Source organism: Shinella yambaruensis (assembly GCF_022899355.1).
GTDB classification, from domain to species: domain Bacteria; phylum Pseudomonadota; class Alphaproteobacteria; order Rhizobiales; family Rhizobiaceae; genus Shinella; species Shinella yambaruensis.
This window is the reverse complement of the sequence record NZ_JALJCK010000007.1, coordinates 280,032-384,120: the sequence shown is the minus strand read 5'-3', so window position 1 is coordinate 384,120 and position 104,089 is coordinate 280,032. Positions and strand designations below refer to the sequence as shown.

At 65.1% G+C, this 104,089-nt stretch carries 96 protein-coding genes, 4 pseudogenes and 1 riboswitch (1 of these 101 running past the window's edge); of the genes and pseudogenes, 39 read left to right on the top strand and 61 right to left on the bottom strand.

Going from position 1 to position 104,089, the window contains the following annotated elements:
- On the top strand, window positions 1-237 hold a 237-nt coding region (locus MUU56_RS19000; RefSeq protein ID WP_425314252.1), incomplete at its 5' end, for an AMP-binding enzyme.
- 8 nt (window positions 238-245) lie between these two features.
- Here MUU56_RS19000 and MUU56_RS18995 read toward each other — a convergent pair.
- From MUU56_RS18995 to MUU56_RS18980, 4 genes are all read right to left on the bottom strand, one after another.
- Window positions 246-1,313: a 4-oxalomesaconate tautomerase gene (locus tag MUU56_RS18995; RefSeq protein WP_244768841.1), complete on the bottom strand. Its 1,068-nt coding sequence runs from the start codon at window positions 1,311-1,313 to the stop codon at window positions 246-248.
- A 30-nt stretch (window positions 1,314-1,343) separates the two neighbouring features.
- Entirely contained in the window at window positions 1,344-2,600 is a 1,257-nt protein-coding gene (locus MUU56_RS18990) for a GntT/GntP/DsdX family permease (protein ID WP_244768840.1), read from the bottom strand.
- 261 nt (window positions 2,601-2,861) lie between these two features.
- Complete coding sequence (locus tag MUU56_RS18985; RefSeq protein WP_244768839.1) at window positions 2,862-3,497, bottom strand: NrsF family protein; 636 nt, start codon at window positions 3,495-3,497, stop codon at window positions 2,862-2,864.
- A gap of 1 nt (window position 3,498) precedes the next feature.
- Complete coding sequence (locus tag MUU56_RS18980) at window positions 3,499-4,053, bottom strand: sigma-70 family RNA polymerase sigma factor (RefSeq protein WP_244768838.1); 555 nt, start codon at window positions 4,051-4,053, stop codon at window positions 3,499-3,501.
- A 226-nt stretch (window positions 4,054-4,279) separates the two neighbouring features.
- Between MUU56_RS18980 and MUU56_RS18975 the strand changes: the two genes are divergently transcribed.
- The 4 genes from MUU56_RS18975 to MUU56_RS18960 all read left to right on the top strand — a co-directional run bounded on the left by MUU56_RS18975 (window position 4,280) and on the right by MUU56_RS18960 (window position 6,739).
- Entirely contained in the window at window positions 4,280-4,561 is a 282-nt protein-coding gene (locus MUU56_RS18975) for a BufA1 family periplasmic bufferin-type metallophore (RefSeq protein ID WP_244768837.1), read from the top strand.
- A 68-nt stretch (window positions 4,562-4,629) separates the two neighbouring features.
- Window positions 4,630-5,484: an MNIO family bufferin maturase gene (gene bufB / locus MUU56_RS18970; protein WP_244768836.1), complete on the top strand. Its 855-nt coding sequence runs from the start codon at window positions 4,630-4,632 to the stop codon at window positions 5,482-5,484.
- A gap of 3 nt (window positions 5,485-5,487) precedes the next feature.
- A complete protein-coding gene (locus MUU56_RS18965) occupies window positions 5,488-6,273 on the top strand; it encodes an HvfC/BufC N-terminal domain-containing protein (protein WP_244768835.1) in 786 nt (261 codons plus the stop codon).
- Window positions 6,251-6,739, top strand: a complete 489-nt coding sequence (locus MUU56_RS18960) for a DoxX family protein (protein WP_244768834.1) — start codon at window positions 6,251-6,253, stop codon at window positions 6,737-6,739. Before MUU56_RS18965 ends, MUU56_RS18960 begins: the two co-directional genes overlap by 23 nt.
- A 577-nt stretch (window positions 6,740-7,316) precedes the next feature.
- Here MUU56_RS18960 and MUU56_RS18955 read toward each other — a convergent pair.
- The 11 genes from MUU56_RS18955 to pstS form a co-directional block, all read right to left on the bottom strand.
- Window positions 7,317-8,996 (bottom strand): ABC transporter permease, encoded by a 1,680-nt coding sequence (locus MUU56_RS18955; RefSeq protein WP_244768833.1) that lies wholly within the window; start codon window positions 8,994-8,996, stop codon window positions 7,317-7,319.
- A 9-nt stretch (window positions 8,997-9,005) separates the two neighbouring features.
- Window positions 9,006-9,965, bottom strand: a complete 960-nt coding sequence (locus MUU56_RS18950; protein WP_244768832.1) for an ABC transporter substrate-binding protein — start codon at window positions 9,963-9,965, stop codon at window positions 9,006-9,008.
- On the bottom strand, window positions 9,959-11,077 hold the full coding sequence (locus tag MUU56_RS18945; RefSeq protein ID WP_244768831.1) for an ABC transporter ATP-binding protein: 1,119 nt from the start codon (window positions 11,075-11,077) through the stop codon (window positions 9,959-9,961). Before MUU56_RS18945 ends, MUU56_RS18950 begins: the two co-directional genes overlap by 7 nt.
- A gap of 66 nt (window positions 11,078-11,143) precedes the next feature.
- Complete coding sequence (locus tag MUU56_RS18940) at window positions 11,144-11,905, bottom strand: metallophosphoesterase (protein WP_244768830.1); 762 nt, start codon at window positions 11,903-11,905, stop codon at window positions 11,144-11,146.
- A gap of 102 nt (window positions 11,906-12,007) precedes the next feature.
- Window positions 12,008-12,985: a CorA family divalent cation transporter gene (locus MUU56_RS18935; RefSeq protein ID WP_244768829.1), complete on the bottom strand. Its 978-nt coding sequence runs from the start codon at window positions 12,983-12,985 to the stop codon at window positions 12,008-12,010.
- Between the two features lie 45 nt (window positions 12,986-13,030).
- Window positions 13,031-13,939 (bottom strand): polyphosphate kinase 2, encoded by a 909-nt coding sequence (gene ppk2, locus MUU56_RS18930; protein ID WP_244768828.1) that lies wholly within the window; start codon window positions 13,937-13,939, stop codon window positions 13,031-13,033.
- 248 nt (window positions 13,940-14,187) lie between these two features.
- Window positions 14,188-15,153, bottom strand: a complete 966-nt coding sequence (locus tag MUU56_RS18925) for a magnesium and cobalt transport protein CorA (protein WP_244768858.1) — start codon at window positions 15,151-15,153, stop codon at window positions 14,188-14,190.
- A gap of 123 nt (window positions 15,154-15,276) precedes the next feature.
- The gene (locus MUU56_RS18920; protein ID WP_244768827.1) at window positions 15,277-16,725 is read right to left on the bottom strand and encodes a CYTH and CHAD domain-containing protein; all 1,449 of its coding nucleotides are present in this window, start codon (window positions 16,723-16,725) and stop codon (window positions 15,277-15,279) included.
- A 59-nt stretch (window positions 16,726-16,784) separates the two neighbouring features.
- Window positions 16,785-17,783: a DUF808 domain-containing protein gene (locus MUU56_RS18915; RefSeq protein WP_244768826.1), complete on the bottom strand. Its 999-nt coding sequence runs from the start codon at window positions 17,781-17,783 to the stop codon at window positions 16,785-16,787.
- 142 nt (window positions 17,784-17,925) lie between these two features.
- Window positions 17,926-19,659, bottom strand: a complete 1,734-nt coding sequence (locus MUU56_RS18910) for a Na/Pi cotransporter family protein (protein ID WP_244768825.1) — start codon at window positions 19,657-19,659, stop codon at window positions 17,926-17,928.
- 43 nt (window positions 19,660-19,702) lie between these two features.
- The gene (gene pstS, locus MUU56_RS18905) at window positions 19,703-20,782 is read right to left on the bottom strand and encodes a phosphate ABC transporter substrate-binding protein PstS (protein WP_244768824.1); all 1,080 of its coding nucleotides are present in this window, start codon (window positions 20,780-20,782) and stop codon (window positions 19,703-19,705) included.
- Window positions 20,783-21,064: 282 nt separating this feature from the next.
- On the opposite strand from pstS, the gene MUU56_RS18900 reads away from it, so the two are divergent.
- The 4 genes from MUU56_RS18900 (at window position 21,065) to MUU56_RS18885 (ending at window position 24,288) form a co-directional block, all read left to right on the top strand.
- Entirely contained in the window at window positions 21,065-21,871 is an 807-nt protein-coding gene (locus MUU56_RS18900; RefSeq protein WP_244768823.1) for a 3-hydroxybutyrate dehydrogenase, read from the top strand.
- A 38-nt stretch (window positions 21,872-21,909) separates the two neighbouring features.
- Complete coding sequence (locus MUU56_RS18895; protein WP_244768822.1) at window positions 21,910-22,653, top strand: acetoacetate decarboxylase; 744 nt, start codon at window positions 21,910-21,912, stop codon at window positions 22,651-22,653.
- 11 nt (window positions 22,654-22,664) lie between these two features.
- The gene (locus MUU56_RS18890; protein WP_398432801.1) at window positions 22,665-23,837 is read left to right on the top strand and encodes a patatin-like phospholipase family protein; all 1,173 of its coding nucleotides are present in this window, start codon (window positions 22,665-22,667) and stop codon (window positions 23,835-23,837) included.
- A 181-nt stretch (window positions 23,838-24,018) separates the two neighbouring features.
- Window positions 24,019-24,288, top strand: coding sequence for an amphi-Trp domain-containing protein (locus tag MUU56_RS18885; RefSeq protein ID WP_244768820.1), 270 nt, complete (start codon window positions 24,019-24,021; stop codon window positions 24,286-24,288).
- Between the two features lie 237 nt (window positions 24,289-24,525).
- Here MUU56_RS18885 and MUU56_RS18880 read toward each other — a convergent pair whose 3' ends face one another.
- The 14 genes and pseudogenes from MUU56_RS18880 to MUU56_RS18820 all read right to left on the bottom strand — a co-directional run bounded on the left by MUU56_RS18880 (window position 24,526) and on the right by MUU56_RS18820 (window position 36,775).
- On the bottom strand, window positions 24,526-24,831 hold the full coding sequence (locus MUU56_RS18880; protein ID WP_244768819.1) for a hypothetical protein: 306 nt from the start codon (window positions 24,829-24,831) through the stop codon (window positions 24,526-24,528).
- A gap of 247 nt (window positions 24,832-25,078) precedes the next feature.
- A pseudogene (locus MUU56_RS32955) lies at window positions 25,079-25,614 on the bottom strand (DUF6925 family protein).
- Window positions 25,597-25,714: pseudogene (locus MUU56_RS32950) on the bottom strand (hypothetical protein); the annotation flags it as partial. The pseudogenes MUU56_RS32955 and MUU56_RS32950, both read right to left, overlap by 18 nt.
- Window positions 25,657-25,821: pseudogene (locus tag MUU56_RS32945) on the bottom strand (DUF6925 family protein); the annotation flags it as partial. The pseudogenes MUU56_RS32950 and MUU56_RS32945, both read right to left, overlap by 58 nt.
- A 110-nt stretch (window positions 25,822-25,931) precedes the next feature.
- Window positions 25,932-27,122, bottom strand: coding sequence for a formaldehyde dehydrogenase, glutathione-independent (gene fdhA, locus MUU56_RS18870; protein ID WP_244768817.1), 1,191 nt, complete (start codon window positions 27,120-27,122; stop codon window positions 25,932-25,934).
- Between the two features lie 183 nt (window positions 27,123-27,305).
- Window positions 27,306-27,495: riboswitch (cobalamin riboswitch) on the bottom strand.
- A gap of 83 nt (window positions 27,496-27,578) precedes the next feature.
- Window positions 27,579-28,244: pseudogene (locus MUU56_RS18865) on the bottom strand (GlxA family transcriptional regulator); the annotation flags it as partial.
- 108 nt (window positions 28,245-28,352) lie between these two features.
- Complete coding sequence (locus MUU56_RS32715; RefSeq protein ID WP_398432779.1) at window positions 28,353-28,568, bottom strand: hypothetical protein; 216 nt, start codon at window positions 28,566-28,568, stop codon at window positions 28,353-28,355.
- Window positions 28,569-29,365: 797 nt separating this feature from the next.
- Window positions 29,366-30,580, bottom strand: coding sequence for a plasmid replication protein RepC (gene repC, locus MUU56_RS18850; protein ID WP_244768816.1), 1,215 nt, complete (start codon window positions 30,578-30,580; stop codon window positions 29,366-29,368).
- 150 nt (window positions 30,581-30,730) lie between these two features.
- Window positions 30,731-31,747: a plasmid partitioning protein RepB gene (gene repB / locus MUU56_RS18845; protein WP_244768815.1), complete on the bottom strand. Its 1,017-nt coding sequence runs from the start codon at window positions 31,745-31,747 to the stop codon at window positions 30,731-30,733.
- Between the two features lie 3 nt (window positions 31,748-31,750).
- The gene (gene repA, locus MUU56_RS18840; protein WP_244768814.1) at window positions 31,751-32,950 is read right to left on the bottom strand and encodes a plasmid partitioning protein RepA; all 1,200 of its coding nucleotides are present in this window, start codon (window positions 32,948-32,950) and stop codon (window positions 31,751-31,753) included.
- A 337-nt stretch (window positions 32,951-33,287) separates the two neighbouring features.
- The gene (locus tag MUU56_RS18835) at window positions 33,288-34,409 is read right to left on the bottom strand and encodes a PLP-dependent cysteine synthase family protein (protein ID WP_244768813.1); all 1,122 of its coding nucleotides are present in this window, start codon (window positions 34,407-34,409) and stop codon (window positions 33,288-33,290) included.
- Window positions 34,410-34,547: 138 nt separating this feature from the next.
- Window positions 34,548-35,816: a M20 family metallo-hydrolase gene (locus MUU56_RS18830; protein ID WP_244768812.1), complete on the bottom strand. Its 1,269-nt coding sequence runs from the start codon at window positions 35,814-35,816 to the stop codon at window positions 34,548-34,550.
- On the bottom strand, window positions 35,813-36,337 hold the full coding sequence (locus MUU56_RS18825) for an L-2-amino-thiazoline-4-carboxylic acid hydrolase (RefSeq protein ID WP_398432799.1): 525 nt from the start codon (window positions 36,335-36,337) through the stop codon (window positions 35,813-35,815). Before MUU56_RS18825 ends, MUU56_RS18830 begins: the two co-directional genes overlap by 4 nt.
- A 165-nt stretch (window positions 36,338-36,502) precedes the next feature.
- Entirely contained in the window at window positions 36,503-36,775 is a 273-nt protein-coding gene (locus MUU56_RS18820) for a hypothetical protein (protein WP_244768810.1), read from the bottom strand.
- Between the two features lie 34 nt (window positions 36,776-36,809).
- Here MUU56_RS18820 and MUU56_RS18815 point away from each other — a divergent pair, with 34 nt between their 5' ends.
- The 3 genes from MUU56_RS18815 (at window position 36,810) to MUU56_RS18805 (ending at window position 39,732) form a co-directional block, all read left to right on the top strand.
- Window positions 36,810-37,676 carry a LysR family transcriptional regulator gene (locus MUU56_RS18815; RefSeq protein ID WP_244768809.1) on the top strand — a complete coding sequence of 289 codons (867 nt, stop codon included), beginning with the start codon at window positions 36,810-36,812 and terminating at the stop codon, window positions 37,674-37,676.
- Window positions 37,677-37,789: 113 nt separating this feature from the next.
- Window positions 37,790-39,193 carry an aminotransferase-like domain-containing protein gene (locus tag MUU56_RS18810; protein ID WP_244768808.1) on the top strand — a complete coding sequence of 468 codons (1,404 nt, stop codon included), beginning with the start codon at window positions 37,790-37,792 and terminating at the stop codon, window positions 39,191-39,193.
- A 152-nt stretch (window positions 39,194-39,345) separates the two neighbouring features.
- A complete protein-coding gene (locus tag MUU56_RS18805) occupies window positions 39,346-39,732 on the top strand; it encodes a DUF983 domain-containing protein (protein ID WP_050745294.1) in 387 nt (128 codons plus the stop codon).
- Window positions 39,733-39,747: 15 nt separating this feature from the next.
- On the opposite strand, the gene MUU56_RS18800 is transcribed toward MUU56_RS18805, so the two are convergent.
- On the bottom strand, window positions 39,748-40,671 hold the full coding sequence (locus MUU56_RS18800; RefSeq protein ID WP_244768807.1) for a LysR family transcriptional regulator: 924 nt from the start codon (window positions 40,669-40,671) through the stop codon (window positions 39,748-39,750).
- 178 nt (window positions 40,672-40,849) lie between these two features.
- On the opposite strand from MUU56_RS18800, the gene pcaD reads away from it, so the two are divergent.
- From pcaD to MUU56_RS18750, 10 genes are all read left to right on the top strand, one after another.
- Window positions 40,850-41,632 (top strand): 3-oxoadipate enol-lactonase, encoded by a 783-nt coding sequence (gene pcaD / locus MUU56_RS18795; RefSeq protein ID WP_244768806.1) that lies wholly within the window; start codon window positions 40,850-40,852, stop codon window positions 41,630-41,632.
- Between the two features lie 478 nt (window positions 41,633-42,110).
- A complete protein-coding gene (locus MUU56_RS18790) occupies window positions 42,111-43,292 on the top strand; it encodes a muconate/chloromuconate family cycloisomerase (protein WP_244768805.1) in 1,182 nt (393 codons plus the stop codon).
- 12 nt (window positions 43,293-43,304) lie between these two features.
- Entirely contained in the window at window positions 43,305-43,595 is a 291-nt protein-coding gene (catC, locus tag MUU56_RS18785) for a muconolactone Delta-isomerase (RefSeq protein ID WP_244768804.1), read from the top strand.
- Between the two features lie 48 nt (window positions 43,596-43,643).
- On the top strand, window positions 43,644-44,582 hold the full coding sequence (gene catA / locus MUU56_RS18780; RefSeq protein WP_244768803.1) for a catechol 1,2-dioxygenase: 939 nt from the start codon (window positions 43,644-43,646) through the stop codon (window positions 44,580-44,582).
- A 76-nt stretch (window positions 44,583-44,658) separates the two neighbouring features.
- A complete protein-coding gene (locus tag MUU56_RS18775) occupies window positions 44,659-46,017 on the top strand; it encodes a Rieske 2Fe-2S domain-containing protein (RefSeq protein ID WP_244768802.1) in 1,359 nt (452 codons plus the stop codon).
- Window positions 46,014-46,502 carry a benzoate 1,2-dioxygenase small subunit gene (gene benB / locus MUU56_RS18770; protein ID WP_244768801.1) on the top strand — a complete coding sequence of 163 codons (489 nt, stop codon included), beginning with the start codon at window positions 46,014-46,016 and terminating at the stop codon, window positions 46,500-46,502. Before MUU56_RS18775 ends, benB begins: the two co-directional genes overlap by 4 nt.
- Window positions 46,503-46,538: 36 nt before the next feature.
- Window positions 46,539-47,567, top strand: a complete 1,029-nt coding sequence (gene benC / locus MUU56_RS18765) for a benzoate 1,2-dioxygenase electron transfer component BenC (RefSeq protein ID WP_244768800.1) — start codon at window positions 46,539-46,541, stop codon at window positions 47,565-47,567.
- Window positions 47,564-48,352 carry a benzoate diol dehydrogenase BenD gene (gene benD, locus MUU56_RS18760; RefSeq protein WP_244768799.1) on the top strand — a complete coding sequence of 263 codons (789 nt, stop codon included), beginning with the start codon at window positions 47,564-47,566 and terminating at the stop codon, window positions 48,350-48,352. Before benC ends, benD begins: the two co-directional genes overlap by 4 nt.
- Before the next feature lie 33 nt (window positions 48,353-48,385).
- Window positions 48,386-49,717: an MFS transporter gene (locus MUU56_RS18755; RefSeq protein ID WP_244768798.1), complete on the top strand. Its 1,332-nt coding sequence runs from the start codon at window positions 48,386-48,388 to the stop codon at window positions 49,715-49,717.
- Window positions 49,718-49,852: 135 nt separating this feature from the next.
- Window positions 49,853-50,356: a hypothetical protein gene (locus tag MUU56_RS18750; protein ID WP_244768797.1), complete on the top strand. Its 504-nt coding sequence runs from the start codon at window positions 49,853-49,855 to the stop codon at window positions 50,354-50,356.
- Between the two features lie 143 nt (window positions 50,357-50,499).
- Here MUU56_RS18750 and MUU56_RS18745 read toward each other — a convergent pair whose 3' ends face one another.
- On the bottom strand, window positions 50,500-52,794 hold the full coding sequence (locus tag MUU56_RS18745; protein ID WP_398432797.1) for a transketolase-like TK C-terminal-containing protein: 2,295 nt from the start codon (window positions 52,792-52,794) through the stop codon (window positions 50,500-50,502).
- Between the two features lie 212 nt (window positions 52,795-53,006).
- On the opposite strand from MUU56_RS18745, the gene MUU56_RS18740 reads away from it, so the two are divergent.
- The gene (locus tag MUU56_RS18740; protein ID WP_244768795.1) at window positions 53,007-53,501 is read left to right on the top strand and encodes an Lrp/AsnC family transcriptional regulator; all 495 of its coding nucleotides are present in this window, start codon (window positions 53,007-53,009) and stop codon (window positions 53,499-53,501) included.
- An 18-nt stretch (window positions 53,502-53,519) separates the two neighbouring features.
- Here MUU56_RS18740 and MUU56_RS18735 read toward each other — a convergent pair whose 3' ends face one another.
- Window positions 53,520-54,251 carry a FadR/GntR family transcriptional regulator gene (locus MUU56_RS18735; RefSeq protein WP_244768794.1) on the bottom strand — a complete coding sequence of 244 codons (732 nt, stop codon included), beginning with the start codon at window positions 54,249-54,251 and terminating at the stop codon, window positions 53,520-53,522.
- 208 nt (window positions 54,252-54,459) lie between these two features.
- Here MUU56_RS18735 and MUU56_RS18730 point away from each other — a divergent pair, with 208 nt between their 5' ends.
- The 9 genes from MUU56_RS18730 (at window position 54,460) to MUU56_RS18690 (ending at window position 63,321) form a co-directional block, all read left to right on the top strand.
- Window positions 54,460-55,821 carry an ABC transporter substrate-binding protein gene (locus tag MUU56_RS18730; RefSeq protein ID WP_244768793.1) on the top strand — a complete coding sequence of 454 codons (1,362 nt, stop codon included), beginning with the start codon at window positions 54,460-54,462 and terminating at the stop codon, window positions 55,819-55,821.
- Between the two features lie 61 nt (window positions 55,822-55,882).
- Complete coding sequence (locus MUU56_RS18725; RefSeq protein ID WP_244768792.1) at window positions 55,883-56,779, top strand: carbohydrate ABC transporter permease; 897 nt, start codon at window positions 55,883-55,885, stop codon at window positions 56,777-56,779.
- A 5-nt stretch (window positions 56,780-56,784) separates the two neighbouring features.
- The gene (locus MUU56_RS18720; RefSeq protein ID WP_244768791.1) at window positions 56,785-57,603 is read left to right on the top strand and encodes a carbohydrate ABC transporter permease; all 819 of its coding nucleotides are present in this window, start codon (window positions 56,785-56,787) and stop codon (window positions 57,601-57,603) included.
- Between the two features lies 1 nt (window position 57,604).
- Window positions 57,605-58,669, top strand: a complete 1,065-nt coding sequence (locus tag MUU56_RS18715) for an ABC transporter ATP-binding protein (RefSeq protein ID WP_244768790.1) — start codon at window positions 57,605-57,607, stop codon at window positions 58,667-58,669.
- Complete coding sequence (gene dgoD / locus MUU56_RS18710; protein ID WP_244768789.1) at window positions 58,666-59,814, top strand: galactonate dehydratase; 1,149 nt, start codon at window positions 58,666-58,668, stop codon at window positions 59,812-59,814. Before MUU56_RS18715 ends, dgoD begins: the two co-directional genes overlap by 4 nt.
- A gap of 1 nt (window position 59,815) precedes the next feature.
- The gene (locus MUU56_RS18705; RefSeq protein WP_244768788.1) at window positions 59,816-61,435 is read left to right on the top strand and encodes a GMC family oxidoreductase; all 1,620 of its coding nucleotides are present in this window, start codon (window positions 59,816-59,818) and stop codon (window positions 61,433-61,435) included.
- Window positions 61,432-62,340, top strand: coding sequence for a dihydrodipicolinate synthase family protein (locus tag MUU56_RS18700; RefSeq protein ID WP_244768787.1), 909 nt, complete (start codon window positions 61,432-61,434; stop codon window positions 62,338-62,340). Before MUU56_RS18705 ends, MUU56_RS18700 begins: the two co-directional genes overlap by 4 nt.
- A gap of 124 nt (window positions 62,341-62,464) precedes the next feature.
- Window positions 62,465-62,815, top strand: a complete 351-nt coding sequence (locus tag MUU56_RS18695) for an MbcA/ParS/Xre antitoxin family protein (RefSeq protein ID WP_023513655.1) — start codon at window positions 62,465-62,467, stop codon at window positions 62,813-62,815.
- An 8-nt stretch (window positions 62,816-62,823) separates the two neighbouring features.
- Window positions 62,824-63,321: an RES family NAD+ phosphorylase gene (locus tag MUU56_RS18690; RefSeq protein ID WP_244768786.1), complete on the top strand. Its 498-nt coding sequence runs from the start codon at window positions 62,824-62,826 to the stop codon at window positions 63,319-63,321.
- Window positions 63,322-63,401: 80 nt separating this feature from the next.
- Here MUU56_RS18690 and MUU56_RS18685 read toward each other — a convergent pair whose 3' ends face one another.
- Genes MUU56_RS18685 through MUU56_RS18675 form a run of 3 tightly spaced genes read right to left on the bottom strand, consistent with a single transcriptional unit; the run spans window position 63,402 to window position 65,728 of the window.
- Entirely contained in the window at window positions 63,402-64,340 is a 939-nt protein-coding gene (locus tag MUU56_RS18685) for an esterase-like activity of phytase family protein (protein ID WP_244768785.1), read from the bottom strand.
- 13 nt (window positions 64,341-64,353) lie between these two features.
- A complete protein-coding gene (locus MUU56_RS18680; protein ID WP_244768784.1) occupies window positions 64,354-65,166 on the bottom strand; it encodes a polyphosphate polymerase domain-containing protein in 813 nt (270 codons plus the stop codon).
- Window positions 65,144-65,728: a DUF4956 domain-containing protein gene (locus tag MUU56_RS18675; RefSeq protein WP_244768783.1), complete on the bottom strand. Its 585-nt coding sequence runs from the start codon at window positions 65,726-65,728 to the stop codon at window positions 65,144-65,146. The genes MUU56_RS18680 and MUU56_RS18675 overlap by 23 nt, the downstream gene beginning before the upstream one ends.
- Window positions 65,729-66,087: 359 nt before the next feature.
- Here MUU56_RS18675 and MUU56_RS18670 point away from each other — a divergent pair, with 359 nt between their 5' ends.
- Window positions 66,088-67,020, top strand: a complete 933-nt coding sequence (locus MUU56_RS18670; RefSeq protein ID WP_244768782.1) for a lysylphosphatidylglycerol synthase domain-containing protein — start codon at window positions 66,088-66,090, stop codon at window positions 67,018-67,020.
- Here the strand turns inward: MUU56_RS18670 and MUU56_RS18665 are convergent.
- From MUU56_RS18665 to MUU56_RS18605, 13 genes are all read right to left on the bottom strand, one after another.
- Window positions 66,918-68,471: a phospholipase D-like domain-containing protein gene (locus tag MUU56_RS18665; RefSeq protein ID WP_244768781.1), complete on the bottom strand. Its 1,554-nt coding sequence runs from the start codon at window positions 68,469-68,471 to the stop codon at window positions 66,918-66,920. The two genes, MUU56_RS18670 and MUU56_RS18665, sit on opposite strands and share 103 nt — an antisense overlap.
- A gap of 134 nt (window positions 68,472-68,605) precedes the next feature.
- Entirely contained in the window at window positions 68,606-69,814 is a 1,209-nt protein-coding gene (locus MUU56_RS18660; protein WP_244768780.1) for an MFS transporter, read from the bottom strand.
- 40 nt (window positions 69,815-69,854) lie between these two features.
- Complete coding sequence (locus tag MUU56_RS18655) at window positions 69,855-70,859, bottom strand: glycoside hydrolase family 3 N-terminal domain-containing protein (protein WP_244768779.1); 1,005 nt, start codon at window positions 70,857-70,859, stop codon at window positions 69,855-69,857.
- An 18-nt stretch (window positions 70,860-70,877) separates the two neighbouring features.
- Window positions 70,878-71,660 (bottom strand): DeoR/GlpR family DNA-binding transcription regulator, encoded by a 783-nt coding sequence (locus MUU56_RS18650; protein ID WP_244768778.1) that lies wholly within the window; start codon window positions 71,658-71,660, stop codon window positions 70,878-70,880.
- Window positions 71,657-72,307 carry an HAD family hydrolase gene (locus tag MUU56_RS18645; RefSeq protein ID WP_244768777.1) on the bottom strand — a complete coding sequence of 217 codons (651 nt, stop codon included), beginning with the start codon at window positions 72,305-72,307 and terminating at the stop codon, window positions 71,657-71,659. The genes MUU56_RS18650 and MUU56_RS18645 overlap by 4 nt, the downstream gene beginning before the upstream one ends.
- Window positions 72,308-72,361: 54 nt before the next feature.
- Window positions 72,362-73,993, bottom strand: coding sequence for a GMC family oxidoreductase (locus MUU56_RS18640; protein ID WP_244768857.1), 1,632 nt, complete (start codon window positions 73,991-73,993; stop codon window positions 72,362-72,364).
- Between the two features lie 14 nt (window positions 73,994-74,007).
- Complete coding sequence (locus tag MUU56_RS18635) at window positions 74,008-75,510, bottom strand: GMC family oxidoreductase (RefSeq protein ID WP_244768776.1); 1,503 nt, start codon at window positions 75,508-75,510, stop codon at window positions 74,008-74,010.
- A 10-nt stretch (window positions 75,511-75,520) separates the two neighbouring features.
- The gene (locus MUU56_RS18630; protein WP_244768775.1) at window positions 75,521-76,621 is read right to left on the bottom strand and encodes an ABC transporter ATP-binding protein; all 1,101 of its coding nucleotides are present in this window, start codon (window positions 76,619-76,621) and stop codon (window positions 75,521-75,523) included.
- 4 nt (window positions 76,622-76,625) lie between these two features.
- Window positions 76,626-77,501, bottom strand: a complete 876-nt coding sequence (locus MUU56_RS18625; protein ID WP_244768774.1) for a carbohydrate ABC transporter permease — start codon at window positions 77,499-77,501, stop codon at window positions 76,626-76,628.
- Complete coding sequence (locus MUU56_RS18620; RefSeq protein WP_064334063.1) at window positions 77,494-78,387, bottom strand: carbohydrate ABC transporter permease; 894 nt, start codon at window positions 78,385-78,387, stop codon at window positions 77,494-77,496. Before MUU56_RS18620 ends, MUU56_RS18625 begins: the two co-directional genes overlap by 8 nt.
- A gap of 68 nt (window positions 78,388-78,455) precedes the next feature.
- Complete coding sequence (locus tag MUU56_RS18615) at window positions 78,456-79,703, bottom strand: ABC transporter substrate-binding protein (protein ID WP_244768773.1); 1,248 nt, start codon at window positions 79,701-79,703, stop codon at window positions 78,456-78,458.
- A gap of 60 nt (window positions 79,704-79,763) precedes the next feature.
- Window positions 79,764-81,077, bottom strand: a complete 1,314-nt coding sequence (gene hisD / locus MUU56_RS18610) for a histidinol dehydrogenase (RefSeq protein ID WP_244768772.1) — start codon at window positions 81,075-81,077, stop codon at window positions 79,764-79,766.
- Window positions 81,078-81,168: 91 nt separating this feature from the next.
- A complete protein-coding gene (locus MUU56_RS18605) occupies window positions 81,169-82,971 on the bottom strand; it encodes a thiamine pyrophosphate-binding protein (protein ID WP_244768771.1) in 1,803 nt (600 codons plus the stop codon).
- Between the two features lie 376 nt (window positions 82,972-83,347).
- On the opposite strand from MUU56_RS18605, the gene MUU56_RS18600 reads away from it, so the two are divergent.
- Window positions 83,348-84,037, top strand: a complete 690-nt coding sequence (locus MUU56_RS18600) for a hypothetical protein (protein ID WP_244768770.1) — start codon at window positions 83,348-83,350, stop codon at window positions 84,035-84,037.
- A gap of 10 nt (window positions 84,038-84,047) precedes the next feature.
- Here the strand turns inward: MUU56_RS18600 and MUU56_RS18595 are convergent, their stop codons facing one another.
- Window positions 84,048-84,872 (bottom strand): helix-turn-helix domain-containing protein, encoded by an 825-nt coding sequence (locus tag MUU56_RS18595; RefSeq protein ID WP_244768769.1) that lies wholly within the window; start codon window positions 84,870-84,872, stop codon window positions 84,048-84,050.
- A 171-nt stretch (window positions 84,873-85,043) separates the two neighbouring features.
- On the opposite strand from MUU56_RS18595, the gene MUU56_RS18590 reads away from it, so the two are divergent.
- Both MUU56_RS18590 and MUU56_RS18585 read left to right on the top strand, forming a co-directional pair.
- On the top strand, window positions 85,044-86,042 hold the full coding sequence (locus MUU56_RS18590) for a Gfo/Idh/MocA family protein (protein ID WP_244768768.1): 999 nt from the start codon (window positions 85,044-85,046) through the stop codon (window positions 86,040-86,042).
- Window positions 86,039-86,923 (top strand): sugar phosphate isomerase/epimerase family protein, encoded by an 885-nt coding sequence (locus tag MUU56_RS18585; RefSeq protein ID WP_244768767.1) that lies wholly within the window; start codon window positions 86,039-86,041, stop codon window positions 86,921-86,923. The genes MUU56_RS18590 and MUU56_RS18585 overlap by 4 nt, the downstream gene beginning before the upstream one ends.
- Before the next feature lie 25 nt (window positions 86,924-86,948).
- Here the strand turns inward: MUU56_RS18585 and MUU56_RS18580 are convergent, their stop codons facing one another.
- The 4 genes from MUU56_RS18580 to ugpB all read right to left on the bottom strand — a co-directional run bounded on the left by MUU56_RS18580 (window position 86,949) and on the right by ugpB (window position 91,126).
- Window positions 86,949-87,995, bottom strand: coding sequence for a sn-glycerol-3-phosphate import ATP-binding protein UgpC (locus tag MUU56_RS18580; RefSeq protein WP_244768766.1), 1,047 nt, complete (start codon window positions 87,993-87,995; stop codon window positions 86,949-86,951).
- Window positions 87,995-88,843 (bottom strand): sn-glycerol-3-phosphate ABC transporter permease UgpE, encoded by an 849-nt coding sequence (gene ugpE / locus MUU56_RS18575; RefSeq protein WP_244768765.1) that lies wholly within the window; start codon window positions 88,841-88,843, stop codon window positions 87,995-87,997. Before ugpE ends, MUU56_RS18580 begins: the two co-directional genes overlap by 1 nt.
- Before the next feature lie 9 nt (window positions 88,844-88,852).
- Complete coding sequence (gene ugpA / locus MUU56_RS18570; RefSeq protein ID WP_244768764.1) at window positions 88,853-89,734, bottom strand: sn-glycerol-3-phosphate ABC transporter permease UgpA; 882 nt, start codon at window positions 89,732-89,734, stop codon at window positions 88,853-88,855.
- 84 nt (window positions 89,735-89,818) lie between these two features.
- Window positions 89,819-91,126 carry a sn-glycerol-3-phosphate ABC transporter substrate-binding protein UgpB gene (ugpB, locus tag MUU56_RS18565; protein ID WP_244768763.1) on the bottom strand — a complete coding sequence of 436 codons (1,308 nt, stop codon included), beginning with the start codon at window positions 91,124-91,126 and terminating at the stop codon, window positions 89,819-89,821.
- 315 nt (window positions 91,127-91,441) lie between these two features.
- On the opposite strand from ugpB, the gene MUU56_RS18560 reads away from it, so the two are divergent.
- Entirely contained in the window at window positions 91,442-92,740 is a 1,299-nt protein-coding gene (locus tag MUU56_RS18560) for a GGDEF domain-containing protein (RefSeq protein WP_244768762.1), read from the top strand.
- Window positions 92,741-92,786: 46 nt separating this feature from the next.
- Here MUU56_RS18560 and MUU56_RS18555 read toward each other — a convergent pair whose 3' ends face one another.
- From MUU56_RS18555 to MUU56_RS18525, 7 genes are read right to left on the bottom strand one after another with little or no spacing between them, the layout of a single operon-like run.
- Complete coding sequence (locus tag MUU56_RS18555) at window positions 92,787-93,764, bottom strand: FAD:protein FMN transferase (protein WP_244768761.1); 978 nt, start codon at window positions 93,762-93,764, stop codon at window positions 92,787-92,789.
- Window positions 93,761-94,294, bottom strand: coding sequence for a nitrous oxide reductase accessory protein NosL (locus MUU56_RS18550; protein ID WP_244768760.1), 534 nt, complete (start codon window positions 94,292-94,294; stop codon window positions 93,761-93,763). Before MUU56_RS18550 ends, MUU56_RS18555 begins: the two co-directional genes overlap by 4 nt.
- Window positions 94,291-95,106: an ABC transporter permease subunit gene (locus tag MUU56_RS18545; RefSeq protein WP_244768759.1), complete on the bottom strand. Its 816-nt coding sequence runs from the start codon at window positions 95,104-95,106 to the stop codon at window positions 94,291-94,293. The genes MUU56_RS18550 and MUU56_RS18545 overlap by 4 nt, the downstream gene beginning before the upstream one ends.
- A complete protein-coding gene (locus MUU56_RS18540; protein ID WP_244768758.1) occupies window positions 95,103-96,005 on the bottom strand; it encodes an ABC transporter ATP-binding protein in 903 nt (300 codons plus the stop codon). The genes MUU56_RS18545 and MUU56_RS18540 overlap by 4 nt, the downstream gene beginning before the upstream one ends.
- Entirely contained in the window at window positions 96,002-97,357 is a 1,356-nt protein-coding gene (locus tag MUU56_RS18535) for a nitrous oxide reductase family maturation protein NosD (protein WP_398432795.1), read from the bottom strand. The genes MUU56_RS18540 and MUU56_RS18535 overlap by 4 nt, the downstream gene beginning before the upstream one ends.
- Window positions 97,358-97,376: 19 nt before the next feature.
- Window positions 97,377-99,290 carry a TAT-dependent nitrous-oxide reductase gene (gene nosZ / locus MUU56_RS18530; protein WP_244768757.1) on the bottom strand — a complete coding sequence of 638 codons (1,914 nt, stop codon included), beginning with the start codon at window positions 99,288-99,290 and terminating at the stop codon, window positions 97,377-97,379.
- 22 nt (window positions 99,291-99,312) lie between these two features.
- On the bottom strand, window positions 99,313-101,592 hold the full coding sequence (locus tag MUU56_RS18525) for a 4Fe-4S binding protein (RefSeq protein ID WP_398432793.1): 2,280 nt from the start codon (window positions 101,590-101,592) through the stop codon (window positions 99,313-99,315).
- A gap of 141 nt (window positions 101,593-101,733) precedes the next feature.
- Here MUU56_RS18525 and MUU56_RS18520 point away from each other — a divergent pair, with 141 nt between their 5' ends.
- Window positions 101,734-102,600 (top strand): ferritin-like domain-containing protein, encoded by an 867-nt coding sequence (locus MUU56_RS18520; RefSeq protein ID WP_244768756.1) that lies wholly within the window; start codon window positions 101,734-101,736, stop codon window positions 102,598-102,600.
- A gap of 82 nt (window positions 102,601-102,682) precedes the next feature.
- Here the strand turns inward: MUU56_RS18520 and ric are convergent, their stop codons facing one another.
- Window positions 102,683-103,348: an iron-sulfur cluster repair di-iron protein gene (gene ric / locus MUU56_RS18515; RefSeq protein WP_244768755.1), complete on the bottom strand. Its 666-nt coding sequence runs from the start codon at window positions 103,346-103,348 to the stop codon at window positions 102,683-102,685.
- A 450-nt stretch (window positions 103,349-103,798) separates the two neighbouring features.
- On the opposite strand from ric, the gene proV reads away from it, so the two are divergent.
- Window positions 103,799-104,089, top strand: partial view of a glycine betaine/L-proline ABC transporter ATP-binding protein ProV gene (proV, locus tag MUU56_RS18510; protein ID WP_244768754.1) — the start only. Its footprint extends 942 nt past the window's final position; only the first 291 of its 1,233 coding nucleotides appear in the window; it begins with the start codon at window positions 103,799-103,801; the stop codon falls past the right edge of the window.

Below are 104,089 nucleotides of genomic sequence, written 5' to 3'. Positions count from 1 at the left end.
ATCGGCGTGCCCCATCCCGATTTCGGCGAGGGCGTGACGGCCGTCGTGGTGCGCCAGAAGGGCGCGGCCATCGACGAACAGGCGGTGCTCGACGGGCTGAAGGACCGGCTGGCGCGCTACAAGCAGCCCAAGCGCGTGCTCTTCGTCGAGGACCTGCCGCGCAACACGATGGGCAAGGTGCAGAAGAACGTGCTGCGCGAGAGTTATGCCAGGCTGTATAGCGGGGTTTCGTCCTGAAGGGAGTTTTATTCGGTGAATACCCGTCCGTCGAACAGCTTTCTGGCCGTTCGCAGGAAGGAGCACTCCCCCAACCCGTCAGGTGCATTGCTGTCAAGCCGCAGGAGAATATCCATTCTGCCTGTCGGATGCTCGACGGAGACGCTCTTGTCCTCACCGGCCGGCAAGGAAGCTAATGACGCCGCCGGGCTTTCCGGAAACATGCACGCGGTCGCTACGCTCAGCGCTCCGAAGACGCCAATGGAGGCATGGACGCGGTGGGGAATGAAGCTGCGCGTCATGATGGCCCCGCCCGCCGTCGGCGGGGCGACGAGCGTCATCTTGGGCACGGACTTCTTCGCGACGTCACCGAGGTTCATCAATGGACCGGCAATGAGCCGGATGCGTTCGATACGCGCCTTGACGGCATCGTTCGCCTCCAGCTCCTCGCGGCTTTCATAGCCGGTCAGGCCGAAATCCGCCGCGCGCATCACGACAACCGGCATGCCGTTGTCGATCAGCGTGCAGGCGATACCCTCGATCTCCGTTGCCGCAGACCCGGTCGGCAGCAGCGCACCGCAGCTCGAACCGGCGGCATCGGTGAAGGTGAGGTAAACGGGGGCCGCAGGTGTCGGCACACCATCGATACGCGCCTCGCCCGCATAGACCGGGCGACCGTTGCGGGTCGTTATGCGCGCGACGGCCGATTGCGCGGTGTTTTCCATATAGATACGAATGGACGTTTCGCCTTCGGCCGGCCGGACGAGACCCCGCTCGACCGCAAAGGCTCCGACCCCGGCAAGGATATTGCCGCAGTTCTGGCTATCGCTCACCAGCGACTGGTCGACGAAGACCTGGAGGAAGAGGAAGTCAACGTCGAAGCCCGGCCGGGCCGATGCTCGTATGACGGCGACCTTGCTCGTCAGCGGATCGGCCCCGCCGATGCCGTCGATCTGGCGCGGATCCGGCGAGCCCATGATACGCAGCAGCAGCCGGTCCCGCTCCGCAGGATCGGCAGGCAGATCGTCAGCGAGAAAATAGGCGCCCTTCGACGTGCCGCCCCTCATCATCATGCACGGGATGCCATCCGCGGTCATGTCGTTCACTCCAATCGATAGCGTTTCAGGTCAGGGCAGCGGAAGCTCGAGCAGCATGCCGAACAGCACATAGGCAATCGCCCAGAAACCGATGCCGGTTGCGACCGCGCGCACCAGCGGCCTCGTTCCCGGGAAGAGCAAGGTCGCAACGCCGGAGCCGACGCCGAGACCGAGCGCCAGGCCGATCCAGTTCGCGCTGAGCGCCACGGCGACAAAAAGGACGAGCAGGCACGCGCCACGCGCCACATCCACCTTTTCGTCCGCGCCACCGAGAGCATGGCCACGCAGCACCTGCACGAAGTAGATCGCCGAAACGACCATGCCGAAGATGGCAATCTCCATCGGGAGCGCACCCGGGCCCACATCCCCCCGCGAGTGCCCAGCCGGAAGCGCGAGGCTCATGGCAAAGAAGCTCGTATTCCAGCCCAGCGAAACACAGGCCGCGATGAGGTTCTGCCAGAAATGTTTGCGGGGTTTCCCTCCCCCTGAGGCGGGGGAGAGACCGGAGCCCAGGGTTTCCGTCACGGTCCAAGTTTGGAGCGTGGTCCGTTCGTTTATCTGGAGGAAGCGGCCGACCAGCCAGAAGCCGGAATCGTTCACGTGGCTCAGCACCGTCGCGGCGATGGTGGGTGCGAGAAGGCCCGCCGTCGTGGTCAACGCCACGGTGGCCGAGCCTTGCGCCACGCGCAGCGCCGTGGAAATGAGGAAGGCGGCGACGATCAGCGGCATGCAGACCGCCTCCAGGCTGCCGACGAGCGCCTGGCCGATGCCGCTTGCGCGCAGCACGCCGCCGAACATGCCTCCGGTGCCGGTCACGAGGATGATGGCGCAAACCGGGCCGAGGGCCCCATCCATCAGCTTTTCCATGTCCTTGAGCGTGCGCTGGCCGCTGAGCGTCCACATGCCGACGAGGACGGTGATGAGCAATGCGACCGGCGTCTGCCCGGCCATGCGCAGGATGCTCACCCACAGAGCGTCGCCGTCGATCGCCCTGGCGGTCGCCAGCGTGCCAAGGCCGGTGTTGAGGAAGATCAGCAAGAGCGGCAGCAACAGCACAAGCATCACCGTGCCGAAGGACGGCGGTTCGCGGCGGTCATGCGCCGCCTCGCTGAGCGATCCGAGAAGTTCCGGAACCGGCAGTTCGAAACGCTTGCCGGCCCACAGGCCGAAGAGGTAGCTGCCCAGATACCAGGTCGGCAGGGCGACGGCGAGGCCGACCAGCACCAGAAGGCCTATATCAGCCCCCAGCAGTTCGCCCGTGGCGACCGGGCCTGGGTGGGGTGGCAAGGAAAGCGTGCATGACCGCGAAGGCACTCGCCGCCGACAGTGCATAAAGCAGCACTGAGCCGCCGTAGACGGGCTCGGTCGAGGTCATGTGTCCTCCCGGGTCGAATCGCACCAAAGTCCATGTCTTCCCTGGCCTTTACTCGGTAAGCTAGGCTGAAAGGGAGGAGGCGCAGGCGCCATGCTGAACGGAGTCGAGCTAGGCCTACCCGCAGTTGAGGGGCAAGATCGAGCACGCAGGCTAGGCGCGCAAGCAGCAGCCAGCTACCAGCGCAGCAGACGGCGGCCAAGAAGCGCGCCGCCAACGGTCACGCCGGCAATGGCGATCGTGTACCAGGTGGCGAGGAAAAGCGGGCTGTCGTCCGGGCAATGCCAAGCATAGATGGCCGCGGCAATCGCACCGGCGGCAAGGCCCGCGGCAGCGCCCGCCGCCGTGGGGCTTTGCGGCGCGCCTTTTTTCAAAGCCCAGAAGAGACCGGCGAAGGGCGCGAGCGAAAGGACCGGCACGAAGAGCAGGCAGAAGAGGGCGTTACGGCCGACCGCGTTTGCCCGCCACGCATCGGCCGGCAGCGCAAAGATCTCGGCGCCGACCGCGGCGGCGACCATCGCGGCAGGAACAGCGAGCAGAAGCGCGGGACGGCGCGTTTCCTCCCCCGGCCGGCCGATGCGCATGGCGAGCCGCACGGCGAAGATGGCAAGGACGATTGTAACGAAGATCTTGAACAGCACGCGCGCCGTCTCGAAGACGCTCGCCATATTGTGCCTCAGCCCCACCGTCGCGATGAGCAGCACGGCCGAGACGACGACGCCCGCGCCAAGCGCAAGCGCCAGCACGCGGCCGTAGCGCATGCCGACGGGCGCGTCTTGCGTCATCAGGGTGATCAGGTCGTCGGTCTTCATTTCATTCGCTCCGATAGAGGGCGGCCAGCGATTTCAGCGCCCGATGGAGGGCGACACGCACCGCGACTTCCGTCATTTTCAGCCGCGCTGCCGTCTCGCGGATGCCGGCCCCCTCGATGGAGATCGAGCGGACGATATCGCGCTGCGGGGCCTTCAGTCGGGCGAGCACGGTCTCCGTGTCCAGCCGGTCCGCGGCCTCGTGCGTTTCGTCCCCCGCCGCCAGGAAATCCGCAACATCCTCGAGCGGCACATTCCCATGCCGGCCGCGGCGACGCAGGCTATCGACCAGCTTATTGCGCACAATCGTCGCCAGCCACGGCCCGAGCGGCCGGGTCGGATCCCAGGTGCCGCGCTTCAGATGGACGGCGAGCAGCACTTCCTGCACCACATCCTCCGCCTCGCTCGCCGGCGCACCGTACTGGTCGCAGCGTCGCCGCGCCATGCTACGCAGATGCGGCGTCACCGCAACGAGGAAACGATTATAGGCCTGCGCATCGCCCTTGATGGCGAGGCGCAGCCATGCCGCCCATTCCTCTTCGCGCGCCGACTGTTTCACTGCTGCATACCCTACGCCAGGAGACACGGTTTTGTTACCGCGTCTGTGCCGAGGAATCCGCAACGAGCCTAAGAAACTGATGCGCAAGGCTTTTTTCGTGTAACGATAGCTGCGCGACAAGAGCTGCCGAAAAAAGCCGGAACCTCCTCCTGTAACGAACCATCATCCCTCTCCGTAGCCGTCCATGCATAGCCAGTCGCGGCTGGCCCAAAAACGGAGACAGAGAATGAAGACCACGATCGTCACCCTCACCCTTGCCGGCTCGCTCGCTTCCGCGCTTGCCGCCATTGCCACGCCCGCCACGGCCGAAGAGGCCAAGGAGAAGTGCTACGGTATCGCCATGAAGGGTCAGAACGACTGCGCCGCAGGTCCGGGTACGACCTGCGCCGGCACGTCGAAGATCGACTACCAGCAGAACGCCTTCAAGCTCGTTCCGAAGGGAACGTGCCTGTCGATGAAGACGCCTGATGGGCACGGCATGCTGGAACCGGGCATGGCGCCGGCCTGAGCCCCGCATCTGCCCTGCCGGACGGCGCCTTTGCGGCGCCGTCGCCTTCCTCGTCGAAAGGTTTCGCCATGATCCCCTCAGCCCTGTCCCAGCGCGCCGGCGCCGGCTTCAAGCCCGAGCATTTCGCAGCCATCATCGCCGAACCGCAGCCCGTCGGTTTTTTCGAGGTCCATGCCGAGAACTACATGGGCGCCGGCGGCCCGCCGCATGCCCAACTCGGCAAGCTGCGTGAGGATTATGGGCTCTCCATTCACGGCGTCGGCCTTTCCATCGGCTCCATGCAGCCGCTCGACCGCGATCATCTCACCCGGCTGAAAACCGTGTGCGACCGCTACCAGCCGGAGAGCTTTTCCGAACATCTCGCCTGGTCGACGCACGACGGCGTCTTCCTCAGTGACCTCCTGCCCCTGCCATATACGCAGGAAACGCTCTTCCGCGTCGGCGAGCACATCGACGAGGTACAGGAGACGCTCGGCCGACAGATGCTGCTCGAAAACCCGGCCACCTACCTGCTCTTTGCGGAAAGCACGCTCGAGGAAACCGACTTCCTCGCCGAGATTGCACGCCGTACCGGCTGTGGCCTGCTGCTCGACGTCAACAATGTCTTCGTCGCCGCGATAAACCACAATCTCGATCCGCGCGACTACATCGCCCGCTTCCCGCTGGAGGCTGTGCGCGAGATCCACCTGAGCGGCCATTCCGAAACGGTGGATGACCTCGGTGCACCACTTCTCATCGACAGCCACGACACGCCGGTGAAGGATCCGGTCTGGGCGCTCTACGAAACGGTCCTTGGCCGTATCGGCCCAGTCGCGAGCCTCATCGAATGGGACAACGACGTGCCCGCCTGGCCGTTGCTCCGGGGGGAGGCCGTGGCGGCACAGCGCCTGATCGATGCCGCAGCGCGCCAAAGGGCAGCCTGAGCCATGCCGGAAGCGACCCAGAGCGCCTTCGCCGCCGGCCTCCTGAAAGCCGCGCCGCCACCTGCCGGCGTCATGGCCTGGAATTCGCCGTCACCGCACCGCCGCTACAGCGTCTATCGCAACAATGTGTCGGCCAGCCTGACCGACGCCCTTGCCGCCCGGTTTCCTGCATCCGAGCGGATCGTCGGAGCCGAGTTCTTCCAGGCAATGGCCGAGGCCTTCATCCGCGTCCATCCGCCGCGCTCGCCGCTGCTTCTGATCTACGGCGATGATTTTCCGGATTTCGCAGCAGCCTTCGAGCCGGCTCGCGAGATCGTCTATCTCGCGGATGTCATGCGCCTCGAAGCGGCCCGGACCCGCGCCTATCATGCGGCCGACGCGGCATCGCTCGATCCGCAGGCCCTTGCAAGCATCAAACCCGATCGGCTGGGCGACCTTGTCTTCCTCTCCCATCCCGCCCTTTCGATCGTTTCGTCGTCTCATCCGGCAGCAACGATCTGGGCGATGAATGCGGGTGAGCGTCCCATTGCACCCATTCCGGACTGGCGCGGCGAAGACGCCCTCGTGGTCCGCCCCCGCATGACCGTCGAGGTCGTGCCGCTGCCGCCGGCCGGCGCATCCTTCTTCGGGCATCTGGCGCAAGGCCGCACATTGGCAGAAGCCACCGGCGCGGCGATGACCGACGATGCCGCCTTCGACCTTTCCGAAAATCTCGCAATCCTGCTCCGTGCCGGAGCCTTCACCGCCACCAGGAAAGACCAAGACGATGAAGACCGTGACCGCGCCTGATCTCGCCACGCCGCTACCGCAGCGCCTCCTCGAACAGGCGATACAGGCGCTCGACCGGATTCCGAACGACCTCATCGCCCTGGTCGCACGCCTTTCCATAGCCGCCGTTTTCTGGCGATCCGGCCAGACGAAGCTGGACGGCTGGTCGGTTTCCGACAGCGCGGTCTATCTCTTCGAGAACGAATACAAGCTGCCACTCGTCGATCCCTGGCTTGCCGCACACCTTGCCGCCTTTGCCGAACACCTCTTCCCGTTCCTCCTCGTCATTGGTCTCGCCAGCCGTTTCTCCGCACTGGCGTTGCTGGCGATGACGCTGGTGATCGAGATCTTCGTCTATCCGGATGCCTGGCCGACGCACGGCACCTGGGCCGTCTCTCTCCTGTTCATCGCGGCACGCGGGCCGGGCTTATTCTCGATTGACGCCATCATCGACCGCCAGGCACGCGGCAGGCGTCGATCCGGCTAGAGAGAGACAGGAAATGCCTGCTCACTCGGGGTGCCTGCAGGCTACTGCGTCCGAAGATGAATTCGCTTCGTTCTCCTGCCGAACAGAACGAAAAAGAGCGCGCCAGCGGCCACCGATTCCATTCGGATCCCGGTCTTCACATGGTCCTGGACAACTGGGGCACTGAAGGCGAGGAGGCCGATGAACAAATCCGTCGTGAAGCCGACTCATAAAGCAGGTAGCCCCGGTCATCCATCCCCAGCTCGCCTGCGCGGACAGGAAACCCCGGCATTCGCGAAGCCGGAGATCGGCACACCATCAAAGGGCGATGCGCCTTACAGCGCATACACGACCTCGGCTATATGCAGTTCTGCAATGACTGTCATCGCGCCGATGGTACGGATGTGAAAGGCATCTTCCCGGCCCTTGCCGAAAACCCGTCCGTTTCTTCGCTCGTTTCTTCCACCCTCATCCGACGAACACGCATCCCAAACCTGTACGATGCCATGGTTTGCACTGCGGTTATGGGCCACTCGCCGCCCATCGTTGGATAGCCCTGTCCGCAGCCGGTGAGAATGATCGGCCGGACTTGACTGGCTCACTCCTTGATCAAGCTCTTCCTGCTCAGCAGGCGCAGGCACACCAGCGGCAGGAGTGTCGTCAGGACGATGGTGACGAAAGCCATGGCCATGCCGAGGCCCACGGAGCCCTGTTCGAACTGACGCCAGATGAAGGTGGCGATGGTCTGCATGCCGACCGGGGCGACCACGACGGACGCCACCAGCTCCCGCGAGGCGAGCGCGAAGACGAGGAGCATCGCCGAAGCGAGGCTGGGGAAGACCAGCGGGATCAGGATGCGCCGGAAGGCGACGGCGCCGGTGGCACCGAAGACCCGCGCGGCGGCTTCGAGATTGTCGCCGATCTGCACGAAGGCGGCCGTGGCATAGCGCGCGGTCTGCGGCAAGAGGATGCAGCAATAGGCGAGCAGCAGGATGAAGCCTGTATTGTAGGGCGTGAAAGGCAGGCCCGGCATGTTCCAGGCGAGGATCAGGCCGACGGCGACGACAATGCCCGGCAGCGCATTGGGCAGCACCGTCATGATGTCGATGAGCGCCCGGCCCCGCATGCGCGTCTTGACCACCACATAGGCCGACACGACCCCGATCAGGCCCGTCAGCAGCGCGGTCGCGACGCCGAGCGTCAGGCTGTTGGCGAGCGCCCCCAGCGCACCGGCGGAATTGCCGAAGACGGCGGCGAAATTGTCGAGCGTCAGGTTGTCGAGGGCAAGCCCGCCGGAAATCGTCCGCGATAGCGCGGTCGAGAGGATTGCCAGCATGGGAACGCCCGTCGACAGGAAGGCGACCACGCCGAAGAGGGCCAGAACCGGCAGCGTGAAATAGCCGAGGGGGCGCTTGTCGCCATTCTGCGGCTTGCCGCTCACCGTCTGGTAGGAACGGCGCGTCAGGATCCAGCGCTGGAGGAGGAAGGCCGCCAGCGACAGGGCGACCAGCAGGAGCGACAGGGTGGCCGCGCCCGGCAGGTCGATCGGCCAGTCGCCGACGCGCGTATCGATGCCGGTGACGAGGACGTCGAAGCCGGCGCGGCGGCCGAGCGCCGCGGGCGTGCCGTATTCCTCGATCGCGGCGGCGAAGACGAGCAGCAGGCTCGCGGCCAGCCCCGGCGCGGACAGCGGCAGCGTGATGCGCCAGAAGGCCCGGGCCGGCGTCGCCCCGAAGACCCGGCCGACATCCGCATAGCGCGCGCCGACCGCCTCGACGGTCCGTGACACGGCGAAATAGACGACGGGGAAGGTATTGAAGGTCATGACCAGCGTCATGCCGAACAACGAGAAGAGCACCGGCGCGAGGTTGAAGCCGAAAAGCTGCTCGAGATAGCCGTGCGGCTGCAAGGTCATGATCCAGCCGAGCGTGGCGATATAGGGCGGGATCATGAAGGGCACGAGGAGGAGCACGTCCCAGACCGGCGCGAAGGGGACGCGGTAGAGCGCGCGGGCAACGCCGAGCGGGATCGCCAGGAGCGCCGAGGCGATCACCACGCAGGTTCCCAGAAGCACCGTGTTGCCGGTCATGCGCAGGAGGCGCGGATCGGCGAGCGTCGCCCCCAAGAGCGAGAAGGGCTTCGCGAAGGAGCCCATCCCGATGGCGGGGAAGATCGCCTGAAGGACGATCGCGACGAAGGGCACGGCGACGACGACGACAAGACCACCCAGGGCAAGCCAGGCTGCCGGCGCGACGCCGCCGATATCCTTCGCACTCATGGGATCACCTCAGTCGGCGCCGAAGATGTCGGAAACCTGCTGCAGGGTTTCCTTGCGCTTGCCCTGAACGGCCGCCGCATCGTAGCTCAGCAGCTTCAGGTCCGCGATGAGCGGGCGATCGGCCGGGATGTCGCTGCGGGCCGGCATCAGGAACGTCTTGGCGACGAGCGTCTGGCCGGCGTCGGACAGCATGTAGTCGACGAACTTCTTGGCCTCGTCCTGGTTCTTGGACCAGTTGAGGATCATGACCGGGCGCGGCGCGATGACGGTGCCCGATTCCGGGAAGATCACGTCGATGCTCTCGCCCTTGGCCTTGCTGCCGAAGGTGATGTAGTCGACGGCGCCGAAGACGGCGGCCTTGGCGCCCTGCAGCACCGGATTCAGCGCCTCGGCATTGGCGCCGGCGATGACCGCGCCGTTCTCCTTCAGGTCCTTGAAGAGCTTGAAGTCGTCCTGGCCGGCGAGCGCCGCGGTCAGCTCGAAGGACGAGCCGGACTGTGCCGGGTCGGGAATGTTGACGAGGTCCTTGAATTCCGACTTGGTGAGGTCGGCCCATTCGGCGGGCTTCGTCGTGCCGCTCTTGGTGTTCCAGGCGATGCCGAGGGCAGAGACGCCCTGTGCGACGGCGGTTTCGGTCTTCAGGAAGGCCGGCACCTTCTCGGCGTTCGGGCTGGCATAGGGCACGAGCCAGCCGCGTTTTGCAAAGTCGGTCGCCGTATCCCAGGAGGCCGAGATCAGGACATCGACCACCGGATTGGCGGCTTCCGCCTCGATGCGAGCCATGACCTTGCCGGTCGTGGCCTGGAAGACGTTCACCTTGACCCCGGTCTCGGTGGTGAAGCCTTCGGCGAGCTTGTCGATGAGGCTCTGCGGGCCGGCGGTGTAGACGGTGATGTCGGCATGGGCGACACCTGCCAGGAGCAGGGTCGATACGGCGCCGGTAACGAGCCCCTTGATCGATTTCAACATGTCACAACCTTCTTTTCTTGCGTGCTATGGCTTTCCTCCCCGAACCAGCGGATCCGGCCGGGGTCTATGGAAAGTCCGATCTGTTCGCCGGGGCGCAGCCGCGCGGCGCTGAGAAGCTGCAGCTCGACATCGGGCGAGCCGGCGAGCACCACCGTCGCCAGATGGCCGTCACCGCGGAACTGGGAGCGCACGACCCTGGCCGGAAGCGCCTTGTGGGACGGTCCGCTCAGTGCGACGGCGGCAAGCGGCAGCAGGACCTGTGCCTCGCGGCCACGGGACGGTGCGGCCTCGTGCGCCACCGCGTGGTCGCTGCCGGCGAGAAACCAGGTGCCGCTGCGCCAGGAAAGCCGCGCCGTTCCGCCGAGCCGCAGGAAATCGGCCACCTCGGCGCTCGCCGGGCGTGCGACGAGATCGTCCGGCGCCGCGAGCTGGGCGATTTCACCGGCACGCATGACGGCGACCTCATCGGCAAGGGTCAGCGCCTCCGCATGGTCGTGGGTGACGTAAATGGCGGTGAGCCGGAGTTCGGCAATGAGGCCGGCAAGCTCGCCCACCATGTTCTCGCGCAGCTCACGGTCGAGATTGGACAGCGGCTCGTCGAAGAGGATGAGCCGCGGCTCGGCCACGATGGCCCGCGCAATGGCGACGCGCTGCTGCTGGCCGCCGGAAAGGTCGCTCGGGCGCCGATCGACATAGGCTTCGAGGCCGACGCGCCTGAGGGCGCGCATCGTCCGCGCCGCGCGCTCCGCCCGGGCGACACCCCGCATTTCGAGCGGGAAGGAGACATTGCCGCCGACCGTCAGATGCGGCCAGAGCGCGTAGTCCTGGAAGACCATGCCGAGATTGCGCCGTTCCGGCGGCGCGAAGAGGCCAGTCCTCGCGTCGGCGACCGGCTGGCCGGCAATCCTCACCGTGCCGCGGGTCGGCTGGAGAAGCCCGGCGACGAGCCTGAGAAGCGTGGTCTTGCCGCAACCCGAGGGCCCGAGCAGCGCAAGGGTCCTGCCCCTCGAAAGCGAAAGGTCGATGCCCTTGAGGACAATCGTGTCGCCATAGTGCAGCGCCAGGTCATGGGCGGATACCGCATCGGCATCCTGGTCAATTTTCTTCGACATCGGCAATGGCTTCTTGCAACAATTGCCGGTGCAATATTCGCCTTGGATGACAGTTGGATGACGGTTTCAGGCCGGAGCGGCCAGCGGCTCCACCGTGACGGTGCCATCGGCGGAAACCGCCGTGCGCAGGAAGTGCGACAGCCTGCCCTCTTCGAAGACGGCCGCCGTCAGATGGCCGGACTTGAAGGCATGGGTGTCGAGCGCGATGCGGTTGGGGTAGACCTCCGGCAGGCCGGAGGCGGTCGGCGTGTGGCCGTGGACGACGCGATGCTCGAAGGCCCCGCGATAATCGAGGAATTCCGCCTTGATCCACATCAGGTCCTCGGCAGACTGCATGGCAAGCGGCACTTGCGGCCGCAGGCCGGCGTGAACGAAGCAGAACGGCTCCTCGACAAGGACGTGGCGTGCCGCGCACAGCACATCGCGATGCCCGGGCCATCCGCCGAGGATCCGGCGGCGCGTGGCGGTCCAGTCGGCCGCGGGATCGGCGATGCCATAGGACAGCAAGGCCCCCGTCGCGCCATATTGATCGATCCACCGCCGGAGATCGTCGGCAGCGAGACGGTCGAGCAGGAATTCGCGCAGAAACCAGTCATGATTGCCGAGGATGAGATGCGAGGCGCTGTCTTCCCGCAGGTGGGCGGCCACCATATCGAGCACGGCCCGGCTGTCCGGCCCGCGATCGATGAGATCACCGAGGAAGATGACGCGGCTCCCCTCCTCCGCCGAACGGATATGGGCAAGCAGCCTATCGAGAAGATCGGCACGCCCATGAATGTCGCCGATCGCATAGAGGCGGCGCCCTGTGGCTGGGACCTGACCTGACATTACGTTCAAACCTTTTTTGGATCGACCTCTTCAGTGAGAAAGCATCTTATGCATCTATACTTCATCGTTCGAAGAGTCGCCGATACGATCCGGATTGTATACCTAGAACCGCAGGCTGATGCCCGCGCGGCGCAAGAGCCAGTAGAACAGCGCGGTCGCGGCGATGCCGAGCATCATCGCCCACAAGAAACCGGTGTTGCCCTCGCTGAAGGGAAGCCCGCCGGTGTTCATGCCGAAGACGCCGACGACCAGCGTGCCGGGCAGCAATAGCGCGCTCATGACGGCCATTGCCCTCAGGCTCCGGTTGGATTCGTCCGCAAGCTCCGCCGCCATCTCCTCTTGGAGCAGCCGGGCGCGGTCGTTGACCATGACGATTTCGCGGTCAAGCCGTTCCAGCCGCATGGAGAGCCGCCGGAGAACGGCATGGGCGTGCTCGGAGAGTGCCCAGTCCTCCCGGTCCTCCTCCTCGAAAAGCGCTACCATGCCCGCGACGGGCCGATGCAGCGAGACGGCGAGGCGCCGCACTTCCTTCAGGCTGCGCCGCTCGTCGCTGAGCCGCTCGGTGACCAGCCGGTCCTCCACCGCGTCGAGAATCGCCGCGGCGTCCTTGAGCCTGATGGCGGTGCTCTTGCAGAAGGCCGCAACGATGGCCTCGAAGAGTTCGTAGGCCGTCGCCGGGCAGAAGCCGTCGGCGAACGAGCGCCGCACCCGGTTCACAGCCTCGACGGGATGGCGCCGGCCGGTGACGAGCAGACGCTCCGTCAGGGCGAAATGCAGCCGGCCGATCGTGGTGGAGGTACGCTCCATGTCCTGCTGCAGGTCGGCGACGACGCCGTGAACCGTGCCCGCCTCGTAACCGAGGACGAGGCTTTCGTCATGGCCTTCGAGGATGGAGCGCGCCGCCGCCGGCAACGGGCACTTGCCGGCCAGCCAGCTCAGCATGCGCTGGTCGACGAGATCGACATGCAGCCACACCCAGCCGTCCTCGGCGGCAAGCGCAGCGTCGATGTCCTGCGGGGCAATCGGCATGAGCGGACCGCCGGGGTGGCCGCGATAGGCGCCGACGAGGCCCGGCGCCATGCCTCTCTCCCTCTGGTCCAGCAGGGTCAAGTGCGGGAACCGGCGTCAGTAGACTTCCGGGACATACATCTCGTCCGGCGGCTCATGACGGATATAGTCGTCGTTGCGGACGCGCTCCGGCAGCTCGATGGCAGGCTTCGGAATATCCTCGTAGGGGATTTGCGCCAGCAGATGCGCGATGCAGTTGAGGCGCGCCTTCTTCTTGTCGACAGCCTCGACGATCCACCAGGGCGCTTCCGGAATATGCGTGCGCTCCAGCATCTCCTCCTTCGCCTTGGTGTAGTCTTCCCAGTGGACGCGGCTTTCGAGGTCCATCGGGGAAAGCTTCCACTGCTTCAGCGGGTCGTGGATGCGCATGCGGAAGCGGAATTCCTGCTCGTCATCGGTAATGGAGAACCAGTACTTGATAAGAATGATGCCGGAGCGCACCAGCATGCGCTCGAATTCCGGCACGGAGCGGAAGAACTCCTCCAGCTCGTCATCCGAACAAAAGCCCATGACGCGCTCGACGCCGGCGCGGTTGTACCAGGAGCGGTCGAAGAGGACCATTTCGCCGGCGGTCGGCAGATGCGGCACATAGCGCTGGAAGTACCATTGATTGCGCTCGCGCTCGGTGGGCGCCGGCAGGGCGACGACGCGGCAGACGCGCGGATTGAGGCGCTGGGTGACGCGCTTGATGGCGCCACCCTTGCCCGCGGAATCGCGCCCCTCGAACAGCACCACCACCTTGAGCTTCTTGTGCTGCACCCAATCCTGCAATTTGACCAGCTCGTGCTGGAGGCGGAACAGCTCACGGAAATAGACACGGCGTTCAAGGGTCTGGACGGGCACTTCGGACATGCCTTCGGCAATGAGATCGTCCAGCCGCTCCTCCTCGATCTGCATTTCCAGCTCCTCGTCGAAGCTGTCGGCAATCTCCGCCTTGATGCGGTTGAGATGATCGTCGTTGAACATGGGGCGATATCCTCAAGGGGTGGAAACGGCACCCGGAAGCAGCCGCCACCGGGACGATCGAAGGGCAATCCGCGTCAGGACACCGAAGCAGGCAATGACGACGACGGTGGCTTGGCGGCGCCAGTCGGCGCATGGCCGAAACGACCTGCCCGGCCCGGCTGTTCCGCGCCTTTCCCGCCGGAATCCTATAGGAAACATCGACGACGCTTTTGTGACGAAGCGCAATTCGGCGCCCTCCTGGAACGGCCTCAGATCCACTTGTAGCGCTTGAACCGGAAGTACAGCACGCTGCAGAAAACGGTGATTATCCCGAGAACGACGAAATAGCCGTAACGGGTTCCGAGTTCCGGCATGTTCTCGAAGTTCATGCCGTAAATACCGGCGATCGCCGTCGGTACGGCGAGGATCGCCGCCCAGGAGGCAAGCTGGCGGGTGATCGTGCCCTGCCGCTGCTGCTCGAGCAGATTGCTCGCCTCGAAGACCGAGGTGATGACGTCCCTGAGACCGCCGACCGTCTGCTCGACGCGATGCATGTGCTGCAGCGCATCGCGGAAATAGGGCTTCGCCTCGGCATCGAGGCACGGCAGGTCCAGATGCACCAGCTTGCCGCACAGATCGAGCATTGCATCGAGAACACGCTGGAACAGGATGACCTCGCGGCGCAGGCGGAAGATCAGCTTGATCTGGTCCCGGTCGAGAAACGCGTCGAGCATGGTGCGCTCCATGTCGAGCACGGAATCCTCGATCGTGCGGGCGATCGGCAGGTAGCCGTCGACGATGAAATCGAGAATGGCGTGGAGAATATAGTCGGTGCCATGGCTGAGCGTATGCGGCGACATTTCGAGCCGGCCGCGCAACGCGCCGTGCCCCCGCTCGGATCCGTGCCGCACGGTGATGATATAGCGCTCGCCGACGAAAATGCCGGTGCGCCCGTAAACGATCCTGTCGCCTTCGAGCTTCGCCGTCTGGGCGAGCACAAAAATCTGGTCGTCGTAGGCGCTGAGTTTCGGCGTTTGCAGCGGGTTGAGCGCATCGTCGACGGACAGTTCGTGCAGGTCGAAGCGCGCCTTCAGCAGCGCCATTTCCTCGGCGGTCGGCTCATGCAGACCGATCCAGATGAAGTCGTGGGGCTCTGCCGGCACGGCGACGGCGGAAAACGGCACCTCCTCCATGCGGCGTCCTTCGCGATAAAGGCAGGATGCGACGACGGCCATGATGTCTCCCAGCGAATCCGGACGGTCGGGAATGCCCGGCCGGGCCAGCAGATAGCGGCCGGTCTTGACAGCCATGTGAAAAGCAGGGAGCGCGATCCTCGCGAAGCCGGGCGGCCCTTTCGTTCAGCGCCAGAAGCGCCTGGCGTCGCAGAAGGCATCATGCGCCTCCACGGCGACCTTCAGTATCTCCGCCTCGTCCGCCCCCTTCTTCTGCGGCATCTCTTCGGGAAAGAGGCCGGCCTCGGCGAGGTGCCTCGATGTGTTCGCCCTGTCGTTCAGCACACCGAGAGCGTCCTGCAGCGTTTTCAGCGCCTCGATGAAGTCGCCATAGCGCCGCCGCTGCTTCCTGCCCTGGAAAAGGCTGGCGAAGAACTCGGCCGCATAGCGCAGCTTCTTGGCGTCCTTGCGCATCCTGTGGCGCGCCTCGTCATCGAGGTCGGCGAGGTCGCGACCCTGCCTTTTCACCTTCCGCCGCAACCGGTCGAGGGCGGCGATCGCGAAATCACGCAAGGGCATCGCGCGCATTTCCGCCAGCGACGGACGATGATGCCAGTCGCCGCAGGCAAGCCATTCCGACAGGTCGAGCATCAGCGCCTGTGCCCGGGGCGACGCCAGGGCATCGGTCGCCCTTTCGAAGGCCTCGCGGCGCGCCTGCTCCAGTGCGGCGCGTGCCGCCGCATCCCGTTGTCCGGGGATCAGTACGTCGAGGTCGCGCACTGCGCCCAGAACGCCGGCCAGCCAGCGCAGCTCGTCCTTCAGGTGGCCCAGCGCATCGTCCGCGACCACGGGCGCGAACGCGGCGAGCGCCGAACGCAGGCGCCGAAGGGCGACCCGTGCCTGATGCACAACCTCCACATCACCGCGACCGAACAGCATCTCGTTCAGCCTGAACTGGCGAAGGCAAGCGCCGGCGACGACGCGGAATGCCCTCTCCACGTCCATGTCCTGCGACAGAAGGACCGGCTCGGCCGGCGCCGAGGAGAATGCAGGGCCAAGCAGCCTGTAGCCCCGCTCCGCCTTGCTGAGCACGCCGGGACGCAGCGGCGCCTCGGCGGCGATCCCGCGCGCGTAGGAAAAAAGAGCGGCGGGATCGCCCGACTTCAGCTCCAGCTCGATCTCGCAGACCGGCGTGCGCCTGTCGCCGGCGACGATCTCGCCCCGATCGAGCACAAGCTCGATCTGCGCCTCCCGCCAGGATACGAGCCAGGTCATCCGCGTGACGGCAACCTCGAACACCGGACGCAGTGCCCGTGCCCGCTCGCCGAGAAGGGCTTTCAGCGGCGTCGTGTCGTCGAGGACAGGCACGTCGCTTTCGACGGACTGCTCCCATTCCGGACGCACGAAGAGGCTGGCCGCGCTCTCGCCCGCAGCCTTGACGGTCTGGATGCGCTGGTCGCCCGTCCGGCGGATGCGCAAGGAGAAGCCGGCAGCATGAAGCTCTTCCTCCGGCGTGTCGAAATAGATCGCCCTGAGGTCCGACACGGCAGGCTCCGCCGGCAGCAGGCCGGAAGACAGGAGCGCCTGCGCGGCCTCGGGCGTCAGGTCCAGCTTCAATTCGATTTCCGATGCCAAGACGGCTCATCTCCAAAGGTTATGGCCCGCAGGGGGTATTCCGTCACAAGCGAGGCGGATCAAGCCGCGCGAAGCCTGCGAAGGCGTCCGCTCAGCCAGCGCCATGCCGGCACGATGATTCCGCCGACGGCCGGGATCATCGCCGCGCCGATCGCCAGGCCGAGGATACCGGAACCCGTGGCCTGGACCAGCCAGGAAAGAAAGCCGCCGAATGCCGGAACGGCTTGCGCAGCCGCCTCGGCGGCATCATGCAGGATGTGGCTCGGCCATGCGAAGCCGAATATCTCGGCGCCATGCAGCAGGATGCCGCCGCCGACCCAGATCATCGCCGCCGTACCGACCATGCCGAGGAGCTTCAGGAGATAGGGCATGCCCTGAACGAGACCCTGACCGATGATGCGAAGGCCGGCGTCGGCCGGCGAGCGGGAGGGGCGGCGGGCAAGCCAGAGGCCGACGTCATCTGCTTTCACAATGAGCGCGACGACACCATAGACACCGACCGTGATCACGACGCCGACGACGGCCAGTATCAAGGCCTGGCTGGCGATGCCCGCATCCGGCACGGAACCCAGCGTGATCGCCATGATCTCGGAGGACAGAATGAAGTCCGTGCGGATCGCACCGGCGACTTTCTCGTTTTCGAAGGTCTTGGCGTCGACCGCGATGGTATCCAACGCCTCTTCATGACGATGGGCGCCGTGCGGAGATATGAGTTCATAGACCTTTTCCGCACCCTCGTAGCAGAGATAGAGACCACCCAGCATCAGGAACGGCGTGATCGCCTGCGGCGCAAGAAGACTCAGCACCAGCGCCGCCGGGAGCAGAAAAAGCAGCTTGTTCTTCAACGAGCCAAGGGCAATCCGGCCGATAATCGGCAGCTCGCGCGCCGGTGAGAAGCCGGTGACGTAACGCGGCGTCACGGCGGCATCGTCGATGACGACGCCGGCTGCCTTGGCGCCGGCCTGCCCGGCCTGGGCGGCAATGTCGTCAAGCGATGCAGCGGCAGCCTTTGCAAGGGCCGCGACATCGTCAAGAAGAGCAATCAGGCCGACACTCACGAGGGACTTCTCGGTAAATCGGGGAAGCATAAGGGACTATGCTCAAGGGACGTTCCCAAATGCGAAAACTGTCCGGCAGGCCGGAGCCGGCGGCCGGGCAGTCACCGCAGCGTAGCCGCCGCGGTGACCGATGGCATATGGCCTATTCGGCCGGAACCGGGCTCAAGCCGCCGTCATCCATCCGCTGCTCGCGGTTCTCCCGCCGGATATTCGCGCGGGCGAGCACGCTCTTCCGGTTTACCGACTTGCGCTCGGCATCGATGCGACGGATCAGGATTTCCGCACGCTCGACGGAACCGAGCAGAGCAAGGATGGTGCCCCGTTCAGCAGCACCGGCATTCGGCCCGAGCGCCAGCGTCTTGGCGCGCAGTTCCTCCACGTCGGGATAGCTGACATGGCCCGCCGGCATCTGCGGATCGGCGATGCCATGGTCCGGCATGATGGCGCGAAGCGAGACATCGAGCTTGTTCAGCGCGGTTTCGACGATCGCCTGTGCCTGCGGCGAGAATTTCTCACGCTTCACCCGGCGCGCAACCTGGTGCATCGATTCCGTGAGCGCCGCGGTGAAGTCCGCCTCCTCGATCAGGCTGGCGATGAGGTCGAGCTGATCGTAGGGCAGGTCTTCCTTCATCAGGTTGGCCGTGTACGCGCGAATATCGCGGCTGAGGATGTCGGTCGCCAGATAGTGCTCGCCCGGATCGGACGGGGCCTTCCTGTCGCCGCGGGCGATGTTGAGGAACATCGCACCGGCCTGGAGGTGACGGGTCGTCTCCTGCTGGATGGCCGGAACGGCACGGGCGAAGTCGTTGGCAACCTCGCGGCTGAGGAACTTCGGGGTCGAATAGTCCTCGATATCCTCTTCGTCCGACCGCCCGACACGGGACAGAACACGCTCGAACACACCAACGAAGGGAAAAAGCAGTGCCGTGTTGAAGATGTTGAAAACCGTCGAGTAAAGGCCGACCGCGACAGGAACGAGCGGGAAGGTTTCCTTGCCGTCGACCATGACCGCAAGACCCGGATCACCCATGCCGAAGACGCCCATCGTCCATTGCAAGACGCCGATCGAGACGAAGAAGAGCGGGACGGTGATGCAGACGCCGATGATGTTGAAGGAGATATGCGCGTAGGCCGCGCGCTTGGCATTCTTGGACAGGTTGAGCGAGGCCATCCACGAAGTGATGGTGGTGCCGAGATCGGCGCCGAGCGAGAAGGCGACGGCGGTCGTCCAGTCGAGCACGCCGGCTGCACCCAGGCCCATGACGATGCCGATCGTTGCCGACGACGAGTGGATCATCGCGGTGATGCCGGCTGCGATGAGGACGCACTTGATGAGGTTGAAGTAGGAATCCGCCCGAAGCGTCTGAAGCAATTCCATGACCTCGGGCATGTTACGCAGGGGACGCAGGCCACCCGTCATCAGGTTGAGACCATAGAAGATCAGTGCGAAGCCCATGCAGGCGAGCGCAATGTTACGGACCTTCTCGCTCTTGGCGAAGCAGTAGACCAGCGCGAAAACACCCCCGCAGATCAGACCGAGCGGACCAAGCGGCAGGGCGATCAGGCCATTGCCGAGCGTCGTGCCGATATTGGCGCCCATGATCACGCTGATTGCCGGCCTGAGACCGACCACGCCGGCATTGACGAGACCGACCACCATCACCGTCATGGCCGTCGAGGACTGAATGACGCCGGTGATCAGAGTTCCGGCCATGACACCCTTGATCGGCGTGCCCGCAGCCTTGGCAAGGAAGTTTCGCATGCTGTTGACGGAAAGCGCCTGGATGCCGTTGGCCATGAACTCCAGACCGAGCATGAAGATTCCCAACCCGCCGATGACGGGGACGAGAATGTCCTTGAAGATATCAATTTCCATGGGAAGACTCGCTTCTATTAGAACGATTGCGACGAAGCCGGGCTCAGTTGCTCACGGAACCCAGATTCGTGGTCCAGTACGCTTCGATCTTGCCGGCCAGCGCCGGCGGGACGGGGATATAGCCGAGTGCGCTCGCCTCATCGCCACCGCGGCTGAAGGCGAGTCGGAAGAGATCCAGCACGCGGTTGACGCGCCCCTTTCCGCGATCCCGCGGCACGACAGCGTAGGTGACGACCGCCATCGGATAGGCCTTGTCGCTCACCGTCGCCGTACCGGTGGCGGGAGAGCCCGTCGCGGGATCCCAGGCGAGGCCTTCAAGGCCTGCCTGGAAACTCTCCGGGCTCGGCTGAACGAAAGTGCCGGCCTGGCTCTCAAGCGTCGCATAGGGAAGACCAAGGCGGACGACCTGGCCATATTCGAGATAGGAGATGCTGTTCTTCGTGGCGGCCGCGAGGCTCGCAAGCCCGCCGGTGCCCTTCTCGCCCTTGCCGAGCGGCCATTTGACCAGCGTATCCGCACCGACCTTCTCTGCCCATTCCGGGCTGGCCTTGGCGAGGAAACCGGTGAAGGTGAGGGTTGAGCCCGAACCGTCCTCGCGGTGAAAGACCGCGATCGCCGCATCCGGCAGCGCCAGATCCGGGTTAAGCACCTTGATCGCCGGATCGGACCATGTCGTCACCTTGCCGAGATAGATGTCGGCCAGGACGGGTCCGGAAAGACGCAGCGCCTCCGCACCGACACCGTCCAGATTGGCCACGACCACGATGCCGCCCATCACGATGGGAAACTGGGTATAGCCGCGCTTCTTGAGTTCATCCGACGGCAGCGGCGCATCGGTTGCCGCAAAGTCCGTTTCCAGCTGGTCGAGCCGCATGATGCCGGCGAGCGAGCCGACCGGCTCGTAATCGACGCGCCAATCCGGCGACGTGAAATCACCGCCATCCGTGCGCATCGCCTCGTAGTCGCGCGACCAGAGATGGATGATCGGTGCAGCAAAGGTCGATCCGGCGCCCCGGATGGGTTCGGCGTGGGCGGCATGTACGGATAGAAGGATGAGAGCGCCAAGGGCCAGCGCAAGCCTGCGCCAGACCTGGCAGCCGGGATGCCGTAACAAATTCACCATGAATCTCCCCTCGGTATTGCGCAATTTCAGACAACAGAGGGCCTCCCCGCCAGTCATGACCGACTGGCAGGCATGGAAATGCGCACGACTTCAAGACGTAAATTTAATACACTGCGTGTTCGACCACTATTTACTAATAATCTTGTTTGACGCTCTCGTGACGATATTGACCATAATTAAAAACAGCACATAGATGACCAGGAACAACTGTCATCGCAATGAAATATCGGCGTGCTCCAGATCACGCCACGACCGCTCAAGGCCGAAGATATGGAGCCTCCGATGAACGACGCGACCCAGCCGAATGCCCTCGCCAACCGAACCGCCATCGTCACCGGCTCCACCAGCGGCATAGGCCTTGCGATCGCCCGGCGCTTTGCGTCGGCAGGCGCGAATGTTGTCATCAACGGACTGGGCGATGCTGCGCCAATCGAAGCGGAACGTGCGGCTATCGAGGCGGATTTCGGCGCGCGCTGCCTCTATTCGCCGGCGAACATGCTATCCGGCGAAGAGATCGGTACAATGGTGCAGCTTGCGATCGACACGTTCGGCGGCTGTGACATCCTCGTCAACAATGCCGGCATCCAGCATGTCGCCCCCATCGAGGAATTCCCGGACGACAAATGGCAGGCGATCATCCAGATCAACCTGATCGCCGCCTTCCATTCCATCAAGGCCGCCCTGCCCGGCATGAAGCAACGTGGCTTCGGCCGCATCATCAACATCGCCTCGGCCCATGCGCTGGTCGCCTCGCCCTACAAGTCCGCCTATGTCGCGGCCAAGCATGGCATTGCGGGCCTGACCAAAACCGTCGCGCTGGAAGCAGCGACGAACGGCGTCACCGTCAATGCCATCTGCCCCGGCTATGTCTGGACACCACTCGTCGAGAAGCAGATTCCCGACACGATGGCCGCGCGCGGCCTCACCAAGGAGCAGGTCATCCATGACGTGCTGCTCGAGGCCCAGCCGACCAAGCAGTTCGTGACGGTCGAGCAGGTTGCCGGCCTCGCCCTTTATCTCGCCGGCGGAGATGCAGCTTCCATGACCGGTGCCATCCTGTCGCTCGACGGCGGCTGGACGGCACACTGATCGCCCCGCCCGATTTCGCAAATTCAGGAACGACCGACATGAAAGCCGCCGACGTCCGCAACGCCTATGCCATGCCGCTGACCAACCCCGCCTATCCGCCGGGTCCGTACCGCTTCATCGACCGGGAATATGTCATTATCAGCTACCGCACGGATCCCGACGCGCTGCGCGCCGTCGTGCCGGAACCGCTGGAGATCGTCGATCCCGTCGTCAAATACGAATTCATCAAGATGCCCGACTCCACCGGCTTCGGCGACTACACCGAATCCGGCCAGGTCATCCCCGTCCGCTTCAACGGAGCGGAGGGCGTCTATGTCCACGCCATGTATCTCGACGACGACGCGCCGATTGCCGGCGGCCGGGAAATCTGGGGCTTTCCGAAGAAGCTTGCCTTTCCCAAGCTCGTGCATGAGGGCGAGGTGATCGTCGGCACGCTGCACTACGGCTCCGTGCTCTGCGCCAGCGCCACGATGGGCTACAAGCACCGCGCGGTCGATACGGCCGACGTCGCCCGTTCGCTCGGCAAGCCGAATTTCCTGGTCAAGATCATTCCCCATGTCGATGCGAGCCCACGCATCTGCGAACTGGTGCGCTACCATCTCGAGGACGCGACCGTGAAGGGCGCCTGGACGGGGCCGGCCGACCTGCAGCTCTTCCGCCACGTCATCGCCGACGTCGCCCGCCTGCCGGTGCTCGAAATCGTCTCGGCCGTGCATTTCATCGCCGACCTCACGCTGGGCATGGGCGACGTCGTGCATGACTACATGGCCGATCCGGCTTGAGGAACAGGATGATGGACGAACAGGCAAGGCTGAAGCCCAAGCGCAAATCCGAAACGCCCGATATCGCCGATCTTCTCTCGGCCTATCAGTCGGTCGGCCTGGTCTTCCAGGGCGGCGGGGCGCTCGGCGCCTATCAGGCCGGCGTCTTCCAGGCCCTCGACGAGGCCGGCATCGAAGCGAACTGGCTGTCGGGCGTATCGATCGGCGCGGTCAACGCCGCCATCATCGCCGGCAACGCCCGGGAGAACCGCCTCGACCGGCTGCGCGATTTCTGGGAGACGATCTCCGCCCGCAAGATCTGGCATTTCACGCCGGAGGGCGACTTCTTCCGCAAGATGCGCAACCAGGCGAGCTCGATGATGACGATGATGTCGGGCCTGCCCGGCTTCTTCGCGCCGCATCGTGTCAATCCCTGGCTGCAGCAACCGGGCGCCTCGGGGGCGACCAGCTTCTACGATACGTCGGAACTGAAGTCGACGCTCGACCGCCTCATCGACTGGGACGTGCTGAACGACCGCCGCCAGCGGCTCAGCGTCGGTGCGGTGAACGTCCGTACCGGCAACTACCGCTATTTCGACAGCCATATCGAAGTCCTGGGTCCCGAGCATGTGATGGCCTCGGGCGCCCTGCCCCCGGCCTTCCCGGCGACCCACATCGAGAATGAATACTACTGGGACGGCGGTATCGTCTCCAACACACCGCTGCAATATCTGCTGGAACAAGAGGACGTCCGCGACACGCTGGTCTTCCAGGTCGATCTTTTCAGCGCGCGGGGCATCCTGCCGCGCGACATGGCGGATGTGCTCGCGCGGCACAAGGACATCATGTATTCCAGCCGCACGCGCAACAATACCGATACGTTCCGCCGCCTGCACAACCTGCGCCTCAGGCTGCACCAGGCGCTGCTGCGGGTGCCGGCGGAGGCCTTGAGGGACGAGGACCGGGCGTTTCTCACGGCCATGGAGGACGTGCCGCAGATCAACATCGTCCATCTCATCTACCAGCAGAAAATCTACGAGAGCGACGCCAAGGACTACGAGTTCTCCGGCACCTCGATGCGTGAACATTGGGATTCCGGCTACCAGGACACGCGCAAGACCCTGAAACACCGCCGCTGGCTCGAAAAGCCGCCGGAATCCATCGGCATGGTCGTCCACGACGTCCACCGCGACGATCCGAGCTGATTCCCCCTACAAGAAAATATTACATTCGACAGAGGGTTATTTCCCGCTGCGCAGATTCACCAATCCGCGCAATATACAGAAGATACGTAAATAATATCATGTAAATACTATCAAAACTTCATCGTTGTTTTGCAGTCGAACGCTTTCATGCTGCTGCCAACTGCTAAACAGAGGATCAGTCATGGAAGCAGAACGCGAAATCCAGAAGACCTATTCCATAGCGGAATTCGCAGCGGAACTCCGCCGGCTGGCGGATATGCTGGAATCGAACGAAAACTACTCGATCCGGCTCGAGGACGAGGAAGTCGTCATCCCGCAGGACGCTGTCGCTTCGATCGTCTACGAGATCGAGGAAGGCAGCGCCGAAATCGAGTTTCAGTTGAGCTGGGAAACCGGCAAGACCGAGGATGACGACAAGGTCGAGGAAGAAGACCAGACCGAAAACGCCTGAGGCATGGACAGTCCGGGTGGTGTCGGTCATTCGATCACCATCCGGCCGTTCCTCCTCGCAGCGACACGAGGCACGACCGACCGGCGGCTTCGTTCAGCAATCGGCGGTCGTGTGCCCGCACGCCCGCCAAATCGCGGATGATTGGCAAAGCATTCCGGGCGGCCCCAGCTCCTATGAGCCAGTCCAGCACGAGCCATCGAGCGGTCAGAAGTGCAAAGGGGGTCTCAGGCTGCAATCTCAAGCCTTTACGCGTTTCCGCTTCTTCACCAAGGCCTTGTCGGCCGTCGGTTCCTCGACGGGCTCGAAATCGTTGTCCATCACCGGGTCGAGCCGATGCCTGATGGCCAAGGCATAGACGACCTTCAGAATTTGGGCGTCCTTCACGCCCGGATCGGTCAGCGCCAGCAGCGAAGCCTTCACGATCCTCTTGCTGCTCGCCTTCGGACATTCCGCCAGGACATGGCGGTAAAGCGCGTCATCCACCAGCCCTCGTTCTGCGCCACCAATGAGAGCGTCATATATCCTGTCAATCTTTCCGGCCATTTCAAGAAGCTCCAAACTAAGGATCGTCTTGAAAGACGTCGCCAATTCCGATGTCACAATCAAGAATGCCGGGTGCACAACGACTATAAGATGGTCAAAAGAGCTATCGAAGGCAGGGGCGTCTTTCTTGGCGGCCCTTTTGGACCAGTGCCCCGCCGATTCAGCGGCTAGCAGTTCCGTTTCCAGAGATCAAATCAGGCAAATCTTATCCCCACCAAGGAACAGATCGTCCCACTGGCTGCCTGCGTCAGATGGAAGCCCCGAGCCGATACTGCTGACGCAGCATGATGCGCACGGTGGCCCGGCTGAAGCGGTCGGATTGCGCTAGGAATTGCTCGGGGTCTATCTTGCGGGCGAGCCCGTCCAGCACCGCCTTGCGCAGGATCGGCAGGTCCCGGCGCGCGAAGCGCTCGAACAGATCCTGGAAGCGGCGTGATCATCGATGTCGAAATCCCGATCCCCGCCCATCACAGGATTGGCGGGATGAAGATAGCCGAGCGGAACGTGATACCGCGGGATCGGGATGTTGGCCGAATGCGTGCACCGCGACTTCAGCAATTGCGGCAAGAGATGCGTATGCAGCCCCGCGGGCGAAACGCCGCCCGTGTCCGGCCCGCCGATCTTCTGGAAGACCTCGATGCGGCCGATGCGAGTCAAGGCGACGCGATGGAGGTGTGCCCTCCTCATCGCGTCGCTTGCCGGATTGCCGGGATCGAACCGGCTGCGGCAGGCAAAGTGCCAGGCCGTGGCTCCATCGATGCGGCTTCGGGCTGAGGGCCTCATAGGCGAGAGGGACGATCTCCCGACCGTTCCGGCATTCAGCCGGATTGCACCACGCGGCGTCGCGTGCACGAACATCGTCGGCGCGTCGGCTTCCAGATATTCGCCCCAATCCCGATGAAACTCGGCGACAGCGCCGAAGGAGCCCATGCTCCAACCGGATCTGTCATCGACGATGTGGTCCTTCAAGACATCCCGAAGGTGAGCCATGCTGGTATTCTTGATCGATGAGGCGCCATCCTGTGGCCCGTGTGGCAGCGCGCATTCCATCGTGCTTGCGGCGCCGGCCATGAGAACCGGCCGGCGCCCGTTTCATGTCATCAGGCCGCCTTCAACAGGTCCCCATGGGGATCGAGTACGAACTTTGTTGCCGCGCCCTGATCGAAGCTCTCGTAGCCCTGCACCGCATCGTCGAGCGCGATGATTTTCGCATTGACGATATCGGCGATGGGCAGGCGGTCGTGCAGGATGGCCTGCATGAGCTGCCGGTTGTACTTGAGCACCGGCGTCTGGCCTGTATGAAACGACTGCGCCTTCGCCCAGCCGAGACCGAAGCGCAGCGACAGGCTGCCCTGCTTGGCTGCGTTGTCGACCGCGCCCGGATCTTCCGTGACGTAGAGGCCCGGAATGCCGATCGAGCCGGCGGCGCGGGTGATCTCCATCATCTGGTTGAGCACGATGGCCGGCTGCTCGCCGCCCGCATGGCCGCGCGCCTCGAAGCCGACGGCATCGATGGCGCTGTCCACCTCGTTCGTGCCGACCACTTCGGCGATCATGTCACCCAGCCGGTCGCTCCTGGAGAGGTCGATGGGCTCGAAGCCGACCTTCGCCGCGTGGGCGAGACGGTCCTTGTTGAAATCGCCGATCATCACGACCGCCGCACCGAGGATGCGCGCGGAAGCGGCCGCCGCAAGCCCGACCGGGCCGGCACCGGCCACATAGACGGTCGAACCGACGCCGACGCCCGCGCGCACCGCGCCGTGGAAGCCGGTCGGCAGGATGTCGGAGAGCATGGTGAGGTCGCGGATCTTGGCCATCGCCTTGTCGCGATCGGGGAATTTCAGGAGGTTGAAATCGGCATAGGGGATGGTGACGTAGCGTGCCTGCCCGCCGATCCAGCCGCCCATGTCGACATAGCCATAGGCGCCGCCGGCGCGCGACGGATTCACCGTCAGGCAGACGCCGGTATCCTGCGACTTGCAGCAGCGGCAGCGGCCACAGGCGACGTTGAAGGGCACCGAGACGATGTCGCCGATCTCAAGCATCTCGACGTCGATGCCCTTCTCGATCACTTCGCCCGTGATCTCGTGGCCGAGGACAAGGCCCGGCATCGCCGTGGTCCGGCCGCGCACCATATGCTGGTCGGAGCCGCAGATATTCGTGGAAATTACCTTGAGGATCACGCCGTGCTCGATGCGGCGGCCATCCGGCGCTTCGAGTTTCGGATCATCGATGTCGCGGACCTCGACCTTGCCGGGCCGCATGTAAACGACGCCTCGGTTCCTGCTCATGCTCTGTCTCCTCCTTTGTTGAAGCCGCCCGGCCCGCTCCTCCGCGGGCAGGATCGTGGTCAGGACGAAACGCGAACCGCCGGGCGATCCGCGAAACGTCTCTCGACGAAGGATGGAAAGGAGAAAGCAACGGAGCGTCCATGAGAGGACGCCGTTCGCCTCTCGATCGCCCACCGCAATCGGCCGAGTCATGGATTCAAGGCTGGTTTCCGGGCTTCGGAACCGCCCCTAAGGACCCTCTCGGCTGGCCGGCCAGTGGCATTCGTCGAGATTTCGTTCCGCTACCGTTGCGGGGGCAGCGCCGGCATTGGACCGGCTTCCCAATTATCCACCCCGGCAAGGCCGGTATGGCACCCTGAATGTCGCCAGCATTTCACTTGAGGGGCAAAAGGACCGTCGAAATTACGACATCCGCGGTGTCTTGAACGACAGCTTTTCCCGACCGCTCGGGCCTCCTCACGCAGCCTGCCGGAACTGGCTCGGCGTCTGTCCCACAATGCTCTTGAACTCGCGGGCGAAATGCGATGCGCTCGTGAAGCCGACCTCCAGGGCAATCTCGATGAGCGGTGATTTGGATTGCAACAACAGCGCCTTCGCATGCTCGACCCTCACCTGCTTGTAGGCGCGGGCCGGCGACATTTTCAGGTGCGTTGTAAAGAGCCGTTCCAGTTGGCGACACGACACGCCGACCGTCGCCGCCAGCTTCTGGACGCTCAAGGTCTCATCGAGATGACCTTCCATGAGGATCAGGACAACCCGCAGGCGATTGTCTTCGCAATCGAGCGCCAACGGCCGACGCGGCTGGATGTCGGCAAGCGTGCGTGCCTTGTCGAGCTGCAGCACTTCCAGGGCGTTGCACTCCGCTTCCCTGCTGATGAAGCGGCGGACGATCGTCGCGGCCATATCGGCCGCGCTGCTGCCACCGGCACAGGAGTCTCGCTGTTTGTCGAGATTGTAGATACGGTCCGCCCGCACCCTGTGATCGGGGAAAAGCGCGCGAAACACACGGAAATGTAGCCAGCTCACGCAGGTATAGTGCTGCGTCATGAGGCCGGCCTCCGCAAGCACGAACGTGCCGGCGCAAACGCCGATCAACGGCGCACCGCTATGGCTGGCTCGCTTGCACGGCGCGCCCGGCGTCGGGCTGCGCGGGCCGGAGGTGAGGTAATTGGCGTGCGCAGGGAGGCGATCGTGTCCCGGCTGACCTCCTTGCCAGAAATCTTCGGCAACTCACCGCGGGTGATCGACTGGAAATAGGCGATCGCCGTCAGCACCATCGCGCCTTGAACTCAGTGCGGGCGCACCTTTCCACGTCGGGGCCTGCGACGCTCGGATCGCCGACGCGTGGCCGGACGGTTCACGCACCTTGCCAAACCCCTCCAGCCGGTCGAACACGCGGGTCATCGCCCAGTGCGATAGGTGCGTGCCGGGTGCCGTCGCCGCCACGGCGTCTTGCTCCAGCAGCCAGCTCAGCGCGGCCCGGTCGAAACGAGATCATCAAGCGATTTCAGGGCCATGCCGGCAGCGAATGCTGCGACAAGGTCATCCGGTTCCAGGCCGTACGGCAAGGCCTAGCCGGGCAAGACGGTGGGTCGCGTGAGAAGCGAAGCGGGCTGGGCAAAGGGTGAATCCATGAGGGCGAGCGCTACAGCACGAGCGCACTTTATCCCATATGATTGCACGAAAGCCGCACATGATGTCACCGTAATAATATGCCGGATAACGTTGCCTTATCGCTCATTGTGGTCATTATGAAGAAATGAGCCGAAAACAGCGAGCTCCCTCTCAAAACGCGCCTGCGCCGCCATACGGCCCGCCAACCACTGGCGTCGCTACAACACACTTGCACTTGCTATCCCGCCGTCCTCACCTTGAGGACTCCAGCCGGAAGGTACAGTCTCACCGGCAGAATGCCCCGTGATATTGTTATAACGTCCTGACTGCCTCCACCGGCGTCGTCTCACCCAGGAGTGCGCTTCGGAGTTCAAGAAACGGTCGTACGAACTTCGACTTCCGCCTGCGGAGGCAAGCGTAAAAGGATCCGGCTGGGTCACATCCGATGGCCGGGTCTGCACGCGGTAGGCCTCGTGACGGTATCGAAGACCGAACTATCTCCGCCATGGCTAACCTTTCCTCCTGCCACCAGATCATTAAAATGGAAGCTGCCCGTATCCTGCGGCAAACGGACGCCCAGCAAGCAAGGGCACTCGGCTGAACGGGGCGCGAGCCGAAAAAGCTGACGGTCACCCTGTGCGTTTCTCTACTGCGCCATTCGCCCGCAATGCCGCCATCAGCATCGGGCCGAGCCCGAATTCGCCGCGCGCGGCTTTTCGTGTCAGGTCGCGCAGGTAACCGCCGGCGGAGTTGATGTGCCCTGCCCGCTCGAGGATACAGGCCATTGCCACCGCCGCGTTCTCCGGTCCCATGATCTCGCATGCCTCCTGGTAGGCCGAAGGGCTGACGCCCAGCATCGAGCGGACCGTCACGGCCGCCGACAACAGGTCGTGCCAATGCGTGATGCGACCATCCGGGGCATAGTCGCAAACCTGGGGGCAAGCCTTCAGCACCATCGCTAGTGGGAAGGCCTTCGGCTGCACCGCGAACCGTTTCACCTCCTGCCTCGGCATCTCGCCCTGCTCGTTTTTAGAGCTAGGTTCAAGTTCATGGATGGAGTCGGGTTTTGAATTCTGTATATGCTGTCCGTGTTGGACAGCATTGCCGTTCATTTTTTCTGCTTTTACCTGCATTTCCAGACGGTTGATGATCTCCTCGCGCAGCAGCTCCATTTCTTCCAGCACGGCGTCGACCTGGCCGCGCCGCGGCAGGCGCGGAAGCCGGGCGATCAGGGCGAGATAAAGGTCCTCAATCGCCGCCCAATCGCCGTCGGCCCCCTCTTCCATCGCCGCGGAAATCAACTTGCGCACGTCGCGCCGGCACAGCGTCAGGGCCTCCTTGGCGCGCTTAAAACGCAGCTTCTCCTCGGCCACCTGTTGAGCGATCCCCGCCAGTTCGGCCGCACGGGCAAGCAGTGGCGCCAGGTTGAAGCCGAAAGCCTCCTCGATCTCCCCTCCCCTGTTGCGATGGGCATATCGCTTGCCGTTCGGGCTGTCGCGGCGCTGGATCAGCCCGGCATCCACCAGGGCCGCCAGATGGCGCCGCAGCGTCGTTCCGGCGATGCCATGCGCACGGATGGCCAATTGGGCGTTCGAGGGAAAGACCACCAGACCCCGCTCGTCGGAGAGATCCGGCTCGGGATAAAAGCTCAGCAGTGCGTGAAGCACAGCCAGCGCGCGATCCTGAAGCCCGAAGATATCCTTCGCCTCGCAGACATCCCGGAAGACCTTCCACTTGTCGACCGCCTTGTTCGGGTTGCGGCCGGCCGTCTCCAGCTGGCCCTTCACCAGGGCAAGCGTCATCGGCCGCCGCCCGAAGGGCGTCGTCACATTTCCATTTCGCATTTTCCTTCACCTCTCTTCAGGCAAAAGAAATCCGCTCACCAAAACGGTGCCAAAGACTCTTGACTAGGATTCGTGGAAATGCGATTCTTGATCTTGCTAGAAATCAGGAGAAGGCTTCCACGGCTTTGGTCGTTTGGGGGCCTTTTTCTTTTACGGTTCAAGCTCCTCGTTTTCCTTCAGGAATTCCTCGTAGAGCCGGTCAAGCCGCTTCTCGACGAAAGCACCGAACTTCGGCACGGCAGCCTTGTTGAAATTCAAGGTGAGCTGCCCTTCGGTCTCCGTGACCTTCACGGCCCTGGAACCGTCCGCGCGCCACTCCCCGCTTCTGGGCTTCGGCTTTGCCGCCCGCAGCTGTTCGAAGAGATGCTCGAAGCGGCCATCGGAAGACAGCGCCTTGAATTCATCGGCATGAATGAGTTTCAACGCCCTGGCTTTCTTCAGGGCATTGTCGAGCAGGTCGGCCACCTCGGCCCATCGCGTGCGGCCAAAACTCGGCGCCGGTCCGATCGCCTCGATCAGCGCATCGGGAAGCCGGCTCGCCAGGGCGATCATCCGCGACAGGGCGGCCTTGTCCACACCGAGCGACGACATGATGATGTCGCGTGAAAAACCGCGCCGCTCGAGGCGAAGGGCAAAGAATGTTCGCTCGATATAGGAAAGATCAGTACGGGCGTTGTTTTCCTGCCCCTGGCTGACGACGAGCTGCTCATCCGTGAGTGGCCGGATGACCGCCTTGATCGCTCCACCGATCTTGCGGATGGCGGCAAGCCGCCGATGGCCATAGGCGACCTGGTAGCGGCCTTCGGCATCCGGATGGGGGCGGACCAGGATCGGGACCTGCTGGCCGTGTTCACGGATCTGCCCGACAAGGCTGTTGAGACCTTCGGGATCGATCTCGAGTCTGTCCGGCACGAAGGAACTGTCGATGAGGGACGGATCCAGCTCGACAATAGTCTGGCCATGGGCGAGCTGCTTTTCGAGGTCGGCCGCGCGCTGCGCCTTTTCCGAGATACTGCCCAGGGACTGCGAAAAGGCACCGACCGGACCGGAGCGCCGCAGGGGCCGGTCGAGATTGGCCAGTGGACGGATGTCGGCCAGCGAGCCGGTTTCGGCGCTGGCGCCTGCCGGTGCATCAGTGTCCGCGCCGAAGATGTTCTTTCTGGCCATCGCTTACTTCCGCCCCCAGGTCTGCTTGACGAGCTCTTCGATCTCCGTGTTCACCGCGGTCAGGGATTCGAGGGCGCGATCATAGGTTCCGCGCGTGAACTGCGCCCGGTCGATCTCGTAGAGGGTCTGCTTGGTCAGCCCCGCGTCGGAAATCGCCGTCGACTTCAGCATCGCGTTGGAAAGAACGCGGTTGCCGAAAATCGAGCGCATGAAGCCGGCCATCTGGGCCTGCGGCCCGTCATTCGGCTCGAAGCGGGTGACCAGATACCGCATCCAGTCGTAATTCATCGCGCCGCCGGCATTCTCCACGACCTGCAGCAGGTCACCGGTCATCTGCAGGAACTGGCTCATCGACATGACGTCGAGCATCTGCGGATGGACGGTGATCAGCACGGCGGTCGCGGCGCAGAGGGCGGACAGGGTGAGGAAGCCGAGCTGCGGCGGGCAGTCGATCACCACGATGTCGTAGGCGCTCTCGATATCCGCAAGGCATTCGCCGATGCGCGCGAAGAACATGGAATTGGTATCTGTGCGCGCCATCAGCGCCTTCGGCGTCTCATGCTCGAACTCCATGAGCTCGAGATTGCCGGGAATGATATGGAGGTTGGGCGTATAGGTCGCCCGGACGATCTCGGTCACGTCGCGGCGGGCGTCGTCATACCGGATGGCGCCATAGAGCGTCTCGTTGTCGCCGACATCCAGTTCCGGCTGGTGGCCGAACAGCGCCGACAGCGAGGCCTGCGGATCGAGGTCGATCGCCAGCGTGCGGTAGCCGCGAAGGGCGAGGAACTGTGCGAGATGGGCGGAGGTCGTGGTCTTGCCGCTGCCGCCCTTGAAGTTCATCACGGAGATGACCTGCAGCTTTTCGCCATCACGCCGATGCCGGATATATTTGCGCGGCCCCTTCCCGCCTTCGTCGAGAAGCTTGCGCAAAGCCTCGATATCGTCGACGGAATAGGTGCGGCGCCCGTTGGCGGACGGCTCCGGCCCGTGGCCTTCCGCCACGATCTGGCGCAGATAGCCCTGGTGGATTCCGATGAACTCGGCAGCCTCGGCCGAGGAGAAATGCCGGATGCTCTTCCTGGCGGTCGGCGGAAAGCTCCGCTGTTGATGCGCCTGGAGCTGGCGCATCAGTTCTTCTGCGTCAGAGACGATCAGCGAACGCAGATTTCCGCTCTGGTCGGTCGCGGCTTGTTTCAACATCGTGGCCCCGGATTTAACTTCTGCGCTTTTTCTTCGAAAATCGATGAATAAGCGCTGATGAAGCTAGTCCGATTCCCCGAGTCGGGCAAACCCTTTTTGGAAAGGACTGCGGCGGCGCCCACAGAGGGTTCAAGTTGTACATGTACAACCGCGTCGGGCGGCCTTGCACTTCCGCCCTGCCCGCGGACCTCACATCCGCCATTGCCCAATCACGGCGTCGACTCAACGGCACATGCCGAAGTCCCGCAGTTGTACATGTACAACACCCGCCAACTCAATCGAAGCGGCCGACGAGTCACGCCGCAGCCGGACTGCGGCGCGACCCGTCTTTACGCAATCAGGGCGCCTTGAACGATCCTGTGTCGAGGAATGTCTCGATCGTCTCGCACCACGGGGCGATGTCGATGCCGTTTTTCGCCAGCCAGTCCGGATTGAAATAGGTGCTGGAATAGCGGTCGCCGCTGTCGCAGATGAGAGTGACGAGGGAGCCTTCGCGCCCTTCCCTCATCAGGCTGTCGGCGATGGAGAGCAGGCCGAAGAAGTTCGTGCCAGTCGAGGCACCCACCCGGCGGAACAGTCGATCGGAAAGAACATGCGCGGCGGCGATCGAGGCGGCGTCCGGCACCTTGATCATGTGGTCGATGACCGTAGGGATGAAGGACGGCTCGACGCGCGGCCGCCCGACTCCTTCGATGCGCGACGGCGCGGTGCAGGTGACCTGCATGTCGCTCGCCTTCCAGGCGTCGTAGAACACCGAATGCTCGACGTCCGTCACGCATAGCCGCGTCGACAGGTTGCGGTAGCGGATGTAGCGGCCGATCGTCGCCGACGTGCCGCCGGTTCCAGCGCTCATGATCACCCAGCTCGGCACCGGATGGGCTTCCCGCTCCATCTGGCCGAAAATGCTCTCGGCGATGTTGTTGTTGCCCCGCCAATCGGTGGCCCGTTCGGCATTGGTGAACTGGTCGAGATAGTGGCCGCCGGTCTCCGCCGCGATGCGTGCTGCGGTTTCATAGACTTCCGATGGGCTGTCGACGAAGGCGCAGCGGCCGCCGAAACGTTCGATGACGTCGATCTTCGTCCGGCTGGTGCTTCGCGGCATGACGGCAATGAACGGAAGTTCGAGCAGGTTGGCGAAATAGGCCTCGGACACTGCGGTCGACCCCGACGAGGCCTCGACCAGGGTTGTGCCCTTGCTGATCCTCCCGTTGCAGATGCCGTAGAGAAACAGCGAGCGGGCGAGCCGATGCTTTAGACTTCCGGTCGGGTGCGTGCTCTCATCCTTGAGATAGATGGCGATGCCCTTCAACCCCTTGAACACCGGATTGACCAGATGCGTATCCGCCGAACGGCGGGCATCGCCCTCCAGGATGCCGATCGCGTTGCGCGCCCAGGCCCGGTCGGCACAATCGAGAGAGGGAACGGCTTCCGTCTGGAAACGGGTCGAATTCGTGTTCATGTCTCAATCCTTCGCAAGGCGTTGCCCACGTCGATCGTTCCTGCACGAAGCTGGATTCGTGCAGGCGGCTCGGACGGGGTAGGGGGACGTAGTGCTATCAGCACGCTCTTCCCGATCCGGAAGAACGGCAGACATCCTTCAGGTCCGCGCCCGTCTTGATAGCAAAAGTTCATCGGCGCGCAAAACACTTCGCAGCAGGACATTCGCGCCGTCGGCGCATTGCTGCGGAGAGGAGAATTCACGCGCATTGTGCGACAGCCCATCACGCGAGGGTGTGAAAACCATCGCCGTTGGCACCTGGCCGGCAAGATGTGCCGCGTCATGACCCGCACCCGACACGATGTCCATCCCCGGGAGGGCTAGGTCCGCCGCGGCTTGCGCGACCACACCACGCAACGTCGCATCGAAGGCGACCGGAGCCTTGCGCCATACAGCGAGGACCGCCGCCCCGGGCACCTGCCTGTTCACCTCGTCCCGGATAGCCGCCTCCATCGCCGCAAGACCCACTTCATCCGGGTGCCGCAGGTCCACTTCGAGGCAGACCTCGCCCGGTACGACATTTCGGGAATTCGGGGCAACATGGACATATCCCACCGTGCCGACGCCCGGGGAATGTTTGAGGGCGACGGCCTCGACGGCCTGAATGACCTTCGCAGCCGAAACCAGCGCATCCTGGCGCAAGGTCATCGGAAAAGCCCCCGCATGCGCCTCCGTACCCTTGATGCGGATGTCCAGCCAGCGGAGCCCCTGCACGCCCGTAACGATGCCGATGACGCGCCCGGCCGCTTCCAGCACAGGCCCCTGCTCGATATGCAGTTCCAGATAAGCCGCCATCGGCAAATGCCCGGGCGAATGCTTGCCCCTGCAACCGATCGCCTCCAGCGCCTCTCCCAGCGAGATACCATCCTTGTCGGTGCGGGCGGACATGGCATCAAGCGCATGGACGCCGCAGAACACCCCGGATCCCATCATGGCGGGGGCGAAGCGGGAGCCCTCCTCATTGGTCCAGTTGACCACGGTGAAAGGATGCACCAGCTGCCGGCCGGATGCGCGCAGGATGCGGAGGATTTCGACGCCGGCCAGCACGCCGAGAATGCCATCGAAGCGACCGCCAGCCGGCTGGGTGTCGAGATGGCTTCCGACGGCAATGGAGGGGAGACAAGGATCCGTACCGGGATAGGTGGCGAACATGTTGCCGATGCGATCGACCTCGACCGTACAGCCAAGCGCCCGGCATTCCGCCTCGAACCAGCGGCGCACGTCGCCATCGGCCACGCTGCCGGCAAGGCGGTTCATGCCGGTCTCGCCGGCAGCGCCGAAGCGCGCGGTCGCGAGGATATCGGACCATAGCCGCTCCGCATCGACGAGAAGCGAGGGCAGGGCGGCGGGTGACGGGATGGCGTTCATTCTCCTCGCCCCTGCGCATCCGCATGGAAACGGTATTTGAAGTCGCAGTGGGAAGCTCCCTCCATCACCGTCTGGCTGCGCTCCAGCGTGATGCGCGGATCATAGCCCGTGCAGAAGACACCGTCCCGGTTGCACGACAGGAGGTGCCCGATATGGCCGAGACCCATTTCCCGATAGGTCTCGGCGTAGCGACAGCGCTTGACGTTATAGTGGAATTCTACATCGGTCGCCTTCGTGACCTCGATCACCAGGGCATCATCCTGCGTCCAGAGATCCTGCAGCTCCTGGAAGGTGCGCAGCGTCGTGCCGCCGGGGGTCTTCGCGGCGAAGGCCTGCCCGGCCTTGATAGCGGCCTGCCGGATGGCGGCATCGAGAATGGCCTCCGCCTTTTCCACGCCGATCTGCCCGCACATTTCCTTGTAGATCGGCGCGATGATGCCGGCCTCGATCCTGCGCCGGGCGAGGATGCCAATCTCGCCATCCACGGCAGCCCGGGAATCATTGCTTTCGCTTGTCGTCATCATGGTGATCCTTCTGATTGGAACGTGGATTTGCCGCTATGCCGCCCAAAGACGGCCAGCACGGGGGAGGGGGCGTTGCGCCCCGCCTTTCGAAGCGCATCCCAGGCAAGCGCCGGATTGCGGGCGGTGACCGGCTTGCCCGTCGCCGCGCGGCGGCAGCGGCAGTTAACGGTCCGGGGCAGGGCCTCGGCCATGGCCGCAAGGCTTCGCCGGCGCCAGGTCCCGCACTATCGGGATGCGGCTGGAACAGACCTCGACGCCGGGCAGCGGCAGAAAATGCCGTATTTCCAGCTCGATCACCGTATCATTCGCCGGCAAGAGGAGACCAATCGCCGCCGGTTTGTCTGTTCTCATCCGCCACGTCGGCATCTCCACCGCTGCTTCGTCGGCCGCATTGATGGCGGCAAAGGTTAATCGACGGAAGCGATGTTTCGTCATGGATTAAGCGATAATCTTCATATATCCTTTTTCCATGGACACTTCTCTTCTCCAGTGCTTCCTCACGGTGGCGGACACACAGAGCTTTTCGGCGGCGGCAGAACGGCTGAACATCACGCAGTCGACCGTCAGCCACAAGATCGCCCGGCTCGAGAGCCACCTCGGCAAACAGCTGTTCGAGCGCACCACCCGCTCCTGCGTGCTGACCTCCGACGGGCGAGAGCTGATCGCCCACGCCAGGCGCGTGGTGCAATCGATCGAGGAGATGGAGCAAAGCTTCAAGCCCGATCTTCTCAGCGGCACGCTGGTGGTCGGCGTTCCCGACGACCATTACCTCTTCGTTCCGCTCACCGTGGCGCTGAAGAATTTCATGCGTGAAAAGCCGCGGGTTGGCGTGGAGATCCGGGGCGGGCTGTCGAGCGACCTGCTGCGGGACCTGCGCCAGCGTAACATCGACCTCGCCGTCATCCGCGACGTACCCGCAATGCAGGACGGCGACGTGCTGTGCACGGAGAACCTCGTCTGGATCACCGCCCCCAACTGGGTGCCGCCGCCGGATGGCACCGTGCCGCTGGCACTGGTTCGCGGGCCTTGCGCCTATCGCGGCGCGGCGATTTCCGCGCTGGAGCAAAACGGCATGCGCTGGAAATGCATGGTGACCTGCACCAGCCTGCAAGGCGTCTTCTCCGTCGTGCGTGCCGGCCTGGCGGTAGCCGTGGTGACCGAGGGCGATATCGGCAGCGGCATCCGCGCGGCTCCCGCAGGCGGCCTGCTGCCGCCACTTCCCGCTTCCTCCCTCAGCATCCGCTACGCCGACAGGCAGCCGACCCTTGCCGCCCGCGCGCTTGCCCGTACCATGGCCGACGTCCTGACGCAGAAAGCCGCCGTCTCTGCCGGCTGACATTCGTCAATCCGACTTCTCCAGCATTGCGACGCTTTGTCCGCACCCGCGGGATGACAGGCCGGCATACAGGCAATATACCGTCAATCTGTATTGGCTTGGAACCCGCAGGTATGAAGAACTGGCATCCTGATCTCGGCCGCCGCAGCAGCCCCCTCTACATGGCGATCGCCGACCTGATCGAGATGGACCTGCGCGGCGGGCAGCTCTCGGCCGGCGACAAGCTGCCGACGCACCGGGACCTTGCCCGCCGGCTCGCCATCGACGTCACCACCGTCGCCCGCGGCTATCTCGAAGCGCAGAAGCGCGGGCTCGTGCAGTCGCATGTCGGCCGCGGCACCTTCGTGACGGGCAGCACGGCCGCGGCGCGCGGCACCTTTACCGTGGACGCATCGCCCGACAGCCGCCGCGCCGCCATGGTCGATCCCTCCATGAACATGCCGCCGGAACCGGACGACCCGGCCCTGCTTGCCCGCATGCGCGAGGGCTTTTCCGCGCTCGCCGCCGATCTCGTTCCCCTGCTGCGCTACCAGAGTTTCGGCGGCGCGGCCATGGACAAGGAGGCCGCCGCGCTTTGGCTCGGCCGACGCAGCCTCACGCCGCCGCAGGAACGCATCTTCGTGGCGCCCGGCGCCCATCCCGCGCTGCTGGCGATCTTCGGCATGCTCACCAAACCGGGCGATACGGTGCTTGCCGAAACCATCACCTATCCGGGCATGCGCTCGATCGCGGCGCAGCTGCGCCTGCGGCTCGTCGGCCTGCCGGTGGACGATCACGGCGTCCTGCCGGATGCCTTCGCGGATGCCTGCGAACGCGAAAAGCCGAAGGCGATCTATCTCAATCCGACGCTGCAGAACCCGTTGACGCTGACCATGCCCGCCGACCGGCGCGCGGCGATCGCCGCCGTGGCGCAGACATACCGCCTGCCGATCGTCGAGGACGATGCCTATGGCTTCATTCCGGCAGATGGCCCCGCGCCGCTTGCCGCCCTCGCGCCACAGCTCACATGGTATATCGGCGGCCTGTCGAAATGCATCGGTGCGGGCCTGCGCCTTGCCTATGTGGCCGCGCCCGACGACAGCCGGGCCCTCTGGTCCTTCGCCGGAGCCATGCGGGCGGGCAATGTCATGGCCTCGCCACTGACGACGGCGCTCGCCACACGTTGGATCGAGGATGGCACGGCCGACGCCATTCTCGGATTTCTCCGCACGGAGGCGCCGGCCCGCCAGGCACTGGCCGCCAGCCTCCTGCCCGCCGGCTACCGTGCCGATCCCCTGAGCTTCAACATCTGGCTGCCGCTGCCGCAGGGCTGGACACGATCCACCTTCGGTACCCACATGCGGGCCTGCGGCCTCGGCGTGATGGCCAGCGATGCCTTTGCGGTCGACGGCACGCCGCCCGAGGCCGTGCGGGTCAGCCTCGGCGGCCCGGTAACACGGCTGCAGCTTCAGACCGCCCTCGAATTCATGGCGCATGCGCTCGAAGGGCCTCCGGAAATGGCCGGCTCCTTCTTCTGATTTCACACGTCTCTCGATTGAATGAACTCGCCCCGCCGGCGGCAGGCGCCCGCGCGCCTGCGTCAGTATGTCTGATCGACATATTGACAGCATAATTACATCTATATGAACGCATAAATGATTGGATTGAATGGATAAGGAAAGATGCAGCCATGAATGAGACCTATCCTCAACTGCCGCCCATGCAGACCGGCATCCGGGGCCGTTGCCCACGTTGCGGCCAGGGCCATCTCTTCAAGGGGTTCCTGACCCTGGCGCCGAAATGCGAGGCCTGCGGTCTCGACTACTCCTTCGCCGACCCGGCCGATGGCCCTGCCTTCTTCGTCATCTGCTTTGCCTGCGTGCCGAGCGTGCTGCTCGCCGTCTGGCTGGAGGTCGCCTTCAGCGCCTCGCTGCTGACGCAGGTGCTGGTCACCGGGCCTTTCATGCTGTTGACCTGCATTCCCCCGCTGCGGCCGCTCAAGGGATGGCTGGTCGCGAGCCAATATTTCTACAAGGCCGAAGAGGGCAAGGTCGTCCGACGACAGGCAGGCACGTAACACGCGGGGAGGGACCTACCAGGTAACGTTCGACAAGCGCAGCCAGGGCGGGTTCTCCGCATACATTTCGCGGATCAGCCCCTTGATCTCCTCGATCCGGCCCGAGCCGTCGTTCCGCCGGTAGCTCATGATGACGGGCGAGGTCGCCCGCTCGTCGGAAAGCACGCGGTAGCAGACATCGTCCATGCGCTGGCGCTGGGCCGCCGCGGGCAGGATGCACACGCCGATGGCGGCGGCGACAAGGCCGAGCGCCGTCTGGATTTCCCGCACCTCCTCGACAGTGCCCGGTTCGACATTGAGATCGGCGCAGAGGGCCAGCACCTCGTCGGCAAAGCTCGGCCGCGGCTTGGAGGGATAGATCACCAGCGTCTCGCCGGCGATCTCGCTCAATGCAACAGGCTCCGACAACAGTGATTTCGGGTGCTCCCTGGGAAAGGCGACGACCAGCCGCTCCTCCCGCAGCGTGATCCGCTCGATATCCGGATCGCTGAGCCGCACGCGGCCGAAACCGAGATCAATGCGCCCGTCCTTCAGCGCCGCGATCTGCTCCACCGACATCATCTCGCGGATCTCGATGCCGAGCGCCGGCCAGCGAGCCCGCATGCGGCGCACCAGATCCGGGATGCCGCTGTAGAGCGTCGAGCCGACGCAGCCGATGATGAAGATCTCCCGGCGCGAGGCGGCGATGCGCCGCGTCTGCTCGCGCACATGATCGATGCGGGAGAGAATCTGCCGCGCCTGATCATAGAAGAAGCGGCCCGCATCGGTAAGCGCCAGCGGGCGGATGGACCGATCGATCAGGGTGACCCCGAGCGTCTCCTCCAGTTGCTGGATCTGCCGGCTGAGCGGCGGCTGGGCGATGTGCAGCAGTTCCGCAGCCCTCGAGAAATTGCGTTCGCGGGCGACGGCGACGAAGTAGCGAAGTTGGCGCAGCTCCATGGCACTATACCTTCCCGGTATCGAAATCGACCACGATAGTCTTGGACGCTTTGCGCCCCCAAAGCTAGCCTAGCAGCAAGAATTTCGCGGAAGCTTCTGCGCAGGCCCGATATGCGGCCGGAAACCCGGTCGGCAGGGCCATGCGCGTGTTCCAGCCACATCAGCGCGAGCGACCGCCATGCCTTTCAGCCGATCCAACGACATCGTGCTTTCCTATCGCCGCGCCGGCCGGCGCGGCGCACCGCGGATCGCCTTCGCCAATTCGCTCGGATCGGACATGGCGATCTGGGACGATGTCATCGATGAGCTCGCCGCCGATTTCGATCTCCTGCTCTACGACAAGCGCGGCCATGGATTGAGCGAAGTCGCGCCGGCGCCGCGCGGGATCCGCGACCACAGCGACGACCTCATCGGCCTTCTCGACCATGTCGGCTGGCAGGATACGATGATCTGCGGCCTCTCGGTCGGTGGAGTGATAGCCATGGATCTCGCCGTGCGGGCGCCGGCGCGCGTCACCCGTCTCGTGCTGATGGACACGGCGGCGAAGATCGGCACGCCGGACGCCTGGAACGCCCGGATCGATGCCGTCCAGGACGGCGGCGTTGCATCGATCGGCGAGGCGATCATGGCCCGGTGGTTTTCGCCGGACTACCGCGCGGGGCAGCCGGAAGCCTTTTCCGCCTGGCGCCGGATGCTGGAGCGCACGCCGGCGGCGGGCTATGCCGAAACCTGCAAGGCCCTGCGCGATGCAGACCTGACCGACACCATCACCGGCATAACGGCGCCCACGCTGGTGATCGCCGGCGAAAACGACCTTTCGACGCCGCCCGCGCTGGTCGAGGCGACGGCGCACCGGATTCCGGGCGCCATTTTCCACATCATCAAGGGCGCCGGCCATTTGCCCTGCATCGAGCGTCCCGCCGACGTGGCCGCGCTGCTGCGCGGCTTCGCCAATGGCTGAGCGTCAAGAACACCACCCCGGCCGATCCATTCCGACGACCAGGCCTGGAAATTACGCGGCGGCAGGCGGACCTCGACGGTGCCCGAATCGCCGACCTGATCGCGGAGCTACCCAGCCGGCAGCCTGAAAAATAGCCCGCAAGCGCGGTATGCATGCCCGCGCCCACCGTCCGGCTGCCTGACCACGGCCCCAGTGCTGCTTCTCTCCGAGTTTGCAACGCCGGACTTGCCGGGACAATCGGCCCGTTCGGGCCGTCCCATGCCCTTATGGCAGTAGGGCCGCCAATCGTTCGGCGCATCGCTGACCTCACCTCCTTGCCTGTCGACGCTTTGTCAGACGCCCGGAAACCGGATACGGCTGCCGGTCGCCGTGCCGCGGGCCGAACCGCGTCACATATCCTGACATTATACCTCTCAGGTATCATTGGAGACGCAATCGGTCTTGGACGGGCAGGGGCGGCCGGGCGCATAGTTCTCCCATGAGCACAATCCCTGCACCGCATTTCCCGGCCGCCACATCCTCCCCCGTCGTCGAACGGGTCGAGACACTGCTGGTCGACGTGCCGACCATCCGCCCGCACAGGCTGTCGGTGGCGACGATGAACGGCCAGAGCATGATGCTGGTAAAGGTATATTGCAGCGATGGCACCATCGGCATCGGCGAGGGCAGCACGATCGGCGGCCTTGCCTATGGCGGGGAAAGCCCCGAGGGCATGAAGCTTGCCATCGACACCTATTTCGCCCCGGCGCTGCTGGGCGAGGATGCGGCCCGCGTGCCGACACTGATGGCGCGCCTTGCCAAGCGGATAAAGGAAAACCGCTTCGCCAGGAGCGCCGTGGAAACGGCCCTCTTCGACGCGCAGGGCAAGCGCCTCGGCCTGCCGGTCAGCGAACTTCTCGGCGGCCGCCGCCGCGATCGCCTGCCGGTCGCCTGGACGCTGGCCTCGGGCGATACGGCTCGTGACATCGCCGAGGCCGAAAGCATGCTGGACCTCCGCCGCCACCGGATCTTCAAGCTGAAGATCGGCGCGAGGACCCTGCAGGAGGACATCGCCCATGTGGCCGCGATCAAGCGTGCGCTGGGCGAGCGGGCCGCGGTGCGCGTCGATGTCAACATGGCCTGGAGCGAGACCGAGGCCGCCTATGGCATGGCGGCCCTTGCCGATGCGGGCTGCGAACTGGTCGAGCAGCCGGTCGCCTCGACGGCGGCGCTGGCCCGGCTGATGCGCCGTTTCCCTGTCGCGCTGATGGCGGACGAGGCGCTGACCGGCCCCGAATCGGCTTTCGAACTGGCAAGGATCGGCGGCGCCGATGTCTTCGCCGTCAAGATCGAGCAGAGCGGCGGCCTCTCCAATGCCCAACGCGTGGCGGCGATCGCCGATGCGGCCGGCATCGAACTCTATGGCGGCACCATGCTGGAAGGCCCGGTCGGAACGATCGCCTCCGCACAGGTCTTTGCCACCTTCGCCAATCTGCAACGGGGCACGGAACTGTTCGGCCCGCTGCTCCTGACCGAGGACATTCTCGCAACGCCGCTTGACTACAGCGATTTCGAGCTGACCGTGCCCGACGCGCCGGGTCTCGGCATCGAACTGGATGAGGACCGCGTCGCGTTCTTCACCCGCAACGCCCCGCGCAAGACCATCAGCCTCGCCGAGTAGGAGGACAAGGCCATGCTTTTCCAGGTGCGAATGGACGTCCACATGCCCCACGACCTGCCGCAGGAGGAAGCGGCAGACATCCTCGCGCGGGAAAAGGCCTATTCGCAGGCGCTGCAGGACAGCGGCACCTGGCGGCACATTTGGCGCATCGCCGGGCAATACGCGAATGTCAGCATTTTCGACGTCAAGGACAATGCCGAGCTGCATGCGGTCCTGACGGGGCTGCCCTTGTTCAAGTTCATGACCATCAAGGTGACGCCGCTGCTGCGCCACCCGTCGTCGATCCGCGAGGACGATACCTGAGCGGACCCCAAATCGTTTGACGCAACCGAGACCCGGAGGAGGGCTATCATGAGTGTGAGGATTTTCGACAAACCGGAAATACAGGATTTTCTGAAGGTCGTCAGCGGCCTCGACAAACAGGGCGGCAGCCCGCGCATGAAGGAGATCACCCATCGCCTGCTGTCCGATCTCTTCAAGGCGATCGACGATCTCGACATCACGCCCGACGAATACTGGGCCGGCATCGCCTGGCTCAACGAGATCGGCGCCGCCGGACAGGCGGGCCTTATCTCGCCCGGCCTCGGCCTCGACCATTTCCTCGATGAACGCCTCGATGCCATCGACGAGGAGCTCGGCATCAAGAACGGCACGCCGCGGACCATCGAAGGCCCGCTCTATGTCGCCGGCGCGCCGGTGGCGCATGGTTTCGCCCGGCTCGACGACGGCACGGACACCGAGGGCCACACGCTGATCATGCACGGCACGGTTCGCGATGCCGACGGCACACCGCTGCCGGGTGCGACGGTGGAGGTCTGGCACTGCGACACGCGCGGCTTCTATTCCCACTTCGACCCGACCGGCAGGCAGGCACCGTTCAACATGCGCCGCACGATCATCACCGACGAGAAGGGCTGTTACAGGTTCCGGAGCATCGTACCCAAGGGCTACGGCGTTCCCCCGGGCAGCCCGACGGAGCAGCTTCTTTCCGCACTCGGCCGCCATGGCCAGCGTCCGGCGCACATCCATTTCTTCATCAGCGCCGATGGCCACCGCAAGCTGACCACCCAGATCAACATTGCCGGCGATCCGCTGGTCAACGACGACTTCGCCTATGCCACCCGCGACGGTCTCGTCCCGGCTCTCGTCGAGCGGACCGACGAAGCGAGCATCAAGGCCAACGGCCTGGAGGAGCCCTTCGCCGAGATCGTGTTCGACATCGACCTGACCGCGCTGGTGAACGGCGTCGACAACCAGGTCAACCTGCAGCGCAAGCGGGCGGCCGCGTAAAGCCGCCCCAGCCTTTCTTCAACCGACATCGTTGCAATGGCGCCGCCGCGGGGCGGCCGCCATGAGAGGAGGAGCCATGCCTACGATCCTGGACAAGGCGCAGGAACTCGACGAACTGCTCGCCAACGCGGTGCAGGATGACCATGAGGCCGGCGTGTTCCGCTGCCGCCGCGACATCTTCACCAATGCCGACCTGTTCGAGCTGGAGATGAAGCACATCTTCGAGAGCAACTGGGTCTATCTCGCCCACGAAAGCCAGATCCCCGACAACAACGACTATTATACCACCAATATCGGCCGCCAGCCCGTGGTCGTCACCCGCGACAAGGCCGGCGCCCTGCATGCGATGATCAATGCCTGCGCCCACCGCGGCGCGATGCTCTGCCGGCGCAAGCACGGCAACAAGGGCAGCTTCACCTGTCCATTCCACGGCTGGACGTTTTCCAACAATGGCAGGCTACTGAAGGTCAAGGACGGCAAGACCACGCAATATCCGCCGCAGTTCGACACGGATGGCTCGCACGACCTGAAGCGCGTGCCGCGCTTCGAGAACTATCGTGGCTTCCTCTTCGGCAGCCTCAATGCGGACGTGCTGCCGCTCGCCGATTTCCTCGGCGAGACCAGGGCGATCATCGACCAGATCGTCGACCAGGCGCCCGATGGGCTGGAAGTCATCCGCGGCAATTCCTCCTACATCTATGACGGGAACTGGAAGCTGCAGATGGAGAACGGCTGCGACGGCTACCATGTCAGCAGCGTGCACTGGAACTATGCCGCCACCATGGGCCGCCGTACCGAGGAAGGCACCAAGGCGGTCGATGCCAACAGCTGGAGCAAGTCGGTCGCCGGCGTCTACGGCTTCGCTCACGGCCATATCCTGCTCTGGACGACCACGATGAACCCGGAGGTGCGGCCGGTCTACGGCAACCGCGCGGAGATCGAGGCCCGCGTCGGCGTGGACAGGGCGGATGTCATCGTCAACCAGACCCGCAATCTCTGCCTCTATCCGAACGTCTTCCTGATGGACCAGTTCTCCACGCAGATCCGCGTGACGCGCCCGATCAGCGTCGACAAGACGGAGATCAGCATCTTCTGCTTCGCGCCGAAGGGCGAGAGCGCCGAAAACCGCGCGCTGCGCATCCGCCAGTACGAGGATTTCTTCAACGTCTCCGGCATGGGCACGGCCGACGACCTGGAGGAATTCCGCGCCTGCCAGGCGGGCTACGCGGGCATTTCCGCGCTGTGGAACGACATGTCGCGCGGCGCGCCGCTCTGGATCGACGGGCCCGACGACAATGCCAGGCGCATGGGCATCACGCCGCTGCTCTCGGGCGAGCGCAGCGAGGACGAGGGCCTGTTCGTTCGCCAGCATGAATATTGGGCGAAGGTGATGCGCAAGGCGCTCGCCGCGGAAGCGCACGGAGCGGCGGCATGACGGTCCCCTACGACGCCATCTGCGCCTTCCTCTACAAGGAGGCGCGCCTTCTCGACGATCGCCAGTGGGACGAGTGGCTCACCTGCTATGCACCCGACGTCACCTACTGGATGCCCGCCTGGGACGACGACGACCAGATCACCGAGGATCCGCACTCGCAGATCTCGCTGATCTACTATCCGAGCCGCGACGGCCTGGAGGATCGCGTCTTCCGCATCAAGACCGAGCGCTCCGGCGCCTCCACGCCCGAGCCGCGCACCTGCCACATGATCGCCAATGTCGAGGTGGTGGCCGAGCGCGGCGAGGAGGTCGATCTGCGCTACAACTTCCACACCCTCAACCATCGCTACAAGGTCACCGACCACTTCTTCGGCACCGTGTTCGCCACGCTCCGCAAGGGCGGCGAGGGTCTCGTCATCTCCAGCAAGAAGATCGTGCTGAAGGACGATTACATCCGCCAGGTCATCGACGTCTACCACATCTGACGACCGGGCGGTCAGGCACCCTGAGGAGGAGGAGCCATGTGCTACAAGATCGCATTGAACTTCGAGGACGGCGTTACCCGCTTCATCGGCTGCAACAGTGGCGAGAAGGTTCTCGACGCCGCCTATCGCGCCAAGATCAACCTGCCGATGGACTGTTCCGACGGCGTGTGCGGCACCTGCAAGTGCCGCGCCGAAAGCGGCAACTACGACCTTGGTGACGACTATATCGAGGACGCCCTGAGCGCCGACGAGGCGGAGGGCGGCCTGGTGCTGACCTGCCAGATGAAGCCGACGTCGGACTGCGTGCTTTCGGTGCCGACGACCTCGCTCGCCTGCAAGACGGGCCAGCAGCGTTTCGCCGCGACGGTGGCGACGATCGCTCCGCACAACGACGCGGCGATCGTGCTGGAACTCGACGTGGACGGGGGAGGGGCGGCGCCCGTCTTCCTCTCCGGCCAATATGTCAACATCGCCGTTCCGGGCAGCGGGCAGAGCCGGTCCTATTCCTTCAGCACGGTGCCGGGCGCCGGGCGTATCGGCTTCCTGATCAAGAAGATCCCCGGCGGCGTGATGAGCACCTGGCTGGAACGCGCCGAGATCGGCGAGCGGCTCGACATTACCGGCCCCCTCGGCAGCTTCTATCTCCGCGAGGTCAAGCGCCCGCTGCTGCTCATTGCCGGCGGCACCGGCCTCGCGCCGTTCCTCTCGATGCTGGAGGGGCTGGCGCAGGACAAGTCCGGCGACCGCATCCACCTCATATACGGCGTGACGCGCGATCTCGATCTGGTGCTCGTCGAGGAAATCGAGGCCTATGCCCGCCGCCTGCCGAATTTCAGCTACAGCACGGTGGTGGCAGAGGAGGCCTCCAGCCATCCGCGCAAGGGTTGGGTAACGCAACACATGCCGGCAGAGCTTTTGAACGGCGGCGATGTCGACGTCTATCTCTGCGGCCCGCCGCCGATGGTCGATGCCGTGCGCCGGCATTTCGACGAGACCGGCGTGAAACCGAACAGCTTCCACTACGAAAAGTTCACGCCCAATACGGCGACGGGAGCAGGCGCATGAGCGCGCGCCATTTTCCGGGCCGCTTTGCCGGCAAGGTACTGGTGGTGACCGGCGCGGCCCAAGGCATCGGCCGGGCTGTGGCGCTGCGCGCAGCGGCAGAGGGCGGCAAGGTGCTGTTCGTCGACCGTGCCGACTTCGTCGCGGATGTTGCCGGCGAGGCGAGGGGCGGGGAGGCGGCAGCCTTCACCGCCGATCTCGAATCCTATGAAGGGGCCGCGGCGGCGATACAGGCCGCCGCCGAAAAATTCGGCGGCATCGACATCCTGATCAACAATGTCGGCGGCGCGATCCGCATGCGGCCCTATGCCGAATTCGAGCCGCCGCAGATCGACGCGGAAATCCGCCGCTCGCTGATGCCGACGCTCTATTGCTGCCATGCGGTACTGCCGTTCCTGAGGGCGCGGGGCGGCGGCACCATCGTCAACGTCTCGTCGAACGCCACGCGCGGCATCCACCGTGTACCCTATTCGGCGGCCAAGGGCGGGGTGAATGCCGTCACGCAATCGCTGGCGATGGAGGTCGCCGATCTCGGCATCCGCGTCGTCGCCACCGCCCCAGGGGGCACCGAGGCACCGCCCCGCCGCATCCCGCGCAACGCGGAAGGCGACACCGCGCGCGAAAAGGCCTGGATGGCCGAGGTCGTGGAACAGGTGAAGGGTTCGAGCTTCCTGAAGCGCTACGGCAGCATCGACGAACAGGTCGCACCGATCCTGTTCCTGGCCTCCGACGAGGCCGCCTACATCACCGGGAACATCCTGCCGGTCGCCGGCGGCGATCTCGGCTGAAGTCTTTTCAACCACACTCTGGGAGGGGTGACCATGCGCAAGATCGATGTGAGCGAGGCGATCGACAAGGCTCGCTTTGGCCGTTTCCAATGGACGGTGGTGGTGCTCTGCGCGCTGCTCCTGATCGCCGACGGCTATGACGTCTTCATCGCCGGCACGGTGCTGCCGACACTGATCAGGGAATGGGGGCTGAGCAAACCCGAAGCCGGCGCGCTGCAGGCCTGGGCGCTGTTCGGCATGATGTTCGGCGCGCTGGTCTTCGGCCCGCTCGCCGACAAGATCGGACGCAGGAAGGGCATTGCGATCAGCTTCGTGCTGTTCACCGTCTCGACGCTGCTGACGGGCTTTGCCACCGCGCCGGGCGAGTTCACTATCTACCGCTTCTTCGCCGGCCTCGGCTGCGGTGGCCTGATGCCGAATGTCGTCGCCCTGATGAACGAATATGCGCCGAAGCGGCTGCGCAGCACGATGGTCGCACTGATGTTCTCCGGCTACTCGGTCGGCGGCATGGTCGCGGCAAGCCTCGGCATCTGGATGATCCCGCAATATGGCTGGCAGCCGATGTTCTTCGTCGCCGCCATTCCCCTCGTGATCCTGCCGTTCATCCTGTGGACGCTGCCGGAATCGCTCGGTTTCCTGCTGCGCCAGGGCCGGCAGGAAGAGGCGCGGCGCATCTATGCCCGCATCGAGACGAGCGAGCGCCTGACAGGCGACGACATGCTCGTCTTCACGGAGACCAGGGGCGCCGCCGCGTCGGTTGCCGAGCTCTTCCGCCACCAGCGGGCAGCGCGCACGGTTCTGCTCTGGGTCGCCTTCTTCTGCTGCCTGCTGCTCGTCTATCTGCTGTCGTCCTGGCTGCCGAAGGTCATGCAGGAAGCCGGCTATGCGGAAAAGGCCAGCCTGATGACGCTCTTCTCGCTGAATTTCGGCGGCATGGCCGGGGCGATCGCCGGCGGCTGGCTCGGCGACCGGTTCGGCCTGCCGAAGGTGGTGATCGGTTATTTCGCCGCCGCCACGCTGTCGATCGCGCTCGTCGGCTTCGGCCTGCCGGTCACGCTCCTGTTCCTGATGGTCTTCGTCGCCGGCGCCACCACGATCGGTACGCAGATCCTGCTCTATGCCAGCGTCGCCCAGCTCTACAACCTCTCGGTCCGCTCCACTGGCCTCGGCTGGGCATCCGGGGTCGGCCGCATCGGCGCCATCGTCGGGCCGACGCTTGGCGGCATGCTGCTGGCGAAGGAACTGCCCCTTCAGCAGAACTTCCTGATCTTCGCCGTGCCGGCGGCGGTTTCCACCCTCGCCATGCTGGCCTTCGCGGTCAGCCATGCACGCCGCACGGAGGTTGCCGCACCAGTGGCGGCCTGAACGGCCGTGACTGGAGTGGCGCAGCAGGCCACAGCGGTTGTCTCAATGGAGTAGAGGCACGGCGGCGTTTCCATGCCGCCGTACCTGTGTTAGGGAGCGCAGCACGTCGACCGGAAATTCAAGGGTGAGCCTTCCATGAATGCTGCGCTGTACGCGGACTATGTCGCGGACCTGAGGGTCCAGTTCGCGGAGCTGGATCGCCATCCCGAACGCTTCCAGACCTTTGGTGCGCATCTGGAACTGGCCGTGGCAGGCGGCCTCGTCGTCTACGAGACGACGCGCCGCAAGGGCCAGACCGACAGCCTCTTTTACGGCCGTCCCGCCGGCGCCGGCGCAAACCAGCAGATGTCGCAGGCCTCGGCCTTTGCCGCCATCGACCGGTTCTTCGCCCTCGGCCAGTTCGTCGCGCTCACCGGCGACCGCAGGGAGGGCGACGGCGCGCTGGATGCGCAATATCCGCATTGCGCCGTCCGCTTTTCCTATCGCCGGAAGGGCCATCCGGCCGCCCGCGCCATGCTGATGGTGTTCGTCGGCTTCAACGACGATGCGGATGCCCTGCATTACGTTGATGGCAACGATCCGTCCCTCTTCGTGGCCGAGCAGCCTTACCGCACGGAACGGGCCTACGAGTGGACCTGACCTAAGCGACGCCAGTCCGTGCCCGCAAACGGCTGATCCGCAAGCTGATGACAGACATCCAGGACGACAGCGCGGCGCCGATGCTCGGCGCCGCTCACGTTCCCGAACCCCTGCCGCCAACCTTCCGGATGCAACGTTTCGCTTCAGCCGCCGGTTCGGAAGGAGCGCGCCGCGTCCACGATGGCATGCGTATCGATGCCGAAATGGGCGTAGAGATCGGCGATCGTGCCGGTCTGGCCAAAGTGCTCGACACCGAGCGAGACCGTGCGGTTCCCTTCCACTGCGCCGAGCCAGCCGAGCGTCGCCGGATGGCCGTCGGTGGCGGTGATGAGGCCCGCATCGCGCGGAACCGCGGAGAGCAGCGTCTCGATATGGCTGCGGGCGCTGGCATCCCCCTGGCGGCGGGCGCGTTGCGCCGCCGTCCAGCCGGCATTCAGCCGGTCGGCGGAGGTGACCGCCAGCACCGAGACGTCGCCATGCGTTTCGGCGAGCCGCCCGGCCGCCATCAGCACTTCCGGCGCGATGCAGCCCTGATAGGCGAGCACGATGCGGGTGCGCGCCGAAGGCGGGCGCAGCCAGTAGGCGCCGTCTATAACGCCTTGCCGGAAGGCCGGATCCTCGCGGCGAAGCGCGATCTGCTCCAGCGGCCGCGTCGTCAGACGCAGATAGACCGAGCCGCCGGTCTCGTCCCGCAGCCAGGTGCGCCTGTCATGCGTTCCGTCGCCGCCACGCTGCATATAGTCGAAGGACCAGTCCATGATGACGGACAGCTCGTCGAGGAAGGCGGGCTCGAAGCTGGCCAGCCCGTCCTGGCTCATGCCGATGAGCTGCGAGCCGATCGACTGGTGCGCCCCGCCTTCCGGCGCCAGCGTCACGCCGGAAGGCGTGCCGACGATCATGAAGCGCGCATCCTGGTAGCAGGCATAGTTCAGCGCATCGAGGCCGCGTGCCACGAAGGGATCGTAGACCGTGCCGATGGGCAGCAGCCGCTCGCCGAACAGCGAATGCGACAGGCCGGCGGCGCCGAGCAGCAGGAACAGGTTCATCTCGGCGATGCCGAGCTCGATATGCTGGCCCGCCGGGCCGAACTCCCATTTCTGCGCCGAGGGCACGCGCTCGTCGCGGAACGTATCGGCCATCCGCTCGCGGGCGAAAAGGCCGCGGCGGTTGACCCAGGGGCCGAGATTCGTCGAGACGGTCACATCCGGCGCCGTGGTGACGATGCGCGCCGACAGGGCGTCGTCGCGCCTGGCGATCGCATCGAGGATCTTGCCGAAACCGGCCTGCGTCGAGAGCTCGCGATCCTCGAGGAAGACCGGGCCGGAGGAGGGCACGGCAGGGGAGGTGAAGCGTCGCGTGCCCTTGGCGAAGAAAGGCACCGTCTTCAGGAACGCGCGCACCGGGGCAGGGGAGGGGATCGCACCGAACGTCTCCCATTCCGTACCCGGCGCGACGCCGATGCGCTCCTGGAACGTCTCCATCTGGGCCTTGGTCATCAGGCCGGCATGGTTGTCCTTGTGGCCGGCGAGCGGCGTGCCCCAGCCCTTGATCGTATAGGCGAGGAAGACGGTCGGCCGGTCGTGGTCGATGCTCCCGAACGTCTCGATCAGCGTTTCGAGACAATGGCCGCCGAGATTGCCCATGAGGTCGGAAAGCGCGTCGTCGCTGCGCGCCGCCAGGAGGTCGGCGACGCCTTCCTGCGTGCCGATCTCGTCGGTGAGCCGCTTGCGCCAGGCGGCCCCGCCCTGGAAGGTCAGCGCGGAATAGAGCTGGTTCGGGCATCGGTCGATCCAGCCGCGCAGCGCCTCGCCGCCCGGCTCCCGGAAGGCGGCCCGCTGGAGCGCACCGTATTTCAGCACCTTCACGTCCCAGCCGAAAGCCGTGAAAATGCCTTCGATGCGCTGCCACAGGCCCTCATGCACGACGCCGTCAAGGCTCTGCCTGTTGTAGTCGATCACCCACCAGGTGTTGCGCAGGTCGTGTTTCCAGCCCTCCTGCAGGCATTCATAGATGTTGCCCTCGTCGAGCTCCGCATCGCCGACCAGCGCGATCATGCGACCGCCCGGTCGCGTCCCGGCCCAGGGCTTGGCGGCAATGTAGTCCTGCACGATCGAGGCAAAGGCGGTGATCGCCACGCCAAGCCCGACGGATCCGGTGGAAAAATCGACGTCGTCGATGTCCTTGGTACGGCTCGGATAGGATTGCGCACCGCCGAAACCACGGAAATTCTCGAGCTTTTCGCGTGTCTGGTTACCCATCAGGTACTGGATGGCATGGAAGACCGGCGAGGCATGCGGCTTGACCGCAACGCGGTCCTCCGGCCGCAGAACATGGAAATAGAGCGCCGTCATGATCGAGGCGAGCGAGGCCGAGGAGGCCTGGTGCCCTCCGACCTTCACCTCGCCCTTCTCGCGCAGGTGGTTGGCATTGTGGATCATCCAGCAGGCATGCCACAGCACCTGCCGCTCCAGGTCCTTCAGGCATGCAAGCTGCGCTGGCGTCAAGGCCGCCTCATTCATGCTCGTCTCACTCCCGTCCTCCAATGACGAGGAATGCTACACCGGCACGAGCGGGAAAACTGATCGCAGTTGACCGAGGATAACGAAATTGCGAAATGGAATTTCGATAATTCCTCTTTCAGCGGTCAACTATGCCGATTTCCAAACCAGGCCTCGATGCCGCCTCCATCCGCATCCTCGACCTCCTGCAGCAGAATGCCGAATTGAGCGTTTCGGAACTGGCGGAGGCGACGGGCCTGTCGGCCTCGCCCTGCTGGCGGCGGGTCAACGACCTCAAGGAAAACGGCGTCATCAAGGGGTCGGTCGCGCTGGTCGATGCGCAGGCGCTGGGGCTGGCGGTCAATGTCTTCGTGCAGGTCTCGCTGAAGCAGCAGGACCGGGAATCGCTCGACGTCTTCAATGCCGCCATCCGCACCAAGCCCGAGATCGTCGAATGCTACCTGATGACCGGGGAGGCGGACTACATGCTGCGCGTGGTGGTCGAGGACCTGATGAAATTCCAGGCCCTCGTCGTCGACTTCCTCACGCTCATCCCGGGCGTCGCCAACATTCGCTCGAGCTTCGCCCTCAGCCAGATCAAGTACACGACCGCGCTTCCGACCGGGCACCTGAGGGGCCGCCCCTGAACGGCATAGCCGCCGAGCTCAAGAGGGGATGATATCGTGGGTCTGCTGCGCCTCGGTCAGCAGCGCGACCATCTCCGCCTCGGCCGAGGCCTCATCGCGCGCGAAGACCGCGTCGGCCACCCGCTTGTGGCGCGTGATCCAGCGGTCGTCCTCCTCGCTCGTGGCCCGCAGGCCCGCATGGAAGAGATGGCGCAAGCCGACGGAGATCAGTTCGCCGAGCGAGAAGAACAGCCGGTTGCCCGATGCACGCAGGATGGCGATGTGGAAGGCGACGTCCTGCTCCACCCGGTCGTTCTCGTCGAGATAGGTCGCCATTCCACGCAGCGCGCGCCGGACCGCCGTTTCGTCGGCCCCACCATGGTTGCGCGCGGCCATGCGCGCCGCCTTCGGCTCGATCGCCATGCGCAGGGCATAAAGGTCCGAAATCGCCCTTCCCGCCTGGTTTGCATCCTGCAGCGCCCAGTCGAGCACCAGGGAATCCATCATGTTCCAGCGCTCGGTGGGCCGCACGACGACGCCGATCTTCGGCTTGCCTTCGATCAGCCCCTTTGAACTCAGGATCTTCAAGGCCTCGCGCGTCGCGGTGCGCGAGGCGCTGAAGGTCTGGCCGATTTCCGTCTCGCTGCCGATCACCGCCCCCGGCCTGTAGTGTCCGGAAACGATGCGTTTTCCCATCGTCGTGACGATCGTCTCGTGGATGCCGGCCGATGCCGTGTCCTGCGTCTCCATCGCGTCCTGCTGCTGCGTCAAGCACTGCCCCTATCGTCTCTTGTTCCCGCTGGCATAGCGGAAATGATCCCGGCAGGCAAACAGTCGCACACAAAGTCCAATAGTACTACACTTGACATCAATAATAGTATCGATATGTTCGCCCATTATGAAAGAAGCCGGGAAACCCGATCCCTGCCCCGCAGGGATCGGGCCATCGCGACAACACCGATCTGAAAAGGAGGAGAGCATGAACAGAGAGATACGCCTGAGCCGGCGCCAACTGATGGCCGGCGCGGCGGCCACAGCCTTCGGGCTGGCAGTCGCGCCCCGGCTGAGTTTCGCCCAGACGGCGGAAGAGGCCCGCGCGGGTTTCGCCGGCGCCGATGTCGACTGGATGGCCTTCAAGGGCGAGAGCCTGACGGTCGAGGCGATGACGCATCCGTGGAGCGCGGCGATCGAACCGATCCTGCCGCTCTTCACGGAGATCACCGGCATTTCCGTCAAGCTGAACACCCAGTCCGAGACGGAATACACCTCGCAGATGCCGATCAAGCTCGGCGCCAAGGCGGCCGAGCCCGACGTGATGATGATCCACGCGCTCGGTCAGTTCGTTTCCGCCGGCTGGGCGGAACCGCTCGATGCCTACTATGCCGACAAGGCGCTGTTCGATGCCGCCTGGTACGACCAGGACGACATCTTCGCCATGGCGCGCGACTTCCCCGCCCAGGCGGACGGGCAGAACTATTCGATGTCGATCACCGCCGAGGCGCAGACGCTGTTCGCCAACAAGGCGATGCTCGGCGAAGCCGGCCTTGCCGTCCCGACGACGATGGACGAGCTGCTCGCCACGGCGCTGAAGCTGAAGACAGACACGGTCGCGGGCATCGCCATGCGCGCCAAGTCCGACAGTTCCGCCGGTCCCTGGACCTGCGGCGGCTTCGTCTTCTCCTATGGCGGCGAGATCATCGACGGGGAGGGGCGCTGCGTGCTCGACAGCGATGCGGCCGTTGCCGGCGTCGAGATGTACGGCCGCCTGCTGCGCGAGGCGGGGCCGATCGGCGTCGGCAACTACCACTGGTACGAAGCCCTCAACGACTTCTCCAGCGGCGCGGCGGCGCTCGGCTGCGACAGCTCCAACTTCGCCACCGACATCTCCAACCCGGAAAAGAGCCTGGTGGCGGCCGATGCCGTCTATGCCGCCCTGCCGCGGGCCGGCGAACACCCGATCAAGCCGAACATCTGGGCCTGGCAGGCCGGCATCAACGCCTATTCAAAGAAGAAGAAGGCGGCCTTCCTGCTCCTGAGCTTCCTCAACTCCGGGCCTGGCTGCCTGCTCAGCGCCGCCAGCGGTCTTGCCACCGTGCGCAATTCCGCCTGGAAAAGCGAAGCGTTCCAGAAACGGTTCGGTGCGGAGGCTTCGGCGGCGGCGCTCCTCAACCTCAATTCCGGCGACGCCAGGATCTTCAAGGCGGCGTGGTTCCACAAGAAGTCCAGCGAGATCCTCGATCCCTTCGCCGTGGCGATCAACCAGGTCGTCACCGGCCAGGCCGATGCACGGGCCGCGCTCGCTGCGGCCACGACGAAGATCAACGCCGCCCTCAAGGGCTGACACGGATTTAAAGCCCCCCGAGCGTTCCGGTCGGGGGGCACCCGATCAGAAAGGCAGGCCCGTGCCCCTCCGCCAGACCACAATCCAACGCGCCGAGCGCAGCTTCATCCTGTGGATGCTTGCGCCGGCAACGATCCTCATGCTGTCGCTGACGCTCGTTCCCTTCCTCGTCAGCGTCTATCTCTCCTTTACAGACTATTCGCTGACCGCGCCGGAGACGATCAACTGGGTCGGCCTCAAGAACTATTCCGACCTGCTCTCCTCTGCCGATTTCTGGGATGCCGCGCGCATAACGACGATCTTCACCATCGTCGCGGTCGGCATCGAGACGGTGCTGGGCGTTGGCATCGCGGCCCTGCTGCATCACGAGGTGCGGCAGGCGCCGTGGTTGCGCGTCATCTATCTCCTGCCGATGGCCATCACGCCGATCGCCGCCACCTTCACCTTCCGGCTGATGTTCAATCCCACGCAAGGCGTGCTGAACCACCTGCTCGGCCTCGCGGGCGTTTCTCCCAGCGCCTGGACGGCCGCGCCCGAGACCGCGCTCCTGTCGCTCATCCTGGTCGACGTCTGGCAATGGACGCCCTTCATCCTGCTCATCGTGATGGGCGGCATGGCGGCGCTGCCGCCGGAGCCGGAAGAGGCGAGCCAGATGGATGGCGCCGGCCCGTTCCGCACCTTCTTTCTTGTGACGTTGCCGCGGCTGAAGCCCTATCTCGCGCTCGCGCTGCTGTTCCGGCTGATCGACGCCTTCAAGACCTTCGACATCATCTTCGTTTTGACCGGCGGCGGACCCGGCGTCGCCACGCGCACGCTGAACCTGCTCGCCTACAAGTACGGCATCGAGTTCCTGTCGATGGGCTACGCCTCGGCACTGGCGATCGTCATGCTCGTCTTCACCCTCGTCGCGGGGCAGGTGTTCCTTCGCCGGCTCGGCCTGTTCGACCTGAAGGATTAAGCGCCATGAAAGTGTTCACCTCCGTCTGGCTGCGCCGCCTGATCCTTTACGTCTTCGCTGTCTGGTGTATCTTTCCGCTCTACTGGATCTTCCTCACCGCGCTGAAGACGCCGATCCAGGCCATGGCCCGACCGCCGCTCTTCCTGTTCGAGCCGACCTTCGCCAATTTCGCCAAGGTCGTCGGCAATCCCGATATCTGGGCCTATTTCGCCTCCTCGACGATCGTGGCGGCCGGCTCCAGCCTGCTGACGCTCGCGCTCGGCGCACCGGCCGCCTATATCCTCGCGCGCTATTCCTTCCGGGGACGCGGCGATTTCGGTTTCTGGCTGCTCTCCTCGCGCATGACGCCGCCGGTCGCCATGCTGATCCCTTTCTTCGTGCTCTATTACCAGCTCGGCCTGCTCGACACGCATCTCGGCCTGATCCTCGCCCATGTCACGCTCAACCTGTCGATTGTGGTCTGGCTGCTCCGCGGCTTCTTCTCCGAACTGCCGCGCGAGATCGAGGAGGCGGCAAGCCTCGACGGCGACAACCATTTCCAGGTCTTCGCCCGCATCACCCTGCCGCTCGCCATGCCCGGGCTCATCTCGGTCGGCATCCTGATCTTCCTCCTGTCGTGGAACGAGTTCCTGTTCGCGCTGGTGCTGGGGGATTCGGCGGTGCGCACCGTGCCGGTCGGCCTCTACGGCTTCATTGGCTACCAGACGATCGCCTGGGCAGAGCTGTCGGCCTCCGCCAGCCTGCTGATCATCCCCGTCATCCTCTTCATCCTTGTCTTCCAGCGCCACCTCATCCGTGGCCTGACCATGGGGGCCTATCGCTGACATGACCGAAATTACGCTTCAATCCGTCACCAAGAGCTGGGGCACGCTGACCGCGCTGAAGCCCATCGACCTCCACATCCCCCACGGCGAGTTCCTGGTCCTGCTCGGCCCCTCCGGCTGCGGCAAGACGACGACCATGCGCATCATCGCCGGGCTGGAGACGGCCTCCAGCGGCGCGGTGCTGAAGGACGGCGCCGACATCACCAACCGCCTGCCGCGCGAGCGCAACATGGCGATGGTGTTCCAGAACTACGCGCTCTATCCGCACATGAAGGTGCTGGACAACGTCGCCTATCCGCTGCGCGCCCGCGGCATGGCGAGGGCCGATCGGGAGAAGACGGCGCTCGCCGCGCTGGAGAAGGTGGGCCTTGCGCCCTATGCCGACCGGCTGCCGAAGAACCTCTCGGGCGGCCAGCGCCAGCGCGTGGCGCTGGCCCGTGCACTCGTCCGCTCTCCGGATGTCTTCCTGATGGACGAGCCGCTGTCGAACCTAGACGCCAAGCTGCGCGGCGCCATGCGGGCGGAGATCAAGCACATCCAGCGCGAGACCGGCATCACGACCATCTACGTCACCCACGACCAGATCGAGGCGATGACGCTCGCCGACCGCGTGATCATCATGGAGGCAGGCGAAATCCGCCAGATCGGCACGCCGGACCAGATCTACGACGACCCCGACAACCTGTTCGTCGCGGGTTTCCTCGGCTCCCCGCCGATGAACTTCATTCCCGGCGACATCCAGGACGGCGCCTTCCGCTCCGGCAATGCCCGCATCGCGGCAGCAGGCATAACCGACGCGAAGGAGGCCCAGCTCGGCATCCGCGCCGAGGACATCACGGTCGTCGCCGAGGGCGAGGCGGGAGACCTGGCGGTCACGGTCTACTCGGTCGAGCCGACGGGCGATGCGACGCTCGTCGTCGCCGACCATGGCAAGGGCCGGCTGGTGCTCAAGGCCGACAAGCATTTCCGGCCGAAGATCGGCGCCACCGTCAACCTCCGGCTTTCCCCCAATGGCATCCGTTACTTCGACAGCGCATCCGGCGCCCGGCTGAGGACTTCCCAATGAAAATCACGAAACTCGAAACCTTCGTCGTCGCCCCGCGCTGGCTGTTCCTCAAGGTCTCGACGGACGAGGGCATTTCCGGCTGGGGCGAGCCGGTGCTCGAGGGCCATGCCGAAACGTTGGCGGCGAAGATCCGCGAGCTGGAAACCCTGCTCATCGGCCGCGATCCGCTGCTGATCGAGGATACCTGGCAGATGATCTACCGCAACGGCTGCTATCGCGGCGGCCCCGTGCTGATGAGCGCCATGTCGGGCGTCGACATGGCGCTTTGGGACATCAAGGGCAAGGCCTTCGGCCAGCCGGTGCATGCGCTGATGGGCGGCAAGGTGCGCGACAAGGTCCGCACCTATCGCTGGATCGGCGGCGACCGACCCGGCAACCTCGTCGCCGACGCAAACGCCCTCATCGAGGCCGGCTACGACGCCTGCAAGCTGAATGCCACCGAGGAGGTGCAGTTCCTCGACAGCTACGCCAAGATCGACCGGATCGTCGCGAAGCTCGGCGAGCTGCGCGATGCGGTCGGCACCCGCATGGATCTCGCCTTCGATTTCCACGGCCGCCTGCATGCGCCGATGGCGAAGATCCTGCTGAAGGAGATCGAGCCGCTCAGGCCCATGTTCATCGAGGATGCCGTCGTCTCGGCCCAGGTCGACCACATGGCCGATCTTGCCCGCACCACGTCCATTCCGCTCGCCATCGGCGAGCGGCTGCACAGCCGCTACGATTTCCGCGCCGTGTTCGAAAAGCGCGCAGCCGGCGTCATCAATCCGGATACGGCCCATGTCGGCGGCATTTCCGAGATGGTGCGCATCGGCCACATGGCGGAAAGCTACGATATCGCCATGGCGCCGCATTGCCCGCTCGGGCCGATCGCGCTCGCCGCCAGCCTCCAGGTGGATGCGATCTGCTACAATGCCGTCATCCAGGAACAGTCCCTCGGCATCCACTACAACAAGGGCGGCGATCTCAACGACTACCTGAAGCCGGAAAGCCGCTTCAAGGTCGAGGCCGGCTTCCTGCCGATCCCCATGGGTCCCGGCCTCGGCATCGAGGTGGACGAGGACGTGGTGCGCGCCCGCGCCGTCGAGGGCCACGCCTGGCGGGCGCCGGTCTGGCGCCATGCGGACGGCTCGATTGCGGAATGGTGAGATGACGGGCTTCGACTATATCATCGTCGGCGGCGGCTCCTCCGGCTGCGTGACCGCGGCAAAGCTGGTGAGCGAGCACGGCGCCCGCGTCGCGCTCATCGAGGAGGGTCCGTCGAACCGCCACCCGCTGCTGCGCATGCCCGCCGGCTTCGTGAAGATGCTGAAGGGCAGCAGATACCTGACCTTCCACAAGACGGAGCCGCAGCCGCAGCTCGACGGCCGGTCGCACGACCTGCCGCAGGGCCGCGTGCTCGGCGGCGGCTCGACCGTCAACGCCATGGTATACATGCGCGGCCGCCGCTCGGACTACGACGCGTGGAACCGCATGACGAAGGCCGGCCCCAACGACATCGGCTGGGACTGGGGCTGGGACGACATCCTGCCCCACTACCGCCGGCAGGAGGGCAACCAGTCGCTCGCCGGCCCTGCCCATGGCACGGACGGGCCGCTGAAGGTTTCCAATCCGCGCCACATCGCCGAAATCTCGAACGTCTTCGTCAAGACGCTGCAGGAGATGGGCCTGCCGCTGCGCAACGATTTCAACGACGGCACGCAGGACGGCGTCGGCTACATGCAGACGACGATCGGCGGCGCCCGCCGCTGCGGCGCGGTCGAGGCCTTCGTCGAGCCCCTGGCCGCCGATCCGAAGCTCACAATCCTGACCGGCGTGCGCGTCCTACGCCTCCTCATCGAGGGCGGCAAGGCTGCAGGCGTCGAGATCGCCGAAGGCAGCCGGATCAGGACGCTCCATGCGGCAAACGAGGTCATCCTCACCGCCGGCGCCTTCGGCACGCCGAAAATCCTGATGCTCTCGGGCATCGGTCCCGCGCATGAGCTGCGCCGCCACGGCATTGCGGTCGAGACGGACCTTGCCGGCGTCGGCGAGAACCTGATGGACCACCACGAGGTTCCGCTGGTCGCCGCCACCCACGAGAAGCTCGGCTATTACGGCGAGGACCGCGGGCTGCGCATGCTTCGCAACGGCCTGCAATACATGCTGTTCGGCTCCGGCCCTGTCTCGACGAACGGCTGCGAGGCCTGCGCCTTCATCAACCCGCTCGACCCCGCAGGCGAACCGATGATCCAGTTCTACTGCGTTCCGACCGTCTATCTCGACCGCGATGTCATGGGCGTCGCGCCGACGGACGGCGTCACGCTCAATTCCTGCCTGTTGCAGCCGAAGGCGCGCGGCACGGTGCGCCTGCGCTCGGCCGATCCCGCCGATCTGCCGATGATCAATTCCAACTATCTCGGCCATGAGGACGACATCCGGCACGAGATCGCCGGTCTGCGCTTTGCGCGCGCGGTGCTGCAGACCGGGCCGATGGCCAAGGTGGTCAAGGGCGAGATCTTCCCCGGCGAGGGCTTCCGCTCCGATGCCGAGCTGCTTGCCCATTGCAAGCGCACGGTCAAGACCAACTACCACCCCTGCGGCACCGCCCGCATGGGCGCCGAGGACGACCCGCTGGCGGTGCTGACGCCCGACTTGCGCGTCAAGGGCATCGAGGGCCTGCGCGTCTTCGACGTTTCCATGATGCCCCGCATCGTCAGCGGAAACACCAACGCGCCCGCCATGGCGGTCGCAGATCGCGGCGTGGACATCATGATGGGTGCAGCATGACAGAAACCGGCATTCACGACGGCGTCTACGCCGTGCTCTTCGCCCTGTTCGATGCTCAGGAAGCGCTCGATCACGACGCGATGAAAGCGCAGGTCGATTACTGCGTCGAAACGGGCTGCCACGGCATCACCGTGCTGGGGCTGGCGACCGAGGTGCTGAAGCTCACCTTCACCGAGCGTTGCGCGCTCATCGAAACGACGGCACGCGCCAATGGCGGCCGCCTGCCATTCTCGGTGACCGTAGCCGGCAATTCGGTGGGCGAGCAGGTGGAGCTCGCGACCTGCGCGGCGGCGGCCGGAGCGGACTGGCTCATCCTCCAGCCCCCGATGGCCGGCAGTTATGGCGCGGATGTCTATCTCGACTTTTTCGCGCGGGTGGCAACATCGACCGCGCTGCCCGTCGCCGTGCAGAACGCGCCGCAATATCTCGGCCGCGCCCTTTCCGGTGAAGATCTCGTCCGCCTGAAGCAGCGAGCCCCCAATCTTGCCGCCGTGAAGGCCGAGGACGCGGCGCTCGGCCTTGCCCGCATCATCGACGTGGCGGGCGACAGCCTTGCGGTTGTCGGCGGGCGGGGCGGGCTGGAAATGACCGATGCCCTGCGCATCGGCTGCCGGGGCTTCGTGCTGGCACCCGACATCGCCCCGGTCGCGGTGCGTATCCTCGACCTGTGGCGGGCCAGCCGCCATGCCGAGGCAGAAGCGCTCTACGCGGCCGCACTGCCCGCGGCGACCTTCGTCATGCAGTCGCTCGAACATCTCGTCACCTATGGCAAGCGCATCTTCGGCGAGAATGCCGGCATCGCGATCCACGACCGCGCGCCCTGCCTGCCCGTCCAGTCCGTCGGACTGTCGATCACCCGGCAATGGGCCAAAACCCTCTCCCGCCTGCAACAGGAGCAGCCATGAGCGGCATCGTCAACTCGGGACGCCGAAGCGTTTCCCGTTCCTTTCAGCAACCGCACCGTTGAAACCCGCGATATCTGACGCTATATTGCGTCATAATGAATGGCAAAATCGGAAGGATATCGCCATGGGTCTTGCCCAATATGCCGACGGCGGGCTCTTCGTGCCGCGCAAGATCGCCGATGCCCTGCGCACGACCAGCGAGGAGATCGCACGGACGGCCGGGCTCGGAAAGGACGCCGTCCAGCGCAAGGACCGTGTTCGTTCCGACAAGACGCAGCGGCGCTTGCGCGAGATGATCGAGATCGTCAACAAGGTCGAGCCCCGCTTCGGTTCGGCGCTGATGGCCTATGCCTGGTATCGCTCGGAACCGCTTCCCGGCTTTTCCGGCCAGACCGCCATGCAGCTGGTCAGAAGCGGGCGCGCGGACGACGTGCTCGACTATATCGACGCTGTTGACGCCGGCATCCACGCATAGTCCGGCAGATGCGCTATCAGGGAAAGCTGTACCGGGCGCTGAACCCGGTCTATGCCCGCGAGCCGCTGTCCGGGCGTGGCGCCGAGCTCTATGGCGGCCGGTTCAATCCGAAGGGCATGCCCGCGCTCTACACGTCGCTGTCGATCATCACGGCGCTGCGGGAAGCGAACCAGGTCGGCAACCTGCAGCCGACCACCCTCGTTTCCTATGACGCCGATATCGCGCGGGTTTTCGACTGCCGCGATCCGGAAGCTTTGCGTGCGCAGGACATGGATGCGACGGCGCTCGCCGATCCGGCCTGGCGCGACCAGATGCGGGCATCCGGCACCTCCCGAACGCAGGAATTTGCACGCAGGCTTTCGGCCGCCGGCTATCACGGACTGCTCGTGCCGAGCTTCGCGCCGGCTGCCATGGACGATGACCTGAATCTCGTCCTGTGGACATGGGGCGACGCCACGCCCAGCCGCCTTGTCCTGATCGACGAAGAAAACCGGTTGTCGCGATAGCAGGCAGCGCCATCAACGGCTGTCGGCAGGCAACCATATGCCTGCCGACAGGAAGTGCGGACCGGACCCGTGTCACGCCGTCATTGCGGCCCGGTGAGCGAAAACAGGACGAACTGCGTTGCAGGCGTCTCCTTCTTCGTCTTGTCCGTCACGGCCAGGTAGAGCGTGTCCGAGATCCGGGCAAGCCCCTCGAAATTGTCGTTCAGCAGCGTATTCGATCCTGCATCGAGATCGATTGCCGTGCAGGTCTCGCCCGTGCAACCTTCAGGATCGACGATGCGCAGACGTCCGGCGGTCGGCCCGCCCTTGCTCTCGCGGGTGCGCTCGAGCACCAGCAGCTGGCCGCCGGGCATCGTCTCGATGGCCTTCAGGTTGCTGCGCTTCGGCTGGAAGGTCGCGAACGTCCAGCGCCCGCCATCAAGGCCGTAGATCGTATGGGCGTCACCCGGCTGGCCCTGCATGGCTTCCTCCGGGGCTGTGACGATGCCGTGGTCCTGCGTGGCGGCCACGGCTTCCAGCCGGCTGTTCGGCTCGTTGTACCGTGCTGCGTCCGACAGGGCATCCGGCAGCGGCACGGCGGCGATTGCCGTGCCGTCCGGCTTGAAGCGGTGGATGGCGGGACCATCCTCGAAGGCGATGAGAAGCTCGCCGTCGGACGGCGTGCCGTTGTCGCCATTGACGACGGCGAGCCCCTCGGCATTGACGAAGGCGGGCGTCGTGCCGGTGGCCAGCCGGACGGAGAACACCGGCTCCATGCCGGCGATCCTGCCGCCTTCGATCTCCACCCGGAAATGATGCAGCACGCCATCATCCGAAACCGCATAGAGCAGCTTGTCGTCGGCATCCCAGGCAAGCCCGGACAATTCGCTGATGTTGCGGCCGTCCGGCCCGGTAGCGGCAGCCGTCCTGCCGTCGAGCACGGTCAGCGCAAAGGACGCCGGCTGCGCGAAGGCGACGGACGCCGGCACGAAGGCAGAGCCGCACAAAAGCAGCACTTTCAGCATTTTCTCGATCATCATCTCTCACTCACTCCTATTCATTGTGTAACCGGCGCAGGACATCATGGCCGGGCAGGCTGCCAAGCTTGCGCAGCGCCGGCAGGAACTTGTTGTGCCGGGTGCCGGGATTGAGCAGGGCCGTGCCGACGCAGTATTTCGAGCACCGTTTGGTCGGGTGCTGGTGCAGCGCCCTGAGGATGCCATCGGCAACGCCATTGCCGTTGGCCGATTTCGTCTCGAGGATGAACAGGCTCTCATCGACCGCGTGCCGCGCATCCGGCGTGTAGAACTGCAGGCCGCAATCGATGGTCATGCGCTCGCCACCCTGCTTGGCGACCAGCGTCATGCGCCGGTAGCGCATGTCGATGACGCGCGTGAGCATGTGGGGAAAGGGCTGCCCGTATTGAGCCCGGTACACGTCGTCGATATAGGCAAGCGCCGTCTTGTCGAGCATGCCGAAGGTTCCCGGATCCCGGTTGAGCCGCTTCTTGACGGTGATGCCGCGCCTGTCCTTCAGCTTGACCTCGAGAAAGCACAGGCCGGCCTCGGCGTAGCGGCGGAGCCGGACCTTTGCACGCCGGCGCCGGCCCTGGTGGTGGTCGAAATAGCTGCGGCGGCTGGCATCGTCGAAATAGCAGGTCTCGTAGGTGAAGGCCCGCAGGCCGTCGATTTCCAGCATGTCGAAAGCCTCGGCCAGGGCGCCGGCGGCGTGCTTGAGCACGGTTGCATCGACGACATATTTGTTGTCCAGCCGCTCCAGCATCGCCGCCTTGCCGTTCAGCGCAGCCAGGCTGATGGGCTGGAAGCCGTGCTGCAGCCAGTCGTCAGTGTTTGCGATAATAGACATTGAGCTTCGCCATTTCGGTGATGTAGTCGAGTTGAAGGACCTGGTAGGACAGCACGTCGACGCCGAGCCGCCGGGACAATTCCGCCCGCATGGCCGCGGGATCCGCGAGCAGCGCATGGTGGATCTTGTCGAGCGAGATCTTCGTGCCGCTGACCGACTGGAGCATCTTGGGATGATCGACGACATAGGCGCCGACCAGCACGAACAGCACCGTGACGGCCACAAACGGGATGGTCGTTCCCTGCACGGACGAAATGACCGCGATGGCGACGCTGCCGAAGAAATAGGTCATCTCGGTCTTGCTGAGCGGTTCGGAACGCAGCGTGAAAAGCGCCAGGATCGCAAACAGCCCGAAGCCGGCCGCCACGCCGAAATCGACGACGGAAAGCACGGTCAGAACCGCGAAGACGAAGATGTTGAAGAGCGCTGCCGCCGTGACGAGTTCCTTGTCGCGGTAGCGCCGGTAGTACATTCCGAACATCAGGACGGACATGCCGGCAAGATCGATGCCGAAGCGCACGAATTCCATCACGAAAAGGGTCTGCAGCATCTGGGGAGTCATCACGGCCTCCCCTTGCAAACGCCGAGAACGGGCGCAAACGAACCTGACGGCAAGCCCCGCGGGCATGCCGGTCGACGAGGGATCAACATATTCCACCTCCTGAACTTTCCGCCGCCATGGCGGTGACCTCAGGAAGAACGGAAGCGAGCGGGCTCTATTCCCTCGGCGATGAAAATTTATGAGCCGGATAAAAAGAAGCGCGTTTCCGCCGTCTCGGCCGTTCGATGTCCAGCCCCCGTGGAGAGCGGCTGTGTGGGTCGCGATCCGCAGCCGCCCTGATATCGTCCCCTCGTTGCCTCCAGTGCCTCGGGAACATGAGAGGTGCCGTTTCCGTTCCGCCTCGAAGAAGCGAGGAACGCATGAACCGAACCCACATCCTGCATGCCCTTGTCGCCGTCGCGGTCCTTCTCGCCGGCTGGCTGATCTACCGGACGCTGAGCCAATATTCATGGCAGGATATTTCAGGTTCCGTCGCCGCCATTCCCGCGGCAAGCTTCGGCCTGGCACTCGTTTTCGCGGCCTGCTCCTATCTCTGCCTGACGCTCTTCGACTTCCTGGCGCTGCACTATGTCGGCAAGCCGCTCTCCTATCCGCGCGCGGCGCTCGCCTCGTTCACCAGCCTTGCCATCGGCCATAATGTCGGTGTCGCCGCGCTCTCCAGTGGCGCGGTGCGCTACCGTTTCTATTCCCGCTGGGGCCTCGACGGGGAGGAGATCGCCAAGCTGATCGTCTTCTGCGGCGTGACGGTCGGCCTCGGCCTCGTCACGCTGGCCGGGCTTTGCCTTATCCTGCTTCCCGGCACCGCCGGCAGGATCGCGGGGCTCGGCACGGCCGCATCCGTTACCCTCGGTATCGCCTGCCTTGTGCTCGGTGCGACCTATCTTGCGCTTGCCGCCTTCGTGCGCGGCGAGCTGAAGGTGAAAGGCTGGCGCTTCGCCTTGCCGACGGCGCGCCTCGCCGGCCTGCAGATCCTGGTCGGGACCTTGAATTTCGCCTGCGTGGCCGCCTGCCTTCACCAGTTGCTGGGCGGCAAGGCAGGCTACATGGAAACGACGGCCGCCTATGTGGTCGGCAACCTGACTGCACTCGTCAGCCATGTGCCGGGCGGGCTTGGCGTGCTGGAGGCGACGATCGCCTTTCTTTTGGGAGGGTCTGCCTCGATCGGTGCGCTGATCGCCTTTCGTGTCGTCTATTTCTTCATCCCGCTGCCGCTGGGGCTGGTCTCGCTGCTCGCCAGCGAGGCCTTGCTGGGATCGAACGGCGATGCGGGCCTGCGTGAAAACCCGAACTGACGGCCAAGGAATGCCCGGGCCGCATCCCGCCAGGCAGGAAGCGGCCACCACGGCGCGACCGGATCGACGAGCCCGGTGCCGGCGACCGGCTCGATGGCACCCCTGCCCCCGGCATCCCGGAACGGCCGCAGCCCGCGCCCGCGCGTGTTGAAGGCGTCGATGGTCCTGCCCAGAAATCCCTCCGCATCCACCACCGCTCCGAACAGCGCCGGGTCGGCATCGAGGTGTTCGGCCAGCAACCGGTCGCGCAAGCCGACGATGGCCTTGCGCTCTCCTTGTGTGCGTGCCTCGATCGCGACGTCGAGCTCTGTGTCCAGCCCTTCGCTGCGCTGGTTGAGGTTCGAGGAGCCGATGCGCAGGAAGACATCGTCGACGATGACGAGCTTGGAGTGGACGACGATCTCCTGCTCCATGCCGCCGGGTCTCGGCACGACCGGATAGAAGGCACGCATGCGGCCGTGCCTGTCGCACCGGCCGAGGCGGCGGATCAACCGGTCGCGATTGGCGCCGAGCACGAGGCGCTCGATGGTGCCGTGGGAACTCAGCGTCGAGATCACGACGACCTCCGGCCCGTCCGGTTCGGCGAGCTTTTCACACAGCACGTCGCAAATCCTCTTCGAGGCGAAGTACTGGCTTTCGATATAGATGTGCCGCCGCGCGGCCCCGAGGGCGGCCACGGTCAGGTCCATCGCCTCCGTAGAGGCCTCCCGCCCGCGGATCGCCGGCTCCGTACGGGCGAAGGCGACGTCCACCCCGGCCATGTCGGGCGCAAGGCCATCGAGCGAGACTTCAGCCGCAGCCCCGTTGGGCGACACCGCCTCGTCGGTGGCGAACAGCCAGCGCCGGCGCGCGATATCGCCGGCGAGCCGCGCCGCCTCCCCCTCCAGCGCCGCCTGCATGTCATGCACCGGCTCGTAGGGTTCGCCCGAGGGCATGATCCGGCGGGGATCGTCGATACGGTGCTCGTTCGTGTCCCAGCGCTTGGCGGTGAGGTCGATGCCGCCGACGAAGGCGACGCGGTCGTCCACCACCACGAATTTCTGGTGGTGGGAACCGCGGACCGGATGGCGGTTGTCGAAGGCGAGCCGGATGCGCGGATGGGAGGACCAGCGGCGCTTGCGGAACATCTTCAGCGACTTGCCGGAATAGATAGGCCCCATGGCCCAGACCAGCACGCGGATGGTAAGGTCCGGACGCTCCGTAACTAGATCGCGCAGGAAGGTGCCGAGGCTCGGTGATTGCGGCTCGTCGGGCCGGATCGGGATATCCGGATTAAAGTCCCAGCCTACGATCCAGACCTCCTTCCGCGCCTGCCGCAGGATACCTTCCAGCAGCCGGAAATAGGCGTCGCCATCGACGAGAACCTTCAACCGGTCGGCCCTTCCCACCCGCCAGGCATTCACGCCAGGCCGGATGATGGGGGACGGCGCGCTGATGTTTGCAACGCGCACCGGGGAACTGTCGTTTCGCACTCTCTGCCGCCTCGTCTGGTGATATCACGCATCCTGCGCGGAAATTCGCGGAAACGGTTTTGGTTCCCTCCCGTGCAGAGCGTCACTACCGGATGGACACGCCGCCATGGGCTTCAGCAGGCCGCATGCTGCTTCAGCCGGACATCCAACCGGATCGTCACCGCCGCGATGACGAGGAACGCCAGCGTGATCAGGCCGAAGCTGACGACAAGGCTCGTCGCCTGGGCGAGGAACCCGAGCAGGGCCGGGCCTAGCAGCAGGCCGCTGTAGCCCATGGTGGTGACGATGGAGATCGCCCTGCCGGCCGCGTCGGCACCGACATTGCCGGCACGCGCGAACACGGCCGGCACCATGTTCGCGACCCCGAGGCCGCAAAGGACAAGGGCGGCAAGGCAGAGGACGACGCTGTCGGCAAACAGCAGAATGGCGACAGACAGCGCGCAGAGGAGGCCGCCGGTCCTGATCAGGGCCACATGGCCCACGCGCCGGGTCACCGCATCCCCGACAAGGCGGCCGCCCGCCATGGCCGCGGCGAAAAAAGCGAAGGCATAGGCCCCGTGGCTGTCCGACGCGCCGAGAATGTCGATCATGTAGATCGCGGTCCAGTCCATCATGCCGCCTTCCGCAAGCAGCGCCAGGAACGCGATGGCGCCGAGGAGCAGGATGAGGGGTCGTTGCGCGGCGTCGAGCGAGGCGTTCCTTGTCGGCAGAGCTTCCGAAGAGAGGCCCGGGACAGCATGCGCGGCTTTCCTCGCCATCATCCGGGCGGACAGGGCGAGGAGCATGACGAGGAGGCCGGCAGCCCCGAGGCAGACCTGCAGGTTGCCGCCATGGCCGATCAGCTGCCCCACCAGGAAGGCACCCGCAAGATTGCCGATGCTGAACAGGGCGTGGAACGACGACATCATGTGACGCCCGGTCTCCCGCTCCGCCCGGGATGCTTCCGTGTTCATCGACACGTCGAGCGTTCCGAAGGCCGCCCCGGTGACAAAGACGACTGCGCCGAGAGCGATGGGACTGTCGATCAACGGAATGACGAGGAAGGAGGCGCCGAACAGCAGGCTGCCGCACAGGCTCAGTATCCGGCTGCTGATCACCCGGTCGATATAGCGGCCGATAGCGATCATCAGCACGATGGCGCCGAAGGCGAAGCACAAGAGGACCAGCCCGAGCTGCCCCTTGTCGAGCCCGACGCCGGCGGTAAGCAGCGGAAGGCTGGACGCCCATGCGCCAATGCCGATGCCGGCCGCAAGGAAGAACAGGCTGCAATGCAGCCGGTTCGACCCCGAAGACGCTTTCACTGCGATTGAATTGCCCGCCATTTCAGCAAAACCACCTGTACCTTACGTTGCGCGAATGCGCTCAACCGCCCGCTGCGTTCTGCCGCACGCGGGCTGCCGCCTCCGCCAGGCGATCCGGCGCGAGGCGCCCGGAACGGGCAGCATCGGCAATGCCATCGCACAGCGCATCAAGATGCGGCCCTCCGCCCACGAGCAGCAGGTCCGCCCCCGCACCCACGGAGGCGATCGCGGTTTCGAGGAGGGAGCGGCCGCGCATCGTGGCGGGAGCGTCGAGATCGTCGCTGACGATCAGGCCCTTGAACCCGAAGTCGTTGCGCAGCATCGTCATGACCGCCGGCGCGGTGCTGGCGGCATTCTGCCTGTCGAGCGCGGCAACGGGTGCCGGCCCCGTCATGATCGCCCGCGTCCCGGCTTCGATGGCGGCCGTGAACGGCAGGGCATTGTGAAGAAGGCGGTCACGCGGCGTGTGAAGGGAGACATCCACGAGCGCCGGGTCGCCGTCCAGGGCATTGAACCCGGGGAAATGCTTTGTCACCGCGGTGATGCCGGCGCTCTGGACGCCGTTCACGAAGGCCGACACCAGCCGGGCAACGGCCTGCGGATAGCTGCCCATCGTGCGGCCGCGCAGCCAGGCGTTCTGCCCGTCGAGGACATCGGCGATCGGCGCCAGGAACATCGAAACCCCGAGCGCGTGGGCGGCGGCGGCCGTTGCCCTGCACCGTTCGGCGAGCGCCGCGTCGCCAAGCGCATGCGCTTCGTCGAGCGAGGGAAGCGGCGGAACCAGCCCCTGCAGCCGCTGGATGCCGCCCAGTTCCTGGTCCACGGCAACGATCAAGCCGGGAGTTACGGTCTTCAGCCGCGCGACGGCGGCGCGAAAGCTATCCGGCGTCTCGCGCGCCAGCCGCTCGGCCGACATGCGCCGCGCGACATATTCCGCCCGCGTCTCGCCGATCAGGACGGAACAGCCGCCCTTTTCCAGGAAGGGCGCCATGACATCCATGATGTCGAGCGTATCGAAGGCGGGCAGAAGGATCGCCCGGGCGTCCTCATCCGGTGAAAAGCGCATGGTCATCTCCGTAAACCGTCAGACTGTCTCGACATCGACACCGGCCTCGCGGATGGCCTTTAGGATGGCGGTATCCCGGCTGCTGGTGAAAAGCGCCGATACCGCCGAGACGGGCGCCACTTCATAGGTCGCCGCCTGGCCGAGCTTATCCGCCGTCGCCAAGAGCAGGGTCTTGTTCGCGGCCCGGATCATCGCCGACTTCAGGTGGGCGTCCTCGAAATCGTCCGCGCGGAGCGTCAAGCCGTGATCGACGCCGCAGGTGCCGAGAACACAATAGTCGACCCGCAGCGCCCGGATCGCGTCGATCGCGCCGGCGCCGGTCGCGCTGCGCGTCAGCCGGCCCAGGCGGCCGCCGAGCATGACCACATCGGCGAGCGGATGATCGAGCGCGGCAGCGGCGACGTCGACCGCGGTCGTGATGATGCGCAGGGACAGCGCCGGCGAGAGCGAACGCACGAAACGGACGACCGTCGTGCTTGAATCCACCAGCAGCGTCGCCCCGTCGGGTATCGTCGCGGCCGCGGCGCGGCCGATCGACTGCTTTTCCTCCGCGTGCAGCGTCTCGCGCCGGTGGAAATCGAGAGCCGGCGTGACGAGCCGCGCCGCGCCGCCGTGAAAGCGCTGCACCAGCCCCGCATCCGAAAGGTCGCGCAGGTCGCGGCGGATCGAATCCTCCGACACGCCGAACTCCTGCGCCAGCCCGGCCGCAAGGACCCGGCCGGCCGCATTGACCTTTTCAAGAATGACGGCCTGCCGCTCCTCCGGAGAAAGCGCCGCCAGTTCCTTCCTGTCCGCGGTCATCCCGCCGTCTCCGCCTGGGGCACAAGCAGGCCAAGGGCCGTCAGGCGGGCCTCCAGCGCCTCGGCCGTGCTGAAGTGCTCGGTGTGGAAGCCGAGCGCCGCTGCCGCGGCAATGTTCGCCGGATTGTCGTCGATGAAGATGCATTGCTCGGCGCGCACGCCCGCCCGCTCCAGATAGCGCTCGAAGATGGGCGCATGCGGCTTTATGAGCTTCTCCCGTCCGGAGACGACGAGCACATCGAACGCATCGAGGAAGGGAAAGATCGCCTGCGCCCGCGGGAAGGTCTCCGCCGACCAGTTCGAGATCGCGTGCACGGGAACGCCGTCCGCCTTCAGCCGTCCCAGAATGCCAGCCGTCCCCGGCACCTCGCCGCCCAGCATCTCGTGCCAGCGCAGCCAGTAGGCCTCGATCAGATCGGCCCGCTCGGGATGACGCTGCACGAGTTCGGCTATGCCCTCGGCAAACGGCCGCCCGGCATCGAACGCCTCGTTCCACGCCGGAGTGCAGACCTCCGCCAGGAAGGCCGAAACCGCCGCCTCGTCCGGCAGGATCTGGCGATAGAGATAAGCGGGATTCCAGTCGATCAGCACACCGCCAATATCGAAGACCACAACGCTCGGGTTCATTTCCGTTGCCTTTTTGTGCATGTATTGATTCCAATCATGCATAAAAAGGCACATATATGCAACAAGAAGCAGAGCCTATTGACGCAGAAAATCGGCGGCGCGTTCACCGATCATGATGCAGACGGAATTCGGATTGCCGGAAATCAGCGTCGGCATGACAGAGGCATCGGCAATACGAAGCCGCTCGATGCCATGCACGCGCAGCTTCGGATCGACCACGGCCCGGTCGTCCTCGCCCATCCGGCAGGTTCCGGCGGGGTGCAGGGCCGCATGCGCGTCCTTGACGCAGAAGGCACGGATCTCCTCGCGGGTCCTGAGGGACGGCATCGGCGTATGCCGCGCCGTCACGAATTTCGCGATGGCCGGCTGCGCCATGATGTCGAGGGCCGCCATCGTGCCGTCGGTGATGGCCTCGAGATCGTAGGAATCGGAGAAATAGCGCGGCGCCACGCGCGGATTTGCCGCCGGATCGGCGCTCTGAAGCGTGACCTCCCCTCGCGAGCGCGGCCGGATCTGCCCCAGATTGACCGTGCAGCCATTGCCGCCCGGCACGGCATCGACGCCCTCCTCGATGCCGGCGCCGACCACCATGAAATACTGGATATCGGGCGTCGCCTCGCTCCTGTCGCCCCACCAGAACGCACCGCCCTCGATGAGGTTGGACGAGGCGGGACCGTTGCGGAAGAGCGCATAGTTCAAGCCGGCAAGGGCCTTCCAGTGCAGCTTCTTGTACTTGTCATAGCTGTGCGGGCCATTCAGCTGGTAGACCAGCGAGATCTCGATATGGTCCTGGAGGTTCTGGCCGACGCCCGGCAGGTCGGCATGGACGTTGATGCCGTGCCGTTCGATCTCACCCGCCGGGCCGATGCCCGACAGCATCAACAGCTTCGGCGTCGCGATCGCCCCTGTGGAGACGACCACTTCCTGATCGGCGCGGTAGACGACCTTGCGTTTGCCCCTGGCGCATTCGACACCGACCGCCCTGCCCTTCTCGATGAGGATACGGGTGACCGTCGTTCCCGTCTCGATGCGCAGGTTGCCGCGCTTGCGGGCCGGGCCCAGATAGGCGACGGCGGCCGAGCTGCGGCGGCCATTGCGCGCCGTGATCTGGTAGAGCCCGCAGCCGGCAGGATCGCCGGAATTGAAGTCCGGATTGTAGGGCAGCCCCGCCTGCTGGCAGGCCTGCAGCCAGGCGCGGGTCAGCGGATGGATGTAATCGATGTCGGACACGCCGAGCGGGCCGCCGACGCCATGGGCCTCGTTGCAGAAGCGGTTGTTGTCCTCGGCGCGCTTGAAATACGGCAGCACGTCGGCATAGCCCCAGCCCTCCGCGCCGAGACGCGCCCATTGCTCGTAGTCGTCGGGCACGCCGCGGATATAGATCATCGCATTGACCGAGCTACCGCCGCCGAGCACCCGGGCCTGCACCATGGTCGGCGTTTCCGTCCGCTCCTGCTCGGCCATCGGCTCCCAGGGGATACGCTTCAGGAGATCGCCCTGCGCGGTCTTGTAGTAGGCGCCGGGAATGTGGATGTAGGGGCTGAGGTCGCGCGGCCCCTCCTCGATGAGAAGAACGCGCACGGCGGGATCCTCCGAGAGGCGTGCGGCCACCACGCAGCCCGTCGAGCCGCCGCCGACCACGATATAGTCGAACGTGTCGACCTCGTCCGGATGCCGGGGAAAAATCCCGAAACGGGCCGATCCCATGTCGCGAAGTGCCATCACTTTCCCCCTGCAATGGCGCTGCCGGCCTTGATGGCAAGGGCAGCGATGGTGAGTGCCGGATTGACGGCGGCCGAGGTCGGCAACACGGAGGCATCCGTGATGTAGAGGTTCTCGACATCGTGGCTGCGGCAATCGAGATCGACAACCGAACTTTGCGGGTCACGGCCCATGCGCGCCGTGCCGCATTGATGCGATGTCGTCTTGCGGCCGAAGGTGTGCGTCAGCACGATCGGGAACCCTGCCTTGCGCATGACGGCGCGGGTTTTCGCGATCAGCGTCTCATGCGCCCGCATGTTGGAGCGGATCCAGTGCATGACGATGCGATCGTCCCGCACCATGACCCGGCTTTCCGGATTGGGCAGGTCCTCGCTCGTCAGGAACCAGCCAAAGGCATAGCGCGCCACCAGCCTTGCAAACCAGGCCGGCGCCGGCATCGGCAGGTTGGCCTTGAGGATGTTGCCGGTGATATGGCCGAGGAGCTGGACATTGCCGAGCGGGAAACCGTACTCGTTGTCCTCGTTGTAGAAATCGTTGAAGGCGATGGTCTTCTGGTAGACGCAGCTGTTGGCGGCGAAGGGACGGACCGTCAGCATCGCCGTCGTGTTGTGGTTCATGAAATTGCGCCCGAGCTGGTCCGAACTGTTGCCGAGACCGGCCGGATGCGCCCCATTGGCCGAGCGCAGGAGAAGCGCAGCGGACTGGACCGCGCCGGCGGCAACGGCGAAGCGGCCGGCGGAAATGCGATGCTCCACGCCGTCCTTCCTGTAGACGGCCGCGGTGACGCGGCGCCCGGTCCCGTCCGTTTCGAGGCGTATGACGCTGGCACCGGTCACGAGGCTGACATTGGGATGGGCAAGCGCGCTGGCGAGCGGCCCTACCTCCGCATCGATCTTTCCCGTTCCGGTGTTCGGAAACGCATCCCACCCCGTCGGCGCCCGTTTCAGCCAGGCGTCGAGATCGATCGACAGCGGAAGGGAGGCCGGATGGATGCCCGCCTTCTCCAGCCGGCGGCGCACGGCGGCGATCGCCGGCTCGTCGGGAACCGGCGGGTAGGAATAGGGTCTTTCGTGCAGCGGCTCCGTCGGATCGTCCGTGGTCGAGCCGCGCACCCTGAAAATGTGCTCGGCCGCGTCATACCAGGGCGACAGGTCTTCGTAGGACATCGGCCAGCCGGGGGACGCGCCGTCCATATGCGGCCGCGGCGCAAAATCCTCGCGGCGGTACCGGTACATGACCGCGCCGAAGAACTTCGAATTGCCGCCGACATAATAGTAATTGCCCGGCAGGAAGCTCTCGCCGTCCGTTCCCAGCCATTCCTCCGAGGACCGGTAGAAGCCCTTCTGGAAGATGGCGACATCGTCGCGCGCCTCTGGACTGTCCTGCAGATGCACGCCCCGTTCGAGAATGACGATCTTGAGGCCAGAAGGCGCAAGGCTGTGCGCCAGGGACGCTCCGCCGACGCCGGAGCCGATGATGACGATGTCTGCCGTCTCGGTCATGAGAAGTCTTTCAGTCGATGCGCGTTTCGGTTTCGCTGTCGAAGAGCACGATCTTGGACGTATCGACCGCCAGCGCGGCCTCACGGCCCGCACGGGCCTGGCGCGGCGGAAGGCGGGCGGTCACCTCGACGCCGCCGAGCTGGAAGACGGCGAGCGTATCCGGGCCCGTCGGCTCGACGACGTCGAAATCGACGGTCAGCGCGGATGCGGCACTCTTCGTGGCGATCGAGAAGTTCTCCGGGCGAATGCCGACCAGCACCTTCCGGCCCGCATAGCGGCGAAGCGCCTCCGCGGAGAGGGAAATGCCCGCGATGCGCGCCGCCGGCCGCCGGGCGATGTCGATGACGGCCGTCGCCGTGGACCCCTCGGCCTCCAGCACCGCCGGCACGATGTTCATGGCGGGCGAACCGACGAAGCGCGCGACATAGACATTGGCCGGCCGGTCGTAGACGGCCTGCGGCTCGTCGAGCTGCTGCACCACGCCGTCCTTCATCACGGCGACGCGGGTCGCGAGCGTCATCGCCTCGATCTGGTCATGCGTGACATAGACGATCGTCGTGCCGAGGCGGGCATGCAGGCGCTTGATCTCGGTGCGCATGTCGACGCGCAGCTTGGCGTCGAGGTTCGACAGCGGCTCGTCGAACAGGAAGAGTTTCGGCTCGCGCACGATCGCCCGCCCCATGGCGACGCGCTGGCGCTGGCCGCCGGAAAGCTGCGAGGGCTTGCGGTCGAGGAGATGGGTGATCTGCAGGAGATCCGACGCGGTCTTCACGGCCCTGTCGCGGTCGGCCTGGGCGATCCGGCGGATCTTCATGCCGAATTCGATGTTCTGCCGCACGGTCATCGTCGGATAGAGCGCATAGGACTGGAACACCATGGCGATGTCCCGGTCCTTCGGCGAGAGGTCGTTGACGGTCTTCCCGGCGATGCGGATCTCGCCGCCGGTAATGGACTCCAGCCCGGCGATCATGTTGAGCAGCGTGGACTTGCCACAGCCGGAGGGGCCGAGCAGCACGAGGAAGTCGCCGGTTCCGATGGAGATCGACACCTCCTTCAGGACCTCGAGATGGCCATAGGCCTTGCGGACGCGATCGATTTCGAGAGTGGACATGGCTTCAGCCTTTCACGGCGCCGGCCGTCAGCCCGCGGACGAAATAGCGGCCCGCGACGATGTAGACGACCAGGGTTGGGATGGCGGCGATCATGGCGGCGGCCATGTCGACATTGTACTGCTTGCGGCCGGTGGTCACGTTGACGATGTTGTTGAGCGCCACCGTGATGGGACTGCTGGAGCCGGACGTGAACGAGACGCCGAACAGGAAATCGTTCCAGATCTGCGTGAATTGCCAGATGCAGGAGACGACGATGATCGGGATGGAGGTCGGCAGGATGACGCTCCAGAAGATGCGGAAGAAGCCCGCGCCATCGACCATCGCCGCCTTGGTCAGCTCATCCGGCAGCGACACGAAGTAATTGCGGAAGAACAGCGTCGTGAAGCAGATGCCATAGGAGGCATGCACGGCGACGAGGCCGGGAATGGAACCGGCAAGGCCCAGAAGGCCGAGCGTGCGGGCCATGGGGATGAGGATCGCCTGGTAGGGCAGGAAGCAGCCGAACAGCAGGAGGCCGAAGACGAAATTCGCGCCGGGAAACCTCCATTTCGTGAGGATGTAGCCATTGATCGCGCCGATGCCGGTCGAGAGCGCCACCGCCGGGATCACCATCAGCAGCGAGTTGACGAAATAGGGTTTCAGGCCGGTGCATTCCGTGCCGATGCAGGCCTCAGACCACGCCGCGCGCCAGGCATCGAGCGTCACCACCTTGGGCACGCCGATGAACGAGCCGCCATAGATCTCGTCGAGGGGTTTCAGGGACGTCACGACCATGACCCAGAGGGGCATGAGGTAGAGGAGCGCGACGACGACGAGGCAGCCGTAGACGAAGAGACGGCCGAGCCGCGCCTTGCCGGGTCGGGAAAGGGCTTCAGCCATTGTTCTCACTCCGCAGTTCGGAATAGAGGTAGGGGACGATGATGGCCGCGACGGTCATCAGCATCATCACGGCACTTGCCGCGCCGACGCCCATCTGGTTGCGGCGGAAGGTGGCGGAGAACATGAAGGTCGACGGCAGCTCGGTCGCCGTGCCGGGGCCGCCATTCGTCAGCGCCAGAACCAGGTCGAAGCTCTTGATGGCGATGTAGCTCAGGAGAACGATGACGCTCAGCATGGCGGGGCGCAGCATCGGGATGATGATCTGCCGGTAGATCAGCGGCAGCGAGGCCCCTTCGATCTGCGCTGCCTTGATGACGGAATTGTCGATGCCGCGCAGGCCCGCGAGGAAGATCGCCATGGCGAAGCCGGAGGACTGCCAGACGCCGGCGACGACGACGGTGTAGATCGCCATGTCGGGGTTGGTGATCCAGTCGAAGCGGAAGTCGGTCCAGCCGAGATCGTTGACGACCTTCTGCACGCCGAGACCCGGATTCATGATCCACTTCCAGGCCGTCCCCGTCACGATGAAGGAGAGCGCCATCGGGTAGAGGTAGATTGCACGGAGCGCGCCTTCCGCCCGGATGTTCTGGTCGAGCAGGATGGCCATGAGCAGCCCGAGGCCCGTGGAAAGCGCAAGGAACAGCGCGGAGAAGATGAAGAGATTGGCGACGGCGGTGTGCCAGCGGGGCGTCGCCCACAGGCGGACATATTGCTCGAGGCCGACGAAATCATAGGTCGGCACGAATTTCGACGAGGTGACGGAAATCACGCCTGTCCAGAGAATGAACAGGTAGACCGTGACGATGACGACGAGCAGGCTGGGAGCGACGACGATGCGCGGCAGCCAGCCTGCCAATCGCGATGACATGCGCGTAGAGGCGCTCATGGGTCAGCTCCGATGGCAAGGACTGTGGGAGGAGCCGGCCACGCCGGCTCCTCCGATGGGGATGCGGGTTACCGGGCATTGTCGATGCCGGAGACCAGCATCTTGACGGCGTCCTCGGAGCTCATCTTGCCGACGAAGAACTGCGCGGCCACATCGCTGAAGACAGAGGCGAATTCCGGCTTTGCGGCAAAGCCATGGGTGATGGCGCCCTGCATGCTGCCCTTCTCGATCGCCGCCGCGCGTTCGTGGTAGCCGAGCTTGGCGCAATCGTCGAAATCGTCGACCGGCACGTCGTTGCGCGCCGGGATCGAGCCCTTGATGAGGTTGAAGCCCTTCTGGACCTTCGGGTCCATGATGGTCTCGGCCAATGCGACCTGTGCCTTCTGTACGGTCTCGTCGCTGACGGTGAACATGCCGAAGCTGTCGATGAGATACTGGAAGGCGTTGACCTCACCCGGCGTCGCGAAGCAGTAGAAGTCCTGGTTGGGCTTCAGGCCCTTGGCAAGGAATTCGCCCTTCGCCCAGTCGCCCATGAACTGCATGGCGGCCTCGCCATTGATGACCATGCCGGTGGCGACAGCCCAGTCGCGGCCGACGAAATTGTCGTCGACGAGGCCGCGGACCTCGCGCAGCATATCGAACACCTTCACCATTTCAGGGCTGCCGAGCGCCTCGGGGTCGAGATCGATCGCCGTCTTCTGGTAGAATTCCGGGCCGTTGATGTCGGAGAGCAGCGCGTCGAAGATGATGCCGATCTGCCAGGGCTCGTCGCCCATCGCGACCGGGACGATGCCCTTCTCCTTGAGCGTCTTGCCGGTCTCGATCAGTTCCGCCCAGGTCTTGGGAACGGCAACGCCGGCGTCGTCGAAGAGCTTCCTGTTGGCCCAGACCCAGTTCTGGCGGTGCATGTTGATCGGCGCTGCGATGAACGCCTCGCCCGAGGTCACGAAGGGCAGAAGCTGCGGGGCCAGCGCCTCGCGCCAGCCGCCGGCGGTGGCGAGGTCGTTCAGGTCGCGCACGACGCCCTGTTCCGCCCACTGCACGCCTTCCCAGCCGAGGAACTGCATGGCGCCGGGCGGGTTGCCCGCCGTCAGGCGCGAGCGCAGCGCCTGCTGGGCGTTGGCGCCGCTCATGCCGCCCACCGCCGAATCCTTCCACTCGAAGCCCTTGGCCTCGAGTTCCTTGCGGATGACGTTGAGCGCGTCGACCTCACTCTGCGAGACCCAGTGGTGCAGCACTTCGATCTGGCCTTCCGCGTGGGCTGCGACGGGCACGAGCATGGTCGCCGCAAGCGCTGTGGCGATAAATCTGGACATGGTTTCATCCTCTCTGGTTGGGTTTTGGGCGCGGCCCCTGACAGGCTCTGTGCGCGGTTGTTAAACGGAATCTGCGGGCATCGCGTAGCCGACGTTCCGGCCGCCGTAGCGGCGGACGCGGATGTTGGCCTGCTCGGCATGGCCGGAAAAACCTTCCATCAGGCAGAGCCGCGAGCTGTAGGCGCCGATCAGGGCGGAAGCCTCGTCGGTCAGGACCTTCTGGTAGGTGCAGGTCTTCAGGAACTTCCCGACCCAGAGGCCGCCGGTGTAGCGGGCGGCCTTGTTGGTCGGCAGGGTATGGTTCGTGCCGATCACCTTGTCGCCGAAGGCGACATTGGTGCGGGCACCGAGGAAAAGCGCGCCGTAGTTCTTCATCTTTTCGAGGAAGTAGTCCGGGTCACGGGTCATGACCTGCACATGTTCGGAGGCGACGCGGTCGCCTTCCGCCACCATTTCATCGACGGTGTCGCACAGGATGATCTCGCCGAAATCTTCCCAGGCCTTGCCGGCAACGGCCGCCGTCGGCAGGATCTGCAGAAGGCGCTCGATCTCCGCCAGCGTGTCGCGCGCCAGCTTTTCCGAATTGGTGATGAGGATCGCGGGCGAATTCACCCCGTGCTCGGCCTGGCCAAGGAGGTCGGTCGCGACCAGTTCGCCGTCGACGCTGTCGTCGGCGATGACAAGCGTTTCCGTCGGGCCGGCGAAAAGGTCGATGCCGACATGGCCGAAGAGCAGGCGCTTGGCTTCCGCCACATAGGCATTGCCGGGGCCGGCGAGCATGTCGACCGGCTCGATCGTCTCGGTGCCATAGGCCATGGCGGCAATGGCCTGCACGCCGCCGAGGCAATAGATCTCGTCCGCGCCGGCAAGCGCCTGCGCCGCCACGATCTTTTCCGCGATCCTGCCCTGGAAAGGCGGGGCGCAGGTGATGATGCGCTCGCAGCCGGCGACGCGCGCCGTCAGCACCGTCATGTGGGCGGAGGCGAGCAGCGGATATTTGCCACCCGGCACGTAACATCCGACATTCTGGATCGGCACGTTCTTGTGGCCGAGCACGACGCCCGCCAGCGTCTCGACCTCGATATCCTTCAATGCCGCCTTCTGCGCTTCGGCGAACCGGCGGATCTGGTCCTGGGCGAAATCCAGGTCTTCCCGCTCCCGCGGCGCAAGCGAATTGACGCAGTGCGCGATCTCTTCCTTCGTCAGGCGGTAGGTTTCCCGGTCGAACCCGTCGAACTGGACCGAGAGCGCGCGAACCGCCTTGTCTCCGCCGTCCCGGACCTTCGCGAGAAGGGCCTCGACCGTCCTGGTGACCGCGCTGTCGGTGCCGCCCTGCTCGATGGAGGCCTTGGCTGTTTTGATGTGGCGTATCATGACAAAGTCTCTTCGTTCACGGCCGCCGTCAGCGCCGCGTTGTCAATCGTCTTGGGAGGACAAGGGAGGCGGATGCCTCCCCGCCGGGATTTTAGAGATGCTGTTCGAGGGCGCGCATGTCCGCGTAGGCGGCCTGCTCCTTCTCGTAGTAGGCCGGCGACGGGAAGTCCCACCAGCCGGTAGCGAACGGGCCGGCGGCATCCCGCGAGACGATGACTTCGACGAGGGCCGGACCGCCGCAGTCGAGCGCCGCCTTCAGGCTGCTTTCAAGCTCCTCGTCCTTCTCGACCTTAAAGGCCTGAAGGCCAAAGGCTCTGGCGGAGGCGGCGATATCCGCCGAATAGGGCGCGCCATTGCCGGCGTGATGGTTGAACTCGGAGGCGATGTGGCGGCCCATGAACTTGCGCTGCCCGCCGCGGATCGACATGTAGCCCTGGTTGTTCAGGACGAGGAACACGACGTTGATGCCGTTCATGACCGCCGTGCCCATTTCCGGCAGCGACATCATGAAGTCCCCGTCGCCGACGATGGCCACGACCTGCCGGTCCGGGCAGGCGAGCTTGGCGCCCATCGCCGCCGGCACCGCCCAGCCCATCGGCGAATAGGAACCGGAGGTGAGGTGCGTGCGCGGCTCGTAGACCGGGAAGCTCTGCTTCACCGAGCCCTGCGTGTTGCCCGAGCCGACGACGACGATGCCGTTGCGGTCCAGGACCTTGCGCAGTGCCACCAGCGGGCGCTGCGAGGTGAAGGGCGTCTCGCGGCTGTTCTCGCGCGGCTCGACCTGGGCGCGCCAGTCGGCCTTGGCCTTCTGCACGTCGGCGAGGAAGGTCTCGCGGCGTGCCTGCATCTTCTGCGCGTCCGCATCGGAGATGAGCGACAGGATCGCCTCCAGCGTCACCTTGGCGTCGGCGACGATGCCGACCTCGGTCTCGTAGTTCTTGCCGATCTCGCGCGGGTCGAGGTCGATATGGATCAGCTTGGCCGAGGGGATCGAGAAGGAGACGCCCTTGGCATAGGACGAGGCCGACCAGTCGGTGAAGCGGCAGCCGACCGAGACGACGACGTCGGCCGAGGCGGTGATCTTGTTGCCGCAGGTCGTGCCTGTCTGGCCGACAGCGCCGATGAACAGCGCGTGATCTTCCGAAATCGCACCCTTGCCGTTCCAGGTGATGGAGACGGCCGCGCCGAGCTTTTCGGCAAGGCGCGTCAGTTCGGCCGAGGCGTTCGCCGTGATGGCGCCGCCGCCGGCGACGATGACCGGGCGTTCGGCGGCAAGAAGCACCTTCAGCGCCGCCTCGACGGCCTTCGGATCCGGATAGGCGACGCCGACCGGCAGGCGCTTGCCGAGCGGATGGATGGTGACATCCGCCGCCTCGACCTGGACGTCCATCGGAACCTCGACATGGACCGGACCCGGACGGCCCGTCATGAGTTCGCTGAAGGCGCGGTGCATGATGCTTGGGAGGACCTGCACCGAATTGGCCTGCCAGGCGCGCTTGGTCACCTGCTCGGTGATGCGCGGAAAGGCGTTGTCCTGCTGGCGCTCCAGCTCCTGCATGGTGCCGTGGCCGTGCATGTAGGTCTGGGGCGAACCGGAGACGTAGAAGAGCGAGGTGGAATCGCAATAGGCGGTCGCAAGGCCGATGATGGTGTTGGCCGCGCCCGGGCCGACCGAGGTGGAGCAGGCCATCGGCTTGCCGGAGGCACGATAATAGCCGTCCGCCATGTGAACCGCGCTCTGCTCGTGCATCACCTGGATGAAGGGGATCTCCGAGCCTTCCTGCAGGAAGGCGTCGAACAGCGACCAGATGCCATGGCCGGGCACGCCCGCCACATATTCGACGCCGTATTCCTTCAACGCTTTTGCGACGACTTGGCCACCTGTCAGTTTCATGTGATCGACCCTCTGAAATATCGTTGTCTCGTGAGCAGGAAGGGGAGCCTTCCGGCGATGGGCTTATTCTTCGGCCGAGCGGAGCGCCGCCGCAAGTTCGCAGCCATCGAAACACTGACGCGAGATGACGCACTCCAAAAGCAGTTCTGCGTCATAGTTTCCAGTCTCGCCCGCTACACCGCCGCTGGCTTGGACAATTTGTAATGGTCCCCATGCGTCCTGATCGGACAGAGCGGATGCCCGCAAAGGGAGCCATCTTTCGCAAAGTGAAGCTGGTATCGCGTCATCACGCGAATAAATTAATTCCGCCGCGCACTTCTATCGCGACACGCGCTATGGCTTTCTCAGGACACGGACAGACAAAAGAGGCATCGCCGTGCAGAACCTGAGCAGAGACCTGGCTTTCGCAGATGACTTCATTTCGGCAAAGCTGGTCGAGAACGTGGTCGACCATGACGTGGCGGACGCCATCGTGGTCAATATCAGCCCCACCCCGATGGTGACGGGCGACGAGCACCCCGCCATCGTGCCGGCATGGAAATCGACCTGGCTGAAGGGTGGCCGCATCCGCTCGGCGGAGCGGGCGGCGCTCATCAAGGTCGTCAACCCGACCAATCTCGGCGGCTGCATGTTCCGCGGCTGGGACTGGCTGGGCAACCGCATCCGCAGCTTTCCGCGCGACACCCCGCTCTATATCTCGGCGCAGGACGAGATCGGCACCGTCACGCTCGATCCGCGCGTCTTTACCAATGAGCGCGCGGCGGCAGAGGCGCCGCAGGTCTTCACGCTGAAGCTCAATCTCTGGTGGTCGCCGGGCGACACGGATTGCTTCATCCACAACGAGCACCCGTTCCTGGAAACGCACACGCAGATCCACGGGCTCGGCCGCATGCAGAAATTCAAGGCCCGCGACGCGGCGACCCTCTACGAGGACGTGGTGATGCCGATCGGCTATTCGCACGATCCCTTTTGCCGGGTGACGGGCGAGAACCAGTGGACCTATCCCTGGCACCGCTACTATGCGGACAGCGACAGCGTCTGGCTCGCCGTCGAACTGCACCCCTGACCGGGCCGTCTCAGCTCATCTGGATCATGTCGGAGCCGTCGCCGAGATACTGCAACGCCTCGCGCGGAATGCTGGGATCGTTGCGGTCCATCACCGTCAGCTCCTTGAGATGCTCGCGGCGCAACAGGCCAGGCCCCCTGTAGTGCAGCGCGACCTTCGTGGAATAGGGCTGGCGGAAGACGGTCGCGGCGATGCCGCTCGAAATGCCGAACATGAAGCGCTTGGCATTGCGCTTGACCTGCGCATAGACGCCGAAGGTCATCTCGTTCGACTGGATGCCCTCGAAATCCGCCGTGAAGAGACGGTCGGCGACGGGGAAGCAGAAGCCGTAATATTTGAAGACATATTCCGTCTTCTTCGGGTCGTCGAAACTCGGGAAGCGCTCGACATAATAGTGCTGGAGGAATTCCCTGTTGCGGTAGATGCAGAAGGCCGACCGCAGCACGAAACCCTTGTAGATCGAAGAGAACTGGTAACGGTCGTAGACCCCTACGATGTCGTTGTGATCGGCATTGTTCTCGACGATCATGTCCGAGACGAAGCGCGAGAATTCCGGCAGCTGCCGGGCGGTCGCCATCGCGTGGAAGAAGTTGCCCTCCACCAGCGTGCGGAACTCCTCCGGCTCGGCAAAGAGCATGGGGACGCTGAGGCCGAAATAGTTCGCGATGATCCTGAGATTGGCAGGCGACGGCACGTGGGCGCCCGACAGGTACTTGTTGAACTGCTGCCGGTTGACGTTGATCTTGCGGCAGACGGCCGCGACCGAACCGTGCTGCTCGCACAGCGTCCTGAGGTTCGCCGCCAAGGCGGCCCCGTCTCGTCCCAGCTGATCCATTTCCACCCCCGCCAGCGCCCTACCTGACGCATTATGACGCTAGTTCTACTTCATATCGCTAAAGACATCAATCGCCTGCGCAATTGTGGCACCGGGGTCGAGCGGTCAAGCTCCGCAGGATGAAAGGGAGGATCCGTGGTGCAGTCCAGTGAAGCGGTCGGATGGTCCGTCATGGGGACCGGAACCATAACAACGGAGCACATGGTTGCGGCGATCCGCTCGGCCGGACAGGAACCCCTGTGGGTCGTCAGCCGCAACCGGCAATATGCGACGCATTTCTCGCAGGACATGCACATCCCCGGCGTCGCCCTCGATGCCCGGCGCGCGCTGCAGGATCCGCGCATCGGCTTCGCCTATGTCAGCGCCGTCCGCGGCCGGCGCAAGCATTACATCCTGGCAGCGGCGGATGAGCGCAAACACGTCCTGTGCGACGGCCCGATCGCCGGCAGCAGCCATCTGGCGGCAAGCCTCGTCGAGACATGCCGGACGGCGGGCATCACCCTGGCGCTCCACCAGCCCTTCCGCACCCTTTCGCCCCACCAGACCATGCGCCGGCTGCTGCTGGAAGGGGAAATCGGCACGCTGCAATCGCTCCTCATCGCGCGCGGCGCCCCCTTTCAGCCACCGCCCAACCGCCATGTCGACGAGGCGGTGGACCGTGGCGATGCGCTCTTCGAAGCCTCCATCGACAGCATCGACCTTGCGCGTTTCCTCACCGGCCAGGAGCCTGTCGCCGCCTCCGCCCTTTCGGCCTCGCCGGCGCAGGGCGAGACCGACCAGCAGTCCTATGCGCTGGGCCTGTCGGGCGGCGCCGTCCTTCAATCCTACGAGAGTTTCACGACAGCGGAGTTCGAGAGCATCGTCATGCTCGCCGGCGACCGCGGCACGCTGACCGCCCATGGAACGCTCAGCGGAAAAGGCACCGGCACGCTGGTCCGGCGGCTGAACGGGCGGAACGAGCTCATCCCGGTGCGCGAGCGCGACCCGCATGTCACGACGATCCAAGCCTTCATGGCCTTGCCCCGCAAGCCGGCGACATGGATGTCGCTCGGCGAGGACAATGTCATCGCGCTGCGCGCCGCGGAAGCCATCCGCGCGGCCCGGAACAAACGGCCCGTTTCCGTCGGGACCGTTGACGCAAAGACGAGCGCAGGAGGCTCGCATCCATGACCCGGACAGAAAACCAGCTCATCTACCATTCCATGGCATCCCGGCCGAACACGCTGGCGATCGACATCGCCATCGCGCGCAGCCTCGGCTTCGACGGCCTCGAAACCTCCGGCCCGAAGATCGCCGCCTTCCTTGAGGCCGGCTTCTCCACATCCGAGCTGAAGGCGCGGCTCGACGGCCTCGTCCTGCCCGGCATCGGCTTCCTGATCGACCTCGAGCGGCAGGGCGACGGCCGCCGGCAGATGCTGCGGGAGGCCGAAGAGCTCTGTGCGCTGGCCTCGGCGGCCGGGGCGAAAGGCATCGAGGCCATCACCGGCCCGCTGGATATCCGGGTCTTCGAGGCAGGCGCCGCGGAGCGGTATCCCGACCTCTACCGCGGCCTCGTCGATCTGCCGACGGACGCCCAGCTGGATCTCACCGCCGTCAATCTCCAGGCCGTCGCGGACATCGCCGCATCGCATGGCCTGCTCGTCTATCTCGAAGCGCTGTCCTGGACGCCGCTCAACACGATGGATGCCCAGTTGCAGGTGATCGACCGCTGCAAGCGGGACAATGTGCGCATCGTCATCGACTTCTGGCATTCCTATACCAGCGGCGACACGCCGGAACGGATCGCCCGGCTCGACAAGGCGCTGATCTACGGCGTGCATCTTTGCGATTCCCTGCCCTATGCCGGCGGCATACCGAACGAACCCGTCCTCCGGGACGTGCCGACCGGCCAGGGCGTGCTCGACCTCCAAAGCTGGGTCGATGCCGTCAAGTCCACCGGTTATACCGGCTGGTGGAGCTGCGAGCTCTTCTGCAGGCGCCAGCACCAGGACGACAGCTTTGCCGTGGCGAGGGACCTCAAGGCCCTCATGGAGCGGCTGATCCTGCGGTGACGCCCTTTTCGGCGTGACGGTAAGCCTATGCGAGCCGCGCACCCTCCTGGTCGAAGAAATGCAGGCCCGATGCCGCAGCGCCGATGGTCATGGTGTCATCCATGGCGATGCGCGAGCGGCCGGCGACGCGGAAGACGATTGGGGTGCCGTCCGGCAGCGTGCCGTGCACGTAGCTCTCCGCGCCGACAAGCTCGACGGCGGCAACCTTGACATCGGCGCGAAAGGCATCGTCGCGCCCCTCCTCCGCCAGGTGCAGGTCCTCCGGCCGGATGCCGAGGGTGGCGACGCCAGCCGGCAGGTGTGTCGCGCCGGAAAGCACCCATCCGGCGCCCGGCGCCGGCGTGGCAAGCAGGTTCATCGACGGTGAACCGATGAAGGTGGCGACAAAGGTCGTCGCCGGCTTCTCGTAGAGTTCGATCGGCGTGCCGACCTGCTCGATATGACCGCCGTTCAGCACGACGAGCCGGTCGGCGAGCGTCATCGCCTCCATCTGGTCATGGGTGACATAGACGCTGGTCGTCGCCAGGGACCGTTGCAGCCGCTTGATCTCGACCCGCATCTGCACCCGCAGCTTGGCATCGAGGTTGGAGAGCGGCTCGTCGAACAGGTAGGCTGCCGGCTCGCGCACGATGGCGCGGCCCATGGCGACGCGCTGGCGCTGGCCGCCGGACAATTGCCGGGGCTTGCGCTCGAGGAACGGCTCGATCTCCAGCGCCTTGGCCGCCTCGGCGATCCGCCGGTCGATTTCCGGCTTGGGCGTGTTGCGGTTCTTCAGGCCGTAGGCGAGGTTCTGGCGCACCGTCATGTGCGGATAGAGCGCGTAGTTCTGGAAGACCATGGCGATGTCGCGCTCGGACGGCTCCAGATCGTTGACGACCCGGTCGCCGATCGAGATCGTCCCGCCGGTAATGCCTTCGAGCCCGGCGATCATGCGCAGCAGCGTCGACTTTCCGCAGCCGGACGGGCCGACCAGCACGATCAGCTCGCCATCCGCGATGTCGAGCGAGACACCCTTGATCGCTTCCACCGTTCCATAGGTCTTGCGGACATCGTTGAGTACAATCCTGGCCATTACTTCTCCGTCTCCACGAGACCTTTGACGAACCATCGCTGCATCAGCACGACGACGAGGATGGGCGGGATGATGGCGAGGATCGCCGTCACCATGACGTAGTTCCACGGCGTGGAGGCATCCGTGAAGTCCACCATGCGACGCAGCCCGATGATGATCGTGTTCATCTTCGCGTCGTTGGTGACGAGAAGCGGCCAGAGGTACTGCGTCCAGCCGTAGATGAAGAGGATCACGAAGAGCGCCGCGATATTGGTGCTGGAGAGCGGCAGCAGGATATCGCGCATGAAGCGGAACGGCCCGGCATTGTCGATGCGCGCCGCCTCGACCAGTTCGCCGGGAATGGTGAGGAAGAACTGCCGGAACAGGAAGGTCGCCGTGGCCGACGCCATCAGCGGCAGCGTCAGCCCGGCATAGGTGTCGATCAGGCCAAGATCGACGATCACCTTGTAGGTCGGCAGGATGCGCACCTCGACCGGCAGCATCAGGGTGACGAAGATCATCCAGAAGAACACCATTCGCAGCGGAAAGCGGAAGAAGACGATGGCGAAGGCGGACAGGAACGAGATGACGATCTTGCCCACCGCGATGGCGATGGCCACGACGAAGGAATTGAGCAGCAGCCGCTCCAGGCTGACGCCGACGACCCGCTCGACGCCGCCGGCCATGGCGTCGGAATAATTCTCGACCAGGTGGCCACCCGGCAACAGCGACATCGGTGGCCGGATGATGGCCTCCGAGGTCATCGTCGAGGCGATGAAGGTGTAGTAGATCGGAAAGGCGACAACGATGATCCCGAGGATCAGCACGAAGTGGCCGATGAGATTGGCGATGGGGCGTTTTTCGATCATGGCCTCTCCTCACCCGTAGTGCACGCGCTTCTCGACGAAGCGGAACTGGAAGGCGGTCAGCGCGATGACGATGATCATCAGGATCACCGATTGCGCGGCGGAGGAGCCAAGGTTGAGGTTGACGAAGCCGTCGTTGTAGACCTTGTAGACCAGCGTCTCGGTCGCCTTGGCGGGACCGCCGCCGGTGACCGCGTGAATGATGCCGAACGTGTCAAAGAAGGCATAGACGGTGTTGACCACCAGGAGGAAGAAGGTGGTGGGCGCAAGAAGCGGGAAGACGATGGTCCAGAAGCGCCGCGCACCCCGCGCGCCGTCGATGGAAGCGGCCTCGATCAGCGATCTCGGGATCGCCTGGAGGCCGGCGACGAAGAACAGGAAATTGTAGCTGATCTGCTTCCAGGCCGCGGCGACCACGATGAGCGCCATGGCCTGGTCGCCGTTGAGAAGCGGATCCCAGCCAAAACCGTTGCGCCGGAGCAAATAGGCAAGCGTGCCCATGGCCGGGTTGAACATGAAGAGCCAGAGCATGCCGGCGACGGCCGGCGCCACCGCATAGGGCCAGATCAGCAGCGTGCGATAGAGCGTCTGGCCGCGCACCACCCTGTCGGCGGCGGTCGCCAGCAGCAGCGCGACGCCCATCGACACCAGCGCCGTCAGGATACTGAAGATCACGGTGACCTGCAGCGAGGAGAGGTAGTTGGGATCGGCAAGCACGGCGGAGAAATTGGCAAGGCCCACAAAGCCGCTCTTCAGGCCGAACGGATCCTCGCGCAGGGTCGACTGGTAGATCGCCTGGCTCGCCGGCCAGAAGAAGAAGACCACGGTGAGGATGATCTGGGGCGCGACCAGGAGATAGGGCAGGATCTTGTTGGGGAAGGCGACAGTGTGCAAGGCAGGCTCCCGAAGCGACAGGTCAAGACGTGCCGTCCGCCGCCCGCATCCCGAAGGAGGCAGGCGGCATGACGCATCCTACGCTCAGTTGCCGATCGCTTCGGCGATGGCCGCATTGCCGCGTTCGACGGCCTTGTCGAGCGCCGTCTTCGCATCCTGCGAACCGGCCAGCATCGCCTCGAACTCCTCGTTCATGATGTCGCGCACCTGCGGCAGGTTGACGAGGCGCACGCCCTTGGAGTTTTCGGTCGGCGCCTTGCCGATCATCTGCAGGATCGGCGTCTCGCGGGCCGGGTTCTTCTCGTAGAAGCCCGATTTCTTGGTTTCCTCATAGGCCGCATTGGTGACCGGCAGGTAGCCGGAGACCTGGTGGAGACGGGCCTGGATCTGCGTTTGCGAGAGGAAATTGAAGAACTGCGCGACGCCCTTGTATTCCTCGTCGCTCTTGCCGCCGAAGACCCAGAGGCTGGCGCCGCCGGGAATGGTGTTCTGCGGGCCGTGGCCTTCATAATAGGGCAGCTGGCCGATGCCGTAGTTCACGCCGGACTTGACGATATCGCCGAGGCCACCGGAGGATTCGGTCAGGATCGCGCATTCGCCCGACATGAAGAGCTGCTTGGCTTCCGAGGTGCGCCCGCCATAGCGGAACGTGCCGTCCTTGGCGAGGTCGGCAATGGCCTGGAAATGCTCCACGAACAGCGGCGCGTTGAACTCGAGCTTCACATCTGTGCTGCCGAGGCCGTTCTCGTTCGTGCCATACGCGATATTGTTCCAGGCGGCGAAGTTCTCGGTCTGGATCCAGGTCAGCCAGGTGGAGGTGAGGCCGCATTTCGAGGCGTCACTCGCCTTGATCTTCTTTGCGGCCTCGAAGACTTCCGGCCAGGTCTTCGGCGGGTTCTCCGCGTCGAGCCCCGCCTTCGTGAAGGCGTCCTTGTTGTAGTAGAGGATCGGCGAGGACGAATTGTAGGGGAAGGACAGCATGGTGCCGTCCGGCTTGGAATAATACGCGACGATGCCGGCAAGATATTGCGACTTGTCGAACGTGTAGCCGCCCTTCTGCAAGACGTCGGCGGCCGGCACGATGGCGCCCTCGGCCCCCATCATCACGCCGCTGCCCGCGTCGAACACCTGGATGATCGCGGGCGGCTGCTTGGAGCGGTAGGCCGCGATGCCGGCATTCAGTGTTTCGGGATAGGTTCCCTTGAACACCGGAACGACCTTGTACTCGCTCTGGCTTTCGTTGAATTCCTTCGCCAGCTGGTCGACGACCTCGTTGTTGGCGCCGGTCATGGCATGCCACCATTGCAGTTCGGTGGCGGCAAGGGCACTCGATCCAAACAGGAGTGAAAGGGTGATGGCCGCTGTCGAGGCAGCGATGAGACGATTGGACATGGTTCCTCCCTGATGTTCCAGCCGCTGGAACGACCCGTTCCGAAGGGAGATCCTCCTCGATCCCGCCTCGGCTCGCTTCGTCGCGAAGCAGGCTGCATTCAAAACGAAGATAAACGAACCTGCAAACGAAATTATAGGTCGCTGACGCGAATTTCCAATGGGCAAATTATGCCAAACGACGGCGCCCTGGCGATAGGGTGAGGATCGTCCGGGGGAAGCCTCCCGCCGCTTAAGCCTTTTCTTACGTTAGGTGATTATCCTCGGGCGCGGAGGGTCTCCGTGGCCTGGCACAGACGACGATGGGTAGCGGATCGCATGAGCAGTACAGCGTCGCAGCGAACCAAGACGAACGATGTTCCCCACGGCAGGTCCCGTGAGGAAGTCGATTTCTGGATGGGGTGCGTCGGTGCACCGATGGTGCTTGTCGAAAAGGGTACCCTGCATGTGCGCCGGGCAAATGCCAATGCCGCGGTCCTGTTCGGGCTGGGGCTGGATGCCTTCGAAGACCTGCCGATGGAGGATCTCGTCGGCCGCGAGGCGAGCATTCTCCTCTCGCAGATATGGAGTGTCGCACCGATCGGCGTGCCCGGCGAACCGTTCCTGATCCGGGCCATGGTACAGGGACAGGAACGCGTGTTGATGGTGCAGGTCACCAAGCTTGCGATCGAGGGCGAGCTCGTGCGCCTGTTCACCTTCACCGATGCGCCGCCGCAAGGCTCCGTCTCCCTCGCCGGCTGGCAGGAGAATGTCGTCTCGCTTCTGGACTGGCTGCCCTTCGGCTTCGAGATCGCCAGCACGGACGACCAGATCCAGTTCGCCAATGCGACGTTCAAGGCGCTCTTCGGCTATACGCAGGACGAGATCGAGAGCATCGAGGACTGGTGGCGCCTGGCCTATCCCGACCCGCAATATCGCGAGTTTGCCCGATCGCACTGGCATTCGTCGATCGAAGCGGCCCGCCGCGAGAACCGCGAGATGACACCGTTCGACCTCAATGTCATGACGGCGAGCGGAACGGAGCGGCGCATCCAGTTCCGCCACAGGACGATCGGCAACTTCAACGTCAATCTCTACATCGACGTCACGAAGGAGCGCGCCTATGCCGAACAGCTCAAGGCCCTTGCCGACACCGACCCGCTGACCGGCATCCTGAACCGCCGGCGCTTCTTCGAGGAGGCGGAAGAGATATTCTCGAGGGCGGGCAGCGGCCGCTCCATGGGCGTGCTCATGCTGGACATCGATCATTTCAAATCGATCAACGACACGCACGGCCATCGCGCGGGCGACCTCGTCCTCATGGAATTCGTCCGCCGCTGCCAGGAGGTCGCGCGCCCGGACGATCGTTTCGCACGGCTTGGCGGTGAGGAATTTGCCCTGTTGCTGACCGCCGGGGAGCCGGCCGCGGCCGGAACACTGGCCGAGCGCATCCGCACGGCGATCCATGCCTCGCCCTTCGACATCGAGGGCACCGCGATCCCGCTCAGCGTCAGCATCGGCGCCACGCTCGCCGATCCGTCGAAAGAACCGTTCGGCTCGGCGATCCTGCGGGCCGACAATGCGCTCTACGAAGCCAAGCGGACGGGCCGCAACCGCGTCGTGACGATCAACGCATAATCACGGCAGCGCCCGCGTCCCTGTTGCCGGCGCCCGTTCCGGAGCGTCAGGCGATGTGCCGATACCCTCCGCCCGGCTCGCGCAAATGCACCTCGATGCCCGGTAGCGTGCGCAGCGCGGCCGCAATCCCCTCGCCATCCATGAAGCTGAAGGCGGTGGAGAGAGCGTCGGCGGCCGCGGCGGTCGGCGCGACGACGCTGACGCTGTCGTGGCGGCCTGCCGAAACGCCGGTCCGGGGATCGAGCAGGTGGCTCGGCGAGCCCGGCCCGCCAAAGCGGAAACCATTCGTCCCGGAAGTGGCGATCGCGCGGTCGACGAGGTCGACGCGCGCATCCGTTCCGGCGATGCCGGCGCGCCACGGCGTTCCATCCTCGCGCGGCCCGAGAGCGCGGATTTCACCGAGGTCGGCGAGCGTGTGCACCACGCCGCCGGCGCGTAGGATCTCCACGGCCCGATCCGTGATGTAGCCCTGCGCAATGCCGTTCAGCGTCAGCGCCATGCCCGCTCTGCGAAAGGCGATACGGTTTCGGTCGAAGGCGACGTGCCCGAAGCCCACGCGGCGCAACGTTTCCTTGATGCTGTCGCTCGGAGGGCCGGCAGGATCTGCATCAGGAGCGGAGAAATGCCGGGCATGGAGCAGCCACAAGGGCTGGACGGTCGGATCGAACAGGCCGTCGCTCTGCTGCCAGACGGCATGGCTCTGCTCCAGCAGGTCCACCAGTTCGGCCGGTGGATTGGCGAGCGCGCCCCGGGCATTGAGTGTGGCGAGCGCGGAATCCGGCAGGTAGAGGCTGAAAATGCGCTCGAGGCGATCGATCTCGGCGACGACGCGCCGGATCAGCCGCGCGGCCTGCGCCCGGTCGGGATGGTGGAGAATCATTTCCGCCGGCGCGCCGAGGGCGCGGCCGCGCCAGCGGACGGCCCTGGACCCGGCGCCTGCGCCGTGCGGGCAAAGCGCCGTGCCGGCGGCAGCGGCCGAAAGCGTGATGAAACGACGACGGGTCGGCCCTGCGCCCATGGTCATTGCCCTTCCTCCTGGCGCTGCGGCGCCGCTCCGTCGGCCGTCTGGCCGTCGCCCAGCACATAGCCGGGCGGAATATCCGAGAAGCCGACCACCTCGCCGCCATGCTTTCCGGCGAAATCGCGCGCGTCCGTCTCCCTGGAGAAGGGAATGGTCTCGGCGACGCCCATGCCGCCGCGCTGTGCGCTGCCGATCACGTAGAAGGCGGTGCGGGCATCGATCCAGTTTTCGGCGCCGGGCTGCGCCCAGCTCGCAGCAGTGCCCATGTCCGAGACGTAGATGGCGGCGATGGCCTTGGGCTCGTCCGGCAGAAGGGTGAAGGCGACAGCATCGCGCGCCGAGGAAAACCAGATCGGCTCGGGAATCTGCGACAGGATGATCTGGCCCTTGGGGCCTTCGTGCTCCAGCACGTTCATGCCGCAATAGCGGCCGATGGCCTCCTCCGTCAGGGCAAAGGGTTGTGGCACCTCGGCCGGCTGCTCCGAGCAGCCGGCGACGAGGACGAGAACGAGGGTGGCGAGCATGCGTTTCATGCCTCTCTCCTTGAAAAGACCAGCATGGCGGCGGCAAGCGGCAGCGCCGCCCACAGCGCGAGCGCGGCGACAAGCGCGGGCGCACTGAGCGAGGCTGCCCCGGCCATGCCGGAAATCGCCCCCGCCTCGCCGCCGAGATTGAGCAAGCGATAGGCATCGGTCGGGTTGAGCAGAAGGAGGGCATTGAGCAGCCCGCCCGTGACCGTGCGCCCCTGGTCGGCGACCAGGAGGCCGAGCAGCGCCATGTCGTAGACCAGCACGAAGACCAGCCACACACCGACGGCAATGCCGCCCGCCGTGCCGCGCTCGCCGGCAAGCGTGCTGACGAGATAGCCGATGGCGATGAAGACCGCGCCGAGCAGCACCGAGGAGCCGATCAGGAGGGCGAAGGCCGGCCAGCCGGCGGCCAGCCCGGCGCCGTCGCCAAGCCCGAGCGCGAGCGCCGCCGCGCCGTAGCCGATCAGCGTGGCGAAGGCGAGGATCGCCAGATGCCCGATGAACTGGCCGGCAATCACCTGGAAACGCGCCAGCGGATAGCTGAGCAGCAAGAGGAGCGTGCCCCGCTCCGCCTCGCCGACGATGGCGTCATGCGAGATGAGGAGGGCGATGAGCGGCACGAGGAACACCGACAGGCTCGACAGGCTGACGACGATCACGTCGAGCGCACTCGCCCCGACATTGCCGGTGGGCGCGCTGCCGAGGAAGGTGAGGGTGAGCGCGAGCGTCGCCAGAAGCAGCGTGGTCGCGAGGACCCAGCGGTTGCGCAGGCCCTCCTGGATTTCCTTGCGCGCGATGACGAGGATGGTCCTCATTGGCCGGCCTCCCGCTGCCTGTCCTGAAAATGGGCATAGAGCTCGTCGAGCGTCGGCGGCGTCACGTCGAGATCGGCGATGCGGGCGCCGACGGCGGCGCGCAGCAGCGCCAGCTTGTCCTCCGGCGCGGCGTCGATCTCCAGCATATGGCCGTTGACCGGGCGCCAGTCCGCGTCCCCTTCGAGCCGCCGTTCCTCGCCTTCTGCAAGGCGCACGCGGATGCGCGTCGGCAGCCGCGCGATGCCGCGCAGCTCGTCCAGCGTGCCATCGGCGATCTTGACGCCCTGCCCCATGATGACGATGTGGTCGGCCCGCCCCTCCAGCTCGCTGAGCGCATGGGAGGACAGCAGGATCGTCGCGCCTCCTGCGCGCAGTTCATCGAGGAAACCGTAGAAATCGCGGCGGAGCGCCGGGTCGAGGCCGGTCGTCGGCTCGTCGAGCAGCAGGACCTGCGGCGCGCCGAGCAGCGCCTGCGCCAGCCCGAGCCGCTGTCGCATGCCCTTGGAATAGGTGCGCACGCGCCGGTCTGCAGCCTGCGACAGGCCGACGCGTTCGAGCAGTTCGGCGACCTGGCCGTGCGGCGCGCGCTTCAGCGCGGCGTAGAAGGCCAGCGTCTCGCGGCCGGTCAGGGCCGGATTGAAGGACACGCTTTCCGGCAGGTAGCCGAGGCGCGCGCGCACGGCGGGATCGGCCGCCGGATCGCCGCCGAGCACGCGGACGGTGCCGGCGGTCGGGCGGATGAGGCCGAGCATCAGCTTGATCAGCGTCGTCTTGCCCGCGCCGTTGTGGCCGACCAGCGCGACGATCTCGCCTTCGGCTAGCGAGAAGGAAACGTCGCGCACGGCCTTGAAGGCGCCGAAAGCCTTGGAAACGGCCTGGATGTCGATGCGATGGGTCATGGCATTCCCATTCCTTCGTCCGGCGGGGCCATCAGCGGGCGGCTGTCGACCACGCCACCGGGCAGGAGCGCCGGAAATTGGCTCTGCGCCCAGCGGATGACCTGCACGGCCGGACTGTTGGTGAGGATTTTCGCCTGCGGTGCGGTCCACAGCACCCGGTCGACGAGATCGTTCGGCCTGTAGGGCGTGTCGGCGATGCCGTCGCCGTCGAGGTCGAAGGCGGGGTTGTCGCTCCAGTAGTTGCCGCGCCCTTCCGCCGACCAGTCGAGGTAGCGCGTGCCGACATACTTGACCTGGTTGCGGTTGCGGATGAAGGCGTTGCCGCTCATGCGATTGCCCTCCGAGCCCGCGGTGAAATGGATGCCGATCGCACAGTTCTCGAAGCGGTTGCCGGAAAAGCGGTTGCGGTTGGCATTGTAGATGAAGACGCATTTTTCCGGGCCGAGGCGCCGGTCCGCGACGTCGTGGCCGGCATCGCTTTCCATGGCCACGCCGTGCGTGTCGCTCTGCCGGCCGGCATTGGTCCAGCGGGAAACCGGCTGCATCCGTCCCTTCACCCAGTTGCCGGATACCGTCGAGCCCTTCGCGGTGTTGAGCAGCAGGCCGTGGTCGCGGTCGCCATCGGAGACATTGCCGGTGATCGTCAGCCGGTCGGAATACATGATGGCATAGCCGACGGAATTGCCGGTCGAGACGTTGTCGCTGATCTCGCTTTCGTTGGTGTACATGTAGTGGACGGCGAAACGCAGGTCGCGCATGCGGTTGCCGGAGAAGACGTTGCGGCGGCTGGCATTGGTGAAGATGCCGTCGCGGCCGAAGCGGATGTCGTTGCCGATCACCTTCGCCCCCGGCGCGTTCCACAGATGCACGCCGTTGCCGGCCTCCGCCGAGCGCCCCTCGCGCATGCCCTCGATCCGGTTGCCGCGCACTAGCGCGTCCCTGGCGCCCCTGATGTAGACGCCGTAGAGATTGCCGAGGATCGCATTGTCCTCGACGATCGCACCGGCCGCGGCCTTGTCGAGGAAGACGCCGGAATCGAGCGAGCCGATATCCGCGCCGGACCCGTGGATTTCAAGCCCGCGCACCACCGCGCCGGGTGCGGCGACGGTGACGACGCTGCCGGTGCCCGTGCCCGACAGCACCGCCCCGCCCTCGCCTTCCAGCGTCAATGCCGTGGCGATGCGCAGCGGGCCACGATGCACGCCCGCCCGCAGCCGGATCACATCCCCCGGCCGGGCCGCATCAAGGATCGCCTGCAGGTTTTCCGCGCCGGCGGGAACGGAAACCGTCTCCGCCCGCGCAAAGACGGGTGCGAAGGCGGCCACGAGGGCCGCCACCGCAATCATCGTCATGGCGGGGTAGGCCGTCACGTCAGGCCGCCTGCGGCTCGACGAACATGCGGCCCTTCATCTCCATGTGCATGGCATGGCAGAACCACGAGCAATAGTACCAGTAGACGCCGGGCTTGTCGGCGGTGAAGGTCACGGAAGCCGTCGCCTGCGGAGCCACTTCCATGTTGATGCCGTAGTTGATGATGGCAAAGCCGTGGCTGAGATCCTCGACCTCGTCGATATTGGTGACATAGACCGTCACCTCGTCGCCCTGCTTGACCGAAAAGGTCTCCAGCCCGAAGGCCGGGGCGGCGGAGGTCATGTAGACGCGCACCTTGTTGCCGTCGCGGATCACCTCGCTGTCGGCCATCAGGTCGATGCCGTCGGCCGCAGCCTGCTTTACCGCATCGGCGAAGAACGGATCGTCACGCTTCCACACATGCACCGGATCGATCTTCGAGTGATGGACGATGGTGGCGTCGTGCGGCTCGGCAAAGGTCGGGTTGTCGTGCACCAGCACCATCTCGTCGCCGGAAATATCGATGAGCTGGTCGTTCTCCGGCTTCAGCGGACCAACGTTGAGATAGCGATCCTTGGAGAACTTATTGAGCGATATCAGCCACTTGCCGTCCGCGTCCTTGGTCTGGCCCATGGAGGTATGGTTATGACCTGGCTGGTAGTGCACGTCGAGCTTCTGGCGGATCGGATCGACCTGCTCGCCCTTGTAGGCGCGCTTGGCATCCTCGATGTTCCATTTGCAGATCTGGCTGTCGATGAAGAGCGTCGTATAGGCGTTGCCCCTGCCGTCATAGGCCGTGTGCAGCGGGCCGAGGCCGAGCTCCGGCGCGGCGACGATCGTCTCCTTCGGCTGGATCTTGTCCTCAAACAGATCGTCGAAGGTGCGCACATCCATGACGGTCACGGTCGGCGAGAGCTTGCCGTTGGCGACGATGTGGATGCCGTCCGGCGCGGTATTCATGCCGTGCGGGCTGTTGGGTATCGGAATATAACGGGTGAACGGCGAGCCCTTGCGCCCGTCGAGAACCGGCACCCCGCCCATCTCGGTGAATTCGCCGCGGGCGACCGCCTCCTCGATGCGCTTCAGGTTGAAGACGACCACCCAGTCCTGTTCGGCTTCCATCATCTCGGCAAGGTTCACGCCCTCCTCCGAGTTGTAGCAGGTGGAGAAGGCGTATTTGCCCTGGTAGTCGGCATCGACATTGTCGAGATTGCCGTCGACCATGATCTGCCAGGCGACCTTCATCGTCTCGCCGTCGACGGCCGAGAAGATCGAGCGGTAATGGGCCTTGTCGTCGAGCACCTTGCCGTCGTTCGGGACCGGCACGCGGTCCTCGCCGTTGCAGAAGACATAGCCGGTCTTCGGATACTTCTGGACGCGCAGGCCATGAACCGTGTGCTGGTTGGGCAGCTGGACGATCTTGTCGCACTTCATCACGTCGAGGCGGATGCGGCAGACGCGGGTGTTCGCCTTGTCGTTGGCGAAGAGGTAGCGCCCGTCATAGGTCCCCTCGGTGAAGGAGGGATGCGGGTGGTGCAGGTCGCCGTTGAGATAGGCGGCAGCGCCCCGCTTGTTCATCAGTTCGCGATATTCCGGCAGCATGCCCTCCGTCAGGATCTTCAGGCTCTCGTTGGTCTGCCCCCAGCCGGTGGCGCTGCAGCGGTTGAAGACCGGGATGCGCATCAGCTCGCGCATGGAGGGAAGGCCGACGATGCGGACCTCGCCTGACTGGCCCGAGGAGAAGAAGACGTAATATTCGTCGAGTTCGCCCGGCTTGACCTCGTAGTTGCCGCTGGCAGCGGCCTGCGCAAGCGCGGGCGCCGCGGTGATCCCGCCGAAGGCGAGCGCGCCGGTTCCCACCGCCCCCGCCGCGACGGCCGTGGAGCCCAGCAATTGGCGGCGGCTCAGACCTGCTTTCGTTTCATCCTGTGGCATGGCATCTCTCCTTGTTCTGGTGTCAGTTCGGCGATCCGGCAGCCGGATCGGGTTTCTCGATGGCGACGCCCCTGTGGGTGATGACCGGCGGAACCGGCCCCGGCCCGCGCGTTGCGGGCGAGGACAGCCGCTCGAACTTCTCCCGCTTCAGCCGCACCTGGATCATGTGCGGACAGCGGTGGTCGTCGTGGTAGAGCTCCTGGCAGTGCATGCAGTAGATGCACTCGTTGACGTTGATCTGTCCCTCGGGATGGATCGCCTGCACGGGGCATTCCTTGGCGCAGCGCTGGCAGGGCGAGCCGCATTCGGGCCAGCGCTTCAGCCATTCGAACATACGGATGCGGCCGGGAATGGCGAGCGCGGCGCCGAGCGGGCAGAGGTAGCGGCAATAGAAGCGCTCGATGAAGAGGCCGAGCGAGAGCAGCGTCAGCGCGAAGAGCACGAAGGGCCAGTCGCGGGCGAACTTCAGGATGATCGCGGTCTTGAACGGCTCGACCTCGGCAAAGACCTCCGCAAGCGCGACCGAGTAGAACGACAGGCCGAACAGGCCGAGGAAGAGGATATACTTCACCGGCCACAGCCGCTCGTGCAGCCAGAACGGCACCTTGATCTGCGGCACCTTCAGCCATTGCGCGAGATTGTTGGTGAGCTCTTGCAGGGCGCCGAACGGGCAGAGCCAGCCGCAGAACGGTCCCCGCCCCCAGAACAGGAGCCCGGCCGCCACCGTCGCCCAGAGGATGAAGATCAGCGGTGCGGAGAGGAAGAACTCCCAGTTGAAGCCGGTGATCAGCGCATTGGTGAAGGTCAGCACGTTGACGACGGAAAGCTGCGCATTGGCATACCAGCCGAGCCAGACGAGGACGAAGACGAGGTAGGAACGCCGCACCCAGACATGCAGCACGGGACGGCGGACGAGCCAGTCCTGGAAGAAGAAGATGGCGGTGAGCAGCAGCAGCGCGAAAGCGGTGATGCCGATCTCGACCATGTTCATGCGCCACATCTGCATCCAGAGCGGTTCGTTCTCGCCCTCGAAGGCTGCGGCGGCCTGTGGTTCGGCTTCGGTCGTGGCGACCGGCACCGGCTTCGTCTTTTCCACGGCGACGTAGCGATCCGGCAGGCTGTAGCCGAGGTCGAAGGGCAGGATGGCCTTGTCGCGCACGCTCCACGAGCGCTGCGCCAGCAATTGCAGCTCCCAGGGCGCCGTCACGTCGAAGGCGAAATCCTCCGGCACGGTGAAAAGCGCGATCTCCCGGAAATGTGGCGCGCCCTCGGCGGCAATGTCGGCAAGCCGCGTGTGCCCCCGGTCGCGGAACCGCACGCCCTGCCCGTCCTGCATCAGCTCGATGCGGTCGAAGATGCCGCCGCGCACATAACCCGATCCCTTGAACGAATAGGCCCCGTCGCCGGCAACGAGTATGGCCTGCTGGCCCGGCCGCAATTTTGCGCGAAGCCGTTCGTAGCCTTCCTTGCCGAGAAGGCTGAGGCCGATCTCCGGCACGCTGGCAGGCGCGATGTAGAGCGAGATGAAACGGTCTTCAGGGCTGCGCGTCTCGGGATGCTGCGCGGCCTTCTCCTCGCCGGCACGCGCGAAAGCCTCGCTTACCTCGCCGACGGACAGGCTGAGGCCACGGATGGAACCGTCGCCGACGAGCGCTTCCCAGGAACGGGCCCCGCCGGCTCCCGCCTTGAGCGTGCGGATCTCGGCCGGCGGCGCGGCACCGGCCGCCGCATCGCCCCCCAGCCGGCCGCTGCGGATGAGCCGCACGGCCGAGCGCACGACGCTGTCGCCCATGACAAGCACCGTCACCGTCGCACCGCTGACGATATCCACCTGCGGCGGCCGCTCCGCGCCCGCGGCGACGCGGCCGATATCGCGGCCGATCAGCGTGTCGAGCGCGGCGACCACCTTCTCCTCGGGAATGCCGATGAGAACGATCGGCTCCTGGTGATGGACCAGCTTGAAGCCGCGCAGCACGCCCTGCGGGTCGATGCCGGCGAGGATGTGGATGGGCTTGCCCGAATAGCCGGTCGCGCTGGTGAAATCGGAATTGAGATAGGCGTAACCGACAAGCGCCTCGCCCTGCCAGACCGGGGCGATCGGCGGTTCGCCCGCCGGCTCGCCGAAACGGTCCGCGCCGGGAAAGAGGTCGGCCGGCTGCGCCTTCGGCAGATATTCCGCAAGCCTTGAGGCGGCCTCCGCCCTCGACACGACCGGCACCGTCGCCAGCAGGGCGAACAGCACCAGCAGAAGGTGCCTCAACCAGGCCGCGGGGCGGATCGTTTTGCGGGTCGGGGTCGGCAGACGGTCTGTCAAGATGGCGCTTTCCGGCAAGGGAGTATCGATGCCGGCATTCTAGGCAAGATACCTCTGCGCAATTTGTTGCAGCACAAACACCGTACCGATCCGCAATGGGAGAGTGCGCATGCAAGGGAGATGCTACCGATGCCGCTACTCGGGAACGAACCTTCGGGCACCGTCGAAACCATGGAAGAGCTCTTCGCCATCGCCGCGGCGATGGAGCAGGAGGCGATCGCGGGCTATGCCTCGCTCGCCGGCCGCATGAGGAAAGAAGGCCGGCACGACCTTGCCGCGGTGTTCGAAAAGCTGGTGGAAGAGGAGAGCGGCCATCTCGGCAATGTCGCCTACTGGTCGCAACGCACGACCGGCAAGGCGCCTGACCCGTCTGCGGTGCGCTGGAGCCTCGACCCGACCTTCGACGACGAGGGCACCTCCCTCGTCGCGCCGGAACTCATCAGCGCCTACCGCGCCTTCTCCATCGCCGTGCGCAACGAGGAACGCGCCTTCGCCTTCTGGACCTATCTCGCCTCCCGCAGCCCCTCGACCCAGCTGCGCGAGGCGGCCGAGCAGATGGCGCGCGAGGAGCTGACGCATGTCGCGACCCTGCGGCGCGAGCGGCGGCGCGCCTTCCATCTCCAGCGCGAGGCCATGTCCGGAGAGGCGCGGCAATGGTCGCTTGCAGCCCTTGAGGAACGGCTGTCCGCGCTGCTTTCGGCAAGGGCTGCCGGCGACGTGAAGGCTCCGGCCGGGGCCATGCTGGCGAACCTCTCGGCTGAGGCCAGTGCCCGCGCGAGCGCCCTCACCCGCCATCCGCTGTCGCCAGCACCGGCACCGGCCTTCGCTTCGCTGGAACCGGCCGTGCTGGAAACCCCGCAGGCCCTCAGCGAAGCCTTGCTCGACGCCTATCTTGATCTTGCAGAGCGCCTTCCCGACGAAGCGGGGCGTGACCGGGCGCAAACCCATGCCGCCCGCATCCTTGACTGCATATCGGCCCTTCGCATGGGCGGCTGAGGGCCTTGGCAGACCAAGGCCCGCGGTCCTGAAAGATCTGCCGACGCCACATGCTCCCAGCCGCGGCGCCGGATCGCCAGCCTCAAGCGGCGGGGGCCTCGAAGCGTGGAAAGAGCACCGTGTTCTCCAGATGCATGTGCATCACGAGATCGTCGGTGAACTTCCTGAGCCCCGTATAGAGCGCCGTCCACGAACCACAGGCGCCGGACGGCAGGGCCATGCCATGGGCGGCATGCTCTATGTCATGGAGGAGCCGGACGGCATCGTCGTGCTCGCGGCGCATCTGCGCGACCGGGTGGGTGATCCGCGTGGCTCCGCCCTGGCGCATCATCGGGAAGACCAGCTGCTCCTCGTTCATCATGTGGCCTTCCAGCTCGTCGCGCAGCGCGGTCAGCGCCGCGGCCAGTCCCGAGGGCGCGGCCGGATGGTCTCCATGGACCCGCTCGACCTTCTCGGCGAGCGGAATCAGGAACGCCAATTCCTGGCGGTGGGTCTCGTGATAGCGGGTGAGGAGGTGGTCGATGAGCGGTCCGGTCTCCTCGGGCGCATCGCGGCCTGCCGCCTGTTCGAGCGCCTCCAGCGCAGCCAGCAGCTCCTCCGGGGAGAGGCCCGCCCGCTCGGCCGCCGCGCGAAGCGGGACATTGCCCGCACAGCAGAAATTGATGGCCGAACGACGAAACAGATCGGCGGCGCCGGGCAGTTCCGCCGCGATCGACGCCACGGTCAGGTCAAGGGAAAGGGTTTGCATCCTGGCTCCTTCACAAGGATTGGGTCTTCCGGTTGTCGCCAGTCCATTGCAGCGGAAGAACACCAGGGTCTTTGTGCAGGGGCAAAGAAGAATCATCTCCGGGGTCCGCACTCCCGGCGGAGTGGAGAACCTGCCGCCATATTTGTCAGGCCAGAGGCAAAGGCGATGTCGCTGGCAGGCCGCCCGAGGCCAGATCGGCGAGCGGCGCAAGCGCCACAGATTCCGGCGCGAAATCGTTCCGGCTCCGAGCTGAAATGAACACACAAATAGAATTTTTTTCTTATCGTGTGGACAATTTGGCATCAATGTGCCAAACAGTGTCCATATTGCGACGCGCTATCGTTTTTGCGAAGCCTTTCGGCTTGCGCGTGTTTCATCCCGCTGAGTGCTTGATCAGCTGACAACCAACAAAGGAGAGCGCCCCGCTTCCGGAGCCGGGCCCAGGACAATATGGCTTTTGCAACTGAGAGCGACCTTTCGGCAAACGACCGAGGGATCAAGATCAGTATCAAGAACGTCTTCAAGGTTTTCGGCGAGCGACCCGACAGGGCCCTCGCGCTCCTGAAGGCCGGAAAGACCAAGGCGGATATCCACGCGGCCACGGGTTGCACCATCGGCGTCGACAATGCCAGCTTCGATATCCGCACCGGCGAGATCTTCGTCATCATGGGCCTTTCAGGCTCCGGCAAGTCTACCATGCTGCGCCTCATCAACCGGCTGATCGAGCCGACATCGGGATCG

Excerpts from the sequence above, each read along its gene's own strand:
- catC (WP_244768804.1), top strand. The coding sequence starts at position 43,305 with ATGCTTTTCCAGGTGCGAATGGACGTCCACATGCCCCACGACCTGCCG.
- MUU56_RS18805 (WP_050745294.1), top strand. The coding sequence starts at position 39,346 with ATGAATGAGACCTATCCTCAACTGCCGCCCATGCAGACCGGCATCCGG.
- MUU56_RS18880 (WP_244768819.1), bottom strand. The coding sequence starts at position 24,831 with ATGGCCGGAAAGATTGACAGGATATATGACGCTCTCATTGGTGGCGCA.
- MUU56_RS18940 (WP_244768830.1), bottom strand. The coding sequence starts at position 11,905 with ATGTCAGGTCAGGTCCCAGCCACAGGGCGCCGCCTCTATGCGATCGGC.
- fdhA (WP_244768817.1), bottom strand. The coding sequence starts at position 27,122 with ATGAGCAGGAACCGAGGCGTCGTTTACATGCGGCCCGGCAAGGTCGAG.
- pstS (WP_244768824.1), bottom strand. The coding sequence starts at position 20,782 with ATGGTGAATTTGTTACGGCATCCCGGCTGCCAGGTCTGGCGCAGGCTT.
- MUU56_RS18885 (WP_244768820.1), top strand. The coding sequence starts at position 24,019 with ATGGAAGCAGAACGCGAAATCCAGAAGACCTATTCCATAGCGGAATTC.
- MUU56_RS18835 (WP_244768813.1), bottom strand. The coding sequence starts at position 34,409 with ATGAACACGAATTCGACCCGTTTCCAGACGGAAGCCGTTCCCTCTCTC.
- MUU56_RS18900 (WP_244768823.1), top strand. The coding sequence starts at position 21,065 with ATGAACGACGCGACCCAGCCGAATGCCCTCGCCAACCGAACCGCCATC.
- MUU56_RS18810 (WP_244768808.1), top strand. The coding sequence starts at position 37,790 with ATGAAGAACTGGCATCCTGATCTCGGCCGCCGCAGCAGCCCCCTCTAC.
- MUU56_RS18720 (WP_244768791.1), top strand. The coding sequence starts at position 56,785 with ATGAAAGTGTTCACCTCCGTCTGGCTGCGCCGCCTGATCCTTTACGTC.
- MUU56_RS18690 (WP_244768786.1), top strand. The coding sequence starts at position 62,824 with ATGCGCTATCAGGGAAAGCTGTACCGGGCGCTGAACCCGGTCTATGCC.
- MUU56_RS18950 (WP_244768832.1), bottom strand. The coding sequence starts at position 9,965 with ATGTTGAAATCGATCAAGGGGCTCGTTACCGGCGCCGTATCGACCCTG.
- ugpE (WP_244768765.1), bottom strand. The coding sequence starts at position 88,843 with ATGATCGAAAAACGCCCCATCGCCAATCTCATCGGCCACTTCGTGCTG.
- MUU56_RS18670 (WP_244768782.1), top strand. The coding sequence starts at position 66,088 with ATGAACCGAACCCACATCCTGCATGCCCTTGTCGCCGTCGCGGTCCTT.
- MUU56_RS18925 (WP_244768858.1), bottom strand. The coding sequence starts at position 15,153 with ATGGCCGTCGTCGCATCCTGCCTTTATCGCGAAGGACGCCGCATGGAG.
- repB (WP_244768815.1), bottom strand. The coding sequence starts at position 31,747 with ATGGCCAGAAAGAACATCTTCGGCGCGGACACTGATGCACCGGCAGGC.
- MUU56_RS18775 (WP_244768802.1), top strand. The coding sequence starts at position 44,659 with ATGCCTACGATCCTGGACAAGGCGCAGGAACTCGACGAACTGCTCGCC.
- MUU56_RS18750 (WP_244768797.1), top strand. The coding sequence starts at position 49,853 with ATGAATGCTGCGCTGTACGCGGACTATGTCGCGGACCTGAGGGTCCAG.
- MUU56_RS18740 (WP_244768795.1), top strand. The coding sequence starts at position 53,007 with ATGCCGATTTCCAAACCAGGCCTCGATGCCGCCTCCATCCGCATCCTC.
- MUU56_RS18630 (WP_244768775.1), bottom strand. The coding sequence starts at position 76,621 with ATGTCCACTCTCGAAATCGATCGCGTCCGCAAGGCCTATGGCCATCTC.
- MUU56_RS18520 (WP_244768756.1), top strand. The coding sequence starts at position 101,734 with ATGCCGCTACTCGGGAACGAACCTTCGGGCACCGTCGAAACCATGGAA.
- MUU56_RS18825 (WP_398432799.1), bottom strand. The coding sequence starts at position 36,337 with ATGACGACAAGCGAAAGCAATGATTCCCGGGCTGCCGTGGATGGCGAG.
- MUU56_RS18890 (WP_398432801.1), top strand. The coding sequence starts at position 22,665 with ATGGACGAACAGGCAAGGCTGAAGCCCAAGCGCAAATCCGAAACGCCC.
- MUU56_RS18550 (WP_244768760.1), bottom strand. The coding sequence starts at position 94,294 with ATGAAACGCATGCTCGCCACCCTCGTTCTCGTCCTCGTCGCCGGCTGC.
- MUU56_RS18645 (WP_244768777.1), bottom strand. The coding sequence starts at position 72,307 with ATGCACAAAAAGGCAACGGAAATGAACCCGAGCGTTGTGGTCTTCGAT.
- MUU56_RS18800 (WP_244768807.1), bottom strand. The coding sequence starts at position 40,671 with ATGGAGCTGCGCCAACTTCGCTACTTCGTCGCCGTCGCCCGCGAACGC.
- MUU56_RS18580 (WP_244768766.1), bottom strand. The coding sequence starts at position 87,995 with ATGGCCAGGATTGTACTCAACGATGTCCGCAAGACCTATGGAACGGTG.
- nosZ (WP_244768757.1), bottom strand. The coding sequence starts at position 99,290 with ATGCCACAGGATGAAACGAAAGCAGGTCTGAGCCGCCGCCAATTGCTG.
- MUU56_RS18650 (WP_244768778.1), bottom strand. The coding sequence starts at position 71,660 with ATGACCGCGGACAGGAAGGAACTGGCGGCGCTTTCTCCGGAGGAGCGG.
- hisD (WP_244768772.1), bottom strand. The coding sequence starts at position 81,077 with ATGATACGCCACATCAAAACAGCCAAGGCCTCCATCGAGCAGGGCGGC.
- MUU56_RS18945 (WP_244768831.1), bottom strand. The coding sequence starts at position 11,077 with ATGTCGAAGAAAATTGACCAGGATGCCGATGCGGTATCCGCCCATGAC.
- MUU56_RS18955 (WP_244768833.1), bottom strand. The coding sequence starts at position 8,996 with ATGAGTGCGAAGGATATCGGCGGCGTCGCGCCGGCAGCCTGGCTTGCC.
- MUU56_RS18820 (WP_244768810.1), bottom strand. The coding sequence starts at position 36,775 with ATGACGAAACATCGCTTCCGTCGATTAACCTTTGCCGCCATCAATGCG.
- MUU56_RS18655 (WP_244768779.1), bottom strand. The coding sequence starts at position 70,859 with ATGCGCTTTTCACCGGATGAGGACGCCCGGGCGATCCTTCTGCCCGCC.
- MUU56_RS18640 (WP_244768857.1), bottom strand. The coding sequence starts at position 73,993 with ATGGGATCGGCCCGTTTCGGGATTTTTCCCCGGCATCCGGACGAGGTC.
- ppk2 (WP_244768828.1), bottom strand. The coding sequence starts at position 13,939 with ATGTTCAACGACGATCATCTCAACCGCATCAAGGCGGAGATTGCCGAC.
- MUU56_RS18815 (WP_244768809.1), top strand. The coding sequence starts at position 36,810 with ATGGACACTTCTCTTCTCCAGTGCTTCCTCACGGTGGCGGACACACAG.
- MUU56_RS18960 (WP_244768834.1), top strand. The coding sequence starts at position 6,251 with ATGAAGACCGTGACCGCGCCTGATCTCGCCACGCCGCTACCGCAGCGC.
- MUU56_RS18545 (WP_244768759.1), bottom strand. The coding sequence starts at position 95,106 with ATGAGGACCATCCTCGTCATCGCGCGCAAGGAAATCCAGGAGGGCCTG.
- dgoD (WP_244768789.1), top strand. The coding sequence starts at position 58,666 with ATGAAAATCACGAAACTCGAAACCTTCGTCGTCGCCCCGCGCTGGCTG.
- catA (WP_244768803.1), top strand. The coding sequence starts at position 43,644 with ATGAGTGTGAGGATTTTCGACAAACCGGAAATACAGGATTTTCTGAAG.
- MUU56_RS18585 (WP_244768767.1), top strand. The coding sequence starts at position 86,039 with ATGACCCGGACAGAAAACCAGCTCATCTACCATTCCATGGCATCCCGG.
- MUU56_RS18560 (WP_244768762.1), top strand. The coding sequence starts at position 91,442 with ATGAGCAGTACAGCGTCGCAGCGAACCAAGACGAACGATGTTCCCCAC.
- MUU56_RS18590 (WP_244768768.1), top strand. The coding sequence starts at position 85,044 with ATGGGGACCGGAACCATAACAACGGAGCACATGGTTGCGGCGATCCGC.
- ugpB (WP_244768763.1), bottom strand. The coding sequence starts at position 91,126 with ATGTCCAATCGTCTCATCGCTGCCTCGACAGCGGCCATCACCCTTTCA.
- MUU56_RS18935 (WP_244768829.1), bottom strand. The coding sequence starts at position 12,985 with ATGGCGCCGGGCCTCGTCGGCGCCTATCGCGGCCACCCCGGCGGTCCG.
- benB (WP_244768801.1), top strand. The coding sequence starts at position 46,014 with ATGACGGTCCCCTACGACGCCATCTGCGCCTTCCTCTACAAGGAGGCG.
- MUU56_RS18790 (WP_244768805.1), top strand. The coding sequence starts at position 42,111 with ATGAGCACAATCCCTGCACCGCATTTCCCGGCCGCCACATCCTCCCCC.
- MUU56_RS18985 (WP_244768839.1), bottom strand. The coding sequence starts at position 3,497 with ATGAAGACCGACGACCTGATCACCCTGATGACGCAAGACGCGCCCGTC.
- benD (WP_244768799.1), top strand. The coding sequence starts at position 47,564 with ATGAGCGCGCGCCATTTTCCGGGCCGCTTTGCCGGCAAGGTACTGGTG.
- pcaD (WP_244768806.1), top strand. The coding sequence starts at position 40,850 with ATGCCTTTCAGCCGATCCAACGACATCGTGCTTTCCTATCGCCGCGCC.
- MUU56_RS18730 (WP_244768793.1), top strand. The coding sequence starts at position 54,460 with ATGAACAGAGAGATACGCCTGAGCCGGCGCCAACTGATGGCCGGCGCG.
- MUU56_RS18975 (WP_244768837.1), top strand. The coding sequence starts at position 4,280 with ATGAAGACCACGATCGTCACCCTCACCCTTGCCGGCTCGCTCGCTTCC.
- bufB (WP_244768836.1), top strand. The coding sequence starts at position 4,630 with ATGATCCCCTCAGCCCTGTCCCAGCGCGCCGGCGCCGGCTTCAAGCCC.
- MUU56_RS18700 (WP_244768787.1), top strand. The coding sequence starts at position 61,432 with ATGACAGAAACCGGCATTCACGACGGCGTCTACGCCGTGCTCTTCGCC.
- MUU56_RS18755 (WP_244768798.1), top strand. The coding sequence starts at position 48,386 with ATGCGCAAGATCGATGTGAGCGAGGCGATCGACAAGGCTCGCTTTGGC.
- MUU56_RS18715 (WP_244768790.1), top strand. The coding sequence starts at position 57,605 with ATGACCGAAATTACGCTTCAATCCGTCACCAAGAGCTGGGGCACGCTG.
- MUU56_RS18910 (WP_244768825.1), bottom strand. The coding sequence starts at position 19,659 with ATGGAAATTGATATCTTCAAGGACATTCTCGTCCCCGTCATCGGCGGG.
- MUU56_RS18965 (WP_244768835.1), top strand. The coding sequence starts at position 5,488 with ATGCCGGAAGCGACCCAGAGCGCCTTCGCCGCCGGCCTCCTGAAAGCC.
- benC (WP_244768800.1), top strand. The coding sequence starts at position 46,539 with ATGTGCTACAAGATCGCATTGAACTTCGAGGACGGCGTTACCCGCTTC.
- MUU56_RS18605 (WP_244768771.1), bottom strand. The coding sequence starts at position 82,971 with ATGAAACTGACAGGTGGCCAAGTCGTCGCAAAAGCGTTGAAGGAATAC.
- MUU56_RS18660 (WP_244768780.1), bottom strand. The coding sequence starts at position 69,814 with ATGGCGGGCAATTCAATCGCAGTGAAAGCGTCTTCGGGGTCGAACCGG.
- MUU56_RS18615 (WP_244768773.1), bottom strand. The coding sequence starts at position 79,703 with ATGTCCAGATTTATCGCCACAGCGCTTGCGGCGACCATGCTCGTGCCC.
- MUU56_RS18680 (WP_244768784.1), bottom strand. The coding sequence starts at position 65,166 with ATGTCTATTATCGCAAACACTGACGACTGGCTGCAGCACGGCTTCCAG.
- repC (WP_244768816.1), bottom strand. The coding sequence starts at position 30,580 with ATGCGAAATGGAAATGTGACGACGCCCTTCGGGCGGCGGCCGATGACG.
- MUU56_RS18695 (WP_023513655.1), top strand. The coding sequence starts at position 62,465 with ATGGGTCTTGCCCAATATGCCGACGGCGGGCTCTTCGTGCCGCGCAAG.
- repA (WP_244768814.1), bottom strand. The coding sequence starts at position 32,950 with ATGTTGAAACAAGCCGCGACCGACCAGAGCGGAAATCTGCGTTCGCTG.
- MUU56_RS18625 (WP_244768774.1), bottom strand. The coding sequence starts at position 77,501 with ATGGCTGAAGCCCTTTCCCGACCCGGCAAGGCGCGGCTCGGCCGTCTC.
- MUU56_RS18995 (WP_244768841.1), bottom strand. The coding sequence starts at position 1,313 with ATGACCGCGGATGGCATCCCGTGCATGATGATGAGGGGCGGCACGTCG.
- MUU56_RS18540 (WP_244768758.1), bottom strand. The coding sequence starts at position 96,005 with ATGACCCATCGCATCGACATCCAGGCCGTTTCCAAGGCTTTCGGCGCC.
- MUU56_RS18535 (WP_398432795.1), bottom strand. The coding sequence starts at position 97,357 with ATGACGATGATTGCGGTGGCGGCCCTCGTGGCCGCCTTCGCACCCGTC.
- MUU56_RS18685 (WP_244768785.1), bottom strand. The coding sequence starts at position 64,340 with ATGATGATCGAGAAAATGCTGAAAGTGCTGCTTTTGTGCGGCTCTGCC.
- MUU56_RS18745 (WP_398432797.1), bottom strand. The coding sequence starts at position 52,794 with ATGATCCACAATGCCAACCACCTGCGCGAGAAGGGCGAGGTGAAGGTC.
- MUU56_RS18555 (WP_244768761.1), bottom strand. The coding sequence starts at position 93,764 with ATGACCATGGGCGCAGGGCCGACCCGTCGTCGTTTCATCACGCTTTCG.
- MUU56_RS18830 (WP_244768812.1), bottom strand. The coding sequence starts at position 35,816 with ATGAACGCCATCCCGTCACCCGCCGCCCTGCCCTCGCTTCTCGTCGAT.
- MUU56_RS18705 (WP_244768788.1), top strand. The coding sequence starts at position 59,816 with ATGACGGGCTTCGACTATATCATCGTCGGCGGCGGCTCCTCCGGCTGC.
- MUU56_RS18895 (WP_244768822.1), top strand. The coding sequence starts at position 21,910 with ATGAAAGCCGCCGACGTCCGCAACGCCTATGCCATGCCGCTGACCAAC.
- MUU56_RS18635 (WP_244768776.1), bottom strand. The coding sequence starts at position 75,510 with ATGACCGAGACGGCAGACATCGTCATCATCGGCTCCGGCGTCGGCGGA.
- MUU56_RS18595 (WP_244768769.1), bottom strand. The coding sequence starts at position 84,872 with ATGGATCAGCTGGGACGAGACGGGGCCGCCTTGGCGGCGAACCTCAGG.
- MUU56_RS18675 (WP_244768783.1), bottom strand. The coding sequence starts at position 65,728 with ATGACTCCCCAGATGCTGCAGACCCTTTTCGTGATGGAATTCGTGCGC.
- ric (WP_244768755.1), bottom strand. The coding sequence starts at position 103,348 with ATGCAAACCCTTTCCCTTGACCTGACCGTGGCGTCGATCGCGGCGGAA.
- MUU56_RS18620 (WP_064334063.1), bottom strand. The coding sequence starts at position 78,387 with ATGAGCGCCTCTACGCGCATGTCATCGCGATTGGCAGGCTGGCTGCCG.